Raw genomic sequence first — 114,908 nt, 5'->3', positions numbered from 1 at the left:
ACGTACCTATCTGGATGACCGCAGCGAGGTCTCCATCGCCGGGGTGTACCACTCGCCGCTGTCGGACCTCTACATCTCCATGGGCCCGGCCATCAATCAGGAGCAGTTCCTGGTGCGCATCAGCCATAAACCCTGGGTACGGCTGCTTTGGCTCGGGGGCCTGCTCTGCGCCTTCGGTGGCCTGCTGGCCTGGCGCCGCAGTCGCACCACCCACTATCAGGAGTACAACCCATGAGACTGGTTCTGCTTCTCTGCCTGTCATTGATCGGTTTGCCGAGCTCAGCCTTGGACGGCGAGGTCAGTGATCTCGGCGTTCGGGTTGAGCGCCTGGCTGGCCAGCTGCGCTGCCCGGCCTCGATCAACCAGACCCTGGCAGAGTCCGAAGCCGCCATCGCCTTTGAACTCAAAGGGCTGATCGCCCAGAAACTCAGGGAGGGACAGCAGGAGGAGCAGATTGTCCAATACCTGGTGGAGCGCTATGGCCAACAGATCCGCTACCAGCCCGGCCTGGACGGCGCCACCGCGCCGCTGTGGCTGATACCAATGCTGCTGGTGGCCCTGCTGATGATGATGCTGATCTGGCCCCGCAGGCTTCGCCGTCCACCCGGACTAGGAGAGTAAGATGAAACCCCAGACCCTGACCGCCGCCCTGTTCACCGCCCTGCTGGCCCTGCCCCAGGCGGAGGCTTCCAACCTGGAAAAGGTCTACAGCACCGGCGACCCCATCCCCAAACCGATGATCATGAACAAATTCGTCGAGTTCACCAATGCACGTAAGCCGCCGGAACTGATCTTCCACGCCCGCGACGGTGCGCCGGTGTCGATGAACCGCCACCTGGGCAATCTGACCCTGGTCAACATCTGGGCCAGCTGGTGCGGCCCCTGTATCAAGGAGCTGCCCGCCCTGGAGCAGATGGAGCAGGCGTATCAGGACAAACCGCTGGCCGTGGTGCCTGTCTCCATCGACGAGCAGAGCCCGGAAGAGGTATACAAGATTCTGGCCAACTACCGGCTGGAGGGCATCGATACCCTGTTCGACGCCGACCACAGCATGCACGGGGTGATGCCGGTGAACGTGGTGCCCGCCACCTATGTGCTAGACGGCAGTGGCAACATTGTCGGCTTCGTCCGTGGCTACCTGGACTGGCAGGATCCTCAGGTGGCGCCCTATCTGGATAAGCTGATCGCCAAGTACAGTTCCGGCCAACCACAAGGCTGACTAGCGTCCACGAAAAGGGCGGCCTTGTGGCCGCCCTGGTTGTACCTGCCGGCAGCGTCTCCGGCTACATCGCCATGGTGGACTTCTTCATCCACGCCAGAGAGTAGCCATAGAAGGGGATCACCCAGGCGGCGGAGTGCTCATCCTGGTAGAAGCGGTAGAAGTAGAGCGGCTCCTCAGACAGGCTCTGACGGCGCAGTTCACGATAGAACGGCAGGGCCGCCTGAGTCACCTTTTCCGGCTTGAGCAGGTTGCGCGACTGAGTCTCCACCTTGAATACGTCCACCTGGTGACCGCCTATTTTGGCGGAATAGCGGGTAAACTCCCCCTCGAAGTTGTACTTGATGGGCGAGGTCAGGCAATCCTGGTCGGTGATGCAGAAAGAGGCGAAGAACAACCCCTTGGACTCATCCTTGTAGACCATGGAGATGTTGTGATCCACCCTCACCAGCAGTTGGTCGTTCCTGGGGAAGTAGACGTCTGCGCTGTACATGTGCTCGGTCAGTTCACCCTGATGGAAGGGCACACTGGGCAGCTCGATGCGGTTGTACCTGATGCGCTGCTCCATGATCTTGGCCAGCTCGAAGAACACCGGCAGATCCATCTTCACCTTCTCCATGGTGGGGAAGTTGATGTTGATGATGTCTTTGCCCGGACACTCACCGTCAAACCCGGGACAGATGGAGATGGAGTCGGTCTTGCCATCTGTCAGGGCAAACGCCTTGTAATCCTTAATGATGGAACGGTTCGAACTGGTATCGAAGTGACGCTGCCAGCGCGCCAGCTCCGGCCCTGCCTGGTCGCTGGATGCCAGCAGTTCGGTAGGGCCGACCTCGCTGCCGATACGCAGCTCACCCTGCTCTATCCAGCTCCAGTCACTGACGGAGCTGCTGACGTACAGACGTGGCAGCAGTTGATATACCAGAGCCGCGACCACCAGGGTGGCGGCAATGGCACCGATGGCGACCAGGGGAGTGGCTTTTCGCCTCGTGGGTCTGGGTGCGGCGTCGGCTCCGTTCGCTTCCTCGAGCTGCTCCTCGGAGGCCGGACGTGAACTGCCCACCACCACCTGATACCCGCGGCGGGCCACCGTCTTCAGGTTGACTTCGGAGAAGGGCTCAAGCTTCTTACGCAGGGTGCTGACACACTGAATCAGCGATGAGGGGGCAACCACCCTATCTGGCCACCCCTCCTGTAGCAGCACCTCCTTGGTGCAAATCTCGTCCTGGTGTTGCATCAGATAGCTGAGTACTGCGGCCTCGGCAAAAGACAACTTAATCTCTTCGGAGGATCTCGTATCTATCAAGCAAAGATGCTGATTATCCAGTACCAGATAAGGGGTTATCTGTATTGTTTTCACTGTACTTGCCTGGTTTGAGTTAGAGAGTCACTCTCGGGCACTGTTGCCGCCCTAAAATAGTTTTACAATCAACAACTATTATGCCGCTTGCCCCCACGGGTTCCTGTGATGATTTTCGCATAAACCAAGTCGGTATTGGTGCAGTTGGCCGGGGTGTGAACCCCGTTGCCTTACGGGGTTGACTGTATGACGCCCCTGAGATACCGGTGGCTCTTTTTTCGGCAAACGCTTCATCCTGGACTAAAATCGTTTGACCTTTCTTCCCGGCCGCCGTTTAATAGCCGTCCACCGCCTCGATAGCTCAGTTGGTAGAGCAGGGGATTGAAAATCCCCGTGTCCCTGGTTCGATTCCGGGTCGAGGCACCATATTGAAGAGCCCTGAACGCAAGTTCGGGGCTTTTTCGTATTAGCCGTTGTGCCAACGGCGTCTCCCTGACCTGGCCGGTCGCACCTAGGCGGCCCCGAACCCTTCCGGAGCGAGGCAACTAAGTGCTGTTCCCTGCCCTTGCACAATCTCGTCTCCCCGGCGAAGGCCGGGGTCCAGTGGCTTTTCTGGACTTCTCCTGAAAAAACCAAATATCAGCAATCACCCCCCTTGAATTCCCCCTTGGCAGGAGAGACAAAGAGGTAAATTCACCTCGCGGCAACTGCCGTGGGCCACAGCCATCCAGCAAATGTCAATTGCCAGTACAGTCAGACCACATGAGCCAATACTCCAGCTCTTAAGCACCAACTTCTGGAATTTCAAGAATCTCTGGTTTATGACCTACCAGGTTCAGGAAGCGCTCCACATTGGGCTGAGACAGTACCAGGGTGACGGTATTGATCAGTGGATGACACTGAAACGCTTGGCCATTCCAAATATCTGCATCCAACCACAGTTCCACTTTATGCTCAGGGTCGTTCACCAGGGCCAGCAGAGAAACGTGGCCAGGGGTGATCCCCAGAAACCTCTGCATTCGCTCAGTTGAAGCAAATCCCAGCCGGCTGATCTTCAACTCCCGGGAGAGTTTCTTCAGGTCCACCGCCTTGTCAGCACGGGTGATCAGCAGGAAGTGGCGCTTGCCATAGTTATCTCTTAAGAACAGGTTTTTAAGCCTCTGGCCAGGGCGGTGCAACTTCAGTCTGTCCGCTTCAGTGCAATTCTCCAGCGGGGGGTGTTCAAAGCGTTCATACTCGATGAGGTGTTGACTCAGCAGTGCCTCGATATCCATCACATCTTTCATTTCGACATCCAGAACACAACCATAAAGAAGCCCTCTTCCCGAGTCCAGGGAGCAGTCACCATGAGCAATTTTCCAGCAGACAGCCAGCCTAAGGAAAAAAACGGTTGACTCACCTGCCCTAAATCCGTTTAATACACCCCCGTCGCCTCGATAGCTCAGTTGGTAGAGCAGGGGATTGAAAATCCCCGTGTCCCTGGTTCGATTCCGGGTCGAGGCACCATTTTAAGAGAAGGCTCTGATGGAAACATCGGAGCCTTTTTTCGTTTCTGCGAGCTGTTAAAGCCCGAGCAAGGTGCCCAACCCGGTAATCTCACGTCACTTCGCTTTGACTAGGCTCCCCGTCCGATGACCGCCGCAAGCGGCGTTACTGCGTTGCCGGGGCGAAGCGAGGCACCATCATAGAGAGCCCTGAACGCAAGTTCGGGGCTTTTTGCATCTGCCTTGGTTCCAGCGGCACACTGCCCTTTCGCACCCTCCTCTCCCCGGTGAACACCGGGGGCCAGTGGCTTTATGCTCCTGGCACGAAAAACCCGGAATGCCCTCAGTCACAGACGCAGGATACCGGCGTTCGCCCGCCTGACGGTGCCGAGGGAAGCGGTAGGGCCTTGAGCCAACTGGATGTCCTCCCCGCGCCCAGTGAATAGCAGAAGTGCAGCCTACTTAAGCCTGACCGTAAAAGCCCCAAAGCTCGCCAAAACAAGGGTGATTTACCGCCACAAAAGCCAAAGATTCACCAGTTGACCATCTTTGTCCGCTTGGATGTTGACTTGCCTTAGTGAAATCCGTTTAATACGCCCCGTCGCCTCGATAGCTCAGTTGGTAGAGCAGGGGATTGAAAATCCCCGTGTCCCTGGTTCGATTCCGGGTCGAGGCACCATCTTACGAAGCCCTGGACACAAGTTCGGGGCTTTTTCGTATCTGCCTTGGTTCCAGCGGTGCACGGCCCTTTCGCACCACCGTCTCGCCGGTGAACACCGGGGCCAGTGGCTTTATGTTCCCTGAACGGAAAACCCGGAATGCCCGCGGTCGCAGACGCTGGCTACCGGCGTTCGCTGGCATGACGATGCCAGGAGAAGCGGTAGGGGCCCGAGCCAACTGGCTGTGGTCCCGCTCCCCGGCGACTAGAAATGCCCCCCCGCCCTGTGTACCTTCGCCTCCCCGATGTGCTCTCCGGCTCTGCCCAAACACCCGACCACCGAAGATCTCCGTCCCGGGGCGCCAAGCGGAATGACTCTCTGCCCCTGCGCGCCGAATTTGTATTTATCCACTGCTTTACTACGCTCAAACAGCGCCAATCATAAGGCGCCAAGAGTCGGAAACTGCGCAGGAGATCGATTGCGCCCAATTCAGGAACATCCTACAGATGGAGATGATGATGAATCGTATAAACGCGGTGTGGTTATGCCTGCTTTTCTTCCTTGTAGCCGGCACGGCTCAGGCCAAGGATGAGGGCTTCTACCTGGGAGCCTCTCTCGGTTCCGCCACCATAGAGCAGGAGGGCTCGGACCCGGATCTGGGTGACTTCAATTTCGATGAGGATGATTTTGCCTGGAAGATCTTCGGCGGTTATCAGTTCAACGGACTGCTGGCCATTGAGGGGGGCTATGTTGATCTGGGCTCCCCCTCCGATTCAGGCTCCGAGGTCGACCCCTACGGCCTGGATCTGTTTGCCGTAGCCGGCATCCCCCTGGGGCCGATGCGGGTGTTCGGCAAGCTGGGAGGCATCTACTGGGACTCCGATCTCACCCAGGATGGTGACAAGATCTCAGATGATGGCTTTGATGTCGCCGCCGGCGCCGGCCTGGAGTTTGAGCTGGGCAGCTTCGCCCTGCGCGGCGAGGTGGAGTATCTCGATGTCCTCGATGGCACCTGGATGTACACCATCGGCGCCACCGTTACCTTCTGATCCCGGTCTCTCCCCTGCAGCGAACCCCATGGCGGGGTTCGCTGCCCCAGCTTCCTCTCCCTGTTGCCAACTCCCCGTTCAGCCACTAGCTTAAACAGCGGTCATTCAAAGGATAGGACGAGCCCATGATCACCCTGTACGGCTTTCCCCGGAGCCGCTCCCTGCGTATCTCCTGGTTACTCGAGGAGCTGAATCTGGAGTGGCGCTACTCCCTGGTGGACTTCAACCAGGGGGAACACCGCAGCCCCGAGTTCCTCTCCATCAACCCGGCCGGCAAGGTGCCGGCCCTGGTCGATGGAGAGCTGGTGCTGCTTGAATCCGGGGCCATCAGCCTGCACCTGGCCCAGAGATACGGCCCCCACTGGTTGCCCGAACCGGGCAGCGACGAAGCCGCCCGCCACAATCAGCTACTGTTCTTTAGCCTGTGCGAGTTGGAACAACCCCTGTGGACCATGGGCAAGCACAGGTTTGCCCTGCCCGAGGAGCGGCGGGTCCCGGCGGTACTGGAGACCGCCGCCTGGGAGTTCTCCCGGGCCGCCTCGTTGATGGACCGCTGGGTACCGGAGCGAGGCTATCTGCTGGGCGAGCAGCCAAGGGTAGCGGACATCCTGCTCACCCACACCCTCAACTGGGCCCACGGCTTCAAACAGCCCCTGCCCGACAAGCTGGACAGCTACCGCCTGAGGGTGTCACAGAGGCCGGCGCTGGCCCGCGCCATGCAGCGCGAAACGGAGGCGCTTCCCAGCAACAAGTGACCCACTCTTCGTAACAACGGCTAAAATCCGAAGGGATTTCAGCCTGTTTGGCGATAAATTTGGCTAGGTTCAATTTTCTTTGCCGCTTTTTTCATCAAAACACTTGCTTTTGCTCCTACAAGGAGTAATATGCGCGCCCTCGGGATCTATCTCCCATATTGGGAGGCTATTAGCGCCACACAACGTCTGCCGGCCAGGGCGGCTCTAAATGGGTTGTTGTTTGGGCTAATGCCTCGTTGCTCTGATTCGCAGCCAAGCTGCGACAACCTGACTGGATTTACATGTCTGATACCACTATTGATTTCGCTGGCTTAAATCTGCCGGCTCCTCTGCTTGCGGCCGTAACTGACCTGGGCTTCACTGCCCCCACGCCGATTCAGGCCCAAGCCATCCCTTACATGATTGAGGGCAACGACATTCTGGGTGAAGCCCAAACAGGCACCGGCAAAACCGCTGCCTTCGGCCTTCCCGGACTGGCCGGCATAGATCCCAGCCAGCGTCACATCCAGATGCTGGTGTTGGCCCCGACCCGCGAACTGGCGATTCAGGTTGCCAAATCCCTGGAAGAGTTTGCTGTCAACCTGCGCGGTCTGCGCGTAACCACCCTGTACGGCGGTCAGCCCTACGGCCCTCAGCTGCGCGACCTCGAGCGGGGCTGCCAGGTTGTGGTCGCCACCCCCGGCCGCCTGATGGACCACATTCGCCGCGGTAGCATCGACCTGGAGAGGGTTAGCTGCTGCGTGCTGGATGAAGCCGACGAGATGCTCAACATGGGCTTCCTCGAGGATATCGAGTGGATCCTGGAGCACCTGGACTCCGAGACCCAGATGGCGCTGTTCTCCGCCACCATGCCTCAGCAGATCCGTCGTATCGCCCAGCGCTTCCTGAAAGATCCCAAGCACGTCAAGATCGCGGCCGACGTCAACACCAAGGCCAACATCACCCAGAAGGCGTGGAAGGTCACCGGCGTCTCCAAGCAGACCGCCCTGGAACGTCTGGCGGAAACCCTGCCCTATGACGCCATGATCGTCTTCGTGCGTACCCGTGGTGACACCGTGGATCTGGCCGCCCACCTCAACGGCCTGGGCTTCAAGGCCTCCGCCCTTAACGGCGACATGAGCCAGCAGCAGCGTGAGCACACCGTTGCCCAGTTGCACAAGGGCCGCATCTCCATCCTGATCGCCACCGACGTGGTTGCCCGTGGCCTGGATGTGCCCCGCATCACCCACGTGGTGAACTACGACCTGCCCATGGACGCCGAGTCCTATGTACACCGTATCGGCCGTACCGGCCGTGCCGGTCGTGAAGGTGAAGCGATCCTGTTCGCCCGCCCCCGCGAAATGCGTCTGCTGCGCACCTATGAGCGCCAGACCAAGGGCACCATCATCCCTATGGACCTGCCTAGCGCTGAAGAGCTGGGCCGTCACCGGGTTGGCCGCCTGCAGGAGGAACTGACCACCTGCATCGACGAGCGTGACCTGGAAGAGCTGAAGGGGATGCTCACCGAGATGGCCGAGAAGACCGAAAAGGACATTCTCAGCCTGGCCGCCGCCCTGCTGTTCGAGCGTCAGCGCAAGAAGCCGCTGAAGCCCAAGCCGGATCCGGAGCCCCGTTTCGAGCGCCGCGAACGTTCCGAGCGCCGTGACCGCGACGGTGATGATCGTCGTCCACGTCGCGACAACATCAATTTCGACACCTACCGTCTGGCCGTTGGCCGCGAGCACGGTGCCCAGGTGAAGGACATCGTTGGTGCCCTGGCCAACGAGCTGCAGCTGGAGAGCCGTCTCATCGGCCAGATTCGCCTGTTCGATGCCCACACTCTGGTACAGCTGCCTCAGAACATGCCTCCTTACGTTCAGAACGACATGCGTAAGATTCGCATCCGCAACCGCCAGATCGACGGTCAGATCACCTCTGAGCAGATCCCGCCTCGGGATCGTGATGACAGCCGCCGCCCTCGCCGCAACGACGGCGAGTTCCGTGGCCGCCGCGACGGTGAGTTCCGTCCGCGTCGCAACGATGGCGAGTTCCGACCACGCCGCAACGACGGCGAATTCCGGGGTCGCCGCAATGACGGTGAGTTCCGTGGCCGTCGCGAAGATGGAGAGTTCCGTGCACGTCGTAACGACGGCTACCAGGGCAAGCGTCAGCGTCGCGACGTCAACGACTGACAGCGGCTGAGCGGTGCCATTCCGCTCACCGCCCGGGTCTGATAAGCTGCCCTCCTGCTTGGAGGGCAGCTTTTTTTATGAAGAAAATCTTTTTATCTCTGGCTTTTATCGCCAGCTTCAATGCCAATGCCTCGTTTACCGAGAGCAGCAGCGACCTGCTGGAGTTCGCCCTGCCCGCGGCAGCGGCCTCCATCGCCTACTTGGTGGAGAGGGACGGCGAAGGGCTGGAACAATTTGGCTACAGCCTGGGGGCCACCGTCCTGACCACCTATGCCCTTAAAACCGCGGTGGACAAGGAACGCCCCAACGGCAAGGACGATGACGCCTTTCCCAGCGGCCACGCCGCCCTCACCTTCTCCAGCGCCGGCTTCCTGCACCGCCGCTACGGCTGGCAGTATGCCCTGCCCGCCTATCTACTGGCGGGCTACACCGGCTATGCCCGGGTCCAGACCGATAACCATGAGGTGGTGGATGTACTGGCGGGCGCCGCCATCGGCCTGGCATTCAACCACTTTATCGTATCACCCCACCCGGATCTGGCCATCGCACCCTATTATGATGGGGAGACCGCCGGCATCGTGGGTCAATTTACCTTCTAGGAGCGACTATGTTTGAGCTGCATGAAAGGCTGGAGCAGGACTCCATGCTGATTGGGCATCTTAATCTGTGCCAGGTACGGCTGTCGAAAGACGCCCGCTACCCCTGGCTTATCCTGATTCCTGAGCGAAATGACATCAAGGAGATCCACCATCTGGGTAACGCGGATCAACGACTGCTGATGCAGGAGTCCTGTCAGGTGGCACAGGTGATGGAAGCGGTACTCAGCCCGGATAAGATCAATGTGGCCTCCCTGGGCAACATGGTGCCCCAGCTGCACCTGCACCACGTGGCCAGGTTCGCCAGCGATGACGCCTGGCCCGGCCCCATCTGGGGAGCCCATCCGGCGCTGCTGGAGTCGGAGCATGAACTGGAGCAGAAGAGCCACCAATGGCAGCAGTGGCTCTCCCGCGTCGAAGGCTTTGTGGTTGGCTGATATCGCTTAGCCGGCGCGCTGGCGGCACTCCGGTTCCACGGAGATGGAGCCGGTTTCGGTGGAGAGCATGCACTGGCCATCCATGATGTTGGCCTGCAGACGGATATTGCGGTCCGCCAGATCCGCCAGACCGTTGAATGCCTCATCGGACAGGCTCCAGATGGTCAGGTTGTGGTATCGGGCCAGGTTGCTCCGGTTCTGCTGCCACCATACCTGGGCGGAGCGCTCACCATAGTTGAACAGCACCACCTGCCTGGCCCGGGAGCAGGCCTTTTTCAGGCGCTTCTCATCAGGCTGACCCAACTCTATCCACAACTCGATCTCACCGGCATCGTTCTTCAGCCACAGCTCCGGCTCATCGTCGGCACACAGCCCCTTGCTAAACTCCAGCCTCTCTTCGGCGTACATGCACCAGGCCAGCAGCCGCACCATCAACCGGCCATCGGTTTCAGAGGGGTGGCGGGCCAGGGTCAGGCTTTCACTCAGATATTGGTGGCGGTCCATATCCGCCAGCTCCACGTGGGCGCGGAACACCGTCGCTTTCAGGGCCATCAGTTCTCAATTCCAGTTTGGGTAGAACAACCGCAGGAGTGTACCAGCTATTGGGGCCCGATAAGCTATGGAGAGCATTTTTCCGTTTGCCTCCGCCCAAAATGGCAACAGCCCCCCCCGGTATATAGGAGAGATATGACCGTTAACCACCACGATTTGCAACCCAGATCCCACTGACGACGATCCCCCCTTCCTGAGCGGCGTTGCCGGGAACCCTGTCGCGAATCTCCGGTCATACCCCCTGTTTAGATGAATAACCCTTGCATAAAGGGCAGTTAGCCCCAATAGTAGATGGGATGTTTTTAGGGAGAATCCAATGCGCACTCTTTTCAAGTTTGGCCTGGTAGCCGCGGCCGTCGCCCTGGCCGGCTGTCAGGATAAGGCCCCCGAGGCCGATGTACAGCTGACCACCGAAGATCAGAAGATCGCCTACGCCATCGGCGCCTCTTTCGCCGGCAACCTGGCCAGCAGCCTGGACCAGCTCAATGAGCTGGAGATCACCGTAGACCGTGCCCTGGTTCTCGAAGGGATCAAGGCGGGCCTTGCCGGCAGCAACAAGCTGACCGAAGAGGAGATGAACCAGCTGCTGCAGGCGTTCGACGGCAAGATCGCCGAAGCCGCCAAGGCCAAAGAGGCCGCCGAATCTGCCGCCGTGAAGGCAGAGGGTGAGGCCTTCCTGGCGGAAAACGCCAAGAAAGAGGGCGTGCAGGTGACCGACTCCGGTCTGCAGTACAAGGTGATTACCCAGGGTGAAGGCGCCAAGCCTGCCGCCACCGACACCGTCGAGGTGCACTACCGCGGCACCCTGATCGACGGCACCGAGTTCGATTCCTCCTACAAGCGCGGCGAGTCCATCAGCTTCCCCCTGAACGGGGTGATCAAGGGCTGGACTGAGGGTCTGCAGCTGATGAGCGTCGGTTCCAAGTATGAGCTGTACATCCCCTCCGACCTGGCCTACGGTGAGCGTGGCGCCGGCCAGTCCATTCCCGGTAATGCCGCCCTGGTCTTCGAGGTGGAGCTGCTGGGCATCCCCTCCCAGGAGGAACAGGAGATGGGCACCGAAGAGCAGTAAGCTTCGCCCAACAGAACAGGCGCCTCAGGGCGCCTTTTTCATGCCACTCGGCTCAGGAGGCCAGATGATTCTTTTAACCGGCACCCGCCGCCCCTTTGGCGACGGCCACAGCGCCATCCACAAAGTGCCCGCTTCGGCCCCGCTGTTCTGCACCACCCTGGGACTGCCCGGAGACGAGGTGGCCGACCCCAGGTTCCATGGCGGTGCGGACCGGGCCCTTCATTACTACCCGGCGGAACATTATCAGTTCTGGTCCCACTACTGGCATAGCCTGGATCTTGCGCCCTCCCCCTCCCCGTTCCAGGCCGGGGCCTTCGGCGAGAACCTCTGCGGCCATGGCTGGAGCGAACACGACGTCTGTGTCGGCGACCGCTTCCGCCTGGGCGATACCTTGCTTGAGGTGAGCGAGCCCCGCTGCCCCTGCCATAAGCTCAATACCCGCTTTGACTACAGCCAGATGGCCCTGCAGGTTCAACTGACCCACCGCTGCGGCTGGTTCTTCAGGGTCATTGAAGAGGGAGCGATCGCCCCGGCGGATCCCCTGGAGCGGGTGGAGCAGGATCCCCGCAGGCTGACCCTGGCCAGGTGCAACACCATCCTTTATGGCCAGCCCTTCAATCGCAACGACCTCAGCTTGCTGGCACAGCATCCCAGGCTCACTCCTGTGTGGCGAAACCATGCAAAACGCTGGATTGAGACCGGAGTGGCCGGCGGCTGGCGCAAGCGTCTTTTCAGTCATCCGGCCACCTCTCAGTAGCAATGGACCGACCACTGGATTGCCTGGCCAGCCCAATCAACTCGGTAATGACTGCATGGTGTAAAACTTCGTTTTAAACACCCAAAATTGACATGAACACAACTGGCAAAAGCGCAAATACCTCCACCATAAATGGGGGTTTTTTAGTAATTTTACCACGAACGATGTTTTTTCCGTCAGTCACTTTCAGAGCAAAATAAACGTAAAATCGACGATTATTTAACCGCCAATCAAAAACAACGTGACCGGCATCACACAAGCCAAGGTAAGTCATACTCGCCGCTTGATGACGGGGCAGTGTCGTTATATGGCTGTGACATCAACTTTTCTGAGTAAAAGTTGCTTAAAGAAAATTACTACAATCGCGAGGACACGATGATGAAAGCAATTGCCTCTACTGCGGCCGCAGTAACTCTGGCTCTGACATCTTTCGTCGCTGGCGCAGCAGACTTCAAACCTGCCGTGGCCTACGACGTAACAGGTAAGTACGACAAATCCTTCAACCAGGCCGTTTTTGAAAATGGTGTAACCCAGTTCAACAACGACAAAGGGATGAAGATCCGTGAGTTTGAACCTGCCAACGATGCTCAGCGCGAACAGGGCCTGGAGCGCCTGGCCAAGCGTGGCTTCAACCCCATCGTCGTGGTCGGCTTCATGTACGGCACCGCCCTGGAAAAGGTGGCCAAGAAGTACCCCGACAGCCAGTTCGTCATCATCGACTCCGTTGTAGACCTGCCCAACGTTAAGTCCATCGTATTCAAGGAGCACGAAGGTTCCTTCCTGGTCGGCGCCCTGGCGGCGATGAAGTCCGAGTCCAAGAAGCTGGGCTTCGTTGGCGGCATGGATATCCCTCTGATCCGTAAGTTCGCATGCGGCTACGAGCAGGGTGCCAAGTACGTCACCAAGGACGCCGAGGTCTACCAGAACATGACCGGCTCTACCGTGGCTGCCTGGAACGATCCCGCCCGTGGCTCCGAGCTGGCCAAGTCCCAGTTCACCAAGGGTGCCGACGTGGTGTTCGCCGCCGCCGGTGGTACCGGGGTCGGCGTTTACCAGGCCGCCAAAGACGAAGGCAAGTTCGCCATCGGCGTTGACTCCAACCAGAACTACCTGCACCCGGGGGTAATGCTGACATCCATGGTCAAGCGTGTTGGCCTGGCCACCTACGAGATGTTTGCCGACGCTCAGAACGGCAAGTGGGACGCCGGCATCAGCGCCCTGGGTCTGAAAGAGAACGGCGTAGGCTGGGCCCTGGATGACTACAACCGCTCCCTGGTGACTCCCGAGATGGAGCAGCAGCTGAACGACATCGCCGCCAAGATCAAGTCTGGCGACATCGTGGTTCACGACTACATGAGCGACAACACCTGTAAGTACTAAGCTTACCGCTCCAAACCCGGAGAGGTCCGCCTCTCCGGGCTTTTCCCCTCCCAGCATCTCATGCCAGATAGCAAAGAGAACTCTGCTATGTCAGATCGAACTGAAAAACCGTTCGCCCTGGAACTAAAAGGCATCGACAAACGTTTCGGCGATGTACACGCCAACAACAATATCGACCTTCAGGTCCCCGCAGGGACCATCCATGGCATCATCGGCGAGAACGGCGCCGGTAAATCCACCCTGATGAACATCATCTACGGCTTCTACGAAGCCGACAAAGGCGAAATTTTGGTGGATGGGAAGAAGTGCAGCATCAAGACCTCCCGGGCCGCCATCGAAGCGGGCATCGGCATGGTGCACCAGCACTTCATGCTTGTAGACAACTTTACCGTACTTGAGAACGTAGTCCTGGGCGCTGAGGAAGGCGCAATGCTGGCAGGGAGCCTGACCAAAGCCCGTAAAGAGCTGACTCGTCTCGCCAAGGAGTATCAGCTGGACGTCCCCCTGGACGCCCTGGTTGAGGAGCTGCCCGTGGGCCTGCAGCAGCGAGTGGAGATCCTCAAGGCGCTCTACCGTGGGGCTCGCATCCTGATCCTGGATGAACCCACCGGGGTGCTCACCCCCCAGGAAACCGATCACCTGTTCCGCATCCTCGATGCCCTGCGCGATCAAGGGGTAACCATCCTGCTAATCACCCACAAGCTGCGGGAAATTCTCGCCGCCACCGACAATGTATCGGTGATGCGTCAGGGCGCCATGGTCTCTCACGTGGTCACCAAGGAGACCAACAAAGAGGAGCTGGCGGAACTGATGGTGGGTCGCAAGGTGCGCCTGAAGGTGGACAAAGAGGAAGCCAAGCCCAAGCAGATCCTGCTCAAGACCGAGGATCTGCGCGTGGTGGACAGCCGCGGCGTAGAGCTGCTCAAGAGCGTCAATATCGAACTCAAGGCCGGTGAGGTCGTGGGTATCGCAGGTGTATCCGGCAACGGCCAGTCCGAGCTGATGGAGGTGTTAAGCGGCTTACTCACCCCCACCAGCGGCAAGGTGGTTATCGGCGACACCACTATCTCTGCAGAAGCCCCCAGCGATCCTGCCGCAGTGCGGGAGATGGGTGTGGCGCACGTACCTGAAGATCGTTTGGCCATGGGTCTGGTCAAGCCCTTCACCGCCAAAGAGTCCGCCCTTCTGGGCTACCACGAGCAAGAGAAGTACAACGGCAAGGTTCTTACCAAGACAGGGGTCATTGAGTCTGAGTGTAAGCGCCTGATGGATGAGTGGGATGTGCGGCCGCGCAACCCCAATCTGCGCAGTTCTCTGTTCTCCGGAGGTAACCAGCAGAAGCTGATCATCGCCCGTGAGGTGGATCAGAACCCGGACGTTCTGCTGGTGGGTCAGCCTACCCGTGGTGTGGACATCGGTGCCATCGAATTCATTCACAAGCGCCTTATCGAGCTGCGCGACGAAGGCAAGGGCGTGCTGCTTGTCTCCGTCGAGCTGGATGAGATCCTCTCCCTGTCCGACCGCATCATCGTGATGTTTGACGGACAGGTGGTGGGCGAAGTCCAGGCTGACAAGGCCAATGAACGGATTCTGGGCATGATGATGGCCAACGTTATTCCAGATGAATTGAAACAGGCCAGAGTGGCCGAAGGAGATGCAGCGTGAGCGACTCCAAAATGCCGGCGTGGGCCAATGTAGGCCTGCTGCCGTTGTTGAACGTCACCCTGGCGTTCGCCGTATCCGCCTTGGTATTCATGTTTATTGGCATCGACCCTGTCGAAGCCGCCGAGGTGATGATCTACGGTGCCCTGGGCTACGAAGAGGGTATTGGTTACACCCTGTTCTACGCCACCAACTTTATCTTCACCGGCCTGTGTGTGGCCCTGGCGTTCTCCGCCGGGCTGTTCAACATTGGTGGTGAGGGTCAGGCCTACATCGGTGGCCTGGGCGTGGGTCTGGCCTGTCTGGCCCTGGACTCTGCCCTGCCCTTCTGGGCCCTGCTGCCCATCACCATGCTCTCCGGCATGGTGTTCGGTGCCCTGTGGGCACTGATCCCCGGCTACCTGCAGGCCTACCGCGGTTCTCACATCGTGATCACCACCATCATGTTCAACTTCATCGCATCCTCGCTGATGGTGTACCTGATGGTGAACGTGCTGAAACTGGACGGCCAGATGGCACCGGTTTCCCGCGTGTTTGAACAGAGTGCCCAGCTGCCCTTCATGCATGAGATCATGGGCTGGTTTGGCATCACCATCGAAGAATCTCCGCTGAACCTGGCGTTCATCATCGCCCTGCTGACCGGCTTCTTCCTGTGGGTTCTGCTGTGGCACACCCGCTGGGGCTTTGCCATCCGCGCCATGGGCAGCAATCCGACCGCAGCCCGCTACGGCGGTATTGACCCCAAGAAGCTGACCGTTATCGTCATGCTGATCTCCGGCGCCATGGCCGGCCTGGTAGGCATCAACGAGGTACAGGGCTACTCCGGTCAAATCAAGCTGGACTTCGTGGCCGGCTACGGCTTTACCGGTATCGCCGTGGCGCTGATGGGTCGTGGTCACCCCGTAGGCATCATCCTGGCATCCATCCTGTTCGGCCTGCTGTTCCAGGGGGGGGCCGAGCTGGCGTTCGAATACCCTGAGCTGGACCGTAACATCGTGGTGGTGGTTCAGGCCCTGGTGATCCTCTTCTGTGGTGCCCTTGAGTACATGCTCAAGCCCTACCTGGAGAAGTTCTTCGCCGCTGTTTCATCCAGCAAAAAGCAGACTGCGGAGGCCTAAGCCATGTACGAGAATATTATCCTGATCCTCGACGCCACCCTGCGGGTGTCCACCCCTCTGCTGCTGGCCGCCATGGCCGGCATGTTCTCCGAGCGCTCCGGCGTGGTCAACATCGCCCTAGAGGGTAAGATGCTGGCAGCCGCCTTCGCCGCGGCCGCCACCGCCACCGCCACCGGCAGCGTATGGCTGGGCCTGCTGGCCGCCATCCTGGTGGGCATCTTCATGGCGCTGATCCACGCCTTCGCCTCTGTCACCCACAATGGTGACCAGGTGGTGTCCGGTGTGGCCATCAACATTTTGGCTGCAGGCCTGACCATCACCCTGGGCCGTTACTGGTTCGGCCTGGGTGGTCAGACACCGACCCTGACCGATGATCAGCGCTTCAACCCCATCACCTTCCCCTTTGCCGATGCCCTGGCTGACGTGCCCCTGATTGGCGGTCTCTATTCGACCCTGCTCTCCGGACACAACCTGCTGGTGTACGGCGCCTTCGCCCTGGTGCCTGTGTGCTGGTGGATCCTGTACCGGACCCGCTTCGGCCTGCGCCTGCGTGCCGTGGGTGAAAACCCCCACGCGGTGGACACCGCCGGTATCTCCGTGGCCTGGCTGCGCTACCGTGCCCTGATCATCGCCGGCATCCTCTGCGGCATCGCCGGAGCCTACCTGTCCACCGGTCAGAACGCCGGCTTCGTGCCGAACATGAGTGCCGGTAAGGGCTTTATCGCCCTGGCGGCGCTGATCTTCGGTAAGTGGCGTCCTCTGACCGTGATGCTGGGCTGTCTGCTGTTCGGCTTCCTGGACGCGGTCGCCATCCGCCTGCAGGGTGTGTCCCTGCCCGGCGTGGGCGAGGTGCCGGTTCAGGCCATCGAGGTACTGCCCTACATCCTGACTGTACTGCTGCTGGCCGGCTTCATCGGTCGTTCGGTAGCCCCCAAGTCTGTGGGTGTGCCCTATGTGAAGTCCCGCTGAGGACGGAACCGGAAAGAACAAACGGCGCCCGATGGCGCCGTTTTTTTATGATTCCTGTCAGGCCGCTTCCGGCTGCGGCTCCAGCTGCTGACGGCGGCCACGCAGCAGAACCCAGACCAGGGGCAGGGCCATCATCAGCGACAGCTGCTCCACCGCGCTCAGGCCGCTGGCACCGAACAGGCCCACCACGATGGCGGCGCCGGTCATCTGGAACAGCCCCAGCAGGGCGGAAGCGGTACCGGCACGATCACCGAAGGGAGCCAGGGCGCTACCGGCACAGATGGCAATCAGGAAGGAGAAGGCCACAGAGGCGACGAACACCGGCCCCATAAAGGCGATGGGCGTCATCAGGCCGCGCAGGGCAAACTCCGCCATGCCCGCCAGGGCCATCAGCACCACACCAAACCACAGGGCTCGTTTCTGGCCCATCCACCCCACCACCTTGGGGGCAGCAAAAGCCGCCATGATATTGATCACCGCATTGACTCCGAACCAGATGGCATAGCTGCGGGCATCCAGCCCCAGTTCCACCATCAGCCTGGTGGGCGACTGAGCCACATAGCCGATGATCATCGCCATCCCCAGCAGCGCCAGCACCGCATGGAAGCGAAACGTTTCCACCTCAAGCACACTGGCATAGCGACTCCAGGAGAGCAGCCTGCCTTCGCTGCGGGTGTTGTCGGGGCGGGTCTCGGGCAACATCAGCCAAAGTACGGCACTGACCAGCACGCCATAACCGGCCATAAACCAGAAGTTGGCGGTCCAGCCCCACCAGTGGGTCAAGAGGCCACCCAACAGGGGGGCTGCCGCCGGGACGATACAGATGACGCCGTTCAGATAGCTGAACATCGGCTTGGAGCGCTCGGCACCAAAGAAGTCACGCACACCGGCAAAAGCTGCCACGGACAGGGCACAGGCAGAGAAGCCCTGGCCCAGTCGGGCCGCCATCAGCAGGGCATAATCGGAGGCCAGGGCTGCCATGGAGGAGGTCAGGATGTAGAGCAGGGTTCCAGTCAGCGCCACCGGTCTGCGGCCGTAGCGATCCGCCAGGGGACCGGCCAGCAGTTGCCCTATGCCGAAGGAGAGCATGAACATGGGCAGGCTCTGTTGCACCCAGGACACAGGTACCGACAACGCCTCGGCCATCTGGGGAATGGCGGGGAGGAAGATGTCGATGGCCAGGGGTGAAAACAGCACCATCATCATGAACAGCGGCAGAGGGTTGGTTAAACGCATGACTACTCCTTAAACGTCGATGCGTCTATTGTAGGCAACGCCAGATATGAAATAAAATGACTTATCATCCTAACCTGATAGTCCAAATAGGAATATCATGATCCGCCATACCGACCTGAATCTGCTCAGAATCCTGCTGACCCTGCTGGAGGAGCTCAGTGTCTCCCGCACTGCCGAGAAACTGTGCCTGACCCAGTCGGCGGTCAGCAAGCAACTGGCCAGGCTGCGCCAGCAGTTGGCGGACCCTCTGTTTATCCGTCACCCCAAGGGGCTTACCCCCACCCCCAGGGCTCGCTCCCTGGAGCCTCAAGTACGAACCTGGCTGGCCATGGCCGATGAGATGCTGGAGCCCCAGGGGTTTGATCCTGCCACCAGCCAGCGGCGCTTTCGCCTGGCCCTGACCGAGACCTGCTTCGCCACTCTGCTCACCCGGTTCCTCGGGCCGATGATGAGCGCCGCACCCGGCATCATGCTGGAGACCAAGAGCTGGGAGGCAGTGGGACTGCCGATGTTGGGCAAAGGTGAAGTGGACCTGGCGATCTTTCCCAGGGACAATGATACCCGGGCCCCCCACCCCTTCCACGTCAGCAGCCTGCCGAAAAACCTGGAGTACGTGGAGCTGAGCCGGGATGACCATGTCTGCCTGGTGCACGACAATCACCCGGTACTAACCAGGGAGTGGAGCCTGGAGCAGTACGTGGGCCTGTCCCACCTGAAGATCGAGTGTGAGGGATCCGACGCCTGGCTGCTGGATCAGGTGCTGGCGGAAACCGGCCATCAGCTCATCGCCTCCATGCGCACCTCCGACTTCTACTCGGCGGCCCTGCTGTGCCAGCACAGCGATCTGGCCTTTACCTGCACCCGCAGCTTTGCCGATCGGATATCGGAGAGTCACCACTTGGTGCAGTTGCCTCTGCCGCTGCAGATGGAGCCGCTGAGCAACCTGATGGGCTGGCCCGCCCACCTGTCCGCCGATCCGGCTCACCGCTGGCTGCGGGAGTTCATCGTCGCCCAGTGCCAGATGGAGCGGGCTGCTCCCTCTCGCTGAGCTCCACAGGCTCGGCCCGGGGAGGACGTTCGATCCGCATCAGCAGGGTGTGGCTGACGATATCCTCCTCCAGGGTGATGGCGCCCCGGCCATAACGCTCTCCGCGCCGGTAGAGTTCCAGAAGCTGCTCGGCGGTGGCAGCGTAACGCCCCTGGTAGGTCCACAACAGTTGACACTCCCTCTCCTGGCAGCGATCACTGATCAGTTCCATCGCCTCGGTCTGCGCCATGGCAGAGGCACTGATCGCCAACGCTATCGCCATCCATAGGCACTTTTCGACCATAGCAACCTCCCTATCAACCTGCTGTTCTCGCTGCAGAGACAACGGCGGCGGCCCCAGGGCCGCCGCTTTTTCCCGTTTGCCTGTAAGTGTAGGAGGTGTTGACCCGTGGTGATGAGAATTTCATCAAGGAGGACGGTGGTCATTCAAGGAGACGACTGTGGACACAGTGGCTCCAGCTGACCATGAAACGGCGCCGAGTGACGGTCACCAGGCCGGTCCGCCGGGCGCCAAATGGAGCGGGATGTTGGTCAAGTGAGCCTAGAACTGCGGACGAGTCGATAGCACAGGTGGCTGGGATTGGCGCACTCAGGATTCACCCAAGATTCCCGCCTCCTGAGACAGGGTTCTGGGCCTGGTTGAGATTTTGTGTATAATCCAGCTCCGGCTCGAGAAACGGCGTAAAAAATGGGCAACCCCAGGGGGCTCACGTCACGGGCCGACCGATGGGGAGGTGGCTCACAAAGCGCTTTTAGCCCGGTTTCCGGGATCTGGCGGACCCAGAGCCACCAAACTTGTTGAGGGGAAGCAGAGCATTATCTGCTAAACCGATAATCAGGGCCGCGAATCAAGAGTGTAACGGGCCCGACCTTCAACAGGAGTTAGAGCAAATCATGCTTTTTTTCGAAGGGTCTGAGAAGAAGATCGAGGTGGTTCTCCAGCCGGGTCAGCCTTCTCTCAGACAATTGGAACGCGAATACTGGCAGCAGGTCGTTGCCAAGGCCAACGCCACCATCCTCTCCTCCGTGCACAACGAGGAGTGCGACGCCTACCTGCTGAGTGAATCCAGCCTGTTCGTCTGGGAAGATCGCTTCCTGATGCTCACCTGCGGCACCACTACCCTGATGGACGCCGTGGTCAGCTTCCTGGAGCAGTTCCCCGCCGATAGCCTGGCCATGCTCAGCTACCAGCGCAAGAACGAATACCAGTCCCACCTGCAGAAGAGCTCCTTCGAGCAGGACGTCACGGCTCTGCAGCAGCAGATCGAGGGCGTGGGCTATCAGCTGGGGTACCTGGATGGGCACCATAACTACATCTACCACCTGGACAGGCCATACCAGCCCCGAGAGGACGATGCGACCCTGGAGCTGCTGATGTACCACATCAATGGTGACACCGCCCAGTACCTGCGCAGCGACAACCAGACCCTGGAGGGAATTCGCCAGCGCCTGAACTGGGAAGCGCTGCTGCCCGGCTTCCTGCTGGATGACTTCCTGTTCGAGCCCTTTGGCTACTCGATGAACGCCATCAAGGGTGACCGCTACGCCACCATGCACATTACTCCCCAGGAAAACAGCTCCTACGTCAGCTTCGAGACCAACCTCGAGGGTGAGGCCGCAGCCCTGGTACTCAATGCCCTGCTGAAAACACTGCAGCCGGACAGCTATGATCTGATCAGCTTCAACCAGCAGTTGCAGCTGGATCACCAGCCGGGGATCATCTGCGTGGATCAGGCGACTCAGCCACTGAGCTGCGGCTACACCATGCGCTTCTCCCACTACCTCAAGCCACCCTCGGCTGAGCGCAGCGCCGACCGGCTGTCTCTCTAAGCCGGCTTCTCCGTGGCGGCTGTAGACAGCCGCCACATCCTCACCTGGTTCTTGCCGTTCTGCTTGGCCAGGTAAAGCTGCTGATCGGCGATGCGCACCAGCTGGTCAAAGTCGTGGAACTGCTTGACCAGATCCACTCCTGGCTCCACCAGGGCCACTCCGATGCTGGCGCTGATGGGCCGCTTGAGCAGGGCGGTGGACTTGTGCAGTTTTTCGATGTGCCTCCTGAGGCTCTCCGCCAACTTCTCCACCGTCTCCGGCTGAACCTCCACATAGATGGTGCAGAACTCTTCTCCTCCATAGCGGCAGGCGATATCCTCACCACGGCGGGCTACCCGCTTGAGCTCCCTGGCCACACACACCAGGCAGTCGTCTCCGGCCTGATGGCCAAACTCATCGTTGTAGGCTTTGAAGTCATCGATATCCAGCATCATCACCGCTCCACCATACCTGGCCCGGCACAGGCGGCGCCACTCCCGCACGGCAAAATGGTCCATCCCGCGACGGTTGGCCAGGCCGGTGAGTGAATCGGTCTGGCTGAGATCCTGCAACTGCTGGCGCTGCTTCTCCACCCGGCCGATCAAGCCATTGAAGGCGTTCACCAGGTGCTGGAACTCCTTCACATACATGTTGACCGTCAGCTTGCGGTATTGACGCTCCCTCTCCATCTGCAGCAGCTGGTCACTGCCGAACTCGATGGGGGTGACGAAGATGCGCCACAGTAGGAAGTTGGTGGTGGGCAGCAGCAGCAACAGCAGGACGAAGGCGATCCACTCTCGCCGCTCCACCCCATGCTGAACCTGGGCCGAGTAGACGATGGAGAGGACCCAGGCTCCCTGTGACAGGCTGTCACGGATAAGGAGATCCCGCTGGCGAACCGGCTCATCCAGGCCGGTCAGGTTCATCAACCTCGGCAGAGCCAGATCCTCCGAGCGGGCTGGGCGGGCGGTCACCCGTATCCCCAGCCTGGTGAAGTTGCTCTCCACCTCGCTGACCGGCATCGGCTTCAGCAGCAACAGGTAGCCCAGGGTGCATCCCAGCTTGTTCAGACTGCAGACGGTAGAGGCGCTGTAACTGTAGAGGTTACCGCCGAGCCACAGCAGGCCGGTCTTGACCATCTCCCGCTCCGGCAGCATGGTGGGCATCAGCCTGGCGCGCTGATAGGCGGCCTCGCCCACCAGAATGGGAAAGTGGTCAGGCTCCCGGGAGTCGTGAGCCAGGAAACTGCGCAGCGACAGATCCGGGCCGAAGGCCATGGCCACCTCGGCGCCCCGGGTCAAGCGAGAGGTTGCGTCCCCCCCCTCGAGCACCGATTTGGCCCAGTGGTCGTACCCCGGGGAGATCGCCAGATCCGACAGCAGCATCTGCTGCTGGGAAAAGTACTGGCGCACCGCCAGGGTTTCATGCCACTGCAGCGAAGCCACCTCCCGCTCAAGGATAGGAATGATCACCAGCATCCGGATAAGCCAGTAACTGGCCACCAACACCAATATCAGCACCATCGACAGCAGTAATGCCAACCTTTTCAGAGTCATCAATTTACCTCAGCCTGTGAGATAAAGTGTGGCACGGCTTCGGCCATTTGACAGGAAAACAGGAAAGGGGCGCCGATGCGCCCCTTGCTGCCGATCTCTGTTCCCTCAGGCCGTTACCGGCTCCACCGTCAACGGCGTCAAGGTGCGGGGCGAGTAGTAGTCCTGATCCGCCAGCAGCCGATCACGACAGAAACCGGCCTGTACCAGGCGGGCGATGGAGGCGTTCACCATGGCCGGTGAGCCGGTCAGCACCACCCTGGCCCGCTTCCGCTCCAGCTCGGTCATCCAGGCAAGGCGCTGCAAGGCCACATCGACCACATAGCCCCGGGCGTTGCCCCAACCCTGAAGTGGGCTTTCCAGGGTCAGATCCGCCATAAAGCGGCGATCGTTCAGCCACGACTGCAGTTGCGGCAGCTCAAACAGCTCCTGATCATCACGCCCCCCCCAGCACAGATAGACCGGCTGGGCACTGGTGCCGGCCAGCCGGTGCTCGATAATGCTGCGGGACTGACTGATGCCACAGCCGGCACTGAGCAGGATCAGCGGATCCTTGTCCCACTCGGGCGCATAGGCAACCCGGCCATCCACCAGGATAGGCACCTCCTTGCGGCCGGTCAGAGCGCGAATCACCTGATCGCAGGCCCTCCCTTCGGGAAAATGCTGAATATAGAGCTCGAGTTCGCCCCCAGGCTGGGGATCGTTGGCCATGGAGTAGGGCACACACCAGCCATTGTCCAGGCAGATCTCCACATACTGGCCGGCAACGGCCGCCATGGGGAGGTGAGGACGGAGACGGATGTGATACACATCCTGGTTGACCAGTTGAGCACTGACTATGGTGGCGATGGTGGCGTCCATGGAAACCTCGGATTGTGGGAGTGCGGATCTTTCGCGATCAATGTTGCGCCGGACTTCGCCTGACACAGGAGTGAAAGTGAGAGTCGCTCACCCTGAGTGTGCTGACGTTGGCGTCCTGCGGGCCGGCCTGGCGTGAACCTGTCGACAGGGTTTGCGCTCGACGCCGAAGCAAACGACTCCTCGATCGGCTGGCGCCATCCCAGGCCCAAAAAACACCCCCGACCGGACAACAGACGCCGGAGGGGGTGATCCGCAGTCTAAACCCAGCAAGGGGGAGCGTTAATCGGCCACTGGCCACAGTGTGATCCAACTCCGTTGTTGCGCCTCAGTGTCCCGAAAAATAAGCGCCTATCTCACCCACCAGCAGATAGGGCGCGGCACTGAGAAAGGGGATCAGGCTGGCCAGCATCACCTTGTGCGCCGCCAGGCCGCAGCGGTTCTGGTGCAGAGAGAAGAACAGCCCATAGAGATAGAACGCCGGATAGAGCAGTATGGTGGTGGAGACATAGTAGCTCACCAGGGTCATAGGCACGGCGCCCAGGGAGCCTGGCAGGCTGAAATCCACTCGCCCCAGGGCCATCATCCAGAACATCATCTGAATCCCCAGCGGCAGGTAGATGAGGGCGATCCAGCCCTTGAGCCAGGACCGGCTCAGATCCATCTCCTCTCTTGGCATAAAACGAGCACTCCTTACTCAGCCTCCAATCGAGGCTATTGAATCCAGTACAAAAGTGTATCTCAGCTTTGACCGGCAGAAAACGTCCTGCCCTTGCAATCGGTGCCGGAATCCGCACACTTAAGCCTCCCCGAGTCGATGGAGCCCCCATGCTGGAAGTCGCCTGTGCCCTGATTGTCGATGGAGACAAGCTGCTGCTGTGCCGCCGCCACCCCAACGGAAGCCAGGGGGGGCTGTGGGAGTTTCCCGGCGGCAAGTGCGAACCGGGGGAGACCCTGCCCCAGGCACTCGCCAGGGAGTTGAAGGAGGAGTTGTGCCTCGATCTGGAGATTGGCCACCACCTGGGCACCTCGGAGCACCACTACGGCAACAAGGGGGTCAGGCTGCACGGCTACCATTGCCGGTGGCATCCCCAGGCGATCACCCTGACCGGCAGCCATGACCGCTACCTGTGGGTAGAGCCCGGTGACATAGAACTGCAGACCCTGGCACCGGCCGACCTGCCACTGCTGCGTGCCCTGATCCGACAACAGGGATCACTCCCCAACAACGGAGCCATTGACCGGGCTGGGCATTCGACCTAGCCTTTTGGCCAACACAAATACAAGGAATCCCCTATGAGCAACGCGGTATCTGACATCTTCGATCCCTCCCTGTGGGAGGAGGTGGAAGGGTTCGACTTCGAGGACATCACCTATCACAGGGCCAAGGATCAGGGCACGGTGCGCATCGCCTTCAATCGCCCCGACTGCCTGAACGCCTTCCGCCCCAAGACGGTGGATGAGCTCTACCTGGCCCTGGACCACGCCCGCCAGTGGTCCGACGTAGGCTGCGTGCTACTGACCGGCAACGGCCCCTCCGCCAAGGGGCAGTGGTCCTTCTCCTCCGGCGGCGACCAGCGCATCCGCGGCAAGGATGGCTACAAGTATGAGGGCGAAGAGAAGGGCAAGGCCGACCTGGCCCGCATGGGCCGCCTGCATATCCTCGAGGTTCAACGCCTGATCCGCTTTATGCCCAAGGTGGTGATCGCCGTGGTACCCGGCTGGGCCGTCGGCGGCGGTCACAGCCTGCACGTGGTGTGTGACCTGACCCTGGCCTCCCAGGAGCATGCGGTGTTCAAGCAAACCGATCCCGATGTGGCCAGCTTCGACTCCGGCTACGGATCCGCCTACCTGGCCAAGATGATTGGCCAGAAACGCGCCCGGGAGATCTTCTTTTGTGGTTTCAACTACAGTGCCGAAGAAGCCTTCCAGATGGGAATGGTGAACAAGTCCGTCCCCCACGTCGAACTGGAAACCGAAGCGCTGCGCTGGGCCAGAGAGATCAACTCCAAATCCCCCACAGCCATGCGCATGCTCAAATACGGCTTTAACCTGCCCGATGACGGCCTGGTGGGCCAGCAGCTGTTCGCCGGCGAAGCCACCCGCCTGGCCTACGGCACCGAGGAGGCCCAGGAGGGTCGCGACGCCTTCCTGGAGAAGCGCGACCAGGACTTCGGTAAGTTCCCCTGGCACTACTAGAGCCTACCGACAAGAGGGCCGCCCACCGGGCGGTCTTTTTCGTGCACAGAAAAAAAGCGCCCTGACGGGCGCTTTGGGTCATTGAAAGTAATGATGATACTTACAGTTTATGCCCATGGTGGGCCATCACCTTGTCAGGGGTGTGGCACACGGCACAGGCTTCCTGAGCCGCCTGAGCCTGGGCCTTGTCGTCACCGAAGTAGCCGCCATTGCTGATCATGTGCGACATGGCCGCGTCCGACAGGTACTTCTGGTGGCAACTCATGCAGGCACCCACGTCTGGAGAGGCGTACCAGGTCTCGGCCACATCCTTCTCCTTGACGGTACTGGGTACCGCCAGGGCGCTGCCGGCGTTGCGCCCCAGTTCGAAGCCATAGTCGAGCCCGCCCCACCCCTGCTCGGCGGAGTGGCAGGTCAGGCAGTCGGTCTTGAGCAGGGTACCGCTGCCACCATGGCCATTGTCATGGCCCTTCGCCTTGTGGGCCTTGTACATGAAGCTGGAGGGCTTCAGATAGCCTGTGGGCTGATGGTCCACCTCCACGTCCACCAGTTTCTTGTCGTTGGTGTGACAAGCGATGCAATTGGCGCCATTGGAGTCATGGTAGAACTCCTTGGAGTGGCAGCCGAAGCAGCTGGCCTCATCGATGATGGCGCGACGCTCAGGCACCTGGGCGTCACCATCGGCCAGGATGGTGCGCACAGGCTCGCTCTGCACATAGGCAGGGTAGGCCCCCTCGTTGCTGCAATCGGTGCGGACCGGGCTGTTCTCCTCGAAGCACACCTTGACCAGGGGCAGGATCTCCAGGGTCCTCTGGGCGATGTCTGCGGGCAGATCCAGGGTGTAGGTGATGCCCCGCTTGACCTTCTCGGTGGTCAGGTGGAAGGTTCCGTCGGCATAGGTGGTGGAGCCATCCCCTTTGAGGCTGAAGCGGCGGTGCTCATAGGTGGTGCCCTCGCTGAACCCCTCTCCCTCCAGGGTCACCAATTGCTCAGGGTAGTCCCTCTCCACGTCCCAGCTCACCACCACATAGGGGTTGGAGTAGCCCTGCTGGTAGATCTCATCGATGCTCACCAGGCCGCCCTCGGCGTCGGTGACCTGCAGATCCAACTCCAGCAGATGGTCGGCATTGATCTCAATGTTGGAGACGCTTACCGCATAACCTGCCGCCGCCTCGTAGGGCGCGCCATGCTTGCGGTGGTCTACGCCGCTGTGACAGTCGGTACAGGCCAGCTCGGGGCTTTTGGCGGAGTTATGCTGCACCGGGCTGTCGGTATGACAGCCAATACAGGCATTGGCATTGGCATCTTTCAACCACAACTCCGAATCGGCCAGGGAGTCATCCTCGGTGTGGCAGACGCTGCAGTCCATAAAGGGCTTGGTGGGAAAGGCGGGGTAGTCAAAGGCGTGAGGGCCGTGATAGCCAGCGATGGTATAGGGCATGGGGACGACTGTGCCCTGCTCATCCTTACCCTGACGCTCAGGCCCCATATGGATGGCGTGCACCATATGCCCGAGCTCCACCGAGACCCCTTCGGGATCGGACACCAGGCCGTTGTGGCAGGCTTGGCAGTTCTCCAGATCCAGGCGCCGTCCGCCGTGAGCCTTGAGGCTGTCGGGCTGGTGGCAGGTATAGCAGGTTTCCATGGTCACCAGCTCACGGGTCTCCACCCCCTCCTGACCGCCACTGGCCGGAATCCAGTCATAGTGAGCATTCTCCGCCAACTCATGGCCGGAGTCGTACTCAAACTGCATCTCAATGGCCAGACGCTGAGTCAGCGCCGGATCAAAAGCGACACCCGCCGGGTCCTGCCACTGCAGCAGGTCTGTGTGGAACCTGTAGCTGTAGCTGCCGTCATTGTTGTCCGTCAGGCACTTAGGACAATCCTTCAGCTTCTCAAACCCCTGTTCAAAGGTGGTGCCAGCATCGTTGGTGGTCTCATTGAGCAGCGACTGCCACCGCTTCAGATCGCCATCCACTTCCAGTTGCGCCAGGGAAAAGCGGAAGTCGTGAAAGGGGTTGTTTCCATCCAGTCCAAACAGGCCGACGCCCTGTGAATTGGTCAACTCAAATTCGACGGCAATAATGCCGTCCTGGTAGGTTGCGCCCTTGATCTGTGCGATGGCCTCCCCGGCCATATCGATATGCAGACCAACGCTGCCCGGCTCGCCGGGGTTGCCCGGTTGACCAGTTTGGCCGGGCTGGCCATCCTTGCCATCTTCGCCATCCCCGCAACCGCCCATCATCAGGGCTGACGCAATCAGCAGCGCCAAGGGTGCCTTAGGTGTTTTCATCATTATCATCTCCGTAAAACCATCATCACTGTGGTCGCAGCCATGTTAGGCGGGCGAAGCTGCAGCAGAGTTGATGACCATCACCCTCGGCCGGAGAGGAGAAAAAGGCAGGGTTCGCCACAGGAGAGGTGAATTTCAAGCGATTACATCGATAGCACGGCCATTTCCAGACAAAACGCCGAGCCTGGCCGGGCACTCCTGGAGCTTTCACAAAATTCGACAATTCAAATTACCCAAAGTCGATTTTTGCAATTCTCGATTTTGCCCATTGAGTGACAGCCAGATGAGGGCGGGATCACGAAACCCAACCACGGGAATGACAGAGGCTCAATTTCGACCACGGGGGGATCGCCAACCTCACTGACCCTGGTTAGATTAACCTCAGACAGACTCAAGGACCGGGAACGTGAACAAACTGCAACACTGCACCCTCTTCCAGTTGAACCTCTTCGTCGAGGTGTATGAGCGCCTCAATGCCAAGGAGGTCGCCCTCACCCTGGCAACCACACCAGCCGCCATCAGCCGGGGACTCAATGCCCTGAGAGACTGCCTGGGCGACCCCCTGTTTATTCGCCGCCAGCAAGGGTTCGAGCGCAGCCAGATGGCCGAGCAGCTCTACCCGGTGTTCAAACGGATGCAGCAGCTTTGCAGCCAACACCGCAGCTTCCCCACGGGATCCGAGGCGACGCTCAAGCTCAGCCTCTCCAACCTGGATCTCTTCTGCCAGCTCTACAACGGCAACGGCATAGCCCAACTGGCGGAACAGCTTGGCGTGACCACCTCCAAGCTCAATCGGAAACTCAGGGCTCTGAGACTGGCCCTGGGTGATCCCTTGTTTCACCGAGAGAGGGGCGTGATGCAGGCCACAGAGGTCGCCCATGACTGTTTCCCCCTGCTGCGCCAGTTGGTGATGCTGGGTGAGGAGGCCAGTGGAACCGGAGGCGCCCTGCAGGATGGCAGCTCTGTAAGCCTCACCATCATCACCGTCCCACAGCTGGCGATGTCACTGCCGCTGGCATTGCATCAGGCCGCGGAGCGCCACCAGACTCAACTGACCCTGAGGATGGAGTATTGGAACAGGGAGAGCCTCAACCGGCTCGCCGGTAATGAAGCCGATGCGGTAATCGCCTTTGAGCCTGCCACCCGGGAGGGGATCTTCAGCAAAAAAGTGATTCAGATTCGATCCGGCTACCTGGTGGCCAGGCAGGATCACCCCGTCTGGGCACACCCCAGCCCAGAGCAGTTGATTCGCTATCCCCTGGTCAAGCTGGCTTCCCTGCCCTTCCCCGACAACCAGTCCCCACTGGCCTGCTACGCCCGCTCCATGGGGAAAATCCTGGATGAGCTGGCGACGGTGCCGGATCTGGGCTGCGCCGCACAGCTGTTGCTGAACAGTGATGGGATCATCATCGTTGGCATCCGCTCCGCCGTCGACTACCTGGAACAGTTCAAGGGGCTCAGGACTCAAAAGATGGGCTACCAGCAGGACAAGCGGGTACTGGATAACTTCAGTTCACCGAGCACCTACCTGTGGATGAAACAGGATGCCCAGGGGCGGCTGGCTACGCCCCCCTGGCTGCAGCGCTGCCTGGAAAACTACGTACTGGAATCCCATCAGTAAAGAGGCCGCCCGGAGGTGGCCTTGATGGTGCCCCTGCGCGAGGGTCAAGGACACCACCATGCTAACGCAGCCAACATCAAAATCCCGTCAAAAAGCCTGACTTTCCCACTTCAGTTTTCGCTTTTGCCGAGACACCGGCGGTTCGGGCCTGCGCACCTTTTCCCCCGGCTCACCAGACCGTAAAGTCTGTGGGAAACCACAGAGAACGGGAAAGATCATGCAGGCCATCCACCCTTCGGCCCGGTTGCCGGAGTGCCCGGCACCACCCAGCCTGGACCAGCTTCGCCAGCAACTGAGGGCACTGGTTCTGCCGCTGGGGTTCTCCGGCTTCTGGTACCAGGGGATCCCCCACCATGCCCGGCAAGCCTACCGCACTCCCTGCCGCAGCCAGCTGTTCACCCCGGCCGCCCTGCGCCGGCCGGTGGCCAGCCTGGCCTCCTCCAGCCAGGTGCAGGCCCTGCAGCGGCTCTATCTGGGCCGGGTTGCCCGTCAGGATCCCAACTTTGAGGCCGCCCTGGAGCTCGCCTCCCCCTACCACTACCGACTGGATGCCGAAGTGGCACCTCAGGCCACGCGCCTGTTTCACAACCACGGCGTCTGCGAGGTGCTGAGCTGGCCCCTGCCCTGCTTCGGACAGAGTGCCTGGAGCGGACGCTTCACCCTGCTCAGTGATCGAACCGCGCCCCTTGGTGAGCCGCCGCAGCTGGAGCAGACACTGAGGCTGGGTCAGGCGCTGCTGCTGGAGAGCCACCGCCACCTGTTTAACCCCTACCGCCACAGCCGGTTGTTCAATCCCACCGCCATCGAGGTACTGAAGATGGCGGCCAGTGGTTTTCATAATCATGAAATTGCCGACCGGCTCCACATTACCGTCCGCGGTGTCGAATACCATATGGAGTCGCTGCGAAAGAAGCTGGGCGCGGCCAACCGCGCCAACCTGATACACATTGCCCACCAACTGGAGCTGTTCTAACTATGCTGGTACTCCTGGTCGAAGACAATCATCTATTGGCGAAGAACATCCTGCACTACCTGGAGCTGAGGGAGATCGAGTGCGATTACGCCGACACCCTGGCCAGAGCGGAGCAGCGGCTCGCCAAGCACCACTTCGACGCCATCATCCTGGATCTGAACCTGCCCGATGGCGACGGTGTCACCGCCTGCCGCCGCTGGCAGCAGCAGTGCATCAACACCCCGGTGATCATGCTCACCGCCCGGGGCGGCCTCAACGACCGGCTGGACGGCTTCGACGCCGGTGCCGACGACTACCTGGTCAAGCCCTTCGCCATGGAGGAACTGGTGGCCAGGCTCAAGGTGGTCTCCCAGCGCCGCCCGGCGCCAAAGACACTGCGACTGGCGGACCTGGAGATCGATTTCGCCGGTCACAGCGCCCGGCGCCAGGGACAGCCTCTGAACCTGTCCCGCACCGGCTGGCAGATCCTCTCCCTGCTGGCCCGACGCAGCCCGGAGACCGTCGAGCGAGAGGAGATAGAACGCACCCTGTGGCCGGACACCCCGCCGGACAGCGACAGCCTGCGCAGCCATATCCACCTGCTCAGGCGGGTGGTGGACAAGCCGTTCGACACCAAGCTGATCCACACCGTCCGCGGTGTCGGCCTGAGCCTGAGGAGTTCCGCCGATGCCGCGTAAACTCAGTCTCAAGCGCACCTACCAGCTCTATGGCATCGGCTTCCTGGTGCTGACCCTGGCGATCAACAGCATCATCCCCCTGTGCATGATGTGTACCGGCATGTTCTCCATGCACGAGATCACCATGACCAACGCCGGGCAGGCCGCCGAGCAGTGGTTCCGCTTGTCGGGCCAACCCTTCAATACCGATAACCTGACGGTATTTCGCCGATGGGAATCGGTGCCTGGGCCAATCCAGCAGATGAGCGACAATCGGCCGCCGACACCGGAGCAGGGGGTGTTCTACCACCACGCCGACGGGCCCTATATCGATGCGCTGATGGCCTACACCAACAGCGACAACCGGGACTACTATGTGTGGCTCAGGTACAACGCCACCCATGATCTGGTGTTTGCCCCGAAGAACATGACTGCCATCCTGCTGCTGATCGCCATGACCTTCTTTGTGGTCGCCAGCCTGGCCTTCTACATGCAGAATCAGGTGATCACCCCGGTGCACCAGATCAGCCGCGCCATCAAGCAGCACGACTGGCAGAACATGAAACCCTTCAGCTTCCCCAAGCAGTGCTACGCCGAGCTGCAGTCCATCGTCGATGCCCTGGACAACTCCCTGAAGAAGCTCAAGGAGGCCCAGCAGAGGGAACTCAGCTTCCTGCGCTTTGCCAGCCATGAACTGCGCACTCCCATCGCCATCTGCCAATCCTCCTTCGAGATCCTCAGCTTGCAGCAGGGGCGGCTGAGCGGCCCGACCCTGCACGCCAGCCAGGCCACCGCCCAGATGAAATCGATCACCGAGACCCTGCTGTGGCTCACCAACAAGGAGTGCAGCGCCCTGGAGCGGGAGCAGGTCCGCCTCGGCGCCCTGCTGGAACAGGTAGTGGATCACCAAAAACAGGCCCAGGGCTACCGGGCCGCCATCGAGGTCAGTGTCGATCAAACCCGGCTGCCCCTGCTAAGGGAACCCTTGGCGATCATGCTCAACAACCTGATCCGCAACGCCATGGAGCATGGCGCCCAGGGCATAGTGATCCGCCAGCGGGATGAGCTCATCGAGATCACCAACCCCACCAGCGCCGACAACCACAGTGGCTTCGGCCTGGGATTGATGCTGGTGAAGAGGTTGGCCAAGCAGTTGGGGTGGCAATTCGACACTGACAGGCAAGAGGGGCGCTTCTGCGCCCAGCTGAGAATACGTCCCTAGTCCGGAAAAAGACGGCGGCTCAGGCCGCCGTTTTCTGTTGCTGCGTGAAAGTAATGTTGAAGACAAAGTGGGTTTTGACACAGATTTGACGCAGGGAGCGAAAGCGGGGGAAACCACCTCTAAAACCCGCTCGGTTTTGCTAGCTGGAACACGCCAAGAGTGTGAAATTTAAAAACCTTTTTCCATTGCTTCCTAAACCCACACAGTTAGATACCACCCCGGATCCACCGCGAGCCACCTCACATTATTCCCTCAGGCGATGAGTATTCTGTCCCCGTCAATTACAAGGGGACACGACTATGAAACTCAAACTCCTGGCGGCGGCCGCCGCCCTGGTGGCCACCCCGGCCCTCTCCGCCACCTCTTTGGATATCGGTTACAAGGCCTACACCTCCGACACCAAGGATGATAACCGCGGCGCCTACGATCAGCCGTTCCTGAAGCTGAGTCATTTCAATAAGGCCGACTGGGGCACCCTGTTTGCCTACGTAAAACTGGAAAACCCCGGAGAAGTCAAGGATGCCCAGCACGGCGCCGATGGCAAACTGACGGTCAAATCCCTGGCCATCGTCGACAAGCAGATTGGCAAGTCCTCCTACAACTGGTGGATGCAGAACTTCCTCGCCTCCAACCGCACCGTGATGGAGGACAACTTCTACCTGGGCTTCACCACCAACCGCACGTATGGCCAGCTGTTCATTAACGCCGGCCTTGGGGTGAACTACTCCGCCGCTTCCTTCACACCCACCAACGCCAGTTTCGACGGCTTGACCGGCGGAGCGGCGGTGATCAATGCCCGCTACCCGCTGCAGTTCTTCGGCCTGAAGCACTCCCTCAGCGTCAACTACGAGGGCCAGTTCGGCCGGGATGATGAACACCAGGATGTTCTGGGCTACGACAGCTACGGCCATCAGATCATCACCACCTTGAAAACCAGCCTGGGTGACGGCGTCTACACCAAGTTGCACCTGACCCAGTTCGACAGCTGGGGCGCCACCCCCAACGATGGCATCGAGTACGGCCTGGCCGTCGGCTTCCGCTTCTGATCGAGAGGACCTCAGAATGATTAAGAAATCCCTTCTCTGCGGCGCCATCCTGGCGCTGCTGGCAGGCTGCTCCACCCAGACAGAGAGCCCAATCATCACCAGCCAGGGCAAGGCGTTCGGCAAGCATGGTGAGATTCAGGTTCAGACCGAGACCCAGGGCGGTCAGCTGGTGGATATCCAGGTGCTGAAGCAGAACGAGAACAAGGTGCTGGCCGGTGCGGTGTTCACCGAGATGAAGGACGCCATGCTCCAGGCCAACAGCACCGAGGTGGACGGCATCAGCGGCGCCACCATCACCTCAGGGGCCTTCAAGGAGGCGGTCAACCACTCCCTGGACGCCGCCGGAGTGACCCTGATCGCCGGCGCCGCCAAGGCCGCCAAGAAGGAGAAGGCCCTGGACGCCGAGCAGGAGTTCGACGTGGTGGTCGTCGGCTCCGGGGGCGCCGGCTTCAGCGCCGCCATCACCGCCAAGAACGCCGGTGCCAAGGTGGTGATCATCGAGAAGATGCCCACCGTCGGCGGCAACTCGCTGATCACCGGTGGTCAGATGAACGTGCCCGGCAACTGGGTGCAGAAGCAGATGGGCATCGAAGACAACATCGAGCTGTACATCAAGGACACCCTCAAGGGCGGTGACTTCAAGGGCGACCCGGAGATGGTGCGGATCCTGGCGGAGCAGTCCCTGCCCGCCGCCGAATGGCTGCGTGACTACATCAAGGTGGAGTTCTACCAGGACCAGCTGTTCCAGTTTGGCGGCCACAGCGTCAAGCGGGCACTGATCCCCAAGAACCACACCGGTGCCGAGTGGATCAGCAAGTTCATGGCCAAGGCCGACGAACTGCAGATCCCCATCCACACCCGCACCACCGCCAAGGCCCTGATCAAAGACCAGAGTGGCCGGGTGATCGGCGTGGAAGCGGAGCACAACGGTAAGAAGGTGATCTACAACGCCAGCAAGGGGGTGATCCTGGCCACCGGCGGCTTCGGCGCCAACGTGGCGATGCGCACCAAGTTTGTCCCCGAGCTGGACAACCGCTATGGCACCACCAACGCCCGTGGCATCACCGGCGACGGCATCAAAATGGCGGAGAAGCTCAAGGCCAAGACCGCCAACATGGGCTACATCCAGACCTACCCCATCTGCCATGTGGACACCGGCGTCATCTCCCTGATCGCCGACTCCCGGTTCTTCGGCGCCATCCTGGTGAACAAGGAGGGCAACCGCTTCGTCGAGGAGCTGGAGCGTCGCGACGTGATCAGCCGTGCCATACTGGCCCAGACCAACCAGCAGGCCTACGTGCTCTGGGGCCAGGAGATCGAGCAGTACGCCCACACCGTGGATGTACACCAGGAGGAGTTTGAGGAGCTCAACCGCAAGGGCTTTATGTACAAGGCCGACAGCATCGAGGAGCTGGCGGACAAGTTCGGCATCGACAAGCAGGCGCTGATGGCCCAGGTGGCCCGGGTCAACCAGTTTGCCAAGGCGGGCAAGGATCAGCAGTTCAGCCACCGCGGTGGCCTGAAGACCCTGCTCAAGCCTCCCTTCTACATGCTGGTGGCCAAGCCCTCCGTGCACCACACCATGGGCGGCCTGGTGACCGACACCCACACCCGGGTCATTGGCGACAATGGCCAGCCGATCCCCGGTCTGTTTGCCGCCGGTGAAGTAACCGGCCTGACCCACGGCACCAACCGCCTGGGCGGCAATGCCATTACCGATGTGACCGTGTTCGGCCGCATCGCAGGTAGGGAAGCTGCCAACCTCTAAGGGGGAAGGATTCCGCCCCTTGTTGCCGGCCCCCGTGGCCGGCCTTTTTTATCTGGAGGTCTCCATGTCCCCTTTCCCCATCCGGCTCCCGTCCTCGCTGTGGCTGCTGTTGGCACTGCTGAGCCTGACGGCCTCAGCCAGTGGCTCCCTTCGACAGCTGCACGGCGAGACCATGGGCACCAGCTACAGCATCCGCTGGCAACAGAGTACGCCGCACCAGGGCCCCGCCGAGGTGCTGCACCAGGTGGAGCGCCAGCTGCAACGGGTCAACCGGACCCTGTCGGTGTTTCGTGACGATGCCGAAGTGGTGGCACTCAATGATAGTCCGGTCGGCCAGCCCATCCAGGTCTCCGAGGAGACCGCCCGGGTGCTGACCATCGCCCGGCGCATCGCCCGGGAGAGCGGCGGCGCCCTGGACATCACCCTGGGGCCGGTGATCGAGTTCTGGGGGTTTGGGGCCAAGCCCAGGGATCTCAGCCATAAGAGCCTGGGTCAGCTGGAGCTGGTCCGCAGCCGTACCGGCATGGGGGGGTTTCGCCTCGAGGGGCGCCAGTTTACCAAGCTGATCCCCGGGCTGGAGATCAACCCGTCGGCGGTGGCCAAGGGCTATGGGGTGGATCTGATCGCGGAGGCTCTGACCGCCATGGGCATCGGCGATTACCTGGTGGAGGTGGGCGGCGAACTGCGCAGTCAGGGCAGCGCGCCCAGGGGGGGGCCGTGGCAGGTGGCGGTGACCCGGCCGGAGAAGCTGAGCCTGGAGTTTCAGCAGCGGGTGCCTCTGGATAACCTGGCGATGGCCACCTCGGGCAACTACGTCAACCTCATCCGGGCCCAGGGAGTCAGCCTGGGGCACATCATCGACCCCAGGACCGGCTACCCGGCTGCCAGCGGCACCCTGTCGGTCACCGTGCTCCACCCCAGCTGCGCCGAGGCGGACGGCTACGCCACCGCCATGATGGTGCTGACCCCGGACCAGGCCCTGGCGCTGGCCAGGGATCTCGATCTGGCGGTGATGGTGGTGCAGGCGGGCCCCACCGGACCGGTGAGCCGCTTCAGTCCCGCCTTCCGGCGGATAGTGGCCGGCCATTAGGGCCAGAAACGAAAAAAAACGACTCACTGGAGTCGGTTTTTTCTGAATGTTGGAGCGGCTAGAGGGAATCGAACCCTCATCACGAGCTTGGGAAGCTCGGGTAATAGCCATTATACGATAGCCGCGTCAGCTACTTAGCTTATGCAATTCCGCTGGTGCTTGGCAAGGGGCAATCCACCGACTGCTGCTTCTCTGTCCAATCCAGACAGAAAAGCGCCCCGCATTGCGGGGCGCCGTTCTCAGCAGAGTGGGGTTACTTCACCACTTCCATCTCTTCCAGCAGGTTGTCGGCACCGTCGAGGTGCTTCATCACCCACAGCATATAGCGGCTGTCCACATGGATGGAGCGACTCAGGTCGTTGTTGTAGCTCCAGTCGGCGGTGATGGACTCGTACACACCGTCGAACAGCAGACCCACCAGCTCGCCACGGCCATTCATGGTGGGAGAGCCGGAGTTACCGCCGGTGGAGTCCAGGTTGGTCAGGAAGTTCACCGGAACGCTGCCCAGGGACTCCTGCTTATAGGGACCGTACACCTTATCCTTGATCAGCTGCAGCTGCTTCTCGGAGGCGTGGAAAGGCGCTTCGCCGGTGGCCTTGGCGGCCAGCCCCTCCAGGGTGGTAAACGGCACGGCAACCAGACCATCCTGCGGAGAATAGGGCACCACGGTGCCGAAGGTCAGACGCAGGCTGGAGTTGGCGTCGGCGTAGACCGGCAGACCCAGGCTCTCGTTGTAGGCGATGATGGCGTTCATGTAGTCGGGACGAACCTGCAGCAGGCGGCCGGAGAGATCCTTGGCCTGCTTCTCACGCTTCATCTTGGCGTCGTAGGTGGCAACGGCGTAACGGATGAAGGGATCGTTGCTGGCCTGGAACTCCGCTGGGCTCTTGTCCAGCCACGCCAGGCGGGTTTCCGCCTTGCCCAGGTCGGTGGTGGCGTACATGGCGTCCAGCTTGGTCTTCAGCGCCTCGGCGTCGAACGTGCCATTGAGGCCGAATACCCGGTCCAGATCCTCCAGACGCTCGGAGGCGGGCAGCTGAGCGTACTTGCCCAGTTGCAGGGCCAGGATCGCCTTGTCCACCTCCACGTCATAGCGACGGTCGACCCGCTGCATGGCGGCCTTAATGCCGTCCCAGTCGCGCTCCTGGTACCCAGGTTCACGCTCCAGATCGGGCTTCTGCTTCTCCTGGGCCAGGCGGTACAGGCGGGCGGCGATGCTGGTCATCTGGTTGTAGCGCAGATAACCCAGGATGATGTCACGGTCCAGGTGGGCGTGATCCTCTTCAATCAGCGCGTTCAGCCGGTTGATCACATCACCGTACTGCTTGGCACGCTCGCGGTCGCTGTTGATCCACTCCAGCAGCGCCCGCTCTTCGCCCACCTTCTTGGCCAGGATGCCGGTCTTGGCGTAACCCTCGATCATCGACTGGAAGTTCTTGGCGTAGTTGGCCAGGCTGGCCAGGGTGCTCTCGTACTTGATGCGGGCGTCGCTGCCTTCGGCAGAGGTGGCCTTGATCAGCTCGATGATCTCCTCACGAGCCACCTTGGACTTGGGATAGATCGCTTCGAAGTAGGTCTGAACCTCGTCGGCAGTGCGATAACGGTTGGTGCGACCTGGGTAGCCCGCCACCATGACGAAGTCACCGTTTTCAACACCCTTGGCGGAGACCTTCAGGAAGCGCTCAGGTTGGAAAGGCACGTTCTCTTCGCTGTAGTCAGCGGGACGACCATCCTTGCCCACGTAGGCGCGGAAGAAGGAGAAATCACCGGTGTGACGGGGCCACATCCAGTTGTCGATGTCACCACCGTACTTGCCCACGGACATCGAGGGGGTGTACACCAGGCGCACATCGCGGATCTCCAGCTCCTTGATCAGGAAGTACTGGGCGCCGCGGTGGAAGTTGTACACGTCGCAGCGGTAGTCCTCGCTCACTTCACACTCGGCCACCAGCGCCTTGGTGTTGGCCTCGATGGTGTTGTAGTACTCCTCGCCGTTGTTGGCGGACTGGGTGCCGGTCAGCACCTTGTCGGTGACGTCGACCATGGACTCGGTGGCCCAGATCTTGTAGCCGGGCACCGGCTCCTTCTCTTCGGAGCGGGTCTTGGCCAGGAAGCCATTCTCCAGGATGTTGTCTTCCGGGGTGGAGTGGTACTGGATGGCGCCGTAGCCACAGTGGTGGTTGGTCACCACCAGGCCATCGGGAGAGACGAAGGAGGCGGTACAGCCACCGAAGTTGATGATGGCGTTCATCGGGAACGCGCCCAGATCCGCCATGGACTTGGCGTCGATCTCCAGGCCCATCTTCGTCAGTTTCTCCTCCAGGGAGGGGATTTGATAGGGCTGCCACATGCCCTCGTCGGCAAGCGCCGTCAGCGGCAGTGCCACCACTGCCGCGGTCAACCAAGCTCTCATTGCTTTTTCCTTCTCAGGCTCCGTCTCTTAATACGCGGACGGATCATCCTCTAGGGTGGGCGGCGGCAGTCGCGGCTGCCGCCAGATTCATTCCGGGACACTCTATCACAGGCGACTGAACGGGATAACCTCGCTGTAACATCATGAAGCAATTTGGCGGAAAATCAGCTTCATATTCCGCCAGATTGTTCAGCCCCAGCTCACATCAGCTGCGCCAGCACGATCAGCGCCCCCAACAGGCTGGCCAGCACCAGTGCCGGCGTGCCACCGGCTACCCGGTAGGGACGCTCGCCGCCGCGGCGCAGCTTGAGGACCGCCGCCACCGGCAGGAACACGATCAGCACCGCCAGGGGGACGGCCGCGAATCCCAGCACCGCCACGAACCCCTCGGGCAGCGCCAGCGCCAGCACCAGCGGCGGCACGAAGGTGATCAGCCAGGTGCCCACCCGGCCACCGTGGCCGCGGCGCAGCTCGGCCAGGTACTCGAACAGGCTCAGGGTCACCCCGATGAAGGAGGTCACCAGGGCCAGATCGGCGAACAGGGTCACCAGGGTGGCGATGCTGGCGGAGCCGGTCAGGGTGGCGATGGCCTGCACCAGGTTGGCCAGGCTGTCCCCCTCTCCCAGGCCCGCCAGCTGTGCCTGGCCCAGGGGACCGAACACCGCCAGCAGCCACAGGGTGTAACAGAGCAGCGGCAGGGCGCTGCCCATCAGGAACACCCTGCGCAGGGCACGAATGTCCCCCTCCAGGTAGTCCACCAGGGGCGGAATGCACACGTGGAAACCGAAGGAGGTAAAGATCAGCGGCAGCGCCGCCATCAGCAGGCTGCCCTGGCCGTCGGCAGGGAGCGCCGGCGCCAGGTTATGCGCCTCCACCAGCGGCAGCAGCAGCACCACCAGAATCACCAGGGCCACCATCTTCAGGCTGAACAGGCCGCGGGTCAGCAGGTCCACATAGCGCACCCCGAACGCCGCCACCAGCCCCAGGGTGCAGGCGAAGATCAGGGTGGCGCTGACGCTGCCCAGCTCCAGGGCCAGCAGGCTCTTGGCCTTGAGGGTAACCAGGGAGGCGCCACCGGTGAGGTAGGCGGCGGTCAGGGCATAGAGCAGGGCCAGGAAACTGGCGGAGCAGAGCAACTGACCGCCTCGCCCCAGGGTCTGCCCCATCATGCGGTGGAAGTTCAGCCCCCGGCCGGTGGCCAGGTTGGCCTCGGTCAGCAGCAGCGCGGTGTAGCCGGAGAGGCCCCAGATCAGCAGCATCAGCGCCATCGCCGGCCAGAAGCCGATGTTGGCCACGGCAATGGGCAGGGCGAGCATGCCGGCGCCGATGCTGGTGCCGGCCACAATCAGGGTGGCGCCTACAAGTTTGGTGTTCAAAGCAAAATCTTCCCGGTGTAATAAGTCAAAACGGTAGACAGTGGTCGGGAGATTGAACAGGAAGGGTAACAGGAAGAGACACGCCACCTCGCCAATTGAATCCCGACAACGGTCGGTTCAATTAGCCCCAATGGCAGGGTCAGCGATCTAGATTACGCTCCACCTTGCCATTGAGGCTGGCAAAATCGAGCGATAAAAACGATGGAGTGCAACATCATCTCTACCTGAAAAAGAGTGGTTCGGCATCAGGCCGAACCGCCAGACTAACAACGGCAGCGCCGCCTCAACAAGAGACGGCGATCACAGTTTTCGCAAGGACAACCCCGGTTCGGCGAGACTTTGACCGCACCTAAGGCCCGAACCGGCATCGGGGGGCATCGGTCAGAGGTCGTGGGCGAGGCTGGCGTCGGGAGGGGGCGCCGTCCCACAGGAAAAATGCCGGAGTATTGTTACCAACTATGTCGCGATGGCCGTTTTCGGTGCAGGGATATGCCGCCCTTCCCGGGGGGTGCGGCACGACGGCAGCGCGGTCGTACCTCTGTGTCGCCAGTGGAGCAAGACCGCCGGTCTCGGCCGCCACGCCCTCCCCCCTCATCCGGCTCGCCGGGGGAGACACCGACCTCTCCCGGTTCAGAGGAACGCCGGCCCAGCCCCCCCTTCCCCCGGGCATCCCCGCTCTCAGCACTCCTTACCCAGGTGAAATCGACTTGGTTTTCAAGCCTGTGCCTCTACTGCAAGATAAGCGGCCGGCGACAACCCGCACTCTGGTGCCCAGGTAAGGCGGGACCGGGGTAACGGCAGAGGCCTGCCACTGCAATCCTTTCCGGTCTCTTTACGCTGGCCCCAATGCCTGCCCCTGGACACGGCCCCTGCTCACGGGGTTCATCGGCGCACTCTATTGTGGATAAGGCAAACCTTCAGCTAAAGCGAACCCCTGACCATCTCTAGTTCATTATTTTCGATTAGGAGCTGCGGCTTGCCGTCGAAATAATTTTTTTTTCGATCCGGTCTACCCTGAATAGTGAGGCAGCAAATGGAGAAGCACTATGAAGTCACTGTTACTGGTTACTCTTGTTTTCAGCGCCGCAGCACTGGCCACTGGCGGCGGCGGCAGCGGCTATCCCGGCCCGGCCTACGCCAACAACACCGCGGCCAGCCACTGCTACGATGCCAAGGGCAAACGCATCAAAGGCAGCGCCGTGATGAAACAGGAGCGCCGTTGCCCGATTACCGGCGTCGATGCCATCGACATGGTCAACTACAACAACTTCTATGGCAACAAGCCCAAGGGCGAAACCCTGAGCATGATCCGCTCCAAACATAAATAGGGTATGCTGAAACCAGATTGTCGATACGGGTAAAGATCTTATGCAGTTGGTGATGCTACATGGACTGTATATGCACCATACCATCATGCGCCCTCTCGCCGCCCAGTTAACCGGTCTGGGCTGGCAGGTGGAGGGGTTCAGTTACAACAGCCTGGCCATTGATGCCAGGCTGTTGTTTGAGCGACTGGCGGCGCTCACCCGGCCGGGAGAACCCCAGTTTCTGGTGGGACACAGTCTGGGCGGGGTACTGGCCCGTCAGTACGCCGAACACCGGGAGCTCCCAGAGGGTTCCCGCATCGTCACCCTGGGCTCGCCCCACAGGGGGGCCGCCGTTGCCCGGCGCCTGGCCCAGTGGAACCTGGAAGGGCTGATGGGCAATGCCCACCAGCATGGCCTGCTGGAAAACCACCACGGCCGCTACCTGGGAGACGCCGAACTCGGCAGCCTGGCCGGCAACGCCGGTATCGGCATGGGACGGCTGATCCTGCCCAAGGAGGAGTCTGACGGCGATGGCACCGTCCTGGTGGAGGAGACCCGGCTGCAGGGGTTTCGGGACCACATCATCCTGCCCCACAGCCACACCTCGATGCTGTTCTCCTCCGAAGTCGCCAGGCAGACAGATAACTTCTTAAGATACGGCAAGTTTTCTCACATTCAACAGGTAGAAGAACACTGATCTCTCCTCCTCCCTGACATCCGGCATCCGCCCGCTTCGGCGTCACTTCGGAGGCGGCGATCACATTCCCGTCACCGGGTACGGTAACGGCAATTTTCAGGCCTTTACCGACCTGTTTCCTCAGTGGATTCACCATTACTTTCCCTATAGCACAGCCCGGTTCCTGCTGGCCCCCGGCCAAACCGGTTCCATCGTGTCACCGACTACAGGGAAATGATGATGAAAGCCCCGGCGCTCAATGCACCCATGAAAACGCTGACGGCCGCCGCGACTCCGAGGACGGCGTATACCGTCAGCCCCGGCTGCATCCCGCCGATGCCTGCCAGACCAGTGACCGCAGGATTATGACGAGCAGGCCGCGAAGGTGAAACGAGTGCACCTCTCATGTACCCTGTTCGAAGAGGTGTCAATTGCTCAGGCTGACGCCTGTTTTTCAACAGAAAGCCCCCAGGCTGTGCGCAATGGCTTTGCCGGATCCTCTTGATAAGGCCTGAAAATGGATAGATTCGACGACATCCCCAACATCACCTACCGCAGCCCCCGGCTCGCAGAAACCGGCATAGACATACTGGATCTGGAGCAGTTTCTCGGGGAGATCTGCACCGCCGGCGCCAACCCCTATCAACCCCACAGGGTCGGGGCATTCTGCTTTATCTGTATCGACGAGGGAGAGGGTCAACACTTCATCGATTTCCACGCCTATCCCTACCAATCCAACAGCATCATCTTCATCAACAAGGGGCAGGTACACGCCTTTGACGGCGACGACACCCCCAGGGGAAAGCTGGTCATCATGACCCCAGAGTTCTTCTCTGCCAGCTCCGCCAATATTCGCACCTCCTACTTTGTGCCGGTTCACCAGAGCCTGACCGCCCTGCCGGTCCTGCCCCTTTCCACCGGGCTGAGGGAAAGCACCAGGACACTGCTGAATGAGATGAGAAAAGCCATGGAGGAGGGGCCTGACAGCAGCGTCATCGTCCAGCTGCTGCTGTCGGCCCTGCTGATCAGGCTGGCGAAGCAGAGGGAGAGCCACCTGGCCCACCTCAGCGAGCTGCAGAAGGAGCGTTTCGGGGAGTTCCTGCGTCAGGTGGACACCCACTACACCGAGATCCAGGAGGCCAGCCAGTATGCCCAGCGGATGCATACCAGCTACAAATGCCTGAACCAGCTATGCAAGGCCTGCTGTGGTCATACCGCAAAACAGTTGATTGATTTTCGGATTATCCTGGAGATAAAGCGCAAGCTGGCCATGGACGGACTGTCGGTGCAGCAAACGGCGTTCGAGTTGGGCTTCGAGGACATCACCCACTTCATCAAGTATTTCAAGCGCCACACGGGCAACACACCGGCGGCCTTCAAACGCCAGCACGAAGGCTGACGCTCAACTCGCCTCCTCCACCTCGTGACGATAGATCTTGATCAGGTAGTAGGCATCAATGATGACGATAAAGGCGTTCACCAGCATCACCGGATAGGCGGCAATGGCCCAGCCATAAAGCACAAACAGCACTGCTCCCAGCAGATTCCACCACCTGAGCTTCTTGATGTCCGCCATGGTCAGCGAGATCGCCACCACGATGGACGCGGCGTAGCCTACCCAGTCCCAGATCCAGTGCAGTTCCATGGGTGATCTCCTTACACTCCCTTGTCCCATTGTAGCCCCCCAACCCACTTAAGCCAGTCGGGACCATAAACAATGGACTCACCACGGAAAAACACCTATCTATCTGGCATGATGCATCTTTTACTGCCGTTCTCGATGGGACCGGCAGGGCCGGCCTCCACCAACGCCGATGCCTCGTCGCCTCACTCCGGCCGCCCCGGTTTCGCCACCTTCGGCCTTGAGAAAAAGCAGAACTCTGGGCCCCTACCGCCACGGCCCCCGGCCAGGTTTTGACCCGGGGAGGCGGTCGTGACACAGGCGCTCTGTCGCAGACGAGGATGTTCAGGTGCGCGAGGGCGCCAGGTGACATGCCGGCTTAATTAGAAAAAGAAACATTGAAAGACATTCACTATTTCCCACCTTCGGCTAATGCGGTTGGAAATTCTCGGCGCCGATGTTTAATCCGAAATAAAATCCCATTGCCACTGCAACTGATATATTGAATGTATCCCTAATCACCATCAATTTCACTTATTGCAAGAATTATTAAATCAGGTACTTAACCTAGGTTTTGGCTCCAATAACAACAAAGAAAATACAGCGTGGGGTGCGGTTCTGTGATTTGCATCAGCAAACCCTTACCGTCAATACCGTATAGTTGCAAAAAACGATATGGTCTCGGCGATGGACAGACTCAAAGACATCAATATTTTCTCATTCCAGGTGTTTGTACTGGTCTATGAGTCACTCAACTCTTTGAGTGTGGCCCAGACCCTGAATGTGCCCGCGTCCAAGATCAGCCGCTGCCTGAACAGCCTGAGACACGCCCTGGACGATCCCCTGTTTTACCGCAAGCAGTATGGCTTTGAGCCCAGCGAGATGGCGACACGCATCTATCCGGAGATGAAAAAGATTCTGGAGCTGGCAGGCCAGGCCTGCAGCGTCGACCAGGATGAGAACAACCGGCTCAAGCAGGAGCTGACCATCGCCTGTCCCACCGGCCTGTGCGTCAAGCTCTCCCGCCGCCTGCAGGAGCAGGCCCGGGAGCACGGCCAGCACTTCACCTTTATCGTCAAACCCATCAATCACCATGTGGACAACGAGATCCAGCACGGCAATGTGGACGTGGCCATCTCCTTCGAGTCCAGCCACTCAGAGGGCGTGAAGAGCGAGTTTGTCACCAAGGGCACCGGCCTCTACGTGGTCGGCAACCACCGCCACCCCCTCTGGCAACGCTCCCCCCAGCCTCAGTTGAAGGAGATCATCGACTATCCCTTCATCGTCGCCGACTGCCCCGCCTTCAACGACCGGATCGATCCCCTGGAGGTGTACGCCAACGACATCGATCGCCACCTGGATGTGGAGGTGAAGGTCAGCGGGCTGACCGAACTGGCGGATCAGCTGGAGAGCACCAGCAGCCTGACCTTCGTCGGCCAGAAATACGCCGCCGAGTTCCTCAACCGCATGTCGGACCTGGAGGTACGGCGCCTGCCCCAGGACCAGTTCGAACTGCTACATCAGCGCATGGGCGTACCCAGCTACTATCTGCTCAGTCCCCCCAGGGGGCGCAACCTGCCCGACTGGCTGCTGCCCGCCATGAGCGAGTTCATCACCAGCTCGGTGGTCCTGACCGAGCCCGGTGACAAGGAGTGACACAGTGCCGACGACCAACATAGACAAACTCAAGGACATCAATCTTTTCGTTATCAGGGTGTTCTGCCTGGTGTTTCAACACGGCAACTCCATTGCCGTGGCCAGCATTCTGGACGTGCCCCCATCGAAGATCAGCCGCAGCCTCAACGCCCTGAGGCAGTCCTTCTCCGATCCACTGTTTATCCGGCGCCAGCACGGTTTCGAGCCGACGCCCCTCTCCTGCCGGCTCTACCCCATTCTCTGCCGGTTGCTGGGAGAGTCGGAGTCTGTCGCCGCCATCAGCCACTACCAGGAGATGGATCAGCACCAGAACCTGCATATCGCCACCCCGCCCCAGCTGGCCATCAACCTGATTCAACGGGTACGCCGGGCGTCGGAGAGCCATGACGATCCCCACAGCGTCCACCTGAGGATGTTCCACGACTCCAGCCTGGACGACCTGGCGGCCAACCGCACCGATGCGGTGATCAGCTTCACGCCGGCGGAGCGCGACGGCGTCATCTCCAAGGCGATCGCCTCTCCCAAGAAGGTCTACCTGGTGGCCAGGGAGAATCACCCGGTCTGGGACAACCCGGTGCTGGAGGAGATCGCTCGCTACCCGCAGATCCTCTATGGCAACAGCTGCTACCCCAACAGCCAGTCACCGATGAAGTTCTACTGTCGCCGACGTGGACTGCCCTTCAAGCTGGACTCCATCGCCTCGGACATGGGCTCGGTGGCCCACTCCCTGCTGGAATCCGATGCCCTCTCCCTGCTGGAGTTTGCTTCATGCGCAAACTTTTTCAGGGAGTTCAAAGGGATTCAAGCCATCCAACTGTGCAGCAAGCAGTTCGATGAGCTGGTGACCTACAAGACTCCCAAGACGGTGTACCTGTGGCTCAGGCACGACAGTGAGCGCCGTGTCACCACTCCCTACTGGCTGCAGCAGACTCTGGAGCAGCATATCCGTCACTCGCTTGGGCTGACCGGCTAACAGTACTGGGTCTGAGGCTCCGACGGGCCGTCGCACAGACTCTCACCGACGCCCCCGGGCCGGGTCTGCTGACCACAGCAGACCCGGTGGTTTTGCCACTGCGGGACCGGCTGGCAATCGAGTCCCCGAGAAGATTCCTGCCCCAACCCGCCCCTGCAGCACCATGTCGCGTATCTGCTCGTCGCGGGATAAGCCAAGGCAGTCACCGCTGAGCGTCATCACTCCTGACTCTGGAGTCGCCGCTCCCTGGCAGCTTGCCGCAGCAGTGCATAGAGGGCACGGGCGGCCACCCCGGTCTGCTTCCCCTTGGGTAGGGTCAGGTGCAGCGGCACCTGGTAGCTGCCCCCTCCGGCCAGGGTCAGGGGCACCACCTCATAGGGATCCAGGCGCGCCAGCCGATGGTCCGGCATCCGGCAGAAGCCGACGCCGGCCCGCACCGCATCCCAGGCATGGTCAAAGTTGTCCACGGTGATCCTGCGCTCCGAACGAAGCCAGCCAACGTCCCGCTGCCGCTTGGGGTCATCCTCCCCCAGATCCCGCACCACGATCTGAGTATGGGTGATCAGATCCTCGGCGGTCACCGCCTTCATCCCGGCCAGCGGGTGACCTCTCCCGGCCACCGGCACCATGGTGACCACCCCGAAGGGATCGGTCAGATGGTTGTCCACCGGCAGGGTGATGATCGCCAGATCCGCCTGGCGTTCAGTAACCGCCCGCTCGGTGGCAGACAGGGAGGTTTCGCGTATCTGCACCGAGGTCCCCTTGAAGTCATCGAAAAACCGGCCGAGCGGCGCCATAACCCACTCTCGGCAGCAGAGGTGATCCAGCGTCAGGGTGATCTCGGGCTCCACCCCCAGGGCAATCTGGCTGCCCACCGACTCCAGCTCCCTGGCCTGCTCGACCATGGGCACCGCCCGGCGCAACAAGGCCCTGGCCTCGACCGTCAGCACGGCGCGGCGTTGCTCGATGCAGATAAGCTCCATCCCCAGCTGCTGCTCCAGCTTGCGCAGGGCGTACATCAGGGTGGTGTGGCTCTTGTTCAGTGCCAGGGCGGCGGCCTGGATACTCCCAGCCCGGTCCACCTCGATCAGGGTAAGCCACTGCTCCAGGGTTGTCTTCAGCCTCATGGTCTATTTTGTCTACATTACCGAGTGAATTTATATACTTTATCACGACTTTTTAGACCAATAGTATGGGCCCTCAACCACGAGGAGAAACCAGGATGAAAACCCTGCTGCAAGTCGACTTCCCCTACCAGGGACCGATGGGCAAGGAGATGGTCAGCCAGATGAGGGCACTGGCGGAGTCCATCAACGAGGAGCCCGGGATGGTGTGGAAGATCTGGACCCAGAATGAACAGACCGCCGAGGCAGGGGGGATCTACCTGTTCGAGGATGAGGCCAGCGCCAGGGCCTACCTGGAAAAACACAGCGCCCGCCTGGCAGCCTGGGGCATAGGCCCGGTGAACGGCAAACTGTTCGCCGTCAACGGCCCCCTGTCGACCATCAACAGGGCCCCCCTCTGAAGCGACCGGGCTACCCCGAAGGGGCTCATCTCCCTATACTGGGGCCAACAATGGAACCAGGAACAGGGAACCTCATGAGCCCACCCCCCTTCTACCCCATCGGCCTCCCCGGCCAGCCATGGAACGAGTCCCACAAGGCCCAGTGGCTGGCGGGCATCACCCGCAAGCGCAGCTACCAGCAGGAGGTGGTCAGCAAGATCGCCGCCCTCGAGCCCAAGTTTGACCTGCTGCAGTACGGCGCCCTCAGCTATGATCCACAGCGCTTCCCGCTGCTGGCCCTGAGGAGCTGCCAATGGGATGACAGTAAGCCGGTGGTACTGATAACCGGCGGCGTTCATGGCTATGAAACCTCGGGGGTCCATGGCGCCCTGGCGTTTGCCGAGGGCGAGGCAACCCGCTTCGAAAAGGCGTTCAACTTGCTGATCGCCCCCTGCGTCAGCCCCTGGGGCTATGAGGTGATCAACCGCTGGAACCCCAAGGCGGTGGATCCCAACCGCTCCTTCCACCCCGACAGCCCGGCGGAGGAGTCGGCGGCGCTGATGTCGCTGGTGAAGTCATTGCGGCTCAAGCCGCTGGCCCATTTCGACCTGCACGAAACCACCGACAGCGATGAGCAGGAGTTCCGCCCGGCCCTGGCGGCCCGGGAGGGTAAGGCGTTCGAGCCCGGCGAGATCCCCGACGGTTTCTACCTGGTGGGGGACAGTGACAACCCGCAACCGGCCTTCCAGAAAGCGATGATCGAGGCGGTTCGCCGGGTCACCCACATCGCCCCGGCGGATGAGCAGGGCAACATCATCGGTACCCCGTTGGAGCAGGAGGGGGTGATCAACTACCCCACCAAGAGGCTGGGTTTGTGCACCGGCCTGAGTGACGCACGCTACGTCACCACCACCGAGGTCTACCCAGACAGCCCCAGGGCCACGCCCCGGCAGTGCAACCATGCCCAGGTGGCGGCCATCTGCGCCGGACTGAAGCATATCCTGGCCCACGGCATCTGAAGGCGGGGAGGCCGGCACCTCCCCTAATGCACCATCAGCACCCGGAGATTCTGGCGAAACTCACTCTCCAACTGAATCCAGCCACCGATAGCGCTTGGTGTGGAGGTAGCGCTTGCGGCGTTTGAGCTCGGCCACCTCCTAGCGGGGCGGCCACAGAGGCAGGGCATAGAGGTCTCTGTCCGCCGGCTGATCGCCCTGCTCCGGCCACAGGGTGTCGTAATCGAAACCCACCTTGCCGCGCTTGCTTCGGCCCACATAGCGCAGGCTCTGAGAGATAGGACCACGGTTGGACACCCCTAGATCCGCTTGAGCCTGAACTCCTTGGCCACATCAGCAACAGTTCGACCATGAGAACCTTGGGATGCCGGCCATGCACCGCCTGGGGCGGGGAGCGGATCACCCTCTCTGGCCTCCATCTTGCCGGATGGCCCCTGGACCGCACCGATATAGAGACTGCCTCCGGATCGCGAGGAGAGGCTGAAGGTGGAAGAAAATATACCGACATCATTACCCCCCTTAAGGCTGTGCCCAAACTCCCCTCCTTATTACTCCCCGGCTCAATACAGAGGCGATAACTATTGCCTTGTTCATCATTAACCCTCGGAAGACATACCCTCTTATAGATATAGAGCTGGTCAAAGGTTGTGGGAAACAATTGAGATAAAATCTCGAGGTGAGCCGTCACCTGCTCCATCTGTCTTTTTCATTCCAGCTTGGACAGACATAGGCCTTAAAGGGTTTTGGAATAACCTAGGGGTTGACGCTGGTCACTGGCCTCAGGAGATTCGACTGCAATTTGGAGGATAACGGCCTGATAGCTCCGAATGGATAAAACCCCGGGCCATGAAGGAGGTGGTCCTGAGCAGGCGACACAGTCGTCCCTGGTTACCAGGGATATCATTGACCAGGAAATCGAGCTCACCAGGCAAGTTACTTTTACTTTATGAGTGCATATACGCCTTGACCGATAAAGTGCCAAGGGTCAATTTTTCACACAGGGTAATTCAAGGCGAGAATTAAAATAGCAATCCGGTCGGGGGGTAATAGACTTGCTTAGATAGGGTGACAATACCTCGTCCGCCCCGACAGACCCCGGTGCGACTCACAGGAAGTGACGCACCCGCTCCTGGTACAGCCTCTCCAGCGCCTCGGCCACCGTCAGGCTCTCATCCCGGTCCAGGTAACGCTGCACCGCATTGACCACGTAACGACGCGACTGCCGGTGCGCCCTGGCAAACTCGGCGCACAGTCGGTTCATCTGCCTCTCCTCCAACTGCTTCTGCTGCTGTTGCTGCAGGGCATGAACCACCGCCTCCAGGTTATCGTTATGCTGCACCAGCCCCTGGGCCAGCTTGCCCTGGCTGATGCCGTAGGTCTTGGCGGCGTGTTCCAGGGCCGCCTTGATGCCGTCGAAGCGCTCGCCGAACAGCATCACCGGCTGCACCACTGCCTGGCTCACCGCCACCCGGCAGCCCTCGATCTCATAGGTAAACCCGGGGTAGTTGGCCCGGCGATGGGACTCCTCTCCCAGGGAGAGGCCGGCGGCAATGCTGTATTTCAGGGAGCGGTCCAGCTCCTCAACCTCCTCCTCACTCCAGCACAGATAGACGTTGATCGCCCTCTTGTACTTGGCCGCCAGCTTGGTCTGCACCACATCCCGCCGCTGCTGAAGCAGACCCATGGTGCACCCTCTGAGCAGGGTGACACACTCCCTGCAGGCGGGGATCTGCAGGTTGTCGGCGGCCTGGCGGTGGTGCTCGAAGGCGCCCCAGTGTGCCCTGGGCGGAGCATAGTCGTATTCAGTGGCGATACAGCCACAGTAGAAGCAGGTATGAAAGTGAGCTTCGTCTGCCGCCCTGAGCAGGCGGTAACGTTCATCCAGTGGAGTCATCAACAGCATGCGTCAGGGGCCAAGGGGGCCATTCTAGCCCAGGAGAGGGGGGTTGGCGACCGCCTGACTGGCCGAACGTGTGAAATGGGAAGGCACGAACGGGAGCGGTCGCCAGAAAAGCTAGTGCCATTACTCAGGTATAAGTCAAAACCGCCTCCATCGCCACTCTGGGCGGCGGGTTCAGGCCTCCCTCTCCGGCAGGGCCGCCAGACTCAGGCCTGAGTCATCCCGGAGCACCCGCTGCACTTCGCCTCCGGTCAGGGGTTTGTACAACAGGTAACCCTGGGCATAGTCACACCCCAGCCGGCTCAGCTGCCGGTGACTGCTGAACTGCTCGATCCCCTCGGCGATCACCTCCATGCCCAGGCTGTGAGCCATATGGATGATCGCCTGAATCATCGCGATCTCCTCGGGCGCCTGCTCCAGTTCCCTGACGAATGCCTTGTCGATCTTAAGTTTCTGGAACGGCATCCTCTTCAAGTGGCTGAGGGAGGAGTGGCCGGTTCCAAAGTCATCGAGTGCCAACTCCACCCCCAGCCGGCGCAACCGTGACAGCAGCTGGGGGGAGGCCTCAATGTCCTGCATGGTGGTATCTTCGGTCACCTCGATCACCAGCTGTTCCGCCGGCAACCCGGTCTCCCTGAGGACGGCGTCAACCATGGCCACCAGGTCGAAGCGGCTGTAGCTCATGGGGGAGATGTTGACCGACACCTGAATCGGTGGCAGCCCGGACTGGCGCCACACCATGTTCTGTCGGCAGGCCTGAGTCATCACCCAGAGGTTCAATGACTCCGCCAGTCCCGACTGCTCGGCGAGCTTGACCACCTCCAGCGGGGAGATCTCGCCATAGTGGGGATGGCGCCAGCGCAGCAGAGCCTCCACCTGTACCACCCTGCGGCTCCTCATGGACACAATCGGCTGATAGAGCTGCTGCAGCCGATCCTGGTCGATCGCCCTGACCAGATCTTCGGTAAGAATCCGCCTCCTCAGGGCGCGGTCCTCCATCTCCTGGTCAAACAGTCGGCAACAGAGCCGCTCGCTCTTCGCCGAGTACATGGCGGTATCGGCCTTGTTGAGCAGCCTATCCAGCTTGACGGCATCATCGGGAAACAGGCTGATGCCGATGCTGACGCCCGGACAGAGTTGCTGACCCTTGATGGTGATCTGGGCATTGACGCCGTCGGACAGTCCCTCGGCGAAGGCCACCGCCTCATCCGCGCTGTCAACCTGGCACAGAACGCCGAACTCATCCCCTCCCAGGCGGGCGACCATGGCGCCCCGGGCCGCACCGTCATTCAAGCGCGAAGCCACCTCCCTGAGCAGCTGGTCACCGGCGGCGTGACCAAGCTGATCATTGACCTCCTTGAAGCCGTTCATATCCATAATCAGCACGGCCACCTTCTGCTCCTGAGCCCTGGCTCGCAGGATCGCCTGCTCCAGCCCCCTGCGGAACAGGGTGCGATTGGGCAGTCCGGTCAGGCCGTCGTGCAGCGCCTGCCAGCGGTTGTTGCGGCTCTCGCGAATCAGCAGCAGCACCAGCATGGCGCCGCTGATCAGCAGCCCCAGCAGGTAGACGTTGGCCTCATACTGCAGATCAAACACCCGCTTCAGACTGAGCAGGGCAGAGTCACCGGTGAAACTCTCCACATTGAGCCGGCGTACCCGTTGCTCCAGGGGCACCAGGCGTGCCGCCAGCTCCAGGGCCCTGGGGTCGCCATCGGTGAGCACCGCCACCTCGGCGTCCATCTCCTCCAGCACCCCGGCAATGCCTGTCAGCAGAGGCGCTACTCCGGGGTGTTGGCGAAACTCCCTGGCCTCCTCGCCAACCGCCAGGACCTCAATGCGGCTCCAGAAGATCTCAAACCTCAGTCTCACCTCATCCGCATCGATGTCATCCAGGGCCAGGCGGCGAAAGGCGTGTTTGAGCTTCAGCAGTTCCATCTCCATCTCTGCCGCAGACCAGCCGACCGCCTTCATCGACAGGGAGAGCAGGTTGGTCATCTGGCTGTGACGCTGGGTGCTGATCGCCGAGCTCAGGGCGAACAGCAGCACCACGCCGACCAGGACCAGCAACTTAAACCGCTTCATGGCAGCAGTTCCAGACGGCGAAGCTGCCAGATCATCTTTTCATGGAAGCTGGGCTGATCCAGCTCGGGGAAGTCACTCAGGGGCAGGATCAGCCAGATGGGGCCCTTGTCCCGAATCCGCATCTCCCTGCCATTCACCCTGGTGGCCAGCAGCAGCGGGAAGCGGCTCAGTTCAGACAGGTCGAGATGGGTGAAATAGTCATTGAGGGCGATCGCCTTGACCCGGCTGCCGGAGGCACCGAGGTGCCGCAGCAGGTCGGTGAGCAGCACCCCCTGGTACCGATGCGGCCGCTCGGTCCAGGGCGTCAGGGTGGTCACGCTGCTCTGGGGCAGTTGGGCCAGCATCTGCCGGTCGAAGCTGGCTTGGTGACGGGCATTGGTCCGCTCAAGGCTGCCGCTCACCGTGAGCACCACCGGGCCGGTGGGTGGCGCTAGATCCCCGGCCCACACCGTCATGGCCACACCTCCCCCCAAGAGCATGGCTGCCACTCTTTTCCACATCCCTTCTTCACCGTTCGTCGTTGACAAAACAAAACCTGATCTGGCTGGCCGCCAGGCCAGTGATGGGGGGACTTTACCACAGACGGGCCGACGGATAGCCCGACACCGAGTAGAGAGACTCCGGTGGCCGTGAGGCCTTCCCCGACGCGGCGGTACCACAGGTGTGGACAGGGGAGGAGTAGTGGACGATTTATCTTCTATAATCTGGCAGATAACCGACCCAGGAACCATGGCTGGCCCCGAGGGGGGGCTCATATTACACGCGCTAAAAACGGCTTTTAATAATGACCGACAGGGAGGGGTCAGGGCTCGACGACGACGGCACCGATGACGAATTGACGGATCGCCTCGATCAGCCAGTCGGGGTAACAGTGTCGCCTCGAGGAGCTGAGCAGGTAGTAGCCCGGCGCCCCCATCCGCTGGTGAAGCAGAGCAAACTGATCATCGGGCAGGCGCCGTGACTGGATACCGTCGATCCGCCGCAACAGATCCACCGCGTGGCGTTGACCGACGAAGGAGAGGGCGTGACCGCTGAGCAGTTGATCCACCAGTTCGGTCATTCCGGAGATCTTCGACTCGACCCTGAGTTCCCGCCCCGCTTCCCGGGCATAGACCTCGAGCGGATCGATGCGATCGTTAAAGGCCGGCATGCCGTTGACGATGAAGGGGTGGCGGATGATCTCATCGAGGCGCGGCCCGCTGTCGTCCCGCCAGATGGGATGGGCCTGTTGCCCGACCAGGTAGACGCCGTTGGCACAGGTGATGAACTCACACTCCACCCCCTCGGCGGCGATATTTTCGTTGGATATGGCCAGGTCCACCTCGCCCTGCCGGATCTCCCGCTCCATGTGGTAGGTGGTTGGACGCACGATAAAGGTGAAATAGTGGTGATGCTGCTCCGCCACGCCCTTCAGGTGCTGCAACAGGCCGACACAGATAGCCGACGGGGCGGTGACCACCACCTCCTGCTGCAGGCGGCTGCGTTCATCCACATCCAGGCTGCAGGCCTGACTGGCCAGATCCAGCATCCGCTTCATCTCGGGATAGAGCTTCACCGCCATCTCGCTGGGCTCGAACCCATACTGCTTACGGTGGAACAGGGGATCATCCAGGGCGTGACGCAACTGGTTCAGGGTACGGCTGATCTTGGAGCCTGGCACGTTCAGTGCCTGGGCCACGGTCATGGAGTTGAGTGACTCATAGACCAGCACAAACACCTGAAACGAAAAAATGCTGACCTCATTTAATCGGTTCATTCCCTGGTTCCCCGGTTTCCCAGTTTAATCATTCACTATACGCAACCGACCGGCGGGGTTTTACGAGCCCTGTCACAGAAGCGCACTCATTGGTAATAGTGATTTAAGATCCGAGCGCCCCTGGGCGCGACCAAAAAAAGCGCCCGGAGGCGCTTTAGCTTGGGTGTTGCAGGGAACTGCAACGATTAGTGCGCAGGACCGCTGTGCACTGTGTCAATACCGTAGGTCTTGCCTTCGGCATGGCAAACACCACAACTTTCGATGCTCACCTCGGCGGCGCTGCCGGCGGGAGCGTCGGTCAGGGTCGCGCCGTTGGCCACGAAGTGGGCCTTGGCGGCATCGTTGTTGTGAACGTGGCAGCTGCGGCAGCTCTCGGAGACCGGAGAAATATAACCGGAAACAGGATTACCAAACGGGTCCAAAGAGAGAGCGATGGCGTCTTTGCCGGAAGCCAGGGTGCCGTTGGCGGTAAACAGGCTGACCCCTTCGCTGTGGCAGGCTTGGCAGTCGCTCTGGATGTCGGGGTAACCGTTCAGCTCACCCATGACGCCCTGGTCGTCCACCCGGCGGAAGACGCCGTGCGGGCCGCTGACATGCCACTCACCGCTGTGGTAACGGTGGGCCACGGTCATCAGATCACGGTTGTAGAACTGGCCGGGTTTCACATCCACCACCACGTCGTTGCCGTCGGCATCGGTGCCGATGGCGCTGACCTGGCTGTGGAAGGAGCCGGTGAAGCCAGCCTTGGGACTGTGGCAGCTGACGCAGGTGGTGAACTTGTTGGCACCGTGATTGTGGCCCAGCTTCACCCAGGTCAGGTTGTCATGGCAGTTGTTGCAGGTCTCCTCCTCGATGGAGACGTTGTCCCCCTCGATGCGTGGCATCACGTAGTCACTGCCGTCGGCGTTGGCCAGGTTCCAGTAGGCGGGCGCCATGGTGGCGGACACCTTCATCTCCTCCTCACCACAGGCCACCAGATCCTCGCCGTCGGTACAGATGGCGAAGTCGGGTACGAAGTAGGCGCTCTGACCCACCAGTTCGGTGCGACCGGGAACCACGACGGTGTAGCTGCCGTCGGCTTCGGTGCCATCCAGCAGGTTGATGGTGCCGGACTGGTTGAAGATGCCGTCCGCCTCGATCACACCATATAGAATGTCATCATTCAGGATGGCATCGGCGACCGCGACGCCGTCGGCGGCACGGGCGGTGGTGTCGAACACCACGGTCAGGTCACCGGTGGCGGCGTCGATGCTGACGCTGCTCACAGCGATCTCGAACGCGGACTCGGACGCGGTACGACCGCCGACATTGTGAGCCACCATCGGGTTCAGGGCTCCGGCACCGTGGCAACCGGCACAGACGCTGTCGTCCTGGGGCACGATGCCGGCGTGGTTCTCGCCGGTTTCGAAGTTCACCTCGATGTGGCAGGCCTGACAGGCATCGGCATAGATGTTGGTGGCCCAGCCGCCGCCGTTGTCGTGACAGACGGAGCACTCGGTGATGTCAGCCGGGAAGCCGATCTCGCCGAACTCGGCCTTGGCGTCACCGAGCAGATGCTCCTCGATGGCGTGGCCGCGGTGCAGTCGGTGAACCATGGGGGCGAAGTTGGGGTTGAAGCCCTTGAGATCGCCATCGGGATCGGAGTTTTCGCTGTCGGGCAGGTTGATCTGCACGTTGTGACAGGCGACGCAGTTCTCCACCCGCTGATAGTTGTGGTGGGCATGGATGTTCTCAATCCGGCCCTCTTTCTCACCGTGGCAGCGGATACAGGCGTTGCTGCTGACGATGTCCTTCACAGACTCTGCCAGCTCACCGGTGGCCGGGATGTAGTCCATAGGTGGGGTCAGCACCTTGTCCTCCAGCCCGGCACCCTCGCTGTCGACGATGTTGTAGGAGCGGATCATCAGGCGGTGCAGGTTGTTCACATCGGCGCCGGCCCAGATCAGCGGGGCGTCGCCATCGTGTTCCCAGCTAAGGGAGTAGCTGCCGGGGTTGGCCGCATCTTCCATCAGGGTACAGGCTTGAACCTCGTTACCGCGACGGTCGGTGGCGGTGCCGGTCGGGGTACAGTAGAGGGAGGAGCCAAACTCGGTGGCGGTACCGTGGTTAATCCACTGATAGGGAGCCCCATTCTTACCCTCGTTGGCCACCTGCTCGGTCAGGTAGAGGGCGATCTTGTCCAGGCCGACAAAGGGCACATCATCGCCCTTGGTGTTCTTGCCGGTGACGGTGAAGTTCACCGAGAAGGGCTTGCCGGGCTCAATCACCACCGCTTCGGGGGCGATGGTAAAGATAAGGTCGGTGGGGGCGTTGGCGGTATCGACAAAGGATCCTGCGAGCAATCCGGGCTCACCGGGGACACCGGGCTCACCGGGGGCACCGTCTTTGCCATCGTCTCCATCACTGCAGCCGGTCACCAGCATTGCAGAGGCCAGCATCAATGCCAGCGGGGTCTTTCTTGTTAGTTTCATCATCATTTCTCCAACAAAGGGATAACCATCCAAATGGTCAGTCGCATAGTAAGAGAAACAAAGGGTTAAATGAGGTGACCCACATCAATTTACCCTGGAACTTCCAGACACCCCACATCCTCTAAATATGAGTGCGCGAACAGCAGATTGCGCCAACTCAGGGGCGACAAACAGAATATGCGACACACCCAATATGGTTCAGCAAAGCTTTCGGGCAGTTTGCAGATGCGGCAAATGTTAAATTCATTTTCGGCATTTGCGAGAGGTTTCATCCGCCTTCGACTGCATAAGGGCCGTCGGCCCGCCACGCCCGGCCGACCTCATCTGCCCGGCACCGTTCAGCGTTTACAAAATTAGAATGGTAATCCCGTTTCTGCCGGTTCTGTGGGCAAGTTTGAGTCAGCAAGCCGGTGATGGCGCGAACATCTTTCTATTTTCTAGAACTGAGCCACCAGTTCTTTGCGATGGTCGCACCCTGGCGGGCCTGTTAGGGTGTAACCATCCCGACTGAGAAGGAGATCCCGATGAAACTGCTCAACCTCACCAACAGCGTGGCGACCCAGGATGGCGACGGCGTCAACATCTCCAGGGTGGCAGATTTTCGCAACCTGACGCTGGATCCCTTCCTGATGATCGACGAACTCAAATCCGCCAACGAATCGGACTACATCGGCGGCTTCCCGCCCCATCCCCACAGGGGCATAGAGACCTTCACCTACATCCTCGAGGGGGGCTTCGAGCACCGCGACCAGATGGGCAACCGCAAAGTGATCGGCCCGGGCCATGTGCAGTGGATGAGCACCGGCTTTGGCGTGGTGCACTCCGAGATGCCGGTGGCCGGAGCCGGCGGCATGCACGGCTTCCAGATCTGGGTCAACATGCCGGCCAAGGAGAAGCTGCGGCCCGCCCGCTACCAGGATTCGGTGGCGACCGGCATTCCGGAGATCCGCGGAGGTGACGGTGCCCTGCTCAGGATACTGGCCGGCAGCTGGGCGATGGCGGGCCAGCAAGCCGACTCCCCCATCGGCGATCTGGCAGGCCAGGCATCGGTGGCGGACCTGCGCCTGCAACCCGGGGCCCGGGCCACCCTAGATCGGCGTCATCAACAACGGCTGTTTCTCTATGTGTACGCTGGCCGCATCAACGGCTACCGGCAGGGAAAACTGCTGTTGGCCGATCCCGCCACTCCCCTGGATCTCGGCAGCGAGGAGGGCGGCGGCGCGTTGATCTTCTCCGGCAACCCCATCGGGGAGAAGATCGTCCACATGGGTCCCTTCGTCATGAACAGCGAGGCGGAAATCCGCCAGGCGGTGGAGGACTATCAGGCAGGAAAATTTGGCACCATAGGAGGCTGAGATGGGACGACTGGTAGATGGCGTCTGGCAGGACGTCTGGTACGAAACCGAAGACACCAAGGGCAAATTTGAGCGAGAGGAGGCACAGCTAAGGCACTGGATCACTGCCGACGGCGCCCACGGCCCCAGCGGCGAGGGGGGATTCCAGGCCGAGTCCGGCCGCTACCACCTCTATGTATCCCTGGCCTGCCCCTGGGCTCACCGCACCCTGATCTACAGGAAACTCAAGGGGCTGGAAGAGTACATTGGCGTCTCCGTGGTCAGCCCGGAGATGTTGGATCAGGGCTGGAGCTTCGATACCGCCAGCGGCAGCAGCGGTGATCACCTCTATGGGCTGGATTACCTGCACCAGCTCTATACCCGCAATAACCCCAGTTATTCGGGCCGGGTGACGGTCCCGGTGCTGTGGGACAAGAAGCTTGGTCGTATCGTCAGCAACGAGTCATCGGAAATCATCCGCATGTTCAACACGGCGTTCGACGGACTCACCGGCAACCCCCTCGACCTCTACCCGGCCCCGCTGCGCCAGGAGATCGACCAGTTGAACGACTTTATCTACCCCACCATCAACAACGGGGTCTACCGGGCCGGTTTCGCCACCTCCCAGCAGGCCTACAGCGAGGCCTATGCCATCCTGTTTGACGCCCTGGACCAGTTGGACAACCGGCTGGCGGACCGGCGCTACCTCACCGGTGACGCCCTGACCGAGGCGGACTGGCGGCTGTTCACCACCCTGGTGCGCTTCGATGCGGTCTATGTGGGCCACTTCAAGTGCAACAAGCGGCGCATTGCCGACTATCCCAACCTGTCGGGCTACCTGAGGGAGCTGTATCAGCAGCCGGGGATCGCCGACACCGTCGATCTCGCCCACATCAAGCGCCACTACTACTTCAGCCACACCATGATCAACCCCACCCAGGTGGTGCCTGAGGGTCCGGAGCTGGATCTGGATCGCCCCCACGGACGCGGCTAGGGTTGCTCGGGCTCGGCCAAAAAAAAGACCGGTCCCACCGGACGCTGTCGGGCTTGGTGGGAGCGGCCGTCAAAAACTGATTGGAAAATGGACAATATGGCAGCCATCATCCACCAGGTGTGTTGAATGTCTCCGAAATACCCACCATGAGAAACGCCACCTCCGCTGGCCGCCACCGGCAAACATACGCCGCGGCGGGTACGGCGACACATTATGCAGCACTCGGAAATCCCGCGGTGTAATCAAATGTAATCGCCGAACCTACTCCCGGGATCCAGGGTCGGCCAACAGTGCCAGGCAGCTCACCCACTGCTTCTGCATCTCCAACAAGTGCTTGCTCAGGTTGGTCAGCACGATGAAGGTCTCCCCCTGGATCGCCTCCTGCCGGATCCAGCGGTAGATCCTGTCGATGAACTCCAGGTGGTCCCGGCGGGCCTGGCGCTGCAGTTGGCGCAGCTGCTCCGGCGTCACCGCCTCAGCCGGGGCCGCCAGCCAAGCCGCTATCCGCTCCAGTCTCGGCTGCTCCATCAGGGTGCGATCCCGCTTCAGTCGAACCATCATCCGGTCTGCACCTCCCCCGGCCTGGCGCAGATCCTCGCGGATATCCTTCACCGCCTTGGTGGCATAGCCGATGTGACGCAGCAACTTCAGCGATGCCAGTAGCCGCGGTTTCTGCGGCTCATTGGCATGGGCCAGGACCTCGAGGATAAAGGCGCTCAATCGTCCCTCCCGGTCGCTCAGCGCCCGGAACTCCTGCTCATAGCCGGAGGGGCTGTCCGCCTCAGCCGCCAGTTCCGTCGCCGACGGCATAGGCAGCTTGAGCACCCGGTTGTTGACCCGCATCGCCAACTGGCAACACTCCCGCAGGGCGTTGTCGACTGCCAGGATGGCAATGGGCACCTGCTCCGGCGGAATGTCCATCATCAACCTGTCCATCTCCGGCGCCGGTGTCCGGAACAGCGACTCCAGCCAGTGCGCCAGCCCACCGACGAAGGGAAACACCAACACCACCCCCAGCAAGTTGAACAGGCTGTGGAAGGCCACCAGGCCATAGAGGGGATCGTGGATGCCAAGCCAGTGGAACAGCGGCGGTAGCACCGGCAGGATCAGCAGGTAGGCCATCACCGCCGTCGCCAGGTTGAACAGCACATGGGCCGCCGCCACCCGACGCTTGTTGTCGCTGCCCTTGAGGCCGCCGATCACCATGGTGACCGTGGTGCCCAGATCGGCTCCGATGATGATCGCCGCCGCGTCCGGCAGCGCCACCAGCCCGGCACTGAGGGCGTTGAGGGTGATCAGCATGCAGGCGGAGCTGGACTGGATGATGGCGGTAAACACCACCCCGGCCAGCAGAAAGGCGATACCGGGCAGGTGGGCATACTCCTGGGGCCGGAAACTGCCCCTGAGTTCGGCGACCCCGTCCTTCATGGTATCCAGGCCGAAGATCAGCAGTCCCAGGGCAAACAGGATCAGGCCAACGGCCTGGCGACGACTGCGCTCCTCTCCCCAGATGTAGACCAGCCCCCCCACCCCCATCAGCGGCAGCACGATGGCGGTCAGGGAGAGCTTGAACCCCAGCAGGGTCACCAGCCAGCCGGTTACCGTGGTCCCCAGGTTGGCGCCGACGATCATGCCGATGGCGTTGGCCAGGGGCAGCAGGCCGCTGCCCACCAGGGCCAGCACCATCAGCCCCACCATGGAGCTGCTCTGCAGCACCGCGGTGGCCAGGGTACCGCTGACCACCGAGCCGGCCGTGGAGCCGGTGGCACGCAACAGCACCCGGCGGAAGGTCTCCTCCCCCAGGGTGCCCAGGGCACTCTCCAGCCGCTGCATGGCATAGAGGAAGATCCCCAGCCCGGCGACAAACTCCAGCCAGTTTCCCATCGGTTCAGCTCAGTCCATTAAGCCAGTTTCCCTTTAAGAATAGGTTAGTTAGCCAAGTGTGACGGCTCCCGGGCCTGCCCTGTCGACAAAAAAGGCGAACCCCCTGGTTCGCCTTTCTCATCTCCGGCTGCGCCGTTACTCCCGGTAGGCGTCGATGGGGACGCAGGCGCAGAACAGGTTGCGGTCGCCAAATACATCATCGATACGGTTCACCGTGGGCCAGAACTTGCCCTCGCGGGTAGCCTGGCTGGGGAAGGCCGCCAGCTCACGACTGTAGGGACGCTCGCCGAAGGCCTCATCCATGATGTCCGCCTGGGTGTGGGGCGCATTGCGCAGCGGGTTGTTGTCTGCCGGCCACTCGCCGGACTGCACCCGGTCGATCTCCCTGCGGATGCTCACCATCGCCTCGACGAAGCGATCCAGCTCCACCTGGGACTCGGACTCGGTGGGCTCCACCATCAGGGTACCCGCCACCGGGAAGCTCATGGTAGGGGCATGGAAGCCGTAGTCCATCAGGCGCTTGGCCACGTCCATCTCGGTGACGCCGCTGGCCTCCTTCAGGGGGCGCAGGTCGATGATGCACTCGTGGGCCACCCGGTCGTTGCGGCCGGTGTAGAGCACCGGGTAGTGCTCGCCCAGCTTCTTGGCCAGGTAGTTGGCGGAGAGCATCGCCACCTGGGTGGACTCGGCCAGTCCGCGATCCCCCAGCATGGCGATGTACATCCAACTGATGGGCAGGATGCTGGCAGAGCCGTACTGGGCGCTGGAGACCGCCCCATTGTCCTGGGACTCGGCACCGGTCTTCACCACGGAGTGGCCGGCCACGAACGGTGCCAGGTGCGCCTTGACACCGATGGGGCCCACCCCCGGGCCGCCGCCTCCGTGAGGGATGGCGAAGGTCTTGTGCAGGTTCAGGTGGGACACGTCGGAGCCGATGAAGCCGGGGGCGGTGATCCCCACCTGGGCGTTCATGTTGGCGCCATCCATGTACACCTGGCCACCATGCTGGTGGATGATGTCGCAGATCTCCCGCGCCGTCTCCTCGTACACCCCGTGGGTGGAGGGATAGGTGATCATGCCGCAGCAGAGGCGATCGGCGTGCTCCTCGGCCTTGGCCCGCAGGTCATCCAGATCGACGTTGCCGTTGGCGTCACAGGCGGTCACCACCACCTTGAGGCTGGCCAGCATGGCGGAGGCGGGGTTGGTACCGTGGGCAGAGCTGGGGATCAGGCAGATGTCGCGGTGGCCTTCACCGATCGACTGCTGATACTCCTTGATCGCCAGCAGGCCGGCATACTCGCCGGACGCGCCGGAGTTGGGCTGCATGCACATGGCGTCGTAGCCGGTCACCTTCACCAGCCAGTCGGCCAGGGTGTCGACCATCTGGCGGTAGCCCTGGGCCTGCTCCTGGGGGCAGAAGGGGTGCATGTTGGCGAACTCGGGCCAGCTGATCGGCATCATCTCGGCGGTGGCGTTGAGTTTCATGGTGCAGGAGCCGAGGGAGATCATCGAGTGGTTCAGCGCCAGGTCCCTGCCCTCGAGGCGGCGGATGTAGCGCAGCATCTCGGTTTCGCTGTGGTAGGCATTGAACACCGGGTGGGAGAGGATCGAGTCCACCCGCACCAGTTCAGGGGCCAGCGGTGTGGCCGCGGCGCCATCGAGGGCCTCCAGATCCAGCTCACCGCCGTCGACGAACACCGCAAACAGCGCCTTGAGCGCCTCGGCGGTGGTGGTCTCATCCAGGCTGACCCCCAGGCAGTTGCCGCCGTCCACCCTCAGGTTGATGCGGGCGGCCTCGGCCCGGGCCAGCACCGCATCCACATCGTCCACCTCGACGGTGAGGGTGTCGAACCAGCTGCGGTTGACCAGGGAAACGCCCGCGCCCGCCAGCGCCGCCGCCAGGATGGTGGTCAGGCGGTGGGTACGCTCGGCGATGCGCTTAAGCCCCTCTGGGCCGTGATAGACGGCGTAGAAGGAGGCCAGGTTGGCCAGCAGCACCTGGGCGGTACAGATGTTGGAGTTGGCTTTCTCGCGGCGGATGTGCTGCTCACGGGTCTGCATCGCCATCCGCAGGGCCGGCTTGCCACGGCTGTCCTTGGAGACACCGATGATGCGGCCGGGCATGGAACGCTTGTAGGCATCGCGGGTGGCAAAGAAGGCGGCGTGAGGCCCTCCGTAACCCATGGGCACGCCGAAGCGCTGGGCGCTGCCCAGCACCACGTCGGCGCCCAGCTTGGCGGGGGCGGTCAGCTTCACCAGGGCCAGCAGGTCGGAGGCGACACAGACGATCCCCTTGTTGGCCTTGACCGCCTCGGCGACGGGGGAGAAGTCAGTCACCTGACCGGTGCGATCGGGGTACTGCAGCAGGACACCGAAGCAGTCGTGGTCCGCCGCTTGCTCGGCCGGGCCCACCAGTACCTCGATGTTCAGATGCTTGGCCCGGGTCGCCACCACGTCGATGGTCTGGGGGAACAGAGTGTCGGCAACGTAGAACAGGTTGGACTTCTTGTTCTTGGACACCCGCTTGGCCAGGGCCATCGCCTCGGCGGCGGCAGTGCCCTCATCCAGCAGGGAGGCGGACGCCAGGTCCAGCCCGGTCAGGTCCATGGTCAACTGCTGGAAGTTGAGGATCGCCTCCAGGCGCCCCTGGGCGATCTCGGGCTGGTAGGGGGTGTAGGCGGTATACCAACCGGGGTTCTCCAGCACGTTACGCTGGATCACATGGGGGAGATGGGTGTTGTAGTAACCCATGCCGATGTAGGAGGTATACACCTGGTTCTGATCGGCGAAGCCGCGCAGGGTGGCCAGGGCATCCACTTCGCGCTGGGGCTCACCGATCCCCAGGGGGTTGGGCAGGCGAATTCCTTCGGGGACGATCTGGGCGGTCAGATCCTCCAGGCTGTGGGCACCGACATACTCCAGCATCTGTTGGCGCTGTGCCTGGGTTGGGCCGATATGGCGGGAAAGGAACTCGTCCCGGTTAAACAGTTGGGACAGAGACTGCTGCTCGCTCATTATCCAATAATTCCTTGTGCTGCCGCGTCCAGGGTACAGGGCGGCTCAGATAAGAAGACAAAAGCCCCTCTGCGGGGGCTTTGATCAGTCGGGGATTACTCCTCGTCGATGACGGCCTTGTAGCCTTCGCCATCGAGCAGGTTGGCCAGTTCGGATTCGTCGCTGATGCGCACGCGGAACAGCCAGCCATCACCGAAGGGGTCGCTGTTCACCAGCTCGGGGCTGTCTTCCAGCTCTTCGTTGATCGCCACCACCTCACCGGTCAGGGGGGAGTAGACGTCGGAGGCCGCCTTGACGGACTCGGCCACGGCGCAGTCGTCACCGGCGTTCACCTCGTCGCCCACGTCGGGCAGGTCGACGAACACCATGTCACCCAGCAGCTCCTGGGCGTGCTCGGTGATGCCGATGGTGTACTCGTTATCACCCTCGGGACGGATCCACTCGTGGGAGCTGGTGTACTTCAGTTCGGATGGAATGTTGCTCATTGTTGTTTCCCCATCAATCTCTTAAAAGGCTTGTTTGCCGTTACGCACGAAACTGGGCTTGATCACCTTGACGGTCACCCGCTTCTTGCGCATCTCCACTTCTACCTCCTCGCCCACACTGCGGGGTACCCTCGCCATGGCGATGGAGTAACCCAGGGTGGGCGAGAAGCTGCCGGAGGTGATCACCCCCTGCTGTTCCTTACCATCGGCATCGGTGAAAAATACCGTCAAACCGCTGCGAAGCACTCCCTTGTCGGTCATCACCAGGCCCACCAGCTTGTCGGTACCTTCGGCTTTGATCCGGGCCAGAGCCTCACGGCCGATAAAGTCGCGATCCGCCGGCTCCCAGGCCACTGTCCAGCCCATGTTGGCCGCCAGGGGGTTGACGCTCTCGTCCATATCCTGGCCGTAGAGGTTCATCCCCGCCTCCAGGCGCAGGGTATCACGGGCGCCAAGACCCGCGGGTTTAACCCCGGCCTGCAGCAGCTTGTCCCACAGGTCGGCGGCCTGGTCCCGGGGCACCATAATCTCATAGCCCGCCTCGCCGGTGTAGCCGGTGGTGGCGATGAAGAGATCGCCGGCCTGGACACCGAAGAAGGGCTTCATCCCCTCGACGGCCGCCCGCTGCTTCGCATCCAGCACCGTGGCGGTGCGCGCCACCGCCCTGGGGCCCTGGACGGCGATCATCGCCAGTTCGGGCAACTCGGTCACGATAACCTCAAAGCCCCGGGCCTGAGCACCAATCCATTCCAGATCCTTTTCACGGGTGGCGGAGTTCACCACCAGGCGGTAGTGGTTGTCGTCCAGATAATAGGTGATCAGGTCGTCGATCACCCCGCCCTGCTCGTTGAGCATGCCGCCGTAGAGGGCCTTGCCGGGCTGGGTGAGTTTGGCCACATCGTTGGCCAGAAGCTTGCGCAGGAAGGGTTGTGCCTGGGGGCCGGTGATGTCCACCACGGTCATGTGGGAAACGTCGAACATACCGGCATCGGTGCGGACCTGGTGGTGCTCCTCGACCTGGGAGCCGTAGTGGATCGGCATGTCCCAGCCATGGAAATCCACCATCTTCGCGTTGGACTCCAGGTGCTTCGGGTAGAGTACGGTTTGATTCGCCATTTGTGTTCCTTGTCTGGCTTTACGCCCTTTTGTGATCAGGGTCTATTTTAGGGGCTGGGCGCATTATACCCAACCCAGGCTGTTTGTATACAAAATCACCTTAGGTTTGAGGCAGCAATGCCTAGTGCCTGGGCGATAAACTTCTTCTTTAAACCGGGCATCCGGTTCACCAGGGCCAGACCGATGTCGCGTACCCCCTTCTTCACAGGATCTTCTCCTGAGAACAGCCATTTGAAGCCACTCATGGCGGCGATCATCTCCTGGGCGGCCGCCTTGCGGGGACGGGCATAGCGCTGCAGCACCTTGAGGCTGCCCAGGTCCCAGTTCCTGTCGGCGGCCTCCTTGAGCACCTCCACCAGCTGCTCGCTGTCCGCCAGCCCCAGATTCACCCCCTGGCCCGCCAGCGGATGGATGGTGTGGGCCGCGTCTCCCACCAGGGCCAGCCTGGGCAGGACAAAGTCTCGGGCGTAACGCATGGTCAGTGGAATCGCCAGGCGGTCGCTGACCACCTCGATCCGGCCCAGCACCCCCTCGCTGGCCAGGCTGATTTTCTGGCAGAAGGTGTCGGCGTCACACTCGGTCAGCGCCTGGGCCTGCCCGGGGGGCAGGGACCACACGATGGAGCACTGATTGGCGTCGGCCAGGGGCAGCAGCGCCAGCGGTCCCTGGGGCAGGAATACCTGCCGGGCCACCCGCTCATGGGGGCGGCTGCTGCGTACCGTGGCCACCAGGCCGTGGTGGCCGTAGTCACGGAAGGTGAGCGGCACATTGAGTTGCTGACGCAGCCAGGAGTTGGCGCCATCGGCGGCCACCAGCAGCCGGGCACTGAGCATGGCGCCGTCGGCCAGGGTCAGCCAGGCCTCCTGCTCACCGAAGGCCACCGACTGGGGGGCTCCGACGAAGCAGCGGATCCTGGATTCACTCTGGGCCTGCTGCCACAGGGCGTGGGCAATGGCGCGGTTCTCGATGATGTGGCCCAGATCCGGCTGATGGTAGTCACGGGCATCAAACTCGATGACGCCGATGCTGTCCTTGTCCCACACCCGCATCCCCGTGTAGGGGGAGAGACGCTCCTTGGGCAGGCGGGGCCAGGCGCCCAGCTGCCTCAGGTAGAGCTCACTGGCACGATTGATGGCACTGACCCTCAGCTCCGCCGAACCGCTTGCCGGGGTGGGCTGTTCGCGGTCGATCACCGCCACGCTGATGCCGGCCCTGGCCAGTCCGATGGCAGTCGCCATCCCCACCATGCCACCGCCGACGATGGCCACCTGAACCGATTGTGCCGTTACCACCTCGCACTCCTTCTATGCTGTCCCTGTCCCAGGGTGTGGGACACCAGTTGCTGCCCCAGCGAAGGGAACAGGTCCATGGCGATGAGCCCCAGGTTGCGGCCAACCTGGAGCAGGAAATTGTTGTTGGAAAACAGTTTGACCAGGCCGTTGGTCAGCCCCACGGTACGGTCGACATCGACTTTGCGCCCCTGCAGGTAGTCATCCAGCAGGCCAAAGCCGCCGGGGTCCTCCCCCCGTTCCAGGGCCGCTCCGAGACGATCCGCCAGGGTCAGCGCATCGCGCATCCCCAGGTTGAACCCTTGCCCGGCGATGGGATGCAGGGTCTGGGCGGCGTTGCCGATCAGGGCCACCCGGTGATGGATCGGCCGTTCGATGCGCTGCAGGGCCAGGGGATAGCTGACGCGTCTGCCCACCCGGACCACCTCGCCCAGACGGTAGCCGAAGGCGCTCTGCAGGGCGGCGCGGAACCCCTCCTCCTCCAGGGCCATCAGCGCCTCGGCCTCCTCGGCGTGTCGCACCCACACCAGGGAGTAGCGTCCATCGGTCATCGGCAGCAGGGCCAGGGGGCCCTCGTCGGTAAATCGCTCATAGGCGATATCGCCGCCGCGGCTCAGCTCCACATTGGCGATCACCGCCACCTGGCCGTAGTCGCTGCGGCTGACCGGCAGCTTCAGTTGCTGGCGAACCAGGGAGGGGCCGCCGTCGGCGGCCACCACCAGGCTGGCGGTCAGTTGCCTGCCCGATTCCAGGGTCAGCGCACAGTGTTGACGCTGCTGCTCCAGCGTCGCCAGGGCATCGGGACAGAAGCGGGTTACCCCGGTTGCCTCCAAGGCCTGGTGCAGTACCGGCCCCACCCTTTCCAGCTCCACCACCTGGCCCAGGGCGTCGACCCCCTGCTCGGCGGCGGTCATCGTCACCTGTCCCCAGTGGCCGCGGTCGCTGACGTGGATGGTGCGGATCGGCGCCGCATGGGGAGCCAGGTCACGCCACAGGCCCAGCGCCCGGTAGCGTTCCACCGAGCCGTGGGCCAGGGCAATGGCCCGGCTGTCGAAGCCGGGGTGGGCCTCGCTCTGGGGGCGGTGGGCCTCAATCAGGGCGATGCGCCAGCGACTCCCCTGATGCTCCTGTCCTGCCAGGGCAAGAGCCAGGGTGGCGCCGGCCATGCCGCCACCGACGATGGCGATATCAAACTGCTCCATGGTGCTACCCGGCCATCAGGGCCTCAATCTCGTCGATCTCCTTGGGCACGCCGGCGGTCAGCACCCGGTGCCCCTCCTCGGTGATCAGCACATCATCCTCCACCCGGATGCCGATCCCCCGCCACCTGGCCTCCACCTCGGCATCGGGGCCGATGTAGAGGCCGGGCTCGATGGTCAGCACCATGCCAGGCTCCAGGGGCCGGGTGCGATCGGCGGTGTGGTAGTCGCCCACATCGTGGACATCGATGCCGATCCAGTGACCCAGACCGTGCATGTAGAACGCCTTGTACGCCTCCTGCTCGATCAGTGCCTCCACCTCACCCTCGAGGATCCCCAGCGCCACCAGGCCAGACACCAGGATGATCAGCACCCGGTCGTTGGCCTCCTTAATGGAGATTCCGGGTCTGAGCAGGGAGATGGCGGTCTTCTCCGCCTCCAGCACCAGCGCATACAACGCCCGCTGCTCCTCGCTGAAGCGGCCGTTCACCGGGAAGGTACGGGTGATGTCGGCAGCGTAGCCATCGAGTTCACAGCCGGCGTCGATCAGCACCAGGTCGCCGTCGTTGAGCTGGGCCTCGTTCTCGGTATAGTGAAGGATGCAGGCGTTGACCCCACCGCCGACGATGGAGTTGTAGGCCATAAACCGGGCACCGTGGATGGCGCACTCGTGGTTGATCTCCGCCTCCAGCTGGTACTCATACAGGCCGGGGCGGCAGGCTTGCATGGCCCGAACATGGGCCTTGGCGCTGATCTCTCCGGCCCGAGCCATCAACGCCACCTCGGCGTCGCTCTTGTGCAGACGCATCTCATGCAGCTGGGCCCGCAGATCCAGTTGTTTGGTCGGCGCCCGTCGGCCCTGGCGGAAACCGGCCCGCAGGGTGGCCATCAGGGCGGAGACCGCCTCGTCGCTGTAGCTGGCCTGGCCTGGCAGCCACGCCAGGGTGTCGGCACCATTGACCAGATCCGGCAACAGTTCGCCCATCTCGTCAAGGCTGAAGGCCACATCCAGCTGCAGCGCCTCGGGGGCGGCCTCCACCCCCAGGCGGCGGCCATGCCAGATCTCCGCCAGCTTGTCGGTGGGACGAACGAAGATCACCGACTCCGGAGTCTGCCCCGGGCGCAGCAACAGCACCGCGTCCGGTTCATTAAAACCGGTCAGGTAGAAGAAGTCGCTGTTCTGGCGGAAATGGTACTCGGTATCGTTGGAACGGGTGCATTCCCGGGCGGCAAACAGCATCGCCACGCTGCCTTCGGGCAGGGCGGCCATCAGTTGCTGTCGGTGCGCCTTGAAATCCTTAATCTCCATGGGGCAGTAATCCTTGGTTCTCATTATCAGTGCAGGGTCTTGTCTCCGGGCAGGGTGCCAAACTCCAGCAGGCACTTCCAGCAGGTGTCCACCACGTGCTCCACCAGCACCCGAAACCCCTCTTCGTTCTCTTGGTTGTCTTCTACGTCGAACTCCACATTGGTGATCTCACGCAGATCACCGATCATCTCGCCCAGCTCACCGCGGACGGTGTGGAAAGTGGGCTGCAGGCGAGCCAGTCCCAGGAAGAAACTCTGGATCCACTCGATCAGCGCCTCCAGCCTGACCGCCAGCGCTTCATCCTCGTCGGGCAGCAGCGGCTGGAACGGCACCTCGGGGTCCTCGGAGAGGCTCTTGTCGATGCAGCGGTACACCTCCTTCATCACCTCGGTCAGCTCATCACCAAAAGGCTGCCCCTCGTTGGCCAGGGCCAGGAAGCTCTCCTGCCAGCCGCGCTGATCCAGGCGGATACCGCCGCAGACCAGCCCTGTCATCAACCCGTGAAACTCGCTGGGCAACATGGTCAGCCCCGCTTTGCTCAGGGCCGCATCCAGCTTGTTCAGGAGTAAAGGAGAGTTGCATTTCATCTGTTCAATTCCCGCAGTAGAAGTGAGCTCATGCTATCACGCCGACTGGTTGCGCTCCATATCTTCCCTGTCCCGCCCGGCCCACCGAAGTTCCTGCTGTTCATTCATTGATACAAGGTGTTACAGCCGTATTGAGATTCAGTCAACCATAAGGCATAACAGGGGGCGTCACCTTGCAGAAACGGTCTGCCCGGCATATAGTCCGTAGCCAGCCAAAACAGCGGAAGCCAGAATGAGCCCAAACACCATAGAAATCACGCTTCTTGAACGGGTCTACACCGTCGCCTGCCCCCCCGGGGAGGAGGCTACCCTGCAGCAGGTTGCCCACCAGCTGAACAAGCGTTTTCTGGAGCTCAAACAGCGCAACGCTCTGCTCTCCATCGACCAGCTGGCGGTGATGGCCTCCCTCAACCTCACCCACGAATTAATGAGCCTGGAAGCCCGGACCGCGCGGGAGGCCCAGGAAAGAACGAAGAAAATTCAAGCACTTGAAAACGCCATTGAACAGGCATTGTGCAAACGTGAACTCAAGCAGCCAAAATGGGTTGAGTCCGGCTCAGAGTCGCAGTAGTCTGGAACTACAGAGCAAGGCACCGAACGGTAAACCGCTCTACAATTACTGAGCTCCCTGTGATGTTTGCCAGCGGGTTATGTCCCTGGCCGATGCTATCACCAAAGGGTACACTCCCCAGCGCTACTGTGCATGCTCGGCAGGTACCGAGAAGCCTACGGCGAAGGCAGTGCACCCGCCCTGAACCTACGGTTCACGGGCTTACACCTGCAGCGACATCTGCGGGGAGCACTCCTCTCTATCGAGGCTCACTGCAGCCCGATATGGCTGACGCTTCCGAAGCGCAGCCTGGACAGGCGGCCAATCCGCCCCGGGATCCCCGTCCCGACCAATTTCCGGCTCCCTGTGGTGCTCGTCAGCGGGTTATGTCCCTGGCCGATGCTATCACCAAAGGGTCCACCCTCCGGCGCTACTGTGCATGCTCGGCAGGTACCGAGAAGCCTAAGGCGAAGGCGGTGCACCCGCCCTGAACTTACGGTTCACGGGCTTACGCCTGCAGCGACATCTGTGGGGAGCACTCTTTCTCTTCTCTCCTGTTTTTTGTACGTTTAGGCTTGATTACTCCAAGGAACACAAGCCATGCCCCAGGATCGCCAGACCCTTCGCCGTCACCTGCGCCAGGCACGGCGCGCCCTCTCCGCAGAGCAGCAGCGCAGAGCCTCTCAGCAGCTGGCTCACAGGTTGAACGATCGCCCCGAGATCCAGCGCGCACAGACCATCGCCCTCTATCTGGCCAACGATGGGGAGCCCAGCCTGATGCCGCTGGCCCGGCTGTTGTGGCAGCAGCAGAAGACCCTGATGTTGCCAGTGATGCACCGGGACAACGGCCGGGAGATGCTGTTCCAGCGCTTCGAGCCGGACACGCCGATGGCCATCAACAGGTATCACATCGCCGAGCCTGTCTGGGCGCCGGAGCAGGTGATCGCCAGAGAGGGGATCGACCTGATGCTCCTGCCCCTGGTGGGCTTCGATCACCTGGGCAACCGGCTGGGGATGGGGGCGGGTTTCTACGACCGCTACCTGGAAGGGAACTCGCCACGACCCCTGCTGGTGGGCATCGCCCATGAGTGCCAACGGCTGGAGCGGCTGGATCACCAGAGCTGGGACATCCCCCTGAATGCGGTCGCCACCCCGGAGCACTGGCTCGATACCCGGGAGGATCTGCGCCGGTGACCGTTAGCCAAGAGCGGGAGAGACGCCAGGCGCCGCCGGGGAACCGGCCGCCCCTAGAAGTGGTAGCTGAGCATCAGGGTCACCAGCTTGGCCTGAGTCGGCTCTGCCAGCGGCCTGGGAGGGACGACAAACTGCCCTTCGGAGTCCTCCAGGGCATCCGCCAGCTGGTACTCCAGATTCACTGACAGGTTGGGCAGCAGGTCGTAGCGGACACCGCCCAGGTAGCTGGCCGACTCGATCCGCTTCCAGTTTCTCGCCACCATCAGATAGGGACGCCATCGCCCCAGGTTCCACACCAACCCCAGATAGGCGGCGTTCTGCAGCTGATCGGTCTCGAACTCACTCCACAGCTCCCACCGCCGCCATTCGTAGTGCAGCCCCAGGGCGAAGATATCCAGGGCATCAACGATGCCATTGACGGTGTAATCGGCATACAGGTAGGAGACATTGAGGGTAAACGCCGGACCGTTGAACCTCAGGTTGAGTCCGGCCAGGATGTCGGTTTCCACCTCCAGAACCAGCGGCCCCACATCGACATCCTCATGGTTATGGCCGCCGTAGAAAGGGTGCAGGGTCAGCTCCAGCTCATCGTCCAGACTCAGCTGGTAGAGGAGATCCGCACCGTTGAAGGCGGTGATCCCCAGCAGGGTATCGTAGAGATCCACCGGAGGCCGGGCCCAGGGGTAGGCACTGCCCACAAAATAGTAATCGGACGCCAAAAACAGCGGGATCCTCAGCCGTCCGACCCTGGCCTCCAGGGCATCCCCCTCCCAGCTGAGGTAACCCCACTCGAACTGGGGGTTGAAGAAGCTGTCCTGGGGACGTTTCACCAGCTGCACCGAGGCCCGCCAACGCTCGCTGAACCTGGAGTCCAGCTGCAACCCCACCGTGGTGTCACAGTCGAAGCACCACTCATCCTCGATGCGGCGGTTGAAGTAGAGGGGGACGCCGTTATCACTCCGGGTCGCCGACACCGAGGCGAACCCGGACAGGCTCAGGTGCTGATCCCACAGATCCACCGCCCCCAGGGCGACACCGGGAAGAAAGAGGGTCATGAAAAAGGTGGCAGCTCTCATCGATCCACTCCCTGTTCGATGTCGAGAAGGATGCGGGCCCCCCGAGGCACCATGCTCCTGGGTACATAGGCTATCCCACGCGGGTGATGAGCCAGCCAGGCGAGGACCGCCTGTTCACTGGCCTCGACCAGGCTCTCCGGAGGCTTGCCCTTACCGGAAAAGGCCAGCTGGGCCCAGCGACTGTTGATCTGGGGGAGCGATTTGTTGAGGAAGGATTGGTAGAACGCCTGCTTGTGGACGCTGCCCTCGGGAAAGTCGACCAGCTCCACCCGGCCAAAGCTGTCCAGCGACTTCAGCTTGCCCAGGTAGAGCATGCGCGCCTTGCTCTCGCTGATGGCCGGCATGCTGTCGTTGAGGGTGATCAGCACATACCCTGCCCGGGCCGGCCAGGCAACCAGCATCGCCAGCCACAGCAACAGCCAGTGCGCCCCTGTCGCCCCACAGTGCGTCATTCACGTTCGTCCCTGATAAGCAAAATCCATAATCATTGCTAGGCTTTATAGCATCACAGTATAGAAACTTATCAGAGTTTTGCTGGTTGAGAAGGGACGCTCAATGGCTGTAAACCTGTCGCTGCGTACGCGCATCCACCTGCTGGTGGTCATCCCCCTGCTGTTTTGCTCCGCCATCTTCGGCCGCTACCTGCTGGGCCAGTACGGCGAACTCAAGGCGCTGGCGCACATCGACCAGCGTTACCAGCTTATCTCCGAGCTGCAACTGGCCATGACCACCATCGACGCGCTGCGTCACTCCCTGGTCGAGGCACCCGCCCCGGGGATGCAGGCCTCCCGCCGCTCCGATGCCCGACTGGCGGCCAGCCATTTGGACTCCGCCCCATTTCGGCAGCTGTTCGACGAAAACCATCAAGGGTTCGCCCTGCACCTGGAGGAGCTCAACCGGGTGATCGCCACCCTGCCGGATGGGGACCCGCCATGGCAGCCGCGCATCGAATGGCTCTCCCGGGCCGATGACTGGCAGCTCAACAGCTTGAGAATGGTGGAGGCTCTGCCGGTCGAGGTGGACAACCGCCCCATCCGCGAGGGGATTCAGGCTTACAACCAGCTGCTGTTTACCCTGGAGTATGCCCGTCAGGAGCTGATCGTCATCAGGATGGCCATGGCCCGCGCCGGCCTGGACGCCCCGGGCAGACTACGACTGCAGGAGCTGGCCCTGCTGCAGCAGTCGGTCCTGGACAAGTACCTGACCATCTACGCCAGCGAGTCTCAGGTCAATCTGCTGCTTGCCGCCTTTACCGAGGACGCCTTCTCCCGGGGCAACGCGCTGCGCCAGTCCCTGCTGGAGGGACAGGGCCCGCCGCCCACCGAAGAGGGGGTCAACGCCGCCGCCAACCGAATGGTGTTGCTGGACCGGGTGCTGCAAGCGGTACGCAATGACATCGCCCTGGCGGCGACCACCGCGTACCAACAGCGGCGGGGCCAATTCATTGGTAACCTGGCTACCCTGCTGCTGATGCTGGGGCTGATGACCGCCCTGGCCCTGGGCCTGGCCCGCCACCTGCGCCGGGGCATCACCACCATTGGCGACACCATGGAGCAGGTGGAGAAGACCCGTGACTACGGCCTGAGCATCCAGCTGGCGGGAGACGATGAGCTCAGCCGGCTGGGCCAGACCCTGAACCGGCTGGTGCAGGAGCGGGCCGGATTCGAGGCCAGCCTGGTTCAGGCCAAGGAGGAAGCGGAGCAGGCCAACCGTGCCAAGAGCATCTTCCTCGCCAACATGAGCCACGAGATTCGCACCCCCCTCAACGGCATCATCGGCATGACCGACATCCTCAGCAGCACCAAGATGAACGGCGAGCAGCTGGAGTACCTGCATACCATCCAGAGCTCATCCCGGGCCCTGCAATCGATCATCAACGATGTGCTGGATCTGTCCAAGATCGAAGCGGGCAGCCTGGCCATCTCACCGGTCACCACCAACCTCAAGGAGCTGTTCTACGAAGTCGCCGGAGTGGTGGCCCCCAAGGCGATGGAGAAAGGGGTGCGCTTCGATGTGGAGTATCCGAGGGAGCTGCCCCAACAGGTGCGGGTCGACAGCCACCGGTTGCGTCAGATCCTGCTCAATCTGCTCTCCAATGCGGTGAAGTTCACCGCCGAGGGGCAGGTGCTGCTGGCCTGCTGCCAGATGCACAGGGAGGAGCAAGCTCCCCTGCTGTGCATCTCGGTCCGCGATTCCGGCATCGGCATCGACACACAGAAGCTGGAGGAGATCTTCCACCCCTTCCAGCAGGAGGATGGCTCCACCACCCGCCAGTTTGGCGGCACCGGACTGGGCCTGAGCATCTGTCGCCAGCTGGCCCAGTTGATGGGAGGACAGATCCGGGTCGCCAGCCGCAAGGGCCAGGGCAGTACCTTTACCCTGGAGCTGCCGGCGGAGCCGATCCCCGCGTCGGCACCCAGGCCCCATAAGCTGGCGGGGCTCAGGGCGCTGCTGCTCGATGGCGACCACGATTCGGCTCAGCGCTACGCTGACGAGCTGGCCGTCCTGGGGATGGAGGTCAGCTATGGCACCAGCGCCGACGAGGTGGCCCGGATGCTGCGGGGGGAGCGACACTTCGATCTGCTGATGGCGCGCTACTCCACTCTTCCGGACGGGGAACGCACCCTCCTGACACTGCAGGCCTTGCGCCCGCTGCCACTGATGCTGCTGAACGACCTGTCCAACAGCCTGATCCTGGACCACCTCGACAACCGAGTGCAGGTGATGCGGGTCCCCATTCGGGGAGAGCGGCTGCAGCGCAGCCTGGAAAAACTGATGAACAGCCTGAGGGATCCCGCCAGCCCCTCTCACCCGGGGGCCGATCGGCGCGTGGTGGAGGCCCGGGCCCGGCTGCTGCTGGTGGAGGACAACAAGACCAACCAGAGGGTGGCGCAGATCATCCTCGCCAAGGCGGGTTTCAGGGTGGAGATCGCCGACAACGGCCAGGAGGCCACCGAACTGGCGCTGGCCACAGAGTATGACCTGATCCTGATGGACTGCATGATGCCGGTGATGGACGGCTTCGAAGCGACCCGCCAGATCCGTCTCATCGAAGCGCGGCAACGGCGGCGACGGGTGCCGATCATCGCCCTCACCGCCAGCGTGCTGGATGATGATGTGCGGGCCTGTTACGAGGCCGGCATGGATTACTACGTACCGAAACCCTTCGATAAACGGCAGCTTATAGGGGCTATCTCCCGACTGGTTCCAGCGATGGAAGCGGAGGAGGAGTAAAATTTCCTGTCTATGGGGTTGAATTCCCTGGAACTGTCGCCATCTCTAACAGTGTCGAAGCATGGGTGCTCAATGGAGGCCCGGACGACAGCCTTGAATCTGTCTTGTTGCTCAAGTGAGGACACTGTTATGCGTACTTTTGATCTTGCCCCCCTGTACAAATCCGCCATCGGTTTCGAGCGCTTCGCCAAGCTGATGGACGAAGCCCAGCGCTCCGAAAGCCACAACGGCTACCCCCCGTACAACATCGAGCTGGTGGAGGAGAACCACTACCGCATCACCATGGCGGTAGCCGGCTTCGCCGACGACGAGTTGGATATCGAGGTGGAGGGCGACACCCTGAAGATCGAGGGCACCAAGGCCAAGGGCGAGGTTCAGCGCCACTACCTGCACCAGGGCATCGCCGAGCGCAACTTCAAGCGCCGCTTCAAGCTGGCCGACCATGTGCGGGTGAGTGATGCCCAGATGAAGCACGGCCTGCTGCACGTCGACCTGGTTCGCGAGATCCCCGAGGCGATGAAGCCCCGCAAGATCGCCATCAAGCAGGAGGGTCGTCTGGTCGAAGCCTGATGACTCCGGGTGCCCGCTAACGGGGCAGCGCCGGAGCCGCCTTCTCCCCCGGCTCCGGCAACCATCCCTACCGCTCTCCCCTGTTCTCCTCCTCTTTTTCCCGTTCTGCGACACAACGGTTTATCTCCCGGACCCAAGGGAACTATAATTCCCGGCAGACTTTTAGGAGATCCTTCGATGACACAAGACGAACTGAAAAAAGCCGCAGGCTGGGCAGCACTGGAATACGTGGAAGATGGCAGCATTGTCGGCGTCGGAACCGGCTCCACCGTCAACCACTTCATTGACGCCCTGGCCACCAAGAAGAACAGTATCGAGGGGGCGGTATCCAGCTCCGAAGCCTCCACCGCCAAGATGAAGGCCCTGGGGATTCCGGTGTTCGACCTGAACAGTGTCGACAGGCTGTCCGTGTACGTGGACGGCGCCGATGAGATCAACCCGCAGATGCAGATGATCAAGGGGGGCGGTGCCGCCCTGACCCGCGAAAAGATCGTTGCCGCCGTGGCCGATAAGTTCATCTGCATCGCCGACGCCAGCAAACAGGTGGACATCCTGGGTGAGTTTCCACTGCCGGTAGAGGTGATTCCCATGGCCCGAAGCTACGTGGCCCGGGAGATCGTCAAACTGGGCGGCAGCCCCGTCTACCGCGAGGGGGTGGTGACCGACAACGGCAACATCATCCTGGACGTGTACAACATGAAGATCATGGAGCCGAGGAAGCTGGAAACCCAGCTCAACGCCATCGTCGGGGTGGTCACCAACGGCCTGTTCGCCGACCGCGGGGCCGACGTGCTGCTGCTGGGCACCGAAGCGGGTGTGAAGACCATCAAATAACCCTTATGGGGCCGGTCGGATGATCGGCCCAGCGACCTTTCTCGTAGTGGGGGAGTGGATCCCCCAAGTTCAGTTCAAGGAGTGACAATGCGACCCCTTTTCGCCCTGCTGGCCCTGGCTGCCGCCCCATCCCTCTTTGCCGCCTCCTGCCCCGACTGGCTGGATGTGGACAAGCGACGCCTGCACGACCGGGAACAGGTGAACCTGTGTCAGCTCACCGCCGGCCGCCCCGCCCTGATCGTCAACACCGCCAGCAACTGCGGCTACACCCCCCAGTTCAAGCAGCTGGAGCAACTGCATAAGAGCTATGGTGATCAGCTGGTGATCATCGGCTTCCCCTCGGACGACTTCTTCCAGGAGGAGGACGACGAGGCCAAGACCGCCGAGGTGTGCTATCGCAACTACGGCGTCAGCTTCACCATGCTCGCCCCGGTGTCGGTGCGTGGCAGCGATGCCGATCCCGTGTTCAAGGCCCTGGCACAACAGGGAGGCGCCCCCAAGTGGAACTTCTACAAGTACCTGGTGGACGGCGACGGCAAGCTGGTGGATTACTGGGCCCCCACCACCAGGCCGGATGATGAAAAAGTCGTAAATAAGATCGATAAGCTCATTTCAGAAACACACGGCGGCTGAAGGGACGGCAGCAGGCGCCTTGACGGCGCCTGTTTTTTGCACCAAGATCAGACCGACTAATCAGTCGGTCACTTTTCACCCCGAGACAGGGAGATCCCATGACAGAACGACCGAGCCCCACCAGCATCCATCAGTCGCTGTTAGCCTGCTTCGACACCCAGAAGCAGGCATTCCACCACGAGCCCGACCGGGAACTGGCACGGCGCATCGAGGATCTGCGCAAACTCAAGCAGGCGCTGCTGGCCCACAGCGACCGGCTGTGCGACGCCCTGGAGCGCGACTACCAGGGGCGCAGCCGCCAGGACTCCCTGCTCTCCGACATCCTCCCCTGCGTGATGAACCTCCGCTACAGCAGCAAACATCTGAAGCAGTGGTTCAAACCGGAAAAGCGACGCGCCGGCCTGCTGTTGGCCCCGGCCAGGGTGGAGGTGCACTACCAGCCCCTTGGGGTGGTCGGCATCGTGGTGCCCTGGAACTTCCCGGTGATGCTCTCCATCGGCCCGCTGATCGCCGCCTTGGCCGCCGGCAACCGGGCGATGATCAAGCTGTCAGAGTTCACCCCCCACACCAACCGGGCGTTGATCGCCATGCTGGCCGAGGCGTTCGACAAGGATCAGGTGGCCTGCATCGAGGGCGAAGCCGATGTGGCCGCCCAGTTCACCGCCCTGCCCTTCGACCACCTGCTGTTTACCGGCTCCACCGCCGTGGGTCACCACGTGATGCGCGCCGCCGCCGAGAACCTGACCCCGGTGACCCTGGAGCTTGGCGGCAAGAGCCCGGTGATCGTCGGCCCGGATATGGATCTCGATGTGGCCGTGAAGCGGATGGCTTTTGGCAAATGCCTTAACGCCGGCCAGATCTGTGTCGCGCCTGACTATGTGCTGGTGCCCAGGGAGAAGCTGGACGCCTTTGTCGACGCCTACCGCCGCCGTTTCGAAACCCTCTACCCCGACGGGGTGGACAGTCCGGACTACGGCTCGGTGATCAATGACCGCCACTATCAGCGCCTCACCGCCCTGCTGGAGGATGCCCTCGCCAAGGGCGCCAGGGCCGTGCCCTGTGCCAGGGGCAAACACCGGGATGACCGCCGTCGACGCATCACCACCCACCTGCTGCTGGACACCGATGATGATATGAGGGTCAGGCAGGATGAGATCTTCGGGCCGCTGCTGCCGCTGGTGCCCTACGACAACATCAAGGAAGCGCTGGACCATGTGCGGGACCGGCCCCGCCCGCTGGCCCTCTACCTGCTGAGCTATGATAGGGAGCTGCAGCAGCAGGTGATCGATCATACCCATGCCGGCGGCATGTGCATCAACGACACCCTGTTCCATGTGGCGGCGGAAGACGCCCCCTTCGGCGGTGTCGGCCCCTCGGGCATGGGGCACTACCACGGCCAGGAGGGGTTCAAGACCTTCTCCAATGCGAAAACGGTGCTGCGCCAGGGGCGCTTCTACTCCGCCGCCATGATGCAGCCCCCCTACGGCAAGTGGCTACAAAAGCTGGTCTTTAAACTGTTCCTAAGATAAGGAGATGGGGTGAGCGCCTCGAAACGTCAGCAGATTCTGGATACCGCACTGGTGCTGTTTGTACAGCAGGGGTTGGAGGGGGCGGCCACCGCCAAGATCGCCAGGGAGGCCGGGGTGGCCACCGGCACCCTGTTCCACCATTTCAGCAACAAGCAGGCGCTTATCGCCGCCCTCTACCTAGAGATCAAGCAGGAGCTGGCCGATCGCCTGCCGGCGCTGCGAGCGGATCAGCCCACCCGCGAGATGGCCTGCCGCATGTGGCAGGCCGCCATGGCCTGGGCCCTGGATCATCCGGATAAGATCCGTTTCCTGCTGGCCTACTACCAGTCACCGGTGCTGACCCCGGCCACCCGGCGCACCGCCAAATTCGACACCCTGGGGTTTGTGCTGGAGCTGATCAAGATGGGGCAGGCGCGGGGGGAGCTGGCGCCCTACCCTCATGAACTGATGATGGAGGCGTGCCACAGCCTGTTCATGGCCAGCGCTGGCTACTTTATCGATCACCCGGAGCAGGCCGCCGATCCCCGCCAGCAGGAGGGCGCCATGGCGATCTTCTGGAACGCCCTGGCGGCCCCCGGCCACCGGCTGCCCTAGCTCAGCAGCGGCCGGAGCTGGCGGTCATGCCGCCGGCCCAGCAGCAACTGGGAGAGGATGGCGCCGATCATCGCCCACATCATGTCGGACTGGGTATCCCAGACATACCCCTGGGTCCCCAGGAACGCCTCGGCCCCCTCTCCGGTGCCGATGGCCACCCACCACTCGATCAACTCATAGAAGGCGGAGAACGCCAGGCAGAAGCAGAGCGACAGGAAGAAAGTCCAGCCACCGGGACGCACCACCCGGTTACGCAGGAACACCTCCCGGGCCAGGATGGCGGGAATGAACCCCTGGGCCAGGTGGCCCACCTTGTCATAGTTGTTCCGCTGCCAGTCGAACCACTCGGCCAGGGTGTCAAACAGCGGCACCTCGGCATAGGTATAGTGGCCCCCCACCATCAGGATGACACTGTGCAGCAGCACCAGCTGGTAGGCCAGCGGCGTCAAGGGCCAGCGCTTGAGGGTCGCCAGCAGGATCAGCGCGCCGAGGAGGGCCGGCAGCACCTCCAGAAACCAGGTGAAACCATCCTTGGGGTCGATGGCGGACCAGAACAGCACCAGGCTGAAAGTAGCCACCCAGGCCAGGCGGTACAGGGAGTGAGACATGGTGATTATCTATCTTTTCTATGGTTGGATTGCGCCTTAGTATAACGATCAATTCCACTGTTCATACAAAAAGGAATTAGGGTAAGCTGGGCTATTCCCACTCTCGCCGTATGGAATCTGTACCATGACCCAATACTCTCTCGAAAAAGACAAAATTAAGGTTCTGCTGCTGGAGGGACTGCACCCGCGCTCCATCGAAAGCTTCAAACTGGCCGGTTATGACAACATTGAAGCACTGAAAACCTCCCTGTCTGAAGAGGAGTTGATCGAGCGCATCAGGGATGTCCATTTCATCGGCATCCGCTCCCGCACCCAGCTTACCGAGAGAGTCATTGAAGCCGCCAACAAGTTGGTGGGCATCGGCTGCTTCTGTATCGGCACCAACCAGGTGGACCTCAAGGCCGCCGCCAGCAAGGGGATTCCGGTATTCAATGCCCCCTTCTCCAACACCCGGTCCGTGGCCGAGCTGGTGCTGGGCGAGATCCTGCTGCTGCTGCGCGGCATCCCCGAGAAGAACGCCCAAGCCCACCGGGGCGTCTGGCAGAAGAGTGCCAGCGGCAGCTTCGAAGCCAGGGGCAAGGTGCTGGGGATCATCGGCTACGGCCACATCGGCACCCAGCTGGGGGTGTTGGCCGAAGGCCTGGGGATGCAGGTGATGTTCTATGACATCGAAAACAAGTTGCCCCTGGGCAACGCCCGCCAGATGGGCTCACTGCCACAGCTGCTGGCCCAGTCCGACATCGTCAGTTTGCATGTGCCGGAAACCCCGGCCACCAAGAACATGATCAACGCCGACACCCTGGCCCATATGCGCCAGGGCAGCATACTGATCAACGCCTCCCGCGGCACCGTGGTCGAGATCAACGCCCTCTCCGCCGCCCTCTCCAGCGGTCGCATCCGCGGGGCCGCCGTGGACGTGTTCCCGGTGGAGCCCAAATCCAACGACGAGGAGTTTGTCACTCCGCTGCGTGAGTTCGACAACGTCATCCTCACCCCGCACGTGGGCGGCTCCACCCAGGAAGCCCAGGAGAACATCGGTATCGAGGTGGCCTCCAAGCTGGTGAAATACTCCGACAACGGCTCCACCCTCTCTGCGGTGAACTTCCCCGAGGTGTCGCTGCCGGAGCACACCGGTGCCAGCCGCCTGCTGCACATTCACCGCAACGTGCCCGGTATCCTCAACCAGATCAACCAGGCGTTTGCCGCCAAGGAGATCAATATCGTCGCCCAGTTCCTGCAAACCAAGAATGACCTGGGGTACGTGGTGATGGACGTGCAAACCCAGCACGCCGACGACGCCCTGGCCCAGCTGAGCGCCATCGACGGCACCATCCGCGCCCGCATCCTTCACTAAGACCGCCGCCGGAACGCCAGGGGCTATTGATTCTCCATCAATAGCCCCTGTAAAAATGGGGACTTAGGCCAGTTTTTTTCCCATTCGCCATGGCTTACACTGGAGGGCTTCCACAGGCCATATTTTCTAGGATTTGCCATGGCGCAGCTCATCCCCCTGACCCACCTGGGTCTGATCCGCATCAGCGGCGACGACACCCTGACCTTCCTGCAGGGCCAACTGACCATCAACCTGCTCGCACTGGAGGCCAACCGTTGGAGCTGGGGCGGCCACTGCGATCCCAAGGGCAAGCTGCTGGCCAGCTTCCGTCTGTTCAAGCGCGACGGCGAGGTGCTGATGGTGATGCCCAGGGATCTTATCCCCCTGGATCTGCCCCAGTTGCAGAAGTATGCGGTATTCAACAAGGTGACCATCACCGATGCCAGTGACGAGCTGGCCCTGCACGGGCTGCTGGGCAACGATGCCTGCCAGCTGGCCCAAGAGCTGTTCGCCGGTGAGGGCACCCTGCGTCACCAGGGAGACGCCAGCCTGCTGCTGGATCAGGACAGCGCCATCATCGTCGGTGACCTGCCCGGCGGTCTGGCCGCCCTGGATGGCGGCAGCACCGAGCTGTGGCTGCGCCACGAGATCGCCCGGGCCTGGCCCATGTTGCCCGCCAGCCACAGCGGTGAGCTGGTGCCGCAGATGCTGAACCTGGATGCCGTCGGTGGCATCCAGTACGACAAGGGGTGTTACATCGGTCAGGAAACCGTGGCCCGGATGCACTTCCGTGGCGGCAACAAGCGCGCCACCTTCGTGCTCAAAGGCAGTTGCGACACCCTGCCCGAGGGGGAGCTGGAGCTGGCCCTGGGTGACAACTGGCGCCGGGGCGGCACCCTGCTGAACAGCCAACTGGTGGACGGTGAACTGTGGGCCACCGCGGTCATGGCCAAGGACGTGGCACCGGATGCCAGGCTGCGCCTCGGCGAGGTGGCGCTGGCCATCGAGCCCAGACCCTACCCGCTGTTCGGCCAGGAGTAACCCCTCCCCCGACCAGAGAGGGCGCCCATGGGCGCCCTCTCTCTTTGCTGCTCCGTCACAGCTTGTGGCGGTAACCCAGGGTGAAGGCGATGTCGGTGCTGTTGTCCATGTTGAACACGTTCTCGATCATGGTCAGCTCGAGGGCGCCGCGCTCCAGGTGGTAACGGTAACCCACCAGGAACTCGTGGGAGACCTCATCCAGCTCATCCACCTCCTTGGTTTCACCACTGTAGAGGTGATACTCCAGCAACAGCCGGTGGCGCTCACCGAGGTGGTACTGGTAGCTGGCTCCCGCCATCCAGGACCAGTCGCTCATCTTCAGTCCGCCGGAGGTGGCCTGATCGTCGCTGTGGGCGCTGCCCAGGGTCAGGTGTAGGTGATGGGGTGCATTCGGCTGGTAGCTGTAGTTCAGCTGGGCGATCTGCTCGAAAGAGCGGATCTCGAAAGGGCCGCTGCCCACATAGTTGTAGGCGAGCCCCAGCCCGGCCGACATCCCGTGGGCCCCCTCGAGGTAGAGCTGGTAGCCGGCGTAGCCGGAGAGGACGTTGCTGAGGGTTTCCCCCTGGAAATCCTCGTAGAGCACCCCATATCGGGGGGCGGAGATATAGAAACGGTGCTTGGGCACCTGGTCCCGGCCATTCTGCCCCAGGCCAAACAGATCGTGAAACTTCTCGGTGACGGTGTCCAGGCCGTTATCGGCGGCGAAACGGTACTGGTAGTTGACCTCAAACTCCCAGCGCGCCAAAGGGGCGAACCGAACCCCGAGGTTCAGCTCGTTATGGTAGTAATCCATCTCATAGTCGGGAGTGACCGCCCAGACACTGGCGATGGCGCCGGTCAGGTGCCACTCTGTGGTTCCGGGCTCCAGCACCTGGCCGCTGCGCATCATCGGCGTATAGGCCTGGGCCTGCAGAGGCGACTGGGCCTTGACCATCAGGGGACCATATTCGCTCCCCTGAGCCACAACCGGGGCCAGCAGCAGGGACCATAACACTGTTCTGGTTCGCATCCGTTTCTCTCCCTCAATCCCGTCACCATGTTTCCCTCGATAACAATCATGGCAACTACTTAAGGATTTATTCAACCAGTTTAGCGAGATAGTGCCTTAACCCCGGCTGTACACGCCTGCCGCTTGGTCCCTAATCTATAGTTATCGACAGGGCCATCTTTCTGGAGGCGTTATGGAGATTCACCACCCTGAACGGCTGGATGCCCATATCCTGCTGGGCATCGTCAACGAGCGGCTGAGGCTGTCCTGCGACAACCTTGGGGAGTTAGAGGAGGACCTGGGGATCAGCGGCGCCCAGCTGGAGCATAAGCTGGGGGCCATCGGCTTTCACTATCTGCCAGAGCAGAACCAGTTTCGCCGGGAGGGGGAGTGATCGAAAACAGGCCAGGAGGAAACCACCTGACCTGTTCGGAATCGGACGAGCTCTACCAGTACTTCTCCATGGTGATCTGGCCCGGGGTGCGCCGCAGGTTTTTCCTCAGCTTCATCCCCTCCAGCACCGCCAGGGTGTCGCGGATCATGTCCGGGTTGCCGCACACCATCACCTGGCTGCGTGACGGGGTGATGGGCCGGTCGGCATACTCCTGGATCTGGCCGCCGGCGATCAGCGACGGAATCCTGCCTCTGAGCATGCCGGCCACCTCCTCGCGGCTGACCACGGGGATAAACTTGAACTGGTCGGGACGGGCCTGTTCCAGGGCGCGGATCTCCTCCAGGTAGGCCATATCCTCCAGGTTGCGGACTGCATAGACCAGGTTGAAGGTCTCAAACTGTTCCCAACTGCCGGCATCGCGCAGGATGGAGAGGAAGGGGCCGACGGCGGTGCCGGTCGCCAGCATCCACAGGTCCCGGCCCGCCGGCACCTCGTCCAGCACCATGAAGCCGGTGGGGCGCTTGGCCACCATCAGCTGGTCGCCCGGGTGAAGATCCTGCAGTCGCGGGGAGAGCTTACCCTCCTCCACCGCCACCGCCAGGAACTCCAGCAACGGCTCGGTGGGGGCATTGACGAAGGAGTAGGCTCGTTGCACCCGCTCGCCCTCCTGCTCCAGTCCAAGCTTGGTGAACTGGCCGGCCACGAAGGGCTCCACCTCGGCGTCCACCTTCAGGCTGAAGAGTTTGTCGTTCCAGTCGATCCGTTCGACTACGGTGCCAGTAACCCAAAGGCTCATTCCCATCCCTCGTGTGGCGTTGAACTCTTGACCAGAATAACAGAACGCCCACAAAGAAAAACCCCGCCATTGCGGGGTCTTTGTCTGGGTCAGGCCAGGGACCTTCAGCCCAGTTCGGTGCGCTCGGCCAGCAGCGCCTGGCGGGCCTCGCTGCGGTCCACTATGGTGACCACCGTGGTATCCCCGACGACGTTGGTGGAAGTCAGCACCATGTCGATCACCCGGTCCAGGGCCGCCACCAGGGCAAACGCCTCCACCGGCAACCCCATCTGGTGGATCAGCACACCGATCATCACCATGCCGCCGCCGGGCACGCCGCCGGCGCCCACCGACAACAGGAAGCAGGAGGTCACCAGGGCCGGCAACTGCGCCAAGGTGATCGGCGCGCCGTAGGCGTTGGCCAGGAAGAAGGCGGCGATGGTGATGTAGATGGAGACCCCGCTCATGTTCATGGTCGCCCCAAGGGGCACCCCGAAGCCAGCGGTGGCCCTGTTGACCCCCATCTTGTCCACCAGGGTACGCATGGTGACCGGAATGGTGGCGTTGGAGCTGGCGGTGGAGAAGGAGAACAGCACCTGCTCCCGGGTGTTGCGGCGAAACTCGGCGGCGCTCATCTCGGTGGTCAGGGAGACCACCACCGGATAGACCACGAACAGCCACAGCAGCAGCAGGCCGAGGATCAGCCCCATGTAACCCAGTACCGACAGGAAGGTGGCCGCCTCCAGGGTGGCCCCCAGTTTCAGCATCAGGCAGAACACCCCGTAAGGCGCCAGCCCCATCACCATGGTGATCAGAGTCATCATGATGCGGTTGGCCAGGGCGAAGCCCCGGGCCACGCCCTCCACTTCACTCCCCAGCTTCTTGATGGCGATCCCCAGCAGCAGCGCCATGAAGATCACCTGCAACATGTTGCCGGAGGCGAAGGCGTCGATGGGATTGCGGGGGACAATATTGAGGATCAACTGGCCGATGTCCGGCAGGTCGGTGGACTGGATCTGCGCCCCCTCGCCCATGCTCACCAGGTTGGCCCCCAGCCCGGGCTGGAACATCAGTGAGATCGCCACCGCCGCGGCGATGGCCATGATGGTGTTGAGGATGTAGAGACCGAATGTCTTGCCGCCCAATCGGCCGAAGGCGCGCACATCCGGCAGTTCGCAGACACCGCTGACGATGGAGACGAACACCAGGGGAACCACCATCAGCATGATCAGGTTGACGAACAGCTGCCCCCCCAGGGTGGCCAGATCCACCAAGGATTCCGAGAACAGGGCCACGTCAGCCAGAAGAAACTGAATGGTGATCCCGAGGATAAGGCCGGAGAAGAGGCCGACAAAGATCCGTTTGGACAAAGAGCTGGATTGCATATGAACTACCTGTTTGAGCGCCCGAGGGGCGATTCGCGCGACTCTCTTGAGACGGAGCCTTTATGAGTGACCGCCACATACTACCGCCGGCGCCAGCGAAAAGACACAGGTTACACCGCAGTTAACAGACAATTTATCCATTTACGGAGAGGATTTCAGATATAACATCTAGCCATCTTAGGGGTGTTCACCAGTTCCATCCACTGGATGCCCGATTCAGACCAGCATGAATCACCAGTCGATCCAGATCACACTTTTCCATTCTTGCGGACTCATCGGAGCGGATCCCTGACTAACGCACTGTAATACACTGCCATTTTTGGCGAAGGCCAGTGAATTGGTCTGCGCGGCAGGGGCATGGCAGGGAGATAGGCAACAACATTCCGGCAACATGGCGAGCGGTGGGCAAAAAAATGCCCGCCAGTTGGCGGGCACCAGTCAGAGTGTCGACGATCAGCTGCCCTGAGGACGAAGGGCGGGGAACAGGATCACGTCGCGGATGGTGTGGCTGTCGGTAAACAGCATCACCAGCCGATCGATGCCGATCCCCTGGCCCGCCGTAGGCGGCAGGCCGTGCTCCAGGGCGGTGACATAGTCTCCGTCATAGAACATCGCCTCGTCGTCGCCGGCGTCCTTGGCCTTCACCTGATCCAGGAAACGTTGCTTCTGGTCTTCGGCGTCATTCAGCTCGGAGAAGCCGTTGGCGATCTCGCGGCCCCCCACAAAGAACTCGAAACGATCGGTGATCTCCGGGTTGTTGTCGTTACGACGGGCCAGGGGAGACACCTCCGCCGGATACTCGGTGATGAAGGTGGGCTGGATAAGGCGGTGCTCGGCGGTCTCCTCGAAGATCTCGGTGATCACCCGGCCCAGCCCCCAGCCCTTCTCGACCTCGATCTTCAGATCTTTGGCCACTTCGCAGGCGCTGGTGAAGTCAGACAACTGCTCTCGGCTGACTTCGGGGTTGTACTTGAGGATGGCGTCCACCATGCTCATGCGGGCGAAGGGCGCGCCGAAGTCGAACGTCTCGTCGCCGTACTTGACCACACTGGTGCCCAGCACCTTCTGAGTCACCTCCTTCAGCATCGCCTCGGTCAGGTCCATCAGGTCGTTGAAGTCCGCGTACGCCATGTAGAACTCCATCATGGTGAACTCGGGGTTGTGGCGTGGGGAGAGCCCCTCGTTGCGGAAGTTGCGGTTGATCTCGAACACCCGCTCGAACCCCCCCACCACCAGGCGCTTCAGGTAGAGCTCGGGGGCGATACGCAGGAACATCTCCTGGTCCAGGGCGTTGTGATGGGTGATGAAGGGGCGGGCGGAGGCGCCACCGGGGATCACCTGCATCATGGGGGTTTCCACCTCCATGAAGTCACGGTCGGTCATGAACTGGCGGATGGCGGCGATCACCTTGGAGCGTACCTTGAAGGTGTTGCGCGACTCCTCGTTGACGATCAGGTCCACATAACGCTGACGGTAGCGCTGCTCCTGATCGGTCAGGCCGTGGAACTTCTCGGGCAGGGGACGCAGCGCCTTGGTCAGCAGCTTGTACTCGCCCATGTCCACGTACAGGTCACCCTTGCCGGAGAGGTGCAACTGGCCCTTGATGCCGACGATGTCGCCGATATCCAGGCCGCCGATCGCCTTCAGCTCCTTCTGCACCCCCTTGGAGGCGTAGCCCTGGATACGGCCGGAGACGTCCTGGATCACCAGGAAGGGACCCCGCTTGGCCATCACCCGGCCGGCGATGGAGACCACCTCGGCCAGCTCCGCCAGTTCCTCTTTGGATTTATCCGCGTATTTAGCCTGAAGATCTGCAGCCAGGTGCTCGCGCTTCCAGTCGTTGGGGTGACCGTTGGCGTTGCACTCTTTGCGGATGCCGTCCAGCTTGGCGCGGCGTTCGGCGATCAACTTGTTTTCGTCTTGTACCTGTTCAGTCATTTTCTCTACTCAGTCTTACAGGCCAGATTTCAGGCTGGCTTCGATGAAGCGATCCAAGTCGCCATCCAGTACCTGCTGGGTGTTGCGGTTCTCCACCCCGGTACGCAAATCTTTGATGCGGGAGTCATCCAGCACATAGGAGCGGATCTGACTGCCCCAGCCGATGTCAGACTTGGCGTCCTCCGCCGCCTGCTTCTCGGCATTCTGCTTCTGCAGCTCCAGTTCAAACAGCTTAGCCTTCAGCTGCTTCATCGCCTGGTCTTTGTTCTTGTGCTGGGAGCGCTCGTTCTGGCACTGCACCACGGTGTTGGTGGGCAGGTGGGTAATACGTACCGCAGACTCGGTGGTGTTCACGTGCTGACCACCGGCACCGGAGGCGCGGTAGACGTCGATGCGCAGATCCGACGGGTTGATGTCGATGTCGATGTTGTCGTCCACCTCGGGATAGGCAAAGGCCGAGGAGAAGGAGGTGTGACGGCGGCCACCGGAATCGAAGGGCGACTTACGCACCAGCCGGTGTACGCCGGTCTCGGTGCGCAGCCAGCCGTAGGCGTACTCTCCGGTGAACTTGACGGTGGCACTCTTGAGGCCGGCCACGTCCCCTTCGGACAGTTCGATAATCTCGGTCTTGAACCCCTTGGCCTCGCCCCAGCGCAGGTACATGCGCAGCAGCATGTTGCACCAGTCCTGGGCTTCGGTGCCGCCGGAACCGGCCTGCAGATCCAGGTAGGCATCGTTGCTGTCCTGGGGACCGGAGAACATGCGGCGGAACTCCAGTTTGGCCAGGCGGGACTCCAGCTCCTCGAGCTCGGACTGAGTCTCGTTGAAGCTGTCCTCGTCCTCCTCCTCGACCGCCAGTTCCAGCAGCTCGGCGACATCTTCCAGCCCCTGATCCAGATCGTCGATGGTCTTCACCACCTCCTCCAGGGCACCGCGCTCCCGCCCCAGCGCCTGGGCGCGTTCGGGCTCATTCCAGACGTCGGGCTGCTCTAGCTCGGCGTTGACCTCTTCCAGACGCTCTTTCTTGGCGTCATAGTCAAAGGTACCCCCTAAGGAGATCTGTCCGCTCAGACAGCTCCTTAATCTTGTTTTGAACCGGATTGATTTCGAACATTTCCGTCCTACAGATTGATGACACTATGCAAACCCGCAATTTTAACCTAAAGCAGGGCGGATCGCACCGGGTTCTGCGGAGTTTTTGTGCAAAAAATATCGGTGAATTCTCCCGGATTCCGGGCGCTTCACTGGCACCGGTGTCCCCCATGTTGCATCATGGGGCCCTGGCCTCCACAAGAACAACAATATGATAACCAAAGAGCTTCTCAGCCTGGCACCTGTGGTGCTCACCATCGGCATGGCCCTGGTGGTGCGGCGTACCCTGCTGGCCCTGGGCAGCGGCCTGCTGCTGGCGGCACTGATTCTGCACTGGGGGGCAGCCCTTGATCCCCTGCTCTACCTGATGGACACCTTCACCGGCCAGCTCTATGCCAACGGTCAGTGGCAGGGCTGGCATCTGGATGTGATCCTCACCATCGCCCTGCTGGGCATTCTCACCCAGCAGCTGGCACGCAGCGGCGCGGTCAGCGCCTTCGCCCATTGGCTGTTTCCGCGGATCCGCAGCCGCCGTCAGGCCAGGCTGGCGGTGGTGGCCCTCGGCTGGATGGTGTTTATCGACGGCATCTTCAGTTGCCTGGCCAACGGCAACGTCAGCCGCCCGCTGTGCGAGCGCTACCGCATCTCCAACACCCAGTTGGCCTACCTGGTGGACAGCACCGCCTCTCCCCTGTGTGCCATCCTGCCCTTCTCCAGCTGGGGCCCCTATGTGATGACCCTGCTGGCGGGGCTGACCATCCTGCCCGGGGCGCCCCTGACCGCCTTCCTGCAAGTGGCCGCCACCAATTTCTATGCGCTGATCACCCTGGCCCTGGCGGTGCTGGTGGCCTGGAGCAACCTCGGCTTTGGCAGCGCCCCGGTCCGACCCGAGCAGGTTCAGGCTCAGCCGTCCCGGGAGGGCAGCCCCTGGCTGCTGGGACTGCCGGTGCTGATGCTGATTGGCGGCAGTCTGGTGTTGGCGATCCTCTCCGGCCTGAAGGGAGGCAGTACGCCGATGCAGTGGCTGGCCAATGCCGACATCGGCGGCGCCATGCGCAACGCCGCCCTGGGTGCGGTGCTGCTCTCCCTGGGACTGCAGTGGCGGCAGGGGATCAGGCCAGGGGCGATGCTGTTTGCCGGCTGGATGGGGCTGCGCTCCGTGGCCACCGCCCTGGGGATCCTGATGATGACCTGGATGGTAGGACGAGCCATCGGCGACCTCGAGACCGGCCGGGTGATGGCCACCTGGGCCTCGACCCACCTGGCCGAGGGGCTGCTGCTGCCCGGGATTTTCCTGCTGTGCGCGGTCACCGCCTTCGCCACCGGCTCCAGCTGGGGCACCTTCGCGTTGATGATCCCCATCGGCGCCGACATCGCCTGGCAGCTGCAACCGCAACTGCTGCTTCCGGCCCTGAGCGCGGTGATGGCCGGTTCGGTGTTCGGCGATCACTGCTCCCCCATCTCCGACACCACGGTACTCAGCGCCACCGCCAGCGGCTGCGCCCCGGTGGACCATGTCAGCAGCCAGCTGCCCCTGGCCCTGATCAGTGCCGGCCTGGCCCTGGTGGGCTTCACCCTGCTGGGTCAGCGGCTCCCCCTGGTGCTGGTGTGGCCGCTGATGCTGGTACTGATGGGGCTGCTGGCGGCGATGGCGTTGAAAAGACGCCCCGGGCCCCGCTGACGCCGGAAAGAAAAAGAGGCGCACTAGGCGCCCCTGATGCGGGGAGAGGACGGTCAGCCCTACAGGGGCGAGAGCCACTCCACCATCAGCTGGACACTGTCATTGCCGCGCCAGTGGTTCACATCCAGTCGATAGGCCAGCGACACCCACTGCACCGCCCCATTGGGCCACTGCTTCAGATCCACATTGAAGGCGATGGCATCCAGCTGCTGGGTGCCGCACTCGGTCTCCACCACCATCTTCAGGTGCTTCTGGCCCACCAGGCGCTGATCCAGCAGGCGGAAACGGCCATCGAACAGCGGCTCGGGAAACGCCTGTCCCCAGGGGCCGCCATCCCTGAGGGTAGCGGCCATCTCCAGGCTGAGCTGATCCGCGCCCAGCTCACCGTCACTGAGCAGCTCGCCGGTGAGCTGATGCTCCTCCAGTTCGGCGCGCACCGCCGCATCATAGGCCGAGGCGAACTCCGCAAACCGCGAGGCGTCCAGGCTGAGTCCGGCGGCCATGGCGTGGCCGCCGAACTTGAGGATCATCCCCGGGTTGAGGGTATCGATCCGCTCCAGCAGATCCCGCATGTGCAGCCCGGGGATGGAGCGTGCCGAGCCCTTGAGCTCACCACCTCCGGCATCGGCAAAGGCGATCACCGGCCGGTGGTAACGCTCCTTGATGCGGGAAGCGAGAATGCCGATCACCCCCTGATGCCAATCCCCCTGATACAGGGCCAGCCCCCAGGGCAGATCACGGCTGCCCAGTTGCAGGGATTCCAGCGCCTGGACCGCCTCATGCTGCATCTCCGCCTCGATCTCCCGGCGCTCGGCATTGAGGCTGTCCAGGCGGCTGGCCAGCTGCCGGGCACTGACCAGATCCTCCGCCAACAGGCACTCAATCCCCAGCGACATGTCGTCCAGACGGCCGGCGGCATTGAGCCTGGGCCCCACGGCAAACCCCAGGTCCGAGGCCACCAAGCGGCCGGCACTGCGCCCGGCCACCTCCAGCAGGGTGGTGATGCCGGGCCGGCATCGGCCCGAGCGAATGCGGTTGATCCCCTGCTGCACCAGCAGCCTGTTGTTGGCATCCAGGGGCACCACGTCCGCCACGGTGCCCAGGGCGACGATATCCAGGTAGTGGGCCATGTTGGGTTCGGCCAGACCCCGCTCGGCGAACCAGTTGCGGCGACGCAGTTCTCCCCTCAGCGCCAGCATCAGGTAGAAGGCCACCCCGACCCCGGCCATCGCCTTGGAGGGGAACTCACAGCCGGGCTGGGCCGGGTTGACGATGGCATCGGCCTCGGGAAGGGTGTCACCCGGCAGGTGGTGATCGGTGACGATCACCGTCATCCCCGCCGCCTTGGCGGCGCCAACCCCGGCGTGGGCCGAGATGCCGTTGTCCACGGTGATCAACACCTCGGCCCCCATCTCCTGGGCCAGGGTCACCAGTTCGGGACTGAGACCATAGCCGTAGTCGAAGCGGTTGGGCACCAGGTAATCGATGCGCTCGGCGCCCAGGGCGCGCATCGCCAGCAGCGTCAGGGCGCTGGAGGTGGCACCGTCGGCATCGAAGTCTCCCACCACCAGCATCGGCTGCTGCCGTGCCAGGGCGTCCGCCAGCAACCCCGCCGCCTCGGCACACCCCTTGAGCCGGGCCGGATTGAGCAAGCCGCGGAGCTCCCGCTCCAACTCCGACGCACACCCCACCCCCCGGCGGGCATACAGCTGCCTGAGCAGCGGTGGCAGGGTATCGGGCAGGTGGCCATCATCCACGGTGGCGCGGCGAACGATCTTGGTCATAGGGGCTCTTTCTGGGGCAACAAAAAAGCGGGCCAGGGCCCGCTTCTGGGATGGGGTGTAGCTTACCGGCTACTGAGCTGCATCTGCAAGCGACCGGCGGGCAGGTAACCGGGCACCATGGTGCCGTCGTCCAGCACCATGGCCGGGGTACCGTTGACCCCGAAAGTGTTACCCAGCTGGTAGTGCTTGGCGACGGCCGCCGCCGCCGGGCAGGTGGCCTCGGGCAGCTTCTGGCCCGCCTTGGCGTCACCCATGGCCGTCTTGGGATCCTTGGCACACCACAGCTTCTCCATCTCGTGCCAGGCACTGCTGCGCTCGCCGCCGCGGGGGTAGGCCAGGTAACGGATGGTGATGCCCGCGTCCAGGTAATCCTGCATCTCGTTGTGCAATTTGCGACAGTAACCGCAGGTGGTGTCGGTGAACACGGTCACCACGTGCTTTTCATTGGGCGCCTTGAACTCGATGGCGGTGTCCGCCACCTTGGCCAGCATCTCCTTGCGGATACCGGACATGCGCTGCTCGGTCAGGTTGGCCATCTGGTTGTTCAGGTCATACACCTGGCCATGGATCAGCTTGCTGCCATCCTCGGTGACGTAGAACAGTCCCTGGCCGGTAACCACCTCATACAGGCCCTTGACGGGGGCCGGGGCGATCGCCTCGGCCTTGATGCCCAGGTTCTGTTCCATGGCGGCTTTCACCTCCGCCTCGCCGGCCACCGCGGTGCCGGCAACCAGGGTCAGGCCACCCATCAGGGCAATAATCTGTTTTCTCATTTTATAACTCCGTTTCGCCTCAGTGGTATGGACCGGGCAGTGACAGCAGAAATTACAGTATGGGACCTATTTAGCCAAGCTACATTTCTTTGCAACCGGAGACGAATCCGGTTTTTTTGTAACCAGCTCTGAGTCTATCCTCTGGGATGATGCTGCCGATGCAGCTGTTGCAACCTGGCCTGAGCAACATGAGTATAGATCTGAGTGGTGGAGAGATCCGAATGCCCCAGCAGCAGCTGCACCACCCTCAGGTCGGCCCCATGGTTGAGCAGGTGGGTGGCAAAGGCGTGTCTCAGGGTATGGGCGGAGATGCTGGTGTCGATGCCCGCCCGCAGTGCATACAGCTTGATGCGGTGCCAGAAGGTCTGCCGCTGCATCATGATGCCGCGGCGGCTGGGAAACAGCACATCGGAATCCCGTTCCGCCAGCAGCAGGGGTCGGCTCTGCCTCAGGTAGAGGGTCAGCAGCTCCAGGGCGGTTTCGCCCACGGGCACCAGCCGCTCCTTGCTGCCCTTGCCGGTGACCCGCACCACCCCCTGGCGCAGACCAAGTTGCTCCAGCTGCAGACTGACCAACTCCGAGACCCTCAGGCCGGTGGCATAGAGAAGCTCCAGCATCGCCGCATCCCGCAGCTCCAAAGGGTCCTGGCGATCCGGCTCCTCCAGCAGGGCGGAGACCTGGGCTTCGCTCAGGGTCGTTGGTAGGGACCGGCTCAACTTGGGCGGTTTAATCCGTGCCAGGGGATCGGCCTGCAGCTTCCCCCGGCGCACCAGTTCGCCATAGAAGCGACGCAGCGCACTGAGGGTGCGGGCGGTGCTGGTACGGGCCATCCCCGCCTGCTGGCGCACCTCCAGATACTGACGGACGGTCTCGCCGCTCACCTGGACCAGGGTTTCCCCCCGGGGATGAAGAAATTCGACGAAACGCAGCAGGTCACTGCGGTAGGCCGCCAGGGTGTGCTCAGACAGGCCCCGCTCCGCCCAGAGCCTGTCGAGGAAACCTTCTATAAGCGACTGATCCTTATGATTAAGCTCTTTATTACTCTCAGTCATGACCTTTTACACACTTCAAAAACTCACTTACAAATATCCCTGACGAGTGACTCAACATTTTGTTAACCTGTGGGGCGATAAAGACAAAACCGATTTCGAAGGAACGCATCTATGCTTTGGTTAAGGCGCCTGCTACCCGTTGCCATCATACTCGCTTTGCTGGTCGTTGGCTTGGTGGTGATCAACGCCACCCGTCCTCAGCCTGAGAAGAAGGAGGAGATCCGGGCCCTGCCCCTGGTGGAGGTGGAGGAGATCCGCAGTGACGACATCACCCTGACCCTCAACTCCTATGGCGTCGTTCAACCCAAGCACCAGACCCAGTTGGTGGCAGAGGTCAGCGGCCGCATCGTCGAGCTGGATCCCCGTTTTATCGCCGGCGGCGAAGTGAAGCGGGGCCAGATCCTGGCGCGCATAGAGCCCGCCGACTACCAGGCGGATCTGATGCAGGCCCAGGCCAACCTGGCCCAGGCCAAGGCCCAGTTGCAGGAAGAGATCGCCCGCGGTAAGGTCGCCGAACAGGAGTGGAAGGGGGTCACCAGCGGCCTGCCTCCGGAGCTGGGCCTGCGCAAGCCCCAGCTGGCTCAGGAGCAGGCCAAGCTTCGCTCCGCCGAAGCCGCCCTGGCCCGCGCCCAGCGCAACCTGGAGCGCACCGTGATCCGCGCCCCCCTGGACGGCCTGATCAAGAGCCGGGATGTGGATCTGGGTCAGTACGTCAGCCTGGGGATCAAGCTGGGTGAGGTGCTGGGCACCGACGTCGCCGAGATCCGCCTGCCCCTGAGCAGCGAGCAGCTGCGGTTCGTCAACAACCCGGACAACCCCGACAGCCTGGTGACCCTGACCCAGGAGAGTCCCACCGGCCCCCTGAACTGGACCGCACGGCTGGTGCGCTCCGAGCAGGTGATCGACGCCCAGAGCCGGATGATCTACCTGGTGGCCCGGATCGACGATCCCTATAACCAGCAGGGAAGGCTGGCCTCCGGGGTGCTGAAGTTCGGCAGTTTCGTCAAGGCCCAGATCCAGGGCCGCACCCTGCACAACATCGTCCGCCTGCCCCGCCACAGTGTCCGCAACGACACGGTGATGGTCATTGGCGAGGGCAACCGCCTGGAGCGCCGTCCGGTGGAGGTGGTGCACACCGACCTGAACTCGGTCTACATCCGTGGCGACATCGGCAAGGGCGACCGCATCTCGCTGACCGCCCTCAACTCCTTTCAGGATGGCAGCGAAGTGCGCATCCTTGGTGATGATTCCCGGGTCGACGCCGGCACCGCCCTGAGTGCCGAGGTGAATGCCAATGAGTGATATGGAGACTCGGCGAGGCCTGATCGCCTGGTTCGCCCGCAACAGCGTGGCGGCCAACCTGCTGATGTTCGGCTTGCTGTTTGGCGGCCTGTTCGCCAGCTTCACCATCAACAAGGAGGTGTTCCCCCGCTTCGAGCTGAATCTGCTGCGGGTCTCCGTCGGATACCCAGGTGGCGCTCCCCAGGAGATCGAGGAGGGGATCACCATCAAGATCGAGGAGGCGATCAAGGATGTCCAGGGGATCAAGAAGGTCACCTCGGTGGCCTCCGACTCCAGCGGCAGCGTCACCATTGAGGTGGAGGACGACGTCGACCCCGCCGAGGTGCTGGACGAGGTCAAGCTGCGCATCGACACCATCTCCACCTTCCCCGACAGCATCGAGAAACCCGAGGTCTACCGCATCCGGCCGGAACAGGACGTGATCTGGCTGGCGATCTACGGCGACGCCCCGCTGACCGAGCTCAAGGAGCTGGGCAAGCAGATCCGCGATGAGCTGACCAACCTGCCGGCCATCAGCCGTGCCGACCTGATGGGCGCCCCCTCCTACGAGATCAGCATCGAGCTGTCCGAGGACAAGCTGCGGGAGTATGGCCTCACCTTCGAGGAGGTGGCCTCGGCGGTGCAGCGCAGCTCCATCGACCTGCCCGGCGGTGCCATCCGTGCCCAGGACGGCGATATCCTGCTGCGCACCAAGGGACAGTCCTACACCGAGCAGGATTTCGCCGATACCCTGGTAATGACCCGCAGCGACGGCACCCGGGTGCTGCTCTCCGATGTGGCCCGCATCAAGGATGAGTTCACCGAAGGGTTAAGATACACCAAGTTCAACGGCAAGACCGCGGTCTTCGTCGGGGTGAAGAGCGTCGGCGACCAGAGTGCCCTGGACATCTCCGAGCAGGTGCGCGACAAGGTGGCAGAGCTCAAGCAGACCCTGCCGGACACCATCGAGGTGGAGCACTGGGGTGACGTCACCTTCTACCTCGAGGGGCGGCTGAACATGATGCTCACCAACATGGCCCAGGGGGCGCTGCTGGTGTTCCTGATCCTGGCCCTGTTCCTGGAGTTCAAGGTGGCATTCTGGGTGATGATGGGCCTGCCGGTGTGCTTCCTCGGCGCCCTGTTCCTGATGCCCCCCCTGGGGATGAGCATCAACCTGCTCAGCCTGTTTGCCTTCATCCTGGTGCTGGGGATCGTGGTGGATGATGCCATTGTCATCGGCGAGTCCGCCTACAGCGAGATTGAGCAGCACGGCCACACCACCGACAACGTCATCGCCGGCGCCCAGCGGGTGGCGATGCCCGCCACCTTCGGGGTACTGACCACCATCGCCGCCTTCATTCCCATGCTGCTGGTGCCCGGCCCCTTCGGCATCATCTGGAAGACCATCGGCTTCGTGGTGATCCTCTGCCTGGCCTTCTCCCTGGTGGAGTCCAAGTGGATCCTGCCCGCCCACCTGGTGCACGCCAGGCTGCAGAAGCGGGGCAAGGTCGGCTGGCTGGGATCCAGGCAGCACGCCTTCAACCTCAAGGTGCGCGAGTTTATCCAGGAGCGCTACAAGCCCCTGCTTGAGACCTGCATCAACCGTCGCTACACGGTGCTGACCGGCTTTATCGGCGCCCTGGTACTGGTGGGCGCCCTGATGGGCACCGGCCACATCCGCTTCGTGTTCTTCCCGGATATCCCCTCGGACTTCATGCGGGTACAGCTGACCATGGAGCAGGGCTCCTCGGAACAGAGCACCCTTAAGACCCTGCAGCATATGGAGGAGCAGTTGGAGCGGCTCAACAGCGGCTGGGAGCAGCAGTTCGGCCAGACCATGATCAAGCACGTGCTGGCGGACCTGGACTCGCGCACCTCGGGCTCCTTCTTCATCGAGCTGACCAAGGGGGAGGACCGGCTGCTGGACACCAACCAGATCAGTGAGCTGTGGCTGGAGGCCATAGGTCAGATGCCCGGGGTGAAGGGGATCGAGATCCAGGGCACCACCGGTGGTGCCGGCGCCGACATCGCCTTCCGCCTGGAGGGCGAGGATATGGAGATGCTCTCCCTGGCCGCCGCCGAACTCAAGGAGAAGCTGGCCAGCTACGACGGCCTTCACGACATCAATGACAACTACTCCTCCGGTTCCCAGGAACTGCGCCTGGCCATCAAGCCGGAAGCGGAAGCGCTGGGGCTGACCCTGTCCGACCTGGCCCGTCAGGTGCGCTACGGCTTCTACGGTTACGAGGCCCAGCGGATGCTGAGGGACAAGGAGGAGGTGAAGGTGATGGTGCGCTACCCAGAGAGTGAGCGCCGCAACCTGGGTCACCTAGAGAACATGCGCATCCGCACCCCCGCCGGGGTCGAGGTGCCCTTCTCCGCCGTAGCCAGGGTGGAGCTGGCGGAGAGCTACAGCGCCATCGTCCGCACCGACGGCAAGCGGGCGATCACCGTCACCGCCCGGGCCAACAAGGACAAGGTGGAGCCAGGCAAGATCGCCAAGGAGATCAATCAGGAGTACCTGCCCGAACTGCTGGCCCACTACCCCGGGGTCCAGAGCGAGCTGGATGGCGCCACTGCCGAGGAGAGCGATGCGCTGTTGAGCCTGGCTCAGGGGGCCTTCCTGGCCCTGTTTGTCATCTACGCCCTGATGGCGATCCCGCTCAAATCCTACAGCCAGCCGCTGATCATCATGTCGGTGATCCCCTTCGGCATGATCGGTGCCGCTCTGGGTCACTACATCCTGGGACTGAGCCTGAACGTCCTCAGCCTGTGCGGCATCATCGCCCTGGCCGGGGTGGTGGTGAACGACTCGCTGATCCTGGTGGACTTTGTCAACCAGGCCCGGCGCCAGGGGATGCGGCTGGCGGAGGCGGTGGTTCTGGCGGGCACCCGCCGGTTCCGCGCCATCGTGCTGACCTCCCTGACCACCTTCCTGGGTCTGGTGCCCATCGTGTTCTTCGAGAAGAGCCTGCAGGCGAAGATCGTGATCCCCATGGCCACCTCCCTGGCCTTCGGCATCCTGTTCTCCACCCTGGTGACCCTGCTGCTGGTCCCCAGCCTCTACCTGATCCTCGACGATCTCAAGCGCTTGCTGCGGTGGTGGTGGCAACCGAATCCCGAGGCGCGGAAAGCCTGAACAACAGGGAGCCGGATGGCTCCCTGTTTTTTGCCTGACGGTCGCTTGCCCCCATCATGCAGGCTTCACCGCACCGGGTGACACCGTCACAGACGCTGCCCCGTCAGTGGCCCGCCTTGAAGTCAGGGCGTTTGCGTATCTCTTTCGGTGTGGTTTCGGCGGGGGCCCGGCTATCGCGGACCAGTCCCTCGGCGCCGATCTCTCCCAGGGTACAGTGCTGCCCCTGGTGATCGATGCAGTGGTGTTTGTAGATCATCCGGTCGGCCACCGCCGCAATGCCGCTGACATGGGTGTAATCATCCAGGCAGGCGTTGCTCAGCACTGCTCCCCGTTCAATCACACAGTTGTGGCCTATCACCAACGGTCCCCTCAGCTTGGCGCCGGTCTCGATGCGGCAGCCGTTGCCGATCACCACCGGCCCCTGAATGTCCAGCATCTCCAGATCGACCACACAGTTGATGCCGATATGGATACCCGGCGCCACCTGCCGTCCAGGTATGGGATAACCCACTACCTCGCCGTTGAGTATGCTGCAGGTCACCTGCCAGATATCACTGAGCCGGCCCACATCGATCCACTGGAACTCCATCGCCGTGGCGTAGAAGGGGATCCCCCTGCGCACCAGGTCTGGAAACAGCTGGGAGCCGATGTCGTACTCACCGCTGGAGGGGATGTAGTTGAAGATCTCCGGCTCGAAGATGTAGATGCCGGTATTCACCATGTCACTGACGGCGGTGCCCGCCGGCGGCTTCTCCTGGAACGCCCTGACCCTGCCCCGCTCATCGGTTTCCACCACCCCATAACGATTCAGGATCTCCTGGGGCATCCGCTTGGTGATGATGGTGGCCAATCCCCCCTTGCTCCGGTGCCAGGCGATCGCCTGGGTGAGATCCAGGTCGATCCAGGCATCCCCGCACACCACCACGAAGGTGTCATCAAAGAACCCCGAGGTCTGCTGCACCTGACGCATTCCACCGGCGCTGCCCAGGGCCCGGCCAACCAGGGTATCCCCCTCCTTCACCCCCTCGTAGGAGTAGCAGAGATCGACCCCGAACTGGTTGCCGTCCCGGAAGTACTCCTCGATCACCGGCGCCAGGTGGCAGGTATTGACCACAATCTCATCGATACCGTGGCGCTTGAAGTGGTGGATGATCGACTCCATCACCGGACGTCGCAGGATGGGGATCATCGGCTTGGGGATCTGTTCGGTGATGGGGCGGACGCGGGTCCCCTTGCCCGCCCCCAGAATCATACCTCGCACTGGCTCTCTCCTATGCAGACCGGGCTTACCCGCGTCGTGGTGACAACGGAAGATACTGCCCATCCGGGTCAGGCGAAACGGCCCCTGCCCCTTTGTTGCAGTCCAACGATTCACAGTCTCCGCCCCGGTTGGGCGTTCAGCAGGGCGATCACGGCCTCCGGGCCGCCGGAGTCCATTAAATTCATCTCGGACAGATCCGCGACGAGGCGATGGTGACCCACGGCGGGGATTCTGGCGTTGAGCTCGGCCCTGCGGGCCGGCTTGGCGATGACCTCATCGGCGTCCATCTCCAGGCCGAAGATGATTCGCGTCCCGTCGTCGCCGGAGGAGACGATGATGAGGTCGATGACCCGCTCCCGCTCCCGCCACTGGTAACCGAACCGCTTCAGCAGCGGGGCCGCCGGAACCAAACCGGTGTCCGTGGCGTCTTCCACCGCCAGCGGCATCATCCGATCCCATCCCTGTCCACACACTCCCCTGCGCAACAGTAACGCTAGTCGACAAAGGCCTCTCCGGCAAACCGACCTGGTGCTGCTTTCGCAATAGAGAACAAGGGGTCAAGCAGCCGGAAGCGCTCGCCCAGGGCGGGCTGCCCAGCAACGACAAGGGGCGCCCCGCGGGGCGCCCCTTGTCCGACGAGGTGCTGGTTAGTGCGCCAGCTGAGGCTGAGGACGACGGATCAGGCAGCCGATGACCGTGGCCGCCAGGGTCGGCAGCATCCAGGCCATTCCCTGCTCATACAGGGGCAGGGCCGAGACAAAATCGGTGCTCAGGCCCGCCGCCTTGATGCCGTCAAACAGGCCAAACAGGCCGGAGACGGAGACCATCAGGATCAGGCCCAGACGTTCGTTCTGCATCAGGCCACGGACGAAACAGAAGGCGACCAGCGCCATGGCGACGGGGTAGACCGCCATCAATACCGGAATGCTCACCTGGATCAGCTGGCTCAGACCGACGTTGGCCACCACGGCGCAAAACAGGGCGTTGACCACCACGAATCCGCGGTAACCCACCTTGGGCATCAGCTCGGAGAAGTAATCGGAACAGGCGGAGATCAGGCCGATCACCGTGGTCAGGCAGGCCAGGGTCACCACCGCTCCCAACATCACCACACCGGCGTTGCCGAACACCTGGTAGACAAAGGTGGTAAGGATGGCACCACCGGTCTCGGCGCTGGCCCCCAGCACCGAGCTGGTGGCCCCAAGGTAGAACAGGGGCACGTAGACAAAAGCCAGGCCGGCGGCGGCGATAAGGGCGGCAATACCCAGGTAGCGGGCCTGGCGGCCGCTGTCGGTGATCCCCTTCTTACGCAGCAGATCGACGATCAGCATGCCGAACACCAGGGAAGCCAGGGCATCCATGGTGCCGTAACCTTCGAGGAAGCCCTTGGTGAAGGCACCGCTGGTGTAAGCCCCCTGGGCCTGTCCGATGGGGTCCTGGGGGAAAACGAAGGCGGCGACTGCCAGTACGGCGAACAGCAGGATCAGTGCCGGGGTCAAGACCTTACCTACGCTGTCCACCAGGTTGCCTGGGAACAGGGCCAGCAACATGGCGATACCGAAGAAGATCACCGAGTAGAGCGCCTGGGTGGTGGCACCCGGCTCAGTCAGGAAAGGGACGGCGCCCATCTCATACGCCACCAGGCCGGCACGGGGGGCGGCGAAAGCGGGACCGATGATGATGAAGATGGAGGAAGCGATCACCACCCCGACCCAGGCCGGCAGTTTCTTGGTGATCACCGGAATGCTGCCACCGGCCTTGGCGACGGCCACCAGGCCAAGCAACGGCAGGCCCACGGCGGTGCACAGGAAGCCGACCATGGCCGGAAAGTAGTTCTCTCCGGCGAGGAAGCCCGCCATGGGCGGAAAGATCATGTTACCCGCGCCCAAAAAGAACGCGAAGGTCATAAAGCCGACACTCAAGGTGTCCATCAAGGTTAAACGCTTTTCCAAACTTGCCTCTTCTCATCAAAAACCTTGGTTACCAAGGCCACCCATGTAAACTTTGGGTTACACTCAATCTGCTGTTTTTCCCTCTTATTCTGAGGGTTTTCTAACCAATCGTTTGGTAAAAGCGAATGTCCGTGGTTAGTTTCTCGTCCTTTTCCGGTAAGCGCGATTCAATGGACCATCGGATCGCAGCGACAGTTAATACCGCAATTGAGTACAATACACAATGCCCTCACCATAAATTGAAACCAAGTCAGACCATTTGATTAACATATCGGTTTTATTAGAGACACAGGCTTTTGATACCGAATCTGGTAAAATCCCCGCCTTGGGTTTCAGGGGCTGCTCATGGGCTTTAGCTTTAAACAGTTTCATATTGACGACGACCGCTGCGGCATGAAAGTCAGCACCGATTCGGTGCTGCTGGGCAGCTGGGCCCGGGTCGCGCAACGGGGGAGAACACTGGACCTGGGGTGCGGCTCCGGCCTGCTGGCCCTGTGCTGTGCCCAGCGAAGCGGCGGCACAGTGGACGCCCTGGAGATCGATCCGGATGCGGTGCACCAGGCGCGACAGAATGTCGCCGCCAGCCCCTGGTTTGACCGGGTGCAGGTGCACCAGGGGGATCTCAGGTGCTGGAGCCAGTCCCACGGCGGAGGCTACCAACACCTGATCAGCAACCCGCCCTATTTCGAGGACAGCCTGACCGCCCCCTGCCCCAAGCGGGCCCAGGCGAGAGCCGGGCTGAGCCTGGCCGAACTGCTCGGTGCCATAGAGCGGCTGCTGGCCCCTGAGGGTCATGCCAGCCTGGTGCTGCCGGCGTCCAGCCAGGCACGGCTGCAGCGCGAGGCAGAGGCGGTCGGCCTGAATCTGACTCGGCTGACCCGGGTCAGCACGACCCCGGCCAAGGGGGACAAACTGATTCTGGTGGAGCTGGCGCGAAAGCAGGCCGGCTGCCCGACACAACACCTGGTGATTCATCGTCAGGATGGCGGCTACTCCGACGAGTACCGCGCCCTGACCACCGATTTTTATCTGAAGGGATAGACCCCAAATGAGCTTTGATAACCTGGAGCTGGACCCCCGGCTGCTGAATACCGTCACCAAGGCGGGCTACACCACTCCCACCTCGGTACAGGCGGAGGTGATCCCCCTGGCCATGGAGCAGAAAGACATCCTGGCCAATGCCCCAACAGGGACCGGCAAGACCGCCGCCTACCTGCTGCCGGCGATCCAGCACCTGCTGGATTTCCCCCGCCGGGATCCCGGTCATGCCCGGGTGCTGGTGCTGACCCCCACCCGGGAGCTGGCCAGCCAGGTCAAGGCGTACGCCGACAAGCTGCTCTCCGGCCTGGGCCTGACCACCGGCACCCTCACCGGAGGGGTGGACTACAACCAGGATGACGAGATGCTGGGCAAGAACCTGGATCTGCTGGTGGCCACCCCGGGACGGCTGATGGATTACATCGAGAAAGAGAAGGTGGCCTGCCGCGATGTAGAGATCCTGGTGATCGACGAGGCGGACCGGATGCTGGACATGGGCTTCGGCCCCACGGTGGACCGCATCGCCGCCGAGGCGCGCTGGCGCAAACAGACCCTGCTGTTCTCGGCCACCCTGGAGGGTAACGCGGTGGAGGGCTTTGCCCGGGAGCTGCTGCAGGAGCCGGCCCGCATCAACAGTGCCCCCTCCCGCCGGGAGCGCAAGAAGATCGCCCAGTATTACTACCGGGCCGACGACGCCGGCCACAAGCTGGCCCTGCTCAAGCGGCTGCTGGCGGACGAAACCTGCACCAAGGCGGTGATCTTCGTCCGCACCCGCGAACGGGTAGAGAAGCTGATCGCCCAGATGGACCGGGCCGGCATCCGCACCAACTGCCTCAAGGGCGAGATGCCCCAGGCCAAACGCGACGCCGCCGTCTCCCGCTTCCGTGACGGTCAGATCAAGGTGCTGATCGCCACCGACGTCGCCGCCCGGGGACTGGACATCCAGGGGATCACCCATGTGATCAACTATGATCTGCCCCGCCACGCCGACACCTATGTCCATCGCATCGGCCGCACCGCCCGGGCCGGCGCCAAGGGGATCGCCATCTCCATCGTCGAGGCCCACGACCATCCCTATCTGGGCAAGATCGAGCGCTACGTCGGCGAGCCGATCCGCCGCCGGGTGTTCCAGGACCTGAAGCCCCAGACCAAGGAGCCCAGCGCTCCGAAGAAGTCCAAGAAGCCCGCCACCAAGGCGAAGAAGCCCAAGAAGCCGAAGAGGAAGTAGGACCGAAGATGAGCCAGCTGGTCTACGACATCCGCGACAGCCGTTACATCAACCTGACCGGGCGCTGCACCCTGCAGTGCGCCTTCTGCCCCAAGCACAACGGCAGCACCCAGGTCCATCAGTATCAGCTGAAGCTGGACCGCCAGCCCGGGGCGGAGGAGATCATTCCCCTGCTGGGACGGGTGACCGAGTTCGACGAGATCGTCTTCTGCGGTTACGGCGAGCCCACCCTCAACCTGGAGGTGCTGCTGGCCATCGCCCGCCACGTCAAGGCCGAGGGCGGCCGCACCCGGGTCAACACCGACGGTCTGGGCAACCTGTTTCACCGGCGCAACATCCTGCCGGAGCTGGGGGAGTGCATCGATGCCCTCTCCATTTCCCTCAATGCCCAGGATGAGGCCACCTACCAGCGCCACTGCCGTCCCCGGCTCAAGGGCAGCTACGACGCGATGCGCGCCTTCCTGGCTGAGGCCCCGACCCACATCCCCAGGGTCAGCGCCTCAGCCATCGACGGCCTGGAGGGGGTGGATATCAGGGCGTGCCAGGCGATCTGTGATGAGGCCGGGGTCACCTTTAGGCACAGAACCCTGGACGTGGTAGGCTAGGGCCGTGGTCCGCTGATTACATGAGTGATACAGTGAGGCAAATTCGTCCCAACCCTAGTTTGACATGACACCGAAACTCTCCTCGTTACTGGACTCTCTGCCGGAATTGAGCAGCATGGGACGCCGTGTGGATACCCTGTGGGGCCAGATCGCCGTCATCGTCTGCCTGACGGCGGTGGTCCTGGGGTGGGCCTTCGGCGTCAACCTGGAATCCCAGCGCGAACAGCTGGGAAACCACAGGTTCTCCGAGGTGCAGCTGTTCAGCGACCGGGTGTCCGACCGCCTGCTCTCCCTGCAGGCCCGGGGCCAGGCGATCGCCCAGCTGGGGGTACTGCGCTTCCTGCTGGATGATCCCGAACTGGACAAACCGTTGCTGCAAAACTACCTGCAGGGTCTGTCCAACAAGTTTGAGGCGATCGAGGCGATCGAACTCTACGACGACCAGAACCGGCTGGTGGTCGGCACCGAGCTGAATCAGCTCAGGGGCTATGCCGGCCAGGCCGACAACCAGCCCGCCATGGGCGAGGAGATGGGGCGCTACTCGCCGCTGATGCTGGACAGCAAACATCACCGCATCGAGCACTGGCAGCGGCTCCCCATCCCCCGCAACCCCCATGGGGTGGCATACGCCGCCATCTATTCGGACCTGATTCCGGTACTCAGCGCCTTCTACCGCACCGACCCCATGGGCGAGATCCCCCTGGTGATGCTCGACCTCCAGGGCACCCCCCTCAAGCTGTCCCACACCGGTGGCAGCGTGCGCCTCTCCCCAGAGGAGCGGGCCAGTTACCAGGCGCTGTGGCCGGAGATTCACGGCCAGCAGTTCGGTCAGCTGACCCTGGGAGAGCGCCACTACCTCTACCTCAAGGTGGCCGCCGGCCACTTTGAACCCTTCTACCTGGTCTCCTCCTTCGATGACCATGATCTCGAACTGCTGGCCCGGGATCACCGCCGCCTGCTGGGCGCCTCCGGGCTGGTGCTGGTGCTGTTCCTCTGCTGGCTCACCATCCAGAAGCACGGCCTGCTGCGGCAACAGGGCCACTTCAAGCTGGCCATGGACATCACCGAGCAGCTCTATCAGCATGCCGGCAGTACCCTGCTGTTCACCACCTCTGGCAAGCTGCTCTCCGGCAACCCCTCCGCCCTCAAGCTGCTGGGACTCAAGGGGGGCCGTCACGGCGCCCTGTGGTTTGCCAAGCTGTTTGACTCTCCCCAGGCGCGCAAGGGGTGGGAGATCGCCCTGGAGCAGGGGCGTTGGAGCGGTCAGTTGCCCGCCCGGGAGATGCAACACTCCCTGGACGTTGAGCTGTGCCACACCCAGGGCGAGGGCCACTACCCTCTGGTGGTTGCCAACCTGCATGCGCTCACCGACGAGGAGGAGGCTTACCGCACCCTGTCGCGCACCCCGGTCGGACTGGCACTGCTGGACAGCAACTACCGCCTGGTGCTGAGCAACCGCGCCTTACAGTCCATGCTGGGACTGGACGCCGACGCCTGCAAGAAGCTGAGCCTGACCGATCTGGTGAGCCTGCCGGAGGGAATCACCCCCAAGGGGATCACCGCCACCCTGGGCAGGGACGAGGCCTGGGAGGAGCGGGTGTGGCTGGCCACCGCCAACCAGGGCATCCTGCCCCTGCTGGCGAAGATCGTCGCCAGCGACGAGCGGGGCCAGCTGGTGCTGACCCTGATGTCGCCGGTGGAACCCTCAGTGGCCGTGGCCGGGCTTAGGGAGCTGCGGCTGTTCTACCGCCGGGCCGAAGCCCCGGCGGCATTGATCCGCATCACCCCTCACCATGAGATCACCCCGCCCCACGAAACCCGGCAGATCAACCAGTGTCTGATCCGCCAGCAGCTGGCCACCCTGGTGCCCAAACACAGCTGCATCGCCCAGGCCGGGGATCACATCCTGCTGCTGGTCTCCAACAGCCGCCCCCAACAGGTGGAGGCGATCGCCGCCGAGATGGCCGCCCGCTTCCGCGGCACGCCGCTGACCCTAAAGTTCAGTGCCTGCTGGCTGGATGGGGAGATGGAGTTGAACGACGCCCTGGCGCTGATGCGCCAGGGGGAGGGGGCCGTCCACGGCGATCTGGTGTGGGCCGCCGACGGGCCGGATTATCACACCGTCAGAACTTATACAGGAGAGTCATAGAGGTCTCGGTATCCAGAGACTCCTTGGCATCCACGGGCTTGGTGGTGTGCTTGACGCTGAAGGCAAACTTCATCGCCAGCGATCCCACCAGGCTGGCGGTCACCGAGGACTCCGCCTTGGTGATGGTGGCGTTGCCCGACAGGCTGACATCCGACGCCAGCTTCTGGCGAAACTCCGCGTTGTCTGAAAAGGCCCACCAGAAATCCAGGTTGGCCCGGGCGATGATCGACGACTCGTTGGGCTCCCCTGGCGCCTGGACGGGATCCACCCGCTTGTAGCTGTAACCCGGACCAATCTCGCCATCGAGATGGATCTTGTTGCCTTGATAGAGTCGGCGGCCCACACCGGCGGCGGCGGTGGCGACGTAGTGGTAACCGGAGAACTTGTCGATGTCATTGGAGGCAAAGCCAAACAGGTAGGCGTGCTCGCCGAAACGGTAGTTGCTCTGGGCCTCCGCGTAATAGCGCTCCTTGGACACCTGCTGGTCATCCTCCACATACAGGGCTTCCAGCAGGTAGCGATTTTCAAACTTGCTGAGCCAGTGCTTGTACTCCACCTTGCCCTTGACCGTGGTCACTTCGCTGTTACCCGTGGTATTGGAGAAACCCAGTTCGGCATTGCCTACCGGGGCGGTGGCATCCTCGGCCAGGGCCGAGGCGGAGACGACCACCAGGGTGATCGCCAATGTAGTTTTGTTCATCATCCAATCCTTACTACTGCATCCCTTAACGGCGTGTTGACCCTGGGTCATCACTTTTGTGCCAAACTCTCACCCCCAGGGGGCAACACGCCCTGGCATTCCGCCCCGGCCAGGGGGCGAAGATGTGACAAAGTTAACACAACGGCCCATAAAAAACGCCCGCGAATGCGGGCGTTTTGCTGACATTGGCTGAATTCGCCTTAGATGTGGACCTTGGGATCCAGTTCACCGGTCTGGTAGCGCTTGTACATCGCCTGCAGCGACAGGGGCTTCATCTTGGAGCCCATGCCGGCACAGCCGAACGCCTCGTAGCGATCGGTACAGATCTGGGCCATGGCGTCCATGGACGCTTTCAGGAATTTGCGAGGATCAAACTCGGAGGGGTTCTCCGCCAGGAACTTGCGTACCGCACCGGTGGACGCCAGGCGCAGATCGGTGTCGATGTTCACCTTGCGAACGCCGTGCCGGATCCCCTCGACAATCTCCTCCACGGGCACACCATAGGTCTCGGGGATGTTGCCGCCGAACTCGTTGATCACCGCCAGCCACTCCTGGGGAACGGAGGAGGAGCCGTGCATCACCAGGTGGGTATCGGGGATGCGGGCATGGATCTCCTTGATGCGGTCGATGCGCAACACGTCGCCGGTCGGTTTCTTGGAGAACTTGTAGGCGCCGTGGCTGGTACCGATGGCGATGGCCAGGGCGTCCACCTTGGTGGCGGCCACGAAGCGGGCGGCCTCCTCAGGATCGGTCAGCAGCTGATCGTGGCTGAGCACGCCCTCGGCGCCGACACCGTCCTCTTCCCCGGCCATGCCGGTTTCCAGGCTGCCCAGGCAGCCGATCTCGCCCTCGACCGACACGCCACAGGCGTGGGCGAAGGCAACGGTGCGCTGAGTCACCTGGACGTTGTAACCATAGTCCGCCGGGGTCTTGCCATCCTCACGCAGGGAGCCGTCCATCATCACCGAGCTGAAGCCCATCTGGATGGAGCGCTGACACACGTCGGGAGAGGTACCGTGGTCCTGGTGAATACACACAGGCACGTCCGGGTACTGCTCCAGGGCGGCGTTCATCAGGTAGCGCAGAAACTGGGGGCGGGCGTACTTACGCGCACCGGCGGAGGCCTGCACGATCACCGGGGAATCGGTGGCTTCGGCGGCCTGCATGATGGCGCGCATCTGCTCCAGGTTGTTGACGTTGAACGCCGGCACACCGTAGTTGTGCTCCGCGGCGTGGTCCAGCATTTGGCGCAAAGAGATCAGTGCCATGGAAAAAGCTCCTGTTGTAGATGTAAGGCTTATTAGGCGCGCTATCCCGCGCGCCTGAATTCGTTGTTATTGAGGTGTTAAACCGGTCAGCCCTGGGCGCGCTGCTCCAGGATGGCCACCGCCGGCAGCTGCTTGCCTTCCAGGAACTCCAGGAAGGCGCCGCCACCGGTGGAGATGTAGGAGACCTTGTCGGCGATGCCGTACTTATCCACGGCCGCCAGGGTGTCACCGCCACCGGCGATGGAGAAGGCGTCGGAGTCGGCGATAGCGCGGGCGATCACCTCGGTGCCCTTGCCGAACTGATCGAACTCGAACACACCCACAGGGCCGTTCCAGACGATGGTGCCGGCAGACTTGAGCACCTCGGCCAGGGCGGCGGCGCTGTCGGGACCGATATCGAAGATCATCTCGTCGTCGGCCACCTCGGCTACCGGCTTCAGGGTCGCTTCGGCGCTCTCGGAGAACTCCTTGCCCACCACCACGTCGGTGGGAACCGGAATGTCGCCGCCTCGGCTCTGGGCCTGGGCGGTCAAGGTGTTGGCCTGCTCGATCAGATCGGCTTCAAACAGCGACTTGCCCACCTTGTGACCGGCCGCGGCGATGAAGGTGTTGGCGATGCCGCCCCCCACCACCAGCTGGTCCACCACCTTGGAGAGGGACTCCAGCACGGTCAGCTTGGTGGACACCTTGGAGCCACCGACGATGGCCACCAGCGGGCGGGCGGGGTTGTCGAGGGCCTTGCCCAGGGCCTCAAGCTCACCGGCCAGCAGCGGACCGGCACAGGCGACGGGGGCAAACTTGGCCACACCGTGGGTGGAGGCCTGGGCACGGTGGGCGGTGCCGAAGGCGTCCATCACGAACACGTCACACAGGGCGGCATAGGCCTTGGACAGGGTTTCGTCATCCTTCTTTTCACCCTTGTTAAAACGGACGTTTTCCAGGATCACCAGCTCACCCTCGGCCACCTCGACGCCATCCAGATAGTCGGTGGCCAGCCGCACCGGACACTCCAATACCTTGCCCAGGTAGTCCACCACGGGCTGCAGGGAGAACTCGGCGGCGGGCTCACCCTCGGTGGGGCGGCCCAGATGGGACATCACCATCACCTTGGCGCCCTGCTCCAGGGCCAGCTTGATGGTGGGCAGAGAGGCACGGATACGGGCATCGGAGGTGACTTTACCCTCCTTCACCGGCACGTTCAGGTCCTGGCGAATCAGCACTCGCTTCCCGGCCAGGGCCAGATCCTTCATCTTGATAACGCTCATGGTTATTCCTCTTAAAGTGATTAAATCAAAGCTGTTGTTGTGCCGACATTGCCAGGCTGGTGTCCAGCATCCGGTTGGCGAAGCCCCACTCGTTATCACACCAGATCAGTAACTTCACCAGGTGGCCATCCGCCACCCGCGTCTGGGTCCCATCCACGATGCAGGAGTGGGGATCGTGGTTGAAATCACTGGAGACCAGTGGCGCTTCAGTATAGTCCAGGATGCCTCTGAGCCGGCCCCGGGCCGCCTCGGACAGGGTGCGGTTGATGCTGTCAATGTCGACTCGCTGCCTCAGGGTCAGCGACAGGTCCATGGCGGTGACGTTGATGGTCGGCACCCGCACCGCAATGGCCTCAAATTTGTCTGCCAGATGGGGCAGTATTCTCTCTATGCCGCGGGCCAGCCGGGTGTCCACCGGAATGATGGACTGGCTGGCGGCACGGGTCCGACGCAGATCGTCGTGATAGGCGTCGATCACCTGTTGATCGTGCATGGCGGAATGGATGGTGGTCAGGGCACCACGCTCTATGCCAAAGGCTTCATCCAGCAGGGTGATCACCGGCACCGAGCAGTTGGTGGTGCAGGAGGCGTTGGACACAATTCGGTGTTCCGGTTTCAGTTTCGCCTCGTTGATGCCGAACACCACGGTGGCGTCCACATCCGGTGCCGCCGGATGGGAGAACAGCACCTTGCCCGCCCCCGCCTGCAGGTGCAGGCTGGCATCGTCCCGGCTGCTCAGTTTGCCGGTGCACTCCAGCACGATGTCCACCCGGAGCCGCTTCCAGGGCAACTGACGGGGATCGGCGCAGTGCAGCAATTCGATACAGTCCGGCCCCACCCTCAGGCCCCCCGGTTCCAGGCGGACACACTGGGCGAAACGGCCATGGGTGGTATCGAACTGGGTCAGGTGGGCGATCGCCTCCGGCGAGGCCAACTCGTTGATGGCCACGACCTGTATCTGCTCCCTCAGCCCGCTCTCGTAGAGCGCCCGCAGGGTAGAGCGGCCGATGCGGCCAAATCCATTGATGGCGACCCGTATTGTCATCTGTTCACTTCATCGGTTTTACAGCGGCGGCCATTTTATCCCAGAAAGCGTCGCGCCCCAAAGGCTTATGCCCTCGGCAACGGGGAGTTGAGACCCTCAGCAGGTAAGTAAAAGACAGGACTCCGCCACCAAATGAAAAATTGCTACACCACTCTGGCGTGAGTTTCGCCCAAAAACCGATAAAACACCCCGGAAAGGTAACTCACTGCCGATTTTGGTGGAAAGTCACTTCAAAAAAAGAGGGCCATAAGGCCCTCTTCTGATCAGTCACTGTGGATTAGCGAGACCAAACCCAATCGGTGATCTCCTTGGGATCCACACCATGCTCCTTGATGTAGTTCTTGTGGTCCACCAGGCGCTGCAGCATGTCGGTGGTGATCTCAACGTGCTGGGCATCGGTGATCACGCCCTGCTGGAAGGCCTTGTAGGCCATGTCGATCACCAGGTGGTAACGGGAGGTGCCGTTACGCACACCCATGTCGAATGGGGTGGTGGTGGACCCCTCTTCCACGTAGCCCTTGACGCGGCAACGCTGGATGCCGGGGTAGTGGAACAGCAGCTTGTGGATGGTGTTGGGGTAACCGTGGTAGTTGATCACAACGCCCTTGTCCTTGGTGAAGAACTCATCCAGCAGGGTGGGGTTGCGACCATACTTCAGGCTACCGATACCGTCGGAGGTCAGCTCGGAGATGTTGACGAAGCGAACCTTCAGGTTGGGCAGCAGTTCACGGATCAGAACCAGGGCGGCCATACACTCCTGGGTCACGTAGTCACCGCAGGAAGCCAGTACCACGTCCGGGTTTTCGTCGGAGGCGAAGTCCCAGGTCATGATGCCCTCTTCCGCCTGCTTCTTGGCCTCTTCCAGGGTCAGCCACTGGGGCAGATCCTTCTTACCGGCCACGATGACGTTCAGCTTGTCGCGATCATCAAACGCCTTCTCGGTGTAGCACAGGGTGCTGTTACCGTCGGCAGGCAGGTAGGCGGACACGATGGTGGGGTGCTTCTCCAGCATGGCGCCCAGCAGAGAGGGGTTCTGGTGGGAGTAGCCGTTGTGATCCTGGCGCTCCAGCAGGGAGGACAGCACCACGTTGCAGGAGGGCACAGGCTTGCGGAAAGGTACGCCCTGAGAAGCGTAAACGTACTTACAGTACTGGTCGCACATGGAGGACACCACCTGGGCAAACGCTTCGTAGGTGGGGAACATGCCGTGGCGGCCGGTCACGGTGTAACCGTGCAGCATACCAAACAGCAGGTTCTCGGACAGCAGCTCCATGACGCGGCCGTCGCGGGACATGTCGTTGTCCCACTCCTTGATGGGCCACTGCCAGGCACGGCTGGTCTCTTCGAAGACCGCCTGCAGCTGGTTGGAGTAGGTCTCATCGGGGGAGAAGATACGCAGGTTCTTCTGTTCGGCGTTGAGGCGGAAGGCGTCACGCATCCACTCGCCCATCTTGTTCATGGACACACCGCGCTGACCGCGGGGGGTCTCGGAACCGTAGGACAGCGCCTTCAGGTCAGGCTTGTTCAGCGGACGAACCACCTCACCACCGTAGGACAGGATCTGGCGACCGATGCGCAGATCTTCACGGGGGATCAGCGACAGGATGTCGGCGTCGAAGTTGATGGAGCCATCTTCGGCGATGCTGTACAGCTCATCGAACTGGTAGCTGGCCATCCACTCGTTCAGCAGACGCAGGTGCTCGGGGTCCTTGGCACAGTTGTTGATGATAACCTGATGGGAGTCGCAGTTGCCCTCCAGCTTCTTGCCATCGGCTTCCTTGGTACCGGTCCAGCCTTTGGCGGTGCGCATGGCGATAACGGGCCACTTGGGCTTGCACACGTCTTCGCCGTTGCGGGCACGGGTCTGGATGTCGTTGATGATCTCGTAGGCGCGGTCCATGGCTGTCGCCATCTGGACATACACGTCCTCCTCTTTCTCATCGTCAACGAACAGCACTTCGTAACCCAGGCCGGTGAACTCCATGCGAATCTCTTCGTCGTCCATACGACCCAGACGGGTAGGACCGGAGATCTTGTAGCCGTTGATGTGCAGGATCGGCAGAACCGCACCGCAGGTCTTGGGATCCAGCAGACGGTTGGCGTACCAGGAGGCGGCCAGAGGTCCGGTCTCGGACTCACCGTCACCCACCAGTACCACGTTGATCAGGTCGGGGTTGTCCAGGGCAGCACCGTAACCCACGGCCAGAGAGTAACCCAGCTCACCACCTTCCAGGATCTGGCCGGGGGCTTCGGGGTTGGCGTGTGAGGGGTAACCGTAGGCTGCGGAGAACTTTTCACAGATCTGTTTCATGCCCGCTTCTTTATACGGGATGGTCTCGGGGTAGAAGTGAGACAGAGAGCCTTCGATAAACAGGTTGGCCTGTACGGCAGGGAAGCCATGGCC

98 protein-coding genes, 4 tRNA genes, 2 other RNA genes and 1 pseudogene (2 of these 105 cut by a window edge) are annotated in these 114,908 nt (G+C 62.0%); 57 read left to right on the top strand and 48 right to left on the bottom strand.

From position 1 onward, the window contains the following. The 3 genes in view from FCL40_RS11335 to FCL40_RS11325 are tightly spaced (at most 1 nt apart) and all read left to right on the top strand, a layout consistent with a single transcriptional unit that may run on beyond the window. A protein-coding gene (locus FCL40_RS11335; RefSeq protein WP_169307089.1) for a heme lyase CcmF/NrfE family subunit crosses the window boundary here: on the top strand, nt 1–235 show its final stretch. It extends 1,667 nt beyond the left edge of the window; the window shows 235 of its 1,902 coding nt (coding positions 1,668–1,902); the start codon falls outside the window, past its left edge; its stop codon occupies nt 233–235. Beyond that, the gene (locus FCL40_RS11330) at nt 232–621 is read left to right on the top strand and encodes a cytochrome c-type biogenesis protein (RefSeq protein WP_136853411.1); all 390 of its coding nucleotides are present in this window, start codon (nt 232–234) and stop codon (nt 619–621) included. The genes FCL40_RS11335 and FCL40_RS11330 overlap by 4 nt, the downstream gene beginning before the upstream one ends. Nucleotide 622: 1 nt before the next feature. Then, nucleotides 623–1,219 carry a TlpA family protein disulfide reductase gene (locus FCL40_RS11325; RefSeq protein WP_136853410.1) on the top strand — a complete coding sequence of 199 codons (597 nt, stop codon included), beginning with the start codon at nt 623–625 and terminating at the stop codon, nt 1,217–1,219. Nucleotides 1,220–1,283: 64 nt separating this feature from the next. Here FCL40_RS11325 and FCL40_RS11320 read toward each other — a convergent pair whose 3' ends face one another. After that, nucleotides 1,284–2,492: a winged helix-turn-helix domain-containing protein gene (locus FCL40_RS11320; protein WP_169307088.1), complete on the bottom strand. Its 1,209-nt coding sequence runs from the start codon at nt 2,490–2,492 to the stop codon at nt 1,284–1,286. A 377-nt stretch (nt 2,493–2,869) separates the two neighbouring features. On the opposite strand from FCL40_RS11320, the gene FCL40_RS11315 reads away from it, so the two are divergent. Further along, nucleotides 2,870–2,945, top strand: a tRNA-Phe gene (locus FCL40_RS11315). Nucleotides 2,946–3,301: 356 nt separating this feature from the next. On the opposite strand, the gene FCL40_RS11310 is transcribed toward FCL40_RS11315, so the two are convergent. After that, a complete protein-coding gene (locus tag FCL40_RS11310) occupies nt 3,302–3,805 on the bottom strand; it encodes a prolyl-tRNA synthetase associated domain-containing protein (RefSeq protein ID WP_136853408.1) in 504 nt (167 codons plus the stop codon). Between the two features lie 144 nt (nt 3,806–3,949). Here FCL40_RS11310 and FCL40_RS11305 point away from each other — a divergent pair. The 7 genes from FCL40_RS11305 (at nt 3,950) to FCL40_RS11275 (ending at nt 9,670) form a co-directional block, all read left to right on the top strand. Further along, nucleotides 3,950–4,025: transfer RNA gene (locus tag FCL40_RS11305), tRNA-Phe, on the top strand. A gap of 581 nt (nt 4,026–4,606) precedes the next feature. Next, a tRNA-Phe gene (locus tag FCL40_RS11300) sits at nt 4,607–4,682 on the top strand. Between the two features lie 498 nt (nt 4,683–5,180). Further along, entirely contained in the window at nt 5,181–5,711 is a 531-nt protein-coding gene (locus FCL40_RS11295) for an outer membrane beta-barrel protein (protein WP_169307087.1), read from the top strand. Between the two features lie 125 nt (nt 5,712–5,836). Continuing rightward, nucleotides 5,837–6,466 (top strand): glutathione S-transferase family protein, encoded by a 630-nt coding sequence (locus tag FCL40_RS11290; RefSeq protein WP_136853406.1) that lies wholly within the window; start codon nt 5,837–5,839, stop codon nt 6,464–6,466. A 281-nt stretch (nt 6,467–6,747) separates the two neighbouring features. Beyond that, nucleotides 6,748–8,637: a DEAD/DEAH box helicase gene (locus FCL40_RS11285; RefSeq protein ID WP_136853405.1), complete on the top strand. Its 1,890-nt coding sequence runs from the start codon at nt 6,748–6,750 to the stop codon at nt 8,635–8,637. A 77-nt stretch (nt 8,638–8,714) separates the two neighbouring features. Continuing rightward, nucleotides 8,715–9,236 (top strand): phosphatase PAP2 family protein, encoded by a 522-nt coding sequence (locus tag FCL40_RS11280; RefSeq protein WP_136853404.1) that lies wholly within the window; start codon nt 8,715–8,717, stop codon nt 9,234–9,236. Between the two features lie 8 nt (nt 9,237–9,244). After that, entirely contained in the window at nt 9,245–9,670 is a 426-nt protein-coding gene (locus FCL40_RS11275; RefSeq protein ID WP_136853403.1) for an HIT domain-containing protein, read from the top strand. A gap of 6 nt (nt 9,671–9,676) precedes the next feature. Here the strand turns inward: FCL40_RS11275 and FCL40_RS11270 are convergent, their stop codons facing one another. Then, the gene (locus tag FCL40_RS11270; protein ID WP_136853402.1) at nt 9,677–10,222 is read right to left on the bottom strand and encodes a YaeQ family protein; all 546 of its coding nucleotides are present in this window, start codon (nt 10,220–10,222) and stop codon (nt 9,677–9,679) included. 316 nt (nt 10,223–10,538) lie between these two features. Here FCL40_RS11270 and fkpA point away from each other — a divergent pair, with 316 nt between their 5' ends. Next, a complete protein-coding gene (gene fkpA, locus FCL40_RS11265) occupies nt 10,539–11,294 on the top strand; it encodes an FKBP-type peptidyl-prolyl cis-trans isomerase (protein ID WP_136853401.1) in 756 nt (251 codons plus the stop codon). Nucleotides 11,295–11,358: 64 nt separating this feature from the next. Further along, entirely contained in the window at nt 11,359–12,051 is a 693-nt protein-coding gene (locus FCL40_RS11260) for an MOSC domain-containing protein (protein WP_136853400.1), read from the top strand. A gap of 73 nt (nt 12,052–12,124) precedes the next feature. Here FCL40_RS11260 and FCL40_RS11255 read toward each other — a convergent pair whose 3' ends face one another. Beyond that, entirely contained in the window at nt 12,125–12,325 is a 201-nt protein-coding gene (locus FCL40_RS11255; RefSeq protein WP_136853399.1) for a hypothetical protein, read from the bottom strand. A 101-nt stretch (nt 12,326–12,426) separates the two neighbouring features. On the opposite strand from FCL40_RS11255, the gene FCL40_RS11250 reads away from it, so the two are divergent. From FCL40_RS11250 to FCL40_RS11235, 4 genes are all read left to right on the top strand, one after another. Then, nucleotides 12,427–13,431, top strand: coding sequence for a BMP family lipoprotein (locus FCL40_RS11250; RefSeq protein ID WP_136853398.1), 1,005 nt, complete (start codon nt 12,427–12,429; stop codon nt 13,429–13,431). A gap of 87 nt (nt 13,432–13,518) precedes the next feature. Next, the gene (locus FCL40_RS11245) at nt 13,519–15,096 is read left to right on the top strand and encodes an ABC transporter ATP-binding protein (RefSeq protein ID WP_136853397.1); all 1,578 of its coding nucleotides are present in this window, start codon (nt 13,519–13,521) and stop codon (nt 15,094–15,096) included. Further along, nucleotides 15,093–16,211: an ABC transporter permease gene (locus FCL40_RS11240; protein ID WP_136853396.1), complete on the top strand. Its 1,119-nt coding sequence runs from the start codon at nt 15,093–15,095 to the stop codon at nt 16,209–16,211. The genes FCL40_RS11245 and FCL40_RS11240 overlap by 4 nt, the downstream gene beginning before the upstream one ends. 3 nt (nt 16,212–16,214) lie before the next feature. Next, nucleotides 16,215–17,180 (top strand): ABC transporter permease, encoded by a 966-nt coding sequence (locus tag FCL40_RS11235; RefSeq protein ID WP_136853395.1) that lies wholly within the window; start codon nt 16,215–16,217, stop codon nt 17,178–17,180. Between the two features lie 57 nt (nt 17,181–17,237). Here FCL40_RS11235 and FCL40_RS11230 read toward each other — a convergent pair whose 3' ends face one another. Then, nucleotides 17,238–18,416, bottom strand: a complete 1,179-nt coding sequence (locus tag FCL40_RS11230; protein ID WP_136853394.1) for a multidrug effflux MFS transporter — start codon at nt 18,414–18,416, stop codon at nt 17,238–17,240. A gap of 97 nt (nt 18,417–18,513) precedes the next feature. Between FCL40_RS11230 and FCL40_RS11225 the strand changes: the two genes are divergently transcribed. Then, nucleotides 18,514–19,464, top strand: coding sequence for a LysR family transcriptional regulator (locus tag FCL40_RS11225; protein WP_136853393.1), 951 nt, complete (start codon nt 18,514–18,516; stop codon nt 19,462–19,464). Here FCL40_RS11225 and FCL40_RS11220 read toward each other — a convergent pair. Next, complete coding sequence (locus FCL40_RS11220) at nt 19,418–19,747, bottom strand: hypothetical protein (RefSeq protein WP_136853392.1); 330 nt, start codon at nt 19,745–19,747, stop codon at nt 19,418–19,420. The genes FCL40_RS11225 and FCL40_RS11220 overlap by 47 nt on opposite strands. A 611-nt stretch (nt 19,748–20,358) precedes the next feature. Between FCL40_RS11220 and FCL40_RS11215 the strand changes: the two genes are divergently transcribed. Then, nucleotides 20,359–21,294, top strand: a complete 936-nt coding sequence (locus FCL40_RS11215) for an adenosylmethionine decarboxylase (protein WP_136853391.1) — start codon at nt 20,359–20,361, stop codon at nt 21,292–21,294. Here FCL40_RS11215 and FCL40_RS11210 read toward each other — a convergent pair. The 3 genes from FCL40_RS11210 to FCL40_RS11200 all read right to left on the bottom strand — a co-directional run bounded on the left by FCL40_RS11210 (nt 21,291) and on the right by FCL40_RS11200 (nt 24,363). After that, on the bottom strand, nt 21,291–22,829 hold the full coding sequence (locus FCL40_RS11210) for a GGDEF domain-containing protein (RefSeq protein WP_136853390.1): 1,539 nt from the start codon (nt 22,827–22,829) through the stop codon (nt 21,291–21,293). The genes FCL40_RS11215 and FCL40_RS11210 overlap by 4 nt on opposite strands. A gap of 105 nt (nt 22,830–22,934) precedes the next feature. Beyond that, on the bottom strand, nt 22,935–23,687 hold the full coding sequence (locus FCL40_RS11205) for a ferredoxin reductase domain-containing protein (protein WP_136853389.1): 753 nt from the start codon (nt 23,685–23,687) through the stop codon (nt 22,935–22,937). Between the two features lie 325 nt (nt 23,688–24,012). Continuing rightward, entirely contained in the window at nt 24,013–24,363 is a 351-nt protein-coding gene (locus FCL40_RS11200) for a hypothetical protein (protein ID WP_136853388.1), read from the bottom strand. Between the two features lie 149 nt (nt 24,364–24,512). Between FCL40_RS11200 and FCL40_RS11195 the strand changes: the two genes are divergently transcribed. After that, a complete protein-coding gene (locus tag FCL40_RS11195) occupies nt 24,513–24,947 on the top strand; it encodes a (deoxy)nucleoside triphosphate pyrophosphohydrolase (protein ID WP_136853387.1) in 435 nt (144 codons plus the stop codon). 33 nt (nt 24,948–24,980) lie between these two features. Beyond that, complete coding sequence (locus FCL40_RS11190; protein ID WP_136853386.1) at nt 24,981–25,883, top strand: 1,4-dihydroxy-2-naphthoyl-CoA synthase; 903 nt, start codon at nt 24,981–24,983, stop codon at nt 25,881–25,883. Nucleotides 25,884–25,983: 100 nt separating this feature from the next. On the opposite strand, the gene FCL40_RS11185 is transcribed toward FCL40_RS11190, so the two are convergent. After that, nucleotides 25,984–28,179: an OmcA/MtrC family decaheme c-type cytochrome gene (locus FCL40_RS11185; protein ID WP_205729128.1), complete on the bottom strand. Its 2,196-nt coding sequence runs from the start codon at nt 28,177–28,179 to the stop codon at nt 25,984–25,986. A gap of 403 nt (nt 28,180–28,582) precedes the next feature. Here FCL40_RS11185 and FCL40_RS11180 point away from each other — a divergent pair, with 403 nt between their 5' ends. The 7 genes from FCL40_RS11180 (at nt 28,583) to FCL40_RS11150 (ending at nt 36,552) form a co-directional block, all read left to right on the top strand. Beyond that, nucleotides 28,583–29,797 carry a LysR family transcriptional regulator gene (locus FCL40_RS11180; protein WP_136853385.1) on the top strand — a complete coding sequence of 405 codons (1,215 nt, stop codon included), beginning with the start codon at nt 28,583–28,585 and terminating at the stop codon, nt 29,795–29,797. 217 nt (nt 29,798–30,014) lie between these two features. Continuing rightward, nucleotides 30,015–30,770: a helix-turn-helix transcriptional regulator gene (locus tag FCL40_RS11175; protein ID WP_136853384.1), complete on the top strand. Its 756-nt coding sequence runs from the start codon at nt 30,015–30,017 to the stop codon at nt 30,768–30,770. 2 nt (nt 30,771–30,772) lie between these two features. Continuing rightward, nucleotides 30,773–31,447, top strand: a complete 675-nt coding sequence (locus tag FCL40_RS11170) for a response regulator transcription factor (RefSeq protein WP_136853383.1) — start codon at nt 30,773–30,775, stop codon at nt 31,445–31,447. Beyond that, on the top strand, nt 31,437–32,648 hold the full coding sequence (locus FCL40_RS11165; RefSeq protein WP_136853382.1) for a sensor histidine kinase: 1,212 nt from the start codon (nt 31,437–31,439) through the stop codon (nt 32,646–32,648). Before FCL40_RS11170 ends, FCL40_RS11165 begins: the two co-directional genes overlap by 11 nt. A 299-nt stretch (nt 32,649–32,947) precedes the next feature. Then, nucleotides 32,948–33,694, top strand: a complete 747-nt coding sequence (locus tag FCL40_RS11160) for an outer membrane protein OmpK (protein ID WP_136853381.1) — start codon at nt 32,948–32,950, stop codon at nt 33,692–33,694. Nucleotides 33,695–33,710: 16 nt separating this feature from the next. Beyond that, entirely contained in the window at nt 33,711–35,462 is a 1,752-nt protein-coding gene (locus FCL40_RS11155; RefSeq protein ID WP_136853380.1) for a flavocytochrome c, read from the top strand. A gap of 64 nt (nt 35,463–35,526) precedes the next feature. Then, a complete protein-coding gene (locus tag FCL40_RS11150; protein WP_136853379.1) occupies nt 35,527–36,552 on the top strand; it encodes an FAD:protein FMN transferase in 1,026 nt (341 codons plus the stop codon). A 50-nt stretch (nt 36,553–36,602) separates the two neighbouring features. On the opposite strand, the gene FCL40_RS11145 is transcribed toward FCL40_RS11150, so the two are convergent. From FCL40_RS11145 to FCL40_RS11135, 3 genes are all read right to left on the bottom strand, one after another. Then, nucleotides 36,603–36,677, bottom strand: a tRNA-Gly gene (locus tag FCL40_RS11145). 128 nt (nt 36,678–36,805) lie between these two features. Then, on the bottom strand, nt 36,806–38,965 hold the full coding sequence (locus FCL40_RS11140; protein ID WP_136853378.1) for a S46 family peptidase: 2,160 nt from the start codon (nt 38,963–38,965) through the stop codon (nt 36,806–36,808). A gap of 200 nt (nt 38,966–39,165) precedes the next feature. Beyond that, the gene (locus FCL40_RS11135; RefSeq protein WP_136853377.1) at nt 39,166–40,341 is read right to left on the bottom strand and encodes an amino acid permease; all 1,176 of its coding nucleotides are present in this window, start codon (nt 40,339–40,341) and stop codon (nt 39,166–39,168) included. Between the two features lie 1,046 nt (nt 40,342–41,387). Here FCL40_RS11135 and FCL40_RS11130 point away from each other — a divergent pair. The 3 genes from FCL40_RS11130 (at nt 41,388) to FCL40_RS11120 (ending at nt 43,723) form a co-directional block, all read left to right on the top strand. Next, nucleotides 41,388–41,669, top strand: a complete 282-nt coding sequence (locus tag FCL40_RS11130) for a hypothetical protein (protein ID WP_136853376.1) — start codon at nt 41,388–41,390, stop codon at nt 41,667–41,669. A 70-nt stretch (nt 41,670–41,739) separates the two neighbouring features. Continuing rightward, a complete protein-coding gene (locus tag FCL40_RS11125) occupies nt 41,740–42,345 on the top strand; it encodes a lipase family alpha/beta hydrolase (protein WP_169307086.1) in 606 nt (201 codons plus the stop codon). Nucleotides 42,346–42,841: 496 nt separating this feature from the next. Next, complete coding sequence (locus FCL40_RS11120; RefSeq protein WP_136853374.1) at nt 42,842–43,723, top strand: AraC family transcriptional regulator; 882 nt, start codon at nt 42,842–42,844, stop codon at nt 43,721–43,723. Between the two features lie 3 nt (nt 43,724–43,726). Here FCL40_RS11120 and FCL40_RS11115 read toward each other — a convergent pair whose 3' ends face one another. Then, nucleotides 43,727–43,969 (bottom strand): YgjV family protein, encoded by a 243-nt coding sequence (locus FCL40_RS11115; RefSeq protein ID WP_136853373.1) that lies wholly within the window; start codon nt 43,967–43,969, stop codon nt 43,727–43,729. A gap of 663 nt (nt 43,970–44,632) precedes the next feature. Between FCL40_RS11115 and FCL40_RS11110 the strand changes: the two genes are divergently transcribed. Beyond that, a complete protein-coding gene (locus tag FCL40_RS11110) occupies nt 44,633–45,601 on the top strand; it encodes a LysR family transcriptional regulator (RefSeq protein WP_169307085.1) in 969 nt (322 codons plus the stop codon). A gap of 4 nt (nt 45,602–45,605) precedes the next feature. After that, on the top strand, nt 45,606–46,574 hold the full coding sequence (locus FCL40_RS11105; protein ID WP_169307084.1) for a LysR family transcriptional regulator: 969 nt from the start codon (nt 45,606–45,608) through the stop codon (nt 46,572–46,574). A gap of 218 nt (nt 46,575–46,792) precedes the next feature. Here FCL40_RS11105 and FCL40_RS11100 read toward each other — a convergent pair whose 3' ends face one another. Next, nucleotides 46,793–47,701, bottom strand: a complete 909-nt coding sequence (locus tag FCL40_RS11100; protein WP_136853370.1) for a LysR family transcriptional regulator — start codon at nt 47,699–47,701, stop codon at nt 46,793–46,795. 95 nt (nt 47,702–47,796) lie between these two features. On the opposite strand from FCL40_RS11100, the gene FCL40_RS11095 reads away from it, so the two are divergent. Then, a complete protein-coding gene (locus tag FCL40_RS11095; RefSeq protein ID WP_136853369.1) occupies nt 47,797–48,099 on the top strand; it encodes a monooxygenase in 303 nt (100 codons plus the stop codon). A 74-nt stretch (nt 48,100–48,173) separates the two neighbouring features. Next, nucleotides 48,174–49,097: a M14 family metallopeptidase gene (locus FCL40_RS11090; RefSeq protein WP_136853368.1), complete on the top strand. Its 924-nt coding sequence runs from the start codon at nt 48,174–48,176 to the stop codon at nt 49,095–49,097. A 138-nt stretch (nt 49,098–49,235) separates the two neighbouring features. Here the strand turns inward: FCL40_RS11090 and FCL40_RS18835 are convergent. The 6 genes and pseudogenes from FCL40_RS18835 to FCL40_RS11055 form a co-directional block, all read right to left on the bottom strand. After that, nucleotides 49,236–49,403: pseudogene (locus FCL40_RS18835) on the bottom strand (DUF535 family protein); the annotation flags it as partial. A 796-nt stretch (nt 49,404–50,199) separates the two neighbouring features. After that, nucleotides 50,200–50,988, bottom strand: coding sequence for a hypothetical protein (locus FCL40_RS11075; RefSeq protein WP_136853366.1), 789 nt, complete (start codon nt 50,986–50,988; stop codon nt 50,200–50,202). Between the two features lie 180 nt (nt 50,989–51,168). Continuing rightward, complete coding sequence (locus FCL40_RS11070) at nt 51,169–53,076, bottom strand: putative bifunctional diguanylate cyclase/phosphodiesterase (protein WP_136853365.1); 1,908 nt, start codon at nt 53,074–53,076, stop codon at nt 51,169–51,171. Further along, nucleotides 53,073–53,555 carry a hypothetical protein gene (locus FCL40_RS11065; RefSeq protein WP_229360322.1) on the bottom strand — a complete coding sequence of 161 codons (483 nt, stop codon included), beginning with the start codon at nt 53,553–53,555 and terminating at the stop codon, nt 53,073–53,075. Before FCL40_RS11065 ends, FCL40_RS11070 begins: the two co-directional genes overlap by 4 nt. A gap of 323 nt (nt 53,556–53,878) precedes the next feature. After that, complete coding sequence (locus tag FCL40_RS11060; RefSeq protein ID WP_136853364.1) at nt 53,879–54,832, bottom strand: LysR family transcriptional regulator; 954 nt, start codon at nt 54,830–54,832, stop codon at nt 53,879–53,881. Between the two features lie 185 nt (nt 54,833–55,017). Next, a complete protein-coding gene (locus FCL40_RS11055; protein WP_136853363.1) occupies nt 55,018–57,303 on the bottom strand; it encodes an OmcA/MtrC family decaheme c-type cytochrome in 2,286 nt (761 codons plus the stop codon). Between the two features lie 524 nt (nt 57,304–57,827). Between FCL40_RS11055 and FCL40_RS11050 the strand changes: the two genes are divergently transcribed. Together FCL40_RS11050 and FCL40_RS11045 are read left to right on the top strand one after the other, a co-directional pair. Then, on the top strand, nt 57,828–58,658 hold the full coding sequence (locus tag FCL40_RS11050; RefSeq protein WP_136853362.1) for a pirin family protein: 831 nt from the start codon (nt 57,828–57,830) through the stop codon (nt 58,656–58,658). Nucleotide 58,659: 1 nt separating this feature from the next. Continuing rightward, a complete protein-coding gene (locus tag FCL40_RS11045) occupies nt 58,660–59,631 on the top strand; it encodes a glutathione S-transferase family protein (RefSeq protein WP_136853361.1) in 972 nt (323 codons plus the stop codon). A 261-nt stretch (nt 59,632–59,892) separates the two neighbouring features. Here the strand turns inward: FCL40_RS11045 and FCL40_RS11040 are convergent, their stop codons facing one another. The 8 genes from FCL40_RS11040 to FCL40_RS11005 form a co-directional block, all read right to left on the bottom strand. Next, a complete protein-coding gene (locus tag FCL40_RS11040) occupies nt 59,893–61,515 on the bottom strand; it encodes a Na/Pi symporter (protein ID WP_136853360.1) in 1,623 nt (540 codons plus the stop codon). 135 nt (nt 61,516–61,650) lie between these two features. After that, complete coding sequence (gene gcvP / locus FCL40_RS11035) at nt 61,651–64,530, bottom strand: aminomethyl-transferring glycine dehydrogenase (protein WP_136853359.1); 2,880 nt, start codon at nt 64,528–64,530, stop codon at nt 61,651–61,653. 95 nt (nt 64,531–64,625) lie between these two features. Continuing rightward, a complete protein-coding gene (gene gcvH / locus FCL40_RS11030; protein WP_136853358.1) occupies nt 64,626–65,015 on the bottom strand; it encodes a glycine cleavage system protein GcvH in 390 nt (129 codons plus the stop codon). 21 nt (nt 65,016–65,036) lie between these two features. Further along, the gene (gcvT, locus tag FCL40_RS11025) at nt 65,037–66,131 is read right to left on the bottom strand and encodes a glycine cleavage system aminomethyltransferase GcvT (RefSeq protein WP_136853357.1); all 1,095 of its coding nucleotides are present in this window, start codon (nt 66,129–66,131) and stop codon (nt 65,037–65,039) included. Between the two features lie 95 nt (nt 66,132–66,226). After that, nucleotides 66,227–67,423 (bottom strand): FAD-dependent oxidoreductase, encoded by a 1,197-nt coding sequence (locus tag FCL40_RS11020; protein ID WP_136853356.1) that lies wholly within the window; start codon nt 67,421–67,423, stop codon nt 66,227–66,229. Beyond that, the gene (gene ubiH / locus FCL40_RS11015) at nt 67,417–68,622 is read right to left on the bottom strand and encodes a 2-octaprenyl-6-methoxyphenyl hydroxylase (protein ID WP_136853355.1); all 1,206 of its coding nucleotides are present in this window, start codon (nt 68,620–68,622) and stop codon (nt 67,417–67,419) included. The genes FCL40_RS11020 and ubiH overlap by 7 nt, the downstream gene beginning before the upstream one ends. 4 nt (nt 68,623–68,626) lie before the next feature. Further along, nucleotides 68,627–69,928 (bottom strand): Xaa-Pro aminopeptidase, encoded by a 1,302-nt coding sequence (gene pepP, locus FCL40_RS11010; protein WP_136853354.1) that lies wholly within the window; start codon nt 69,926–69,928, stop codon nt 68,627–68,629. A 26-nt stretch (nt 69,929–69,954) separates the two neighbouring features. Further along, nucleotides 69,955–70,515 carry a UPF0149 family protein gene (locus FCL40_RS11005; protein ID WP_136853353.1) on the bottom strand — a complete coding sequence of 187 codons (561 nt, stop codon included), beginning with the start codon at nt 70,513–70,515 and terminating at the stop codon, nt 69,955–69,957. A gap of 232 nt (nt 70,516–70,747) precedes the next feature. On the opposite strand from FCL40_RS11005, the gene FCL40_RS11000 reads away from it, so the two are divergent. The 4 genes from FCL40_RS11000 (at nt 70,748) to FCL40_RS10985 (ending at nt 72,259) form a co-directional block, all read left to right on the top strand. Further along, entirely contained in the window at nt 70,748–71,086 is a 339-nt protein-coding gene (locus FCL40_RS11000) for a cell division protein ZapA (protein ID WP_136853352.1), read from the top strand. Between the two features lie 51 nt (nt 71,087–71,137). Continuing rightward, a non-coding RNA gene (ssrS, locus tag FCL40_RS10995) (6S RNA) lies at nt 71,138–71,318 on the top strand. A gap of 105 nt (nt 71,319–71,423) precedes the next feature. Then, nucleotides 71,424–71,604: non-coding RNA, 6S RNA (gene ssrS / locus FCL40_RS10990), on the top strand. A gap of 61 nt (nt 71,605–71,665) precedes the next feature. After that, on the top strand, nt 71,666–72,259 hold the full coding sequence (locus FCL40_RS10985; protein WP_136853351.1) for a 5-formyltetrahydrofolate cyclo-ligase: 594 nt from the start codon (nt 71,666–71,668) through the stop codon (nt 72,257–72,259). Between the two features lie 53 nt (nt 72,260–72,312). Here FCL40_RS10985 and FCL40_RS10980 read toward each other — a convergent pair whose 3' ends face one another. Beyond that, the gene (locus FCL40_RS10980) at nt 72,313–73,335 is read right to left on the bottom strand and encodes a hypothetical protein (RefSeq protein ID WP_136853350.1); all 1,023 of its coding nucleotides are present in this window, start codon (nt 73,333–73,335) and stop codon (nt 72,313–72,315) included. Beyond that, a complete protein-coding gene (locus tag FCL40_RS10975) occupies nt 73,332–73,787 on the bottom strand; it encodes a hypothetical protein (protein WP_136853349.1) in 456 nt (151 codons plus the stop codon). Before FCL40_RS10975 ends, FCL40_RS10980 begins: the two co-directional genes overlap by 4 nt. Before the next feature lie 103 nt (nt 73,788–73,890). On the opposite strand from FCL40_RS10975, the gene FCL40_RS10970 reads away from it, so the two are divergent. The 6 genes from FCL40_RS10970 (at nt 73,891) to FCL40_RS10945 (ending at nt 80,729) form a co-directional block, all read left to right on the top strand. After that, nucleotides 73,891–76,569: a hybrid sensor histidine kinase/response regulator gene (locus FCL40_RS10970; protein ID WP_136853348.1), complete on the top strand. Its 2,679-nt coding sequence runs from the start codon at nt 73,891–73,893 to the stop codon at nt 76,567–76,569. A 129-nt stretch (nt 76,570–76,698) separates the two neighbouring features. Then, complete coding sequence (locus tag FCL40_RS10965) at nt 76,699–77,139, top strand: Hsp20 family protein (protein WP_136853347.1); 441 nt, start codon at nt 76,699–76,701, stop codon at nt 77,137–77,139. Nucleotides 77,140–77,316: 177 nt separating this feature from the next. Then, nucleotides 77,317–77,973, top strand: a complete 657-nt coding sequence (gene rpiA / locus FCL40_RS10960) for a ribose-5-phosphate isomerase RpiA (RefSeq protein WP_136853346.1) — start codon at nt 77,317–77,319, stop codon at nt 77,971–77,973. Between the two features lie 87 nt (nt 77,974–78,060). Next, nucleotides 78,061–78,606: a glutathione peroxidase gene (locus tag FCL40_RS10955; protein WP_136853345.1), complete on the top strand. Its 546-nt coding sequence runs from the start codon at nt 78,061–78,063 to the stop codon at nt 78,604–78,606. A 98-nt stretch (nt 78,607–78,704) separates the two neighbouring features. Next, on the top strand, nt 78,705–80,135 hold the full coding sequence (locus FCL40_RS10950; RefSeq protein WP_136853344.1) for a coniferyl aldehyde dehydrogenase: 1,431 nt from the start codon (nt 78,705–78,707) through the stop codon (nt 80,133–80,135). 9 nt (nt 80,136–80,144) lie between these two features. Further along, nucleotides 80,145–80,729, top strand: a complete 585-nt coding sequence (locus FCL40_RS10945; protein ID WP_136853343.1) for a TetR/AcrR family transcriptional regulator — start codon at nt 80,145–80,147, stop codon at nt 80,727–80,729. Here the strand turns inward: FCL40_RS10945 and FCL40_RS10940 are convergent. After that, on the bottom strand, nt 80,726–81,337 hold the full coding sequence (locus tag FCL40_RS10940) for a DUF2238 domain-containing protein (protein ID WP_136853342.1): 612 nt from the start codon (nt 81,335–81,337) through the stop codon (nt 80,726–80,728). The two genes, FCL40_RS10945 and FCL40_RS10940, sit on opposite strands and share 4 nt — an antisense overlap. A gap of 124 nt (nt 81,338–81,461) precedes the next feature. Here FCL40_RS10940 and serA point away from each other — a divergent pair, with 124 nt between their 5' ends. Both serA and ygfZ read left to right on the top strand, forming a co-directional pair. After that, entirely contained in the window at nt 81,462–82,691 is a 1,230-nt protein-coding gene (gene serA / locus FCL40_RS10935) for a phosphoglycerate dehydrogenase (protein ID WP_136853341.1), read from the top strand. Nucleotides 82,692–82,829: 138 nt separating this feature from the next. After that, nucleotides 82,830–83,711, top strand: coding sequence for a CAF17-like 4Fe-4S cluster assembly/insertion protein YgfZ (ygfZ, locus tag FCL40_RS10930; protein ID WP_136853340.1), 882 nt, complete (start codon nt 82,830–82,832; stop codon nt 83,709–83,711). Between the two features lie 55 nt (nt 83,712–83,766). On the opposite strand, the gene FCL40_RS10925 is transcribed toward ygfZ, so the two are convergent. Beyond that, entirely contained in the window at nt 83,767–84,720 is a 954-nt protein-coding gene (locus FCL40_RS10925) for a DUF3187 family protein (protein WP_136853339.1), read from the bottom strand. Nucleotides 84,721–84,892: 172 nt separating this feature from the next. On the opposite strand from FCL40_RS10925, the gene FCL40_RS10920 reads away from it, so the two are divergent. After that, nucleotides 84,893–85,093 carry a DUF4250 domain-containing protein gene (locus FCL40_RS10920; protein WP_136853338.1) on the top strand — a complete coding sequence of 67 codons (201 nt, stop codon included), beginning with the start codon at nt 84,893–84,895 and terminating at the stop codon, nt 85,091–85,093. 52 nt (nt 85,094–85,145) lie between these two features. On the opposite strand, the gene FCL40_RS10915 is transcribed toward FCL40_RS10920, so the two are convergent. From FCL40_RS10915 to prfB, 4 genes are all read right to left on the bottom strand, one after another. Beyond that, nucleotides 85,146–85,889: a ferredoxin--NADP reductase gene (locus FCL40_RS10915; RefSeq protein WP_205729127.1), complete on the bottom strand. Its 744-nt coding sequence runs from the start codon at nt 85,887–85,889 to the stop codon at nt 85,146–85,148. Between the two features lie 104 nt (nt 85,890–85,993). Beyond that, complete coding sequence (locus FCL40_RS10910; RefSeq protein WP_136853336.1) at nt 85,994–87,253, bottom strand: dicarboxylate/amino acid:cation symporter; 1,260 nt, start codon at nt 87,251–87,253, stop codon at nt 85,994–85,996. Between the two features lie 453 nt (nt 87,254–87,706). Beyond that, nucleotides 87,707–89,191 (bottom strand): lysine--tRNA ligase, encoded by a 1,485-nt coding sequence (gene lysS, locus FCL40_RS10905; RefSeq protein WP_136853335.1) that lies wholly within the window; start codon nt 89,189–89,191, stop codon nt 87,707–87,709. A gap of 15 nt (nt 89,192–89,206) precedes the next feature. After that, a protein-coding gene (gene prfB, locus FCL40_RS10900) for a peptide chain release factor 2 (protein WP_136853334.1) occupies nt 89,207–90,305 on the bottom strand; the annotation gives its coding sequence in 2 pieces (ribosomal slippage) (nt 89,207–90,229 and nt 90,231–90,305; 1,098 coding nt in all). A 192-nt stretch (nt 90,306–90,497) separates the two neighbouring features. On the opposite strand from prfB, the gene FCL40_RS10895 reads away from it, so the two are divergent. Beyond that, nucleotides 90,498–91,964 (top strand): Na+/H+ antiporter NhaC family protein, encoded by a 1,467-nt coding sequence (locus FCL40_RS10895; RefSeq protein ID WP_136853472.1) that lies wholly within the window; start codon nt 90,498–90,500, stop codon nt 91,962–91,964. 59 nt (nt 91,965–92,023) lie between these two features. On the opposite strand, the gene recJ is transcribed toward FCL40_RS10895, so the two are convergent. The 3 genes from recJ to xerD form a co-directional block, all read right to left on the bottom strand. Then, nucleotides 92,024–93,748: a single-stranded-DNA-specific exonuclease RecJ gene (recJ, locus tag FCL40_RS10890; protein ID WP_136853333.1), complete on the bottom strand. Its 1,725-nt coding sequence runs from the start codon at nt 93,746–93,748 to the stop codon at nt 92,024–92,026. A gap of 62 nt (nt 93,749–93,810) precedes the next feature. Continuing rightward, on the bottom strand, nt 93,811–94,521 hold the full coding sequence (gene dsbC / locus FCL40_RS10885) for a bifunctional protein-disulfide isomerase/oxidoreductase DsbC (RefSeq protein WP_136853332.1): 711 nt from the start codon (nt 94,519–94,521) through the stop codon (nt 93,811–93,813). Between the two features lie 134 nt (nt 94,522–94,655). Then, on the bottom strand, nt 94,656–95,573 hold the full coding sequence (gene xerD / locus FCL40_RS10880; protein WP_136853331.1) for a site-specific tyrosine recombinase XerD: 918 nt from the start codon (nt 95,571–95,573) through the stop codon (nt 94,656–94,658). Between the two features lie 111 nt (nt 95,574–95,684). Between xerD and FCL40_RS10875 the strand changes: the two genes are divergently transcribed. After that, nucleotides 95,685–96,875 (top strand): efflux RND transporter periplasmic adaptor subunit, encoded by a 1,191-nt coding sequence (locus FCL40_RS10875; RefSeq protein ID WP_136853330.1) that lies wholly within the window; start codon nt 95,685–95,687, stop codon nt 96,873–96,875. Nucleotide 96,876: 1 nt separating this feature from the next. Further along, nucleotides 96,877–99,993, top strand: a complete 3,117-nt coding sequence (locus tag FCL40_RS10870) for an efflux RND transporter permease subunit (protein WP_136853329.1) — start codon at nt 96,877–96,879, stop codon at nt 99,991–99,993. Between the two features lie 103 nt (nt 99,994–100,096). Here FCL40_RS10870 and FCL40_RS10865 read toward each other — a convergent pair whose 3' ends face one another. The 3 genes from FCL40_RS10865 to brnQ form a co-directional block, all read right to left on the bottom strand. Continuing rightward, nucleotides 100,097–101,245, bottom strand: a complete 1,149-nt coding sequence (locus FCL40_RS10865; protein WP_229360321.1) for a sugar phosphate nucleotidyltransferase — start codon at nt 101,243–101,245, stop codon at nt 100,097–100,099. Between the two features lie 119 nt (nt 101,246–101,364). Beyond that, nucleotides 101,365–101,703 (bottom strand): response regulator transcription factor, encoded by a 339-nt coding sequence (locus FCL40_RS10860; protein ID WP_136853327.1) that lies wholly within the window; start codon nt 101,701–101,703, stop codon nt 101,365–101,367. 198 nt (nt 101,704–101,901) lie between these two features. Then, nucleotides 101,902–103,206 (bottom strand): branched-chain amino acid transport system II carrier protein, encoded by a 1,305-nt coding sequence (brnQ, locus tag FCL40_RS10855; RefSeq protein ID WP_229360318.1) that lies wholly within the window; start codon nt 103,204–103,206, stop codon nt 101,902–101,904. A 345-nt stretch (nt 103,207–103,551) separates the two neighbouring features. On the opposite strand from brnQ, the gene FCL40_RS10850 reads away from it, so the two are divergent. The 4 genes from FCL40_RS10850 to FCL40_RS10835 all read left to right on the top strand — a co-directional run bounded on the left by FCL40_RS10850 (nt 103,552) and on the right by FCL40_RS10835 (nt 108,226). After that, entirely contained in the window at nt 103,552–104,247 is a 696-nt protein-coding gene (locus FCL40_RS10850; protein ID WP_136853326.1) for a tRNA1(Val) (adenine(37)-N6)-methyltransferase, read from the top strand. Nucleotides 104,248–104,254: 7 nt separating this feature from the next. Next, nucleotides 104,255–105,472 (top strand): ATP-dependent RNA helicase SrmB, encoded by a 1,218-nt coding sequence (gene srmB, locus FCL40_RS10845; protein ID WP_136853325.1) that lies wholly within the window; start codon nt 104,255–104,257, stop codon nt 105,470–105,472. 8 nt (nt 105,473–105,480) lie between these two features. Continuing rightward, nucleotides 105,481–106,077, top strand: coding sequence for a TatD family nuclease-associated radical SAM protein (locus FCL40_RS10840; RefSeq protein ID WP_136853324.1), 597 nt, complete (start codon nt 105,481–105,483; stop codon nt 106,075–106,077). Nucleotides 106,078–106,192: 115 nt separating this feature from the next. Continuing rightward, nucleotides 106,193–108,226 carry a PAS domain-containing protein gene (locus FCL40_RS10835; RefSeq protein WP_136853323.1) on the top strand — a complete coding sequence of 678 codons (2,034 nt, stop codon included), beginning with the start codon at nt 106,193–106,195 and terminating at the stop codon, nt 108,224–108,226. Here the strand turns inward: FCL40_RS10835 and FCL40_RS10830 are convergent. The 5 genes from FCL40_RS10830 to FCL40_RS10810 all read right to left on the bottom strand — a co-directional run. Further along, the gene (locus FCL40_RS10830) at nt 108,201–108,926 is read right to left on the bottom strand and encodes a DUF481 domain-containing protein (protein ID WP_169307083.1); all 726 of its coding nucleotides are present in this window, start codon (nt 108,924–108,926) and stop codon (nt 108,201–108,203) included. The two genes, FCL40_RS10835 and FCL40_RS10830, sit on opposite strands and share 26 nt — an antisense overlap. A 200-nt stretch (nt 108,927–109,126) precedes the next feature. Beyond that, nucleotides 109,127–110,194 carry a class II fructose-bisphosphate aldolase gene (gene fba / locus FCL40_RS10825; protein ID WP_136853321.1) on the bottom strand — a complete coding sequence of 356 codons (1,068 nt, stop codon included), beginning with the start codon at nt 110,192–110,194 and terminating at the stop codon, nt 109,127–109,129. Nucleotides 110,195–110,280: 86 nt separating this feature from the next. Continuing rightward, complete coding sequence (locus FCL40_RS10820; RefSeq protein ID WP_136853320.1) at nt 110,281–111,459, bottom strand: phosphoglycerate kinase; 1,179 nt, start codon at nt 111,457–111,459, stop codon at nt 110,281–110,283. Nucleotides 111,460–111,484: 25 nt separating this feature from the next. Continuing rightward, a complete protein-coding gene (gene epd, locus FCL40_RS10815) occupies nt 111,485–112,504 on the bottom strand; it encodes an erythrose-4-phosphate dehydrogenase (RefSeq protein ID WP_136853319.1) in 1,020 nt (339 codons plus the stop codon). A gap of 277 nt (nt 112,505–112,781) precedes the next feature. Then, on the bottom strand, nt 112,782–114,908 hold the 3' portion of the coding sequence (locus FCL40_RS10810; protein ID WP_136853318.1) for a phosphoketolase family protein. It continues 240 nt past the right edge of the window; only the last 2,127 of its 2,367 coding nucleotides appear in the window; its start codon lies off the right edge, out of view — the gene reads right to left on this strand; it ends in the stop codon at nt 112,782–112,784.

This window comes from Ferrimonas sediminicola (assembly GCF_005116715.1).
GTDB classification, from domain to species: Bacteria; Pseudomonadota; Gammaproteobacteria; order Enterobacterales; family Shewanellaceae; genus Ferrimonas; species Ferrimonas sediminicola.
This window is presented reverse-complemented; position numbering and strand designations above follow the sequence as displayed.

Coding starts and splice junctions, on each gene's coding strand:
- fba (WP_136853321.1), bottom strand. CDS start 110,194: ATGGCACTGATCTCTTTGCGCCAAATGCTGGACCACGCCGCGGAGCAC.
- FCL40_RS11215 (WP_136853391.1), top strand. CDS start 20,359: ATGCTTTTTTTCGAAGGGTCTGAGAAGAAGATCGAGGTGGTTCTCCAG.
- FCL40_RS11005 (WP_136853353.1), bottom strand. CDS start 70,515: ATGAAATGCAACTCTCCTTTACTCCTGAACAAGCTGGATGCGGCCCTG.
- xerD (WP_136853331.1), bottom strand. CDS start 95,573: ATGACTGAGAGTAATAAAGAGCTTAATCATAAGGATCAGTCGCTTATA.
- FCL40_RS10860 (WP_136853327.1), bottom strand. CDS start 101,703: ATGATGCCGCTGGCGGTGGAAGACGCCACGGACACCGGTTTGGTTCCG.
- FCL40_RS11160 (WP_136853381.1), top strand. CDS start 32,948: ATGAAACTCAAACTCCTGGCGGCGGCCGCCGCCCTGGTGGCCACCCCG.
- FCL40_RS10970 (WP_136853348.1), top strand. CDS start 73,891: ATGGCTGTAAACCTGTCGCTGCGTACGCGCATCCACCTGCTGGTGGTC.
- FCL40_RS11250 (WP_136853398.1), top strand. CDS start 12,427: ATGATGAAAGCAATTGCCTCTACTGCGGCCGCAGTAACTCTGGCTCTG.
- FCL40_RS11090 (WP_136853368.1), top strand. CDS start 48,174: ATGAGCCCACCCCCCTTCTACCCCATCGGCCTCCCCGGCCAGCCATGG.
- FCL40_RS11260 (WP_136853400.1), top strand. CDS start 11,359: ATGATTCTTTTAACCGGCACCCGCCGCCCCTTTGGCGACGGCCACAGC.
- FCL40_RS11210 (WP_136853390.1), bottom strand. CDS start 22,829: ATGACTCTGAAAAGGTTGGCATTACTGCTGTCGATGGTGCTGATATTG.
- FCL40_RS11075 (WP_136853366.1), bottom strand. CDS start 50,988: ATGACTCCACTGGATGAACGTTACCGCCTGCTCAGGGCGGCAGACGAA.
- dsbC (WP_136853332.1), bottom strand. CDS start 94,521: ATGAGAAAACAGATTATTGCCCTGATGGGTGGCCTGACCCTGGTTGCC.
- FCL40_RS11100 (WP_136853370.1), bottom strand. CDS start 47,701: ATGAGGCTGAAGACAACCCTGGAGCAGTGGCTTACCCTGATCGAGGTG.
- FCL40_RS11290 (WP_136853406.1), top strand. CDS start 5,837: ATGATCACCCTGTACGGCTTTCCCCGGAGCCGCTCCCTGCGTATCTCC.
- rpiA (WP_136853346.1), top strand. CDS start 77,317: ATGACACAAGACGAACTGAAAAAAGCCGCAGGCTGGGCAGCACTGGAA.
- FCL40_RS10870 (WP_136853329.1), top strand. CDS start 96,877: ATGGAGACTCGGCGAGGCCTGATCGCCTGGTTCGCCCGCAACAGCGTG.
- srmB (WP_136853325.1), top strand. CDS start 104,255: ATGAGCTTTGATAACCTGGAGCTGGACCCCCGGCTGCTGAATACCGTC.
- FCL40_RS10940 (WP_136853342.1), bottom strand. CDS start 81,337: ATGTCTCACTCCCTGTACCGCCTGGCCTGGGTGGCTACTTTCAGCCTG.
- FCL40_RS11070 (WP_136853365.1), bottom strand. CDS start 53,076: ATGAAGCGGTTTAAGTTGCTGGTCCTGGTCGGCGTGGTGCTGCTGTTC.
- gcvT (WP_136853357.1), bottom strand. CDS start 66,131: ATGGCGAATCAAACCGTACTCTACCCGAAGCACCTGGAGTCCAACGCG.
- FCL40_RS10965 (WP_136853347.1), top strand. CDS start 76,699: ATGCGTACTTTTGATCTTGCCCCCCTGTACAAATCCGCCATCGGTTTC.
- FCL40_RS11045 (WP_136853361.1), top strand. CDS start 58,660: ATGGGACGACTGGTAGATGGCGTCTGGCAGGACGTCTGGTACGAAACC.
- fkpA (WP_136853401.1), top strand. CDS start 10,539: ATGCGCACTCTTTTCAAGTTTGGCCTGGTAGCCGCGGCCGTCGCCCTG.
- gcvP (WP_136853359.1), bottom strand. CDS start 64,530: ATGAGCGAGCAGCAGTCTCTGTCCCAACTGTTTAACCGGGACGAGTTC.
- FCL40_RS11330 (WP_136853411.1), top strand. CDS start 232: ATGAGACTGGTTCTGCTTCTCTGCCTGTCATTGATCGGTTTGCCGAGC.
- FCL40_RS11150 (WP_136853379.1), top strand. CDS start 35,527: ATGTCCCCTTTCCCCATCCGGCTCCCGTCCTCGCTGTGGCTGCTGTTG.
- FCL40_RS10985 (WP_136853351.1), top strand. CDS start 71,666: ATGCCCCAGGATCGCCAGACCCTTCGCCGTCACCTGCGCCAGGCACGG.
- FCL40_RS11055 (WP_136853363.1), bottom strand. CDS start 57,303: ATGAAACTAACAAGAAAGACCCCGCTGGCATTGATGCTGGCCTCTGCA.
- FCL40_RS11170 (WP_136853383.1), top strand. CDS start 30,773: ATGCTGGTACTCCTGGTCGAAGACAATCATCTATTGGCGAAGAACATC.
- FCL40_RS11220 (WP_136853392.1), bottom strand. CDS start 19,747: ATGGTCGAAAAGTGCCTATGGATGGCGATAGCGTTGGCGATCAGTGCC.
- FCL40_RS11175 (WP_136853384.1), top strand. CDS start 30,015: ATGCAGGCCATCCACCCTTCGGCCCGGTTGCCGGAGTGCCCGGCACCA.
- FCL40_RS10910 (WP_136853336.1), bottom strand. CDS start 87,253: ATGCAATCCAGCTCTTTGTCCAAACGGATCTTTGTCGGCCTCTTCTCC.
- FCL40_RS11275 (WP_136853403.1), top strand. CDS start 9,245: ATGTTTGAGCTGCATGAAAGGCTGGAGCAGGACTCCATGCTGATTGGG.
- FCL40_RS11165 (WP_136853382.1), top strand. CDS start 31,437: ATGCCGCGTAAACTCAGTCTCAAGCGCACCTACCAGCTCTATGGCATC.
- FCL40_RS11140 (WP_136853378.1), bottom strand. CDS start 38,965: ATGAGAGCTTGGTTGACCGCGGCAGTGGTGGCACTGCCGCTGACGGCG.
- FCL40_RS10875 (WP_136853330.1), top strand. CDS start 95,685: ATGCTTTGGTTAAGGCGCCTGCTACCCGTTGCCATCATACTCGCTTTG.
- FCL40_RS11205 (WP_136853389.1), bottom strand. CDS start 23,687: ATGGACGCCACCATCGCCACCATAGTCAGTGCTCAACTGGTCAACCAG.
- FCL40_RS11245 (WP_136853397.1), top strand. CDS start 13,519: ATGTCAGATCGAACTGAAAAACCGTTCGCCCTGGAACTAAAAGGCATC.
- FCL40_RS10850 (WP_136853326.1), top strand. CDS start 103,552: ATGGGCTTTAGCTTTAAACAGTTTCATATTGACGACGACCGCTGCGGC.
- FCL40_RS10840 (WP_136853324.1), top strand. CDS start 105,481: ATGAGCCAGCTGGTCTACGACATCCGCGACAGCCGTTACATCAACCTG.
- FCL40_RS10915 (WP_205729127.1), bottom strand. CDS start 85,889: ATGAGCCTTTGGGTTACTGGCACCGTAGTCGAACGGATCGACTGGAAC.
- gcvH (WP_136853358.1), bottom strand. CDS start 65,015: ATGAGCAACATTCCATCCGAACTGAAGTACACCAGCTCCCACGAGTGG.
- FCL40_RS11095 (WP_136853369.1), top strand. CDS start 47,797: ATGAAAACCCTGCTGCAAGTCGACTTCCCCTACCAGGGACCGATGGGC.
- FCL40_RS10830 (WP_169307083.1), bottom strand. CDS start 108,926: ATGAACAAAACTACATTGGCGATCACCCTGGTGGTCGTCTCCGCCTCG.
- FCL40_RS11225 (WP_136853393.1), top strand. CDS start 18,514: ATGATCCGCCATACCGACCTGAATCTGCTCAGAATCCTGCTGACCCTG.
- FCL40_RS11185 (WP_205729128.1), bottom strand. CDS start 28,179: ATGATGAAAACACCTAAGGCACCCTTGGCGCTGCTGATTGCGTCAGCC.
- FCL40_RS11230 (WP_136853394.1), bottom strand. CDS start 18,416: ATGCGTTTAACCAACCCTCTGCCGCTGTTCATGATGATGGTGCTGTTT.
- FCL40_RS11280 (WP_136853404.1), top strand. CDS start 8,715: ATGAAGAAAATCTTTTTATCTCTGGCTTTTATCGCCAGCTTCAATGCC.
- FCL40_RS11115 (WP_136853373.1), bottom strand. CDS start 43,969: ATGGAACTGCACTGGATCTGGGACTGGGTAGGCTACGCCGCGTCCATC.
- ygfZ (WP_136853340.1), top strand. CDS start 82,830: ATGGCGCAGCTCATCCCCCTGACCCACCTGGGTCTGATCCGCATCAGC.
- FCL40_RS10835 (WP_136853323.1), top strand. CDS start 106,193: ATGGGACGCCGTGTGGATACCCTGTGGGGCCAGATCGCCGTCATCGTC.
- FCL40_RS11325 (WP_136853410.1), top strand. CDS start 623: ATGAAACCCCAGACCCTGACCGCCGCCCTGTTCACCGCCCTGCTGGCC.
- FCL40_RS11125 (WP_169307086.1), top strand. CDS start 41,740: ATGCACCATACCATCATGCGCCCTCTCGCCGCCCAGTTAACCGGTCTG.
- serA (WP_136853341.1), top strand. CDS start 81,462: ATGACCCAATACTCTCTCGAAAAAGACAAAATTAAGGTTCTGCTGCTG.
- FCL40_RS11050 (WP_136853362.1), top strand. CDS start 57,828: ATGAAACTGCTCAACCTCACCAACAGCGTGGCGACCCAGGATGGCGAC.
- FCL40_RS10925 (WP_136853339.1), bottom strand. CDS start 84,720: ATGCGAACCAGAACAGTGTTATGGTCCCTGCTGCTGGCCCCGGTTGTG.
- FCL40_RS11040 (WP_136853360.1), bottom strand. CDS start 61,515: ATGGGAAACTGGCTGGAGTTTGTCGCCGGGCTGGGGATCTTCCTCTAT.
- FCL40_RS11065 (WP_229360322.1), bottom strand. CDS start 53,555: ATGCTCTTGGGGGGAGGTGTGGCCATGACGGTGTGGGCCGGGGATCTA.
- FCL40_RS11295 (WP_169307087.1), top strand. CDS start 5,181: ATGAATCGTATAAACGCGGTGTGGTTATGCCTGCTTTTCTTCCTTGTA.
- epd (WP_136853319.1), bottom strand. CDS start 112,504: ATGACAATACGGGTCGCCATCAATGGATTTGGCCGCATCGGCCGCTCT.
- FCL40_RS11190 (WP_136853386.1), top strand. CDS start 24,981: ATGAGCAACGCGGTATCTGACATCTTCGATCCCTCCCTGTGGGAGGAG.
- FCL40_RS10950 (WP_136853344.1), top strand. CDS start 78,705: ATGACAGAACGACCGAGCCCCACCAGCATCCATCAGTCGCTGTTAGCC.
- lysS (WP_136853335.1), bottom strand. CDS start 89,191: ATGACTGAACAGGTACAAGACGAAAACAAGTTGATCGCCGAACGCCGC.
- FCL40_RS11130 (WP_136853376.1), top strand. CDS start 41,388: ATGAAGTCACTGTTACTGGTTACTCTTGTTTTCAGCGCCGCAGCACTG.
- FCL40_RS10820 (WP_136853320.1), bottom strand. CDS start 111,459: ATGAGCGTTATCAAGATGAAGGATCTGGCCCTGGCCGGGAAGCGAGTG.
- FCL40_RS10865 (WP_229360321.1), bottom strand. CDS start 101,245: ATGATTCTGGGGGCGGGCAAGGGGACCCGCGTCCGCCCCATCACCGAA.
- pepP (WP_136853354.1), bottom strand. CDS start 69,928: ATGGAGATTAAGGATTTCAAGGCGCACCGACAGCAACTGATGGCCGCC.
- FCL40_RS11235 (WP_136853395.1), top strand. CDS start 16,215: ATGTACGAGAATATTATCCTGATCCTCGACGCCACCCTGCGGGTGTCC.
- ubiH (WP_136853355.1), bottom strand. CDS start 68,622: ATGGAGCAGTTTGATATCGCCATCGTCGGTGGCGGCATGGCCGGCGCC.
- FCL40_RS11255 (WP_136853399.1), bottom strand. CDS start 12,325: ATGACTTACCTTGGCTTGTGTGATGCCGGTCACGTTGTTTTTGATTGG.
- FCL40_RS11000 (WP_136853352.1), top strand. CDS start 70,748: ATGAGCCCAAACACCATAGAAATCACGCTTCTTGAACGGGTCTACACC.
- FCL40_RS11285 (WP_136853405.1), top strand. CDS start 6,748: ATGTCTGATACCACTATTGATTTCGCTGGCTTAAATCTGCCGGCTCCT.
- FCL40_RS11110 (WP_169307085.1), top strand. CDS start 44,633: ATGGACAGACTCAAAGACATCAATATTTTCTCATTCCAGGTGTTTGTA.
- FCL40_RS10955 (WP_136853345.1), top strand. CDS start 78,061: ATGCGACCCCTTTTCGCCCTGCTGGCCCTGGCTGCCGCCCCATCCCTC.
- FCL40_RS11155 (WP_136853380.1), top strand. CDS start 33,711: ATGATTAAGAAATCCCTTCTCTGCGGCGCCATCCTGGCGCTGCTGGCA.
- FCL40_RS10980 (WP_136853350.1), bottom strand. CDS start 73,335: ATGAGAGCTGCCACCTTTTTCATGACCCTCTTTCTTCCCGGTGTCGCC.
- FCL40_RS11310 (WP_136853408.1), bottom strand. CDS start 3,805: ATGAAAGATGTGATGGATATCGAGGCACTGCTGAGTCAACACCTCATC.
- FCL40_RS11120 (WP_136853374.1), top strand. CDS start 42,842: ATGGATAGATTCGACGACATCCCCAACATCACCTACCGCAGCCCCCGG.
- FCL40_RS11195 (WP_136853387.1), top strand. CDS start 24,513: ATGCTGGAAGTCGCCTGTGCCCTGATTGTCGATGGAGACAAGCTGCTG.
- FCL40_RS10975 (WP_136853349.1), bottom strand. CDS start 73,787: ATGACGCACTGTGGGGCGACAGGGGCGCACTGGCTGTTGCTGTGGCTG.
- FCL40_RS10920 (WP_136853338.1), top strand. CDS start 84,893: ATGGAGATTCACCACCCTGAACGGCTGGATGCCCATATCCTGCTGGGC.
- FCL40_RS11200 (WP_136853388.1), bottom strand. CDS start 24,363: ATGCCAAGAGAGGAGATGGATCTGAGCCGGTCCTGGCTCAAGGGCTGG.
- FCL40_RS11060 (WP_136853364.1), bottom strand. CDS start 54,832: ATGAACCGATTAAATGAGGTCAGCATTTTTTCGTTTCAGGTGTTTGTG.
- recJ (WP_136853333.1), bottom strand. CDS start 93,748: ATGACCAAGATCGTTCGCCGCGCCACCGTGGATGATGGCCACCTGCCC.
- FCL40_RS11270 (WP_136853402.1), bottom strand. CDS start 10,222: ATGGCCCTGAAAGCGACGGTGTTCCGCGCCCACGTGGAGCTGGCGGAT.